We start from the raw sequence: 113,898 nt of genomic DNA, 5'->3' as shown, positions 1-113,898 counted from the left end.
ACCTGAACAGCTGATTCAAAAGTGACCCATGAGCCGGCCGGATTACATCCCGAGTCTCGATGGCCTGCGCGGTGTCGCTGCGCTTCTGGTCGTTGGAGCCCATATTGGCTTTATCTTTCCAATCACAGCTCCGCATCTCGTGTCGATGGGCGACGAAGCTGTCGGTTTGTTTTTTGCTCTTAGCGGCTTCCTGATGGCTCATCTCTACGGCTCACGGCCGGTCACGAGAGAAAACGTGTTGGATTTTCTTGTGAGCCGCTTTGCCCGCATTTACCCGGTCTATCTGGCGGCCGTCGTTCTGGTAGCGATGCTGTCGAGCGTGCAAAATCTGGATTTTGTTCAGCCGATCGCGGGCGGCGCGGATTTTGTGCGCCATGTCATTCTTCTCGGCTCCAGTGGTGTTTTCTGGTCGATACCACCTGAGATCCAATTCTATCTGCTCTTTCTCGTTCTGTGGCTTTGCTTGGCCCAGCCGCAACGCTATAGCGGCATGATTGTGGGGCTCACCGTGGTCGTCGTCGTGGACGGCCTGGTTGAATTGCCAGGCCCCGGAATAATGCTCGTCTCCAAGCTCCCTTATTTTCTTTTCGGCGCACTTGCCGGAATGATGCATTCCTACTGGGGCAGCTGGATTCCATCGACCCTCACAGGAATTTCAACGCTTTTCCTTCTGGCGGTGTTTTTCACTTACAGGCATATCTTCCCGGGCTTTTCCCCTGAATTCTGGAGCCTGCAAAGCGCGGTGGCCGCAGCCGTCATCGTCGGGCTCGTCGCTCGACAACCCCCGATCGCTGCAGATGTCCTGGCAGCTGCACCAGTACGGTTTCTCGGGAAGATCAGCTTTTCACTTTACCTTTTCCATGTCCCCATAATGTTCCTGGCGCGTCTGACTTTTGATGGCTTGATGCCCGAACCGGCGCTCATCGTGGCGACGCTTTTCGTAGCGGTAGCCGGGGCATGGTTCATCCACGAGACGATCGAGGCTCCCGGTCGTCGGCTGCTGGTCAGGCTATGGCAGAATAATCGCACGCGCATGGTTCCGCACGAAACTCCGGCTGATCAAATGGATCGCGCGATCGTCAACCTGCAAGAGATCGAAAAGCGCCTGCTGCACGGCGCTATGCCCGAAACCCAGGATGGGGCCGACGGCACGGTCATTCAGGATAGTCGCGACGAGAAGCTTCGCGCATAGTGCTCAGTTGAGCTCTTGGGCGAGTCCGATGAGAAGCCCTCCAAGCCCGCGGATGTAGCAGAGCCGATACGCGTCCTTGTACTGCACGACTTCGCCCACGAGTTGCGCGCCGCGCCTGCGGAGCCTTTCAAGCGTCTCGTCGATATCATCGACCGTGAACATGACGCGAAGGTAGCCCAGAGCGTTCACCGGGGCATTGCGGTGATCCGCGACAGTGGGTGGCGTGAGGAAGCGGGAGAGTTCGAGCCGGCTGTGACCGTCCGGCGTGCGCATCATGGCAATCTCGACGCGCTGATCGCCCAGTCCAGTGACACGTCCGGCCCATTCTCCTTCGATCGTGGTCCGCCCTTCGAGCTCGAGACCGAGCTCGCCAAAGAAATCAATCGCCTCTCCGAGGTGGTCGACGACGATTCCTACGTTGTCCATCCGTTTGAGCGCCATGCGTTCAATTTACAATGTGTCGTCTCGTCTAACAACGGACAAGTTGTGCAAACCTTCCCATTTGAAATGCTATAGTGACTGACAAGGCGGACCGCTTGGTTTGGCGCATAACCCCGAAAATCGGATTCGATTTTCGGAAAGGATTATGCGCAAACTCAAAGTGCTGGAGCGTCCCATTGGACGCGGGACGCTCTCGTGTGCACCGAATGTCGCACCGGCTCCATGCGATGTCGGTGTGCCGCGCGGATTTTAAACCGGCCCCGCTTATGCTTGCATCCTTGTATTCAGAAGGCGCACCCATGTTTCTCTCGGTATTCGATGTCTTCAAGATCGGTGTCGGGCCGTCGAGTTCGCACACGATGGGTCCGATGTCGGCGGCCAACCGGTTTCTCGACCTGATCCTGTCGAGTGAATGGCCGCGCCCGTCGTCGGGCGCACAGGTCGCAGCCATCAAGGTCAGCCTGCACGGCTCGCTCGCCCATACCGGTATCGGCCACGGCACGGGCAGGGCGGTCATTCTCGGGCTGATGGGCGAGGCGCCCGACAGCGTCGATCCTGACAAAATGGACGGCATCATCGATACTGTGGAGCGCACCGGCCGCATCACGCCGGCGGGCCATCCCGCCTATCAGTTCCAGCCGAAGACCGACCTGATCTTCGACAAGAAACAGCCGTTGCCCGGCCACGCCAACGGCATGATCTTCTCGGCCTATGACAGGGATAGCCGGCTGCTCCTCAAGCGCATCTATTATTCGGTCGGCGGCGGCTTCGTCGTCACCGACACCGAGCTCGAACAGATGCGGGCGAAGAAGAACGCGGCCGGCGGAACGCGCGTCCCCTATCCCTTCGCCACCGCCAAGCAGATGCTTGAGATGGCGGAGCGCTCCGGACTGTCGATCGCGCAGATGAAGCGGGCGAACGAAGAAAGCCAGCGTAGCCGCGAGGAGCTCGATCAGGGCCTCGACCGCATCTGGGAAGCGATGCGCTCCTGCATCGAGCGCGGCCTCAAGGTCGAGGGCATCATGCCCGGCGGCCTCAACGTCAAGCGTCGCGCCCGCCGGATTCACGACAAGCTCGAGGAGGAGTGGCGCAGCAACCGCGTCAACCCGCTGCTCGCTAACGACTGGCTCAGCGTCTATGCGATGGCCGTCAACGAGGAGAATGCAGCCGGCGGGCGCGTCGTCACGGCGCCGACCAACGGGGCGGCCGGTGTCATTCCGGCGACGATCCGCTATTACGAACATTTCCACGAGGACTGGGATCAGGACGGTATTCGCGACTACCTGCTGACGGCGGCTGCCATCGGCGGCATCATCAAGCACAATGCGTCGATTTCTGGCGCCGAGGTCGGCTGTCAGGGCGAGGTCGGGTCGGCGGCGGCGATGGCGGCCGCGGGCCTTGCCGCGGTCATGGGCGGTACGCCGGAGCAGATCGAGAATGCCGCCGAGATCGCGCTCGAACACCATCTCGGCATGACCTGCGATCCGATCGCGGGCCTGGTGCAGGTTCCCTGTATCGAGCGCAACGCGCTCGGCGCGGTCAAGGCGGTCACCGCGGCATCACTTGCCGTCAAGGGCGACGGCCAGCATTTCGTGCCGCTCGATGCCTGTATCGAGACGATGCGCCAGACCGGCCACGACATGAGCGAGAAATACAAGGAAACATCGACCGGGGGACTCGCCGTCAATGTCGTCGAATGCTGAGTTTGTGGACGCTGGAAGCTTGCTCTTGACGCTCGCTGCCAAAAGGATTTCAACGGCAGCATGGCATTGCATCTCATCAAACTCTGTGTCGGCGCCGACTCGATAGACGATCTGCGCGAATGGGTGGCGGAACGCGCGCTGCGCGCCATTGCCGCCGGCCTCGAGCCGCATTCGGTGCATACGACGCGCATGGTGCCGAAACGCATGGAGGAGCTGCTTGACGGCGGTTCGCTCTATTGGGTGATCAAGGGGCAGGTGCAGGCACGGCAGAAGCTGCTCGGCATCGAGACCTTCACGGACGGCGAGGGGATTTCGCGCTGCCGCCTGGTGCTCGGCCCGGAGGTCATCGAGACGGCGGTGCAGCCGAAGCGTCCCTTCCAGGGCTGGCGTTATTACACTGAGGACGACGTGCCGCGCGACCTGACAAGCCTTGGCGCCGGCATTGCCGAAATGCCCGCGGATCTTCGCCGCGAGCTTACGGAACTTGGCCTGCTGTAAGCCCGTAAATCAGAAACAATTTCCGAACGATTTATGCGTGTGGCAGCCGTCCGATCGGAGACGCTGCCGCTCTCCGCAGTTCAGCGCAGGCGCAACTGCACCGGCGCGCTGCCGTCCGGCGAGGTCACATGCAGGTGGATCCGGGCTTCGGGCTGGGAATAGCGCCAGGCGCGCGCGCCATGGCAAAGCAGCAGATTAATGAGATCCCGGGTCTTCGGAGATTTCGCCTTCGACCGCTGCAGGCCGATCTCGGCCAGGCGCAAAGCCGCCTCGTGCAGCGGATGCAGAGATGAGCGCCCTTTGGTCGCCGTGCGGCGGTCTGAAGGCACTCCCGGAAAATTCTCATTGATCGCCATTGTTTTCCCCGTACGCAATACTGATCGAGTTCAAGAATTGTGGCCGGAAACGCAAACACCGATTCCGGCCGTTACCGATGCCGCCGGCCATCTTGCAGGCAGCATCGAATAGCTCATTGGGCAGCCGCCCAGCACTTGATGCCGGCCTTCTTCAAGGCCTTGCAGGCGTTGACCGCATCGCGCTGGTCGTCGAAGCCACCAAAGCGGGCACGGTAAAGCTGGTCACCTCCAGCGGCGTAGGCGACTGCGAAAGGCTTTGCCGAGGCCAGTGCCTTGCCGCCCTTGCTCTTGGCGCTTTCCAGAAGGTCCATGGCCATCTGCCGGCTCGGCGAGACGCCGACCTGCACGACCCAGCCGGTCGGGCCGTTGCTGATTGAAGCAGCACGAGTCGGGGAGGGAGTGGTCGAAGCGGTCGTGACGTTATCGACAGCGGTATCGCCCTGTTCCGGCGCCATGGAGGCGGGCGCCGGCGTCGGTACCGTGACCGAGGCCTGCTGCTTGAAGGTCATGGTCTTGACCTTGGTCGGCGCCGGCATCGGCTGTGCTACCAGCGGATTGTCGGATTTCGACTGAGCGGTCTCGGCATAAGCGACTTCGGTCTCGGCGACCTGATAGCGGGCATCCGGCATCGGCCCCTTATGCGGCAGGCTGAGATCGGCAGCGGTGGCAGAGACCGGCGGCTGCGCTGCGGTGATCGTCTTTGCGACCTGCTGTTGGGCCATTTGCGGCTGAGCTTTCTGCTGGGCCTTCTGCGGCTGGACCGGAGCAGGTGTTTCGATCATCGCCGGGGCAGGGGCTGCCTGGGCGATCAGCGCCGACGATCCACCGCGGCTCGATGCCTTCGGCAGGTAGGTGGCGATCAGATTGCGCATCTGGGCATCGCGGGCAGGCGTCGAGGCGCCGCCGAGCACAACACCGACGATCGATTTGCCGTCGACCTGCACCGAGCTCACCAGGTTGAAGCCGGCAGCGCGGGTGTAACCGGTCTTGATGCCGTCGACACCGCGCACCGAACCGACGAGGCGGTTGTGGCTGCGAATCGTGCGGCTGCCGAACTTGAAGGCGCGGGTGGAGAAATAGCCGTAATATTGCGGGAAATGCTGACGAAGGGCGATGCCGAGGCGGGCCTGATCGCGGGCTGTCGTCATCTGCGCCGTATTCGGCAGGCCGTTGGCGTTGCGATAGGTGGTGCGGGTCATGCCGAGCGCATGTGCCTTGGCGGTCATCAGTTGGGCGAAGCGATCCTCACTGCCGCCGCCTAGCATTTCGCCGAGTGCGGTTGCTGCATCATTGGCCGACAGGGTGACGAGGCCGAGAATGCCCTGCTCGACGGTGATCGTGCCGCCGGCGCGCACGCCGAGCTTGGTCGGCGCCTGGGCTGCCGCATGGGCGGAGAAGGGAACCGGTGTATCGAGACGGATGCGACCCTGCTCCAGCGCCTCGAAGGTCATGTAGAGGGTCATCATCTTGGTCAGGGAGGCGGGGTATTGCAGCCGGTCGGCATTCTCGCTGTAGAGAACGTTGCCGGTCTTGGCGTCGACGACGATGCCCGCATATTTCGGGTTCGCCGCTTCCGCGTCGGCATTCACCGAATCGACCAGGACGATCGTGACAGCCACCGAAAGGATCGCCAGCAGCTTTGCGAAAAAGCTGCCGGATCGGGACGATGATACGGAGGAGACTGACCTTGACACTATTCCACTCTTCGCTTGCATTTTCAGATATTTGGCATTTCGGATATTGGGGCAGGAACCGCACACCTCCCGCCGCACAGCTCGTCTTTCAAAATTACCGGTTGGGCGTTACCAATCCGTTTATGATGAATCGTTTATTTCGCTGTCCGGGGGGCATTTTAGGGACCTGTCGCAGAACGGTTCACAAGACGCGCGTCCACAAAGGTGCGGATAGCGGCATCAATATGTTCCCACTCGTCGAGATGGCTGCTCGAGAAACGGTAGAGAACGCTGAGATCCCTGCCGACCTTGATATCGCGCTGACAATCTCCGCTCGCCGCCTTGTCCGGGGCTGAAGGTAAAATGCAGCGCACGACGTAGTCCGGCCTGCCCTTGAGGGGCGCCGTCAGCAACACTTCGTCACCGTAACCGGCATCGGCGCGAAGACGATGCAGCGTCAGTCCGTCGCGGAAAGGCTCGGCCGGTCCTTCGAGCAGATGCGAATAGATCGGCTCCAGCCGCCCCGACATGTCGCGCGACATGGTGCTCTGTGTGATCTGCAGGAAGATCAGGCCGGAGGATTGAGCGACATCGTCGAATCGAAGGTGATTTTCCTTGCCGTAACCCTGCATTTCGGGCCAGGCGAGGTAGAGATCGACGCGCTCGGCAGCGCCCTCATGCCTTTGACTGGGGAAGCGGATGGCATTTTCCGGGAATTTGACGGTGTCGCGGCCGATGGCCAGCATGATTTCAGCCGTGCTGTCGGTGTTGCCGGCGAGCGAGATATGCCTGCCGAACCAACGGCCGCCGATGCTGATGGCAATAGTCAGGGCCGCCAGAATGGCGATCACCGCCATCGTGCGGAAGAGAAACCCCATGGAAAGAAGCGGTTGCTCGTCGGTTGCGCTGTGCGCGGCATGGCTCATGGTGGTTCTTCGCGTTTCGGTCCGCCCCAGGAAGAACATGAGCCGCCGGTACCGATGATGAATCTCATCGGTATGATCGGATCGGTATGGTTAACAATTTGCTAAGGGGCTGAAGGCAAGCCTTAAAAAAGGGGCGAGCCGTTCCCGGGACAGCGGGAACGGCTCTTGGGCGCCGGTCGGGGACGGGATGCGGGGACTGACCGGGCCGCAGACTGCAGCCGACATGGCCGGCAGGCTTGTTCCTACTTGACGCTACCGACCGCGACAGCGCGGCCGTCCTGAAGCTTCGACCAGCGGGCCGGATCGTCGGCGGACTGGCGCTTCAGATAGGTGTATTCGGTATCCGACCACAGCAGCACCTTGTTGCGCATGTTGTCGAGGATGAAGTCGCCGTGATCGGTGCGGACCGTCAGCACGGCATGGCCTTCGCCATTCGGCTGGAGCACGACTGTTATCAGCGTATCGGACGGCGAGAAGCCGTCGTCGATCAGCATCTTGCGCTTCAGCAGCGCATAGTCCTCGCAGTCGCCGACGGTGGTTGGATAGGCCCAACGCTCTTCGACACCGTAGATCTGCTCATCCGTCATCGGCTGGATCGTCGAATTGACGGCGTAGTTGACCTTGAGAATTTCCTTCCAGCGATCCTCGGTGAGGATGGCCGGTCCGGCATCGCCGCCGACTTCGACACATTCCTTTGGATTCGCCTTGCAGAATTCATAGTGTCCGATCGGCGGGCTGGCATTGCCCGCCAGGGCCATGCTGGCGGGCATCGCCTGTCCCGAACCCGCCATTGCCATGGTGATGGCACCGGCCAGAAGGCCGCCTTTCAGGATATTTGCAGTTGTCATTGCCGTCTCCCCGTAAGTTAGGGTGACAATGGCACAGACGTTTTTACCTCTCGCAAAATTACGCAATAGAATTAAAGGCTTAGTTGATTCAAATGCCGATAAAACTTGGCTAAAAACAGATTCGAATGCGCATAAAATTCGAAGCGGATTTGTCGCGAAATCGATTAAAATTGTAATTCACGCAACAAGGCTTTCACCCGCCAAGAGGTTGCGTTGCCGTCCTCATGTTAAGGGTTTTCGTTGAGCCGGATAATTTTCGGTGGCCGGCTGGCGATCTCAGGCGGGGTGCGACCGGCCGGAAAGGTCGCCGGAATGGACCGATTCGGTCGGTTCAAAAGCGGAATATCGCTCAGACCCCTGATGCCGGCGGGAAAATTATTTTTGCTGGATATCGCGAAATCGATCGGTCGCTGCGACGATCGCCGCGCTCATGTCCGGATTTGCGATGGAATGGGCAGCACGCGGAAGGACGCTGAGCTCGCTTTGCGGCCAGGCGCGGGCGAGTTCCCAGGCAGTGACGAGCGGCGCCTCGATGTCGAACCTTCCCTGCAGCAGGATACCGGGAATGCCGGCAAGCCGCGTGGCGTTCTTCAGCAGTTCGCCATCCTCCAGCCATGCGCCATAGCTGAAGTAATGAGTGATGATGCGGGCGCGCGTCAGCAGATAGGCGGGATCAGCCCAGCGGCGCGGCAGGCCTTGGGGATCAGCAAGCAGGATCGAGGCCGCTTCCCAATCATGCCAGTCGCGCGCCGCCTTGAGGCGGGTCTCCGGGTCCGGATCGTTGAGGAGACGATGATAGGCGGCAACCATGTCTTCCTCTCGACCCGGCACCCCTGGGGGAATGGCCTGACGGAAACGGTGCCATTCTTCCGGAAAGAGCGGCGCCATGCCGCGAGAGAGCCAGTCGATTTCCGAACGGCGGGTGGTGGTCACGCCTGACAGGACGATCGTTGCGACCCGCTCCGGATGGGTTTCGGCATAGGCGAGCGCCAGCGTCGAACCCCAGGAATTGCCGAAAAGCAGCCAGGTGTCGATGCCGAGACAGGCGCGCAGCCGCTCGATGTCGGCCACGAGATGCCAGGTGGTGTTAAGGGAGAGATCGGTTTCGGGATCGGCAGCACTCGGCAGGCTGCGGCCGCAATTGCGCTGATCGAACAGAATGATTCGGTAGGCACCGGGATCGAAATAGCGCCGCGCCGTGGTCGAACAGCCGGAGCCCGGTCCGCCATGCAGCACCAGCGCCGGCTGGCCCGCCGGATTGCCGCAAGCCTCCCAGTAGATCAGATTGCCGTCACCCGTATCGAGCAGACCATGATCATAGGGTTCGATTTCCGAATAGAGAGCTGACATCGGTGCCCCTGCGGTCGAAGCCGACCTTATCCATCATATCGCTGACAAAGGGAAGATGGGCGAGGGCGGGGCATTGCCGGACGCAAATTACTGCACAATCCTGGGCGACCTCATCGGGCGCCGATCGGTGTCGCCGCTTGTTCCACTCATAATATTATCTACCGACTGGATGGAACGACTTGCGACAGGAATAGGCGCTTGCCTTCCAAAGCCGGATTTGTTGCCACTTGCAAAGCTCTTGCCATGAAGTGAAGGCTTTTCAACACGACCTGACCGGGTGCGCACCGGATCCGGCAATCGCGTTCGATGGAAGCCCGTCAAGAATTGCACCCGCCACAGAACCCTCGGCAGGGCAGCCTCATTTTCAGCCATTGTTACAGGAATTCGCGCAGCGTCTCGCGGGACTGGATCGACAGGAATTCGATCGCCACGCCTTCGACGAAATGACGCACAACGCGGCCACGCATGTTGCCGAGGCGCACCGCCGTCCCGATCGAGGGACGCATCTCGACGTCGACGGCAGCACCCGACAGCGAAAGGTCCATGATGCGGCAGGAATAACGCGTGCCGTCTTCGAGCGTCAGCTCGGTCTTCGTGTCGCGCGGCGTCAGGCGGTCGTGGCGGCGATCTTCCGGCAGGCCGAGTTCATGTTTGTTGGCGAGCCAGGTGAGCTGGGCCGCGAGCTTCTCGCGCTTCCGGTCGGTGGCGTTGATCGACATGGTGAAGCCGCGGCCATCGAGCGTCTGGACATAACCTTCGACGCGTCCGAGATGATCGATATACGCGACGACGCGTTCGTTGGCGCGCGGCCGCCCGGAGCAGGTGACATACATGTCGCCGGGCGACATGTCGATCACCATGCATTCGAACTCCTCGTAGTTCGCAAGCATCAGCCGACCCTGCATGTTGATGGGCACACGCTGAAAAACGCCCTGTTCAGGGCGCGGCGCAGGTCGTTGCGTCTGAGCTGGCTGGAACGAGTGCATCAAAGGGCTTCTTCATCAAATCTGAGAGTCCGATCATTACCCGCAATCCATTAACAGAAGGTTGTTCCGTCTCGTCCCGACATAGCCGAAAACGAGTATGCCCGATGTCCCGAAACGAAACCCTCAGCGCGCCTCCGCACTCATCAGCAGCTGCGACACCATGCGGCGCATGACCTGTCCGAAACGGGCGCTTCTGCCGGCGACAATCTCGTTGATGGGGCGCAGTTCGACGGGTGCTGCCTTGCCGAACTTTCCGGGCAGCAGACGGCTGCGGTCGAGCGCCAGGAATTCGAGCGGTACGATCTCCAGCCAGCTCGCAGCCGCAGTCGGGGCAATGGCGCCGAGCAACCGATCACAGGCGCCGTTCGGTGAGCGCAGCGGCATCATGATAATCTCGAAGGAGGCCTGATGGCCGACGGTGCTGTAGCCGGTGGCATTGAACAGGGCGGGCATGGCATGGTCCATGACGCCCATCGCCGTGCGTTCGATATCGGCGTGCTGGCCATGGGCCCAGAGCGATGAAAAACGTTCGCCGCGCAGATCATGGCCAAAGAGATCGCAGATGCGGGTGCCGGCGAGCCGGAAACCAATATCTCCGCCCTCGCGCGCCTCCAGGATGAAGAGACTTTGCAGCAGATGCGGGACGGCGGAGGGTTCGACCTCTGATTTCAGCGGCGCATCGGCAGTGCCGCGGATACGGTTCCAGTAGTCAAAAATTTCGATGGTCGTTTGCACACGCATTTCACACCAACCTGTCCCATTCCGGATCATTTTCGGGCACTCATTGCCCCTACAGGCTCTACCTTGCGGATTTCATGCCAAACCGCGGCGGTTAAGGTTAAGAAAGGGTTTCGGTTGAGGTGCTGCGCCAGTCGTGCCACTGTCCCGCATCGCTTCGACTTTCGAAGTTCAGCACAACCTGCCCGGGCCGAGGTCTTTTCCTCGAACTCCCGACACGCCGTCCGGCACTTCGGACGGCTTTTTTTTTGACAGTCGCTCCTGTATGGCTGTGGCCTCAACGAGGCGATACGCAGATGAATGAGCAGACGGCCGAGCCGAACGAGGCGCCCGAACCTTCCAAGGTCCAGCCGCCGGCACGGCCAGCGCGCGAACCGGTCTTCAACCTTCCGCCGGCACTGTTCTTCAGCCTTTGCCTGCTGGCCGCCATCTACGCGGTGCAGGAGCTCTTGCTCTCCGACGATGCGCTGAACTGGCTGTTCTTCACCTTCGGCTTCGTTCCCGCCCGCTATGTGATTCCGCTGTCGCAGCAGGGGCCGGAGCTGTTCTGGACGCCAGTCACCTATTCGCTGCTGCACGGCAGCGTTCAGCATATCGTCTTCAACGCGTTCTGGCTGATGGCCTTCGGCGCGCCGGTGGTGCGCCGTATCGGGACGCTGCGTTTCGTACTCTTCTGGCTCTTTTCCTCCGTCGCATCCGCTGCCCTGCACGCGGTCCTGAACTGGGGCGACGTGTCGCTTTTGATCGGCGCGTCAGGGGTAATCTCCGGGCTGATGGGCGCTGCCTGCCGATTCGCCTTTCCAGCCGAACGACGGCCGATGCTGCCGGCACATCTCAATGCCCGGCTTTCCATCTTCGAGGCGCTGAAGAGCCGCACCGTCATCATCTTCATGCTGCTCTGGCTTGTCGGCAACGCCCTGATCGCCGTCGGAATCCCGCTCGTCGGCGACAGCGATCAGGCGATTGCCTGGGACGCGCATATTGGCGGCTTCGTCTTCGGCTTCTTCCTGTTTTCGCTGTTCGACCGGGCGCCGCGCCCGCCTGTGATGGAACCTGCGGGCACCGAGAAGGATGTGTTGCAATCCTGAGCCGGGCAGTGCACGATTGCCTTATCCGCGCTGGGGGGAGAAACCGCCGCGGATGCCTGTGACAAGTGTTTCACGGACATAGGAGGTTCGAATGACCAGTTCAGTCAAAGCAATCCTCGACCTGAAGGGCAGGGACGTCGTCACTGCCGGGCCGAACACCACCGTCGCCGAGGCGGCGGCCATCCTCAGCAAGAAGAAGATCGGCGCGATCGTCGTCGTCGGCATGGAAAACCGGATTTCGGGCATGTTCACCGAGCGCGATCTCGTGCATGCGATCGCCAAGCACGGCAAGGAAGGCCTCGATCACTCGCTCGCCCAGGTCATGACCGCAAAGGTCTACCGCTGCCATGAAGAGACGACCGTCAACGAGCTGATGGAGCTGATGACCAGCCGCCGTTTCCGTCACGTGCCGGTGGAAAGCAGCGGCAAGCTTGCCGGCATCATCTCTATCGGCGACGTGGTGAAATCGCGCATCGCCGAAGTCGAGCGTGAGGCCGAGGAAATCAAGGCCTATATCGCCGGCTGAGGTTTTTGCCGGCCGTGCCTGATTGATGTCGCCGTTCCAAACGCCACACGCTTTCGGACGGCATGCATCAGGGCTGGCTAGCGTAGACTTCCTGCATGCGCTTGATCTCGGGGAGCCGGGCTCTGGCTTCCTCGTAGCCGCGTTCGATCGCCTCACCGGCCCGGTGGAATTCGGAAAGGCCGATATAGCTGAGGCGCGGCTGCAGCGAAATATCCGGCGGGTCGCCGGCGAGACGGGCGCGGGCGATCCTATCCTGGATGATGTTGAAGGCCTGCACCATGACGCCGGTCATGCCGAGGCGCGCATAGGGCGCCTCTTCCTGCTTCTGCACTTCCTGCGGCGAGAGGCTGGCATTGTGCCGGACGACGGCCGAGCGGCCGTACAGGTCGTAGTTGAGATTGACGGCGACGACGAGCGGCTGCTCGTAGGCACGGCAGACGGAGACGGGGACGGGATTGACCAGCGCCCCGTCGACCAGCGTGCGGTGATTGCTGCGCACCGGCTCGAAGATGCCGGGCAGGGCATAGGAGGCGCGCAGCGCTGTAATCAGCGACCCATTGGCAATCCAGACCTCATGGCCGGTATTGACCTCGGCCGCGACCGCGACGAAGGGCCGATCGAGATCCTCGACGTTCAGGCCTTCGAGATGTTCCTGCATGCGCTTGGTCAGCCGCATGCCGCCGAAAAGGCCGCTGCCGCCGATGGTGAGATCGAGGAGACTTGCAATCCGGCGCATGGTCAGCGAGCGCGCGAAACTTTCGAGTTCATCGAGTTTGCCGGCGAGATAGCAGCCGCCAACCAGCGCGCCGATCGAGGTGCCGGCAATCATACCGATTTCGACCTTTGCCTCGTCGAGCGCGCGCAGCACGCCGATATGGGCCCAGCCGCGGGCCGCGCCGCCGCCGAGCGCCAAGGCGATCTTGATTTTCTTGACAGGCGCGGGAGGCGGGATCGTCTCCAGCGTCGTGGACATTCCGGAACCAGGACCTTCGCCTTCAGAGCTTTGACGATGCAGACTCCAGCTCAGCATGGCGCTCTCCCCTCCCAGCAGAACACTTGGTTTCCGATAGTGTGCCCGATCAGTTTCCAAATGGTATATAGAAGCGGTTTCTGGCGCAATAAGGAGCAAATGCCGGAGAAATTCGGGCTATTTTCCGTAGACATCGTGTGGATCGAAATGAATCTCGTCGTCGACGATATCCAGCATCGGCTTTCCGTCTCGAAGCGTGATCGTGCGGTAGAAGCAGGAGCGGCGGCCGGTGTGACAGGTGGCGTCGTGGCCGGCGACCTCGACCTTCAGCCAGATGGCGTCCTGATCGCAATCGGTGCGTATTTCCTTCACCGTCTGCAGATTGCCCGAGGTCTCGCCCTTCTTCCAGATCTTGCCGCGCGAACGGCTGAAATAATGGGCCGTGCCGCTCTGGATGGTCAGAGCCAGCGCGTGGGCATTCATATGCGCCACCATCAGCAGTTCGCCGTCCCTGGCGTCGGTGACGATCGCGGTGATCAGGCCGCGGTCGTCGAAACGCGGCGTGAAATCGCCGGCGTCTTCCAACGCCGACTTGTCCCCGGATGGTTGATTGAAGATCAGTTGACTCATCGCGGCCCTCCTGAGGGAGCCGGTATCAGCGGCTCCGCACCATGGTCATGAAACGGGCCTGATCGGCCGGCTCGGTCTTGAACGTTCCCGTAAACGTGGTCGTCAACGTGGTCGAGCCCTGCTTCTGAACGCCGCGCATCGCCATGCACATATGTTCGGCCTCGATCATCACGGCAACACCGCGCGGATTCAGCGTATCGTCGATGGCCCTGGCGATCTGCGCGGTCATCGTTTCCTGCGTCTGCAGGCGGCGGCCATAGATTTCGACGACACGGGCAATCTTCGACAGACCGAGCACACGCCCGTCCGGCATATAGGCGACATGGGCCTTGCCAATGATCGGCACCATGTGGTGTTCGCAGTGCGAGAAGAAGGGAATGTCCTTGACGAGGACCATGTCATCGAAACCGGCGACCTCCTCGAAGGTACGGCCGAGCACGTCTTCCGCCGCCATGTCGTAACCGGAAAAAAGCTCGCGATACGACTTGACGACGCGGGCCGGCGTTTCGAGCAGGCCTTCGCGCGTCGGGTCGTCACCGGCCCAGCGCAGCAGAACGCGAACGGCTTCCTCGGCCTCCTGCTGGGAAGGGCGATCGGAGTCCCGGTTCGTCTGCGGAAAGTTCTTTACGATGGCGTCCATGAACAATGGTCTCCTGGCCCGCACCGCGGGCCCATCTGTCGGAATCGCCACTGGTCAATCCCATGCGGGAATTCATGCACCTTTGGCAGGCTCCGGGGCTTTCGGGGCAGATTCAACGCCCGTCCGGCACGGTTTCCCAATCAAACTTACAAGAGGCCATTGCATTTTCATGGCCTTCGAACGACATACATATAGGAAGACGGCCATTATATGTAAGTATCCTCGGACGACACGGTGTGTTTTTTGTTTCAATAACAATAACACCCGCAAAGAGGCCGATCCGCAGCGATTTTGGAGCGGAAATCCAGCATGGATGACATCTACAACAGCAAGATTCTCGAATTCGCAGGCAATATTCCGTTGACCGGCACGTTGGCGGATGCCGATGCGACCGCCCAGGCCCATTCCAAGCTCTGCGGCTCGAAGGTGCGGATCTGGCTGAAGATGGATGGCGATACCGTGAGCGGTTTTGCCCATGACGTAAAGGCCTGCGCACTCGGCCAGGCCTCGTCCTCGATCATGGCCCGCCACGTGGTCGGCGCGACATCGGGCGAACTGCGCCAGGCACGCCTGGACATGCTTGCCATGCTGAAGGCCGATGGAGCGGGGCCGCAGGGACGGTTCGAAGACATGCGTTATCTTCTGCCGGTGCGTGACTACAAGGCTCGCCATGCTTCGACGATGCTGACCTTCGATGCCGTTGTCGATGCGATCGGGCAGATCGAGGCGAAACGGGCGGAAGTTGTCGAGGCGTAGCTGACATGTGCGAGTTCTGCGTCCGGCAGGCTGATGATGAGGACGACGGCGGTGCCGCCGGATCAGGCAAGTCGCGTGAAAAGGCCGCAGGCTCCTCCCGCAACTATACCGGCCCGTTCCGCAAGACCCCCGACCGCTTGCTCGGCATGGGGCTTATCCGCCTCTATCAGCTGACGCTTTCCGGCTTTGTCGGCAATTCCTGTCGCCACATCCCGACCTGCTCCGAATATGGCTATGAGTCGATCGCCCGCCATGGCCTGTGGGCTGGCGGCTGGATGACGCTGTTTCGCGTCGGCCGCTGCGGCCCGGGCGGCACCAGCGGCCTAGACCAGGTGCCGGAGAGGCTCGGCGACCGCTTCCGCTGGTGGACCCCCTGGCGTTATCTCGCTCTCGGACGCAAGAGAGGGTGAGCGCCATGACGATGCCCGGTGAATACAGGCGTGCATCGGAGGATTTCGACAGCTATCTCGATGATGTGAGAGCCGATGCGCTGATCGACAGCCGCAATGTGGTCTACACGATGACCCAAGGGGTCTTTCAGACATTCCGCTGCCGCCTCGATGTCGCAGACGCACTGCGGTTCGCCGATGTGCTGCCGCCGGTGCTGCGCGCAATCTTCGTCTCCGACTGGAACCCGCATGACGCCAAACGGTCCTTTGATGATCGTGCCGCGATGACGCGCGAGGCGCAGTCACTGCGCGGTGACCATAATTTTGCCCCCGACACTGCCATCCGAGACGTGGCAATGGCTGTGCGAAAACATGTCGAAGTCGCCGCATTCGACAGAGTGCTGAAGACATTGCCCGACGGCGCAGAGGAGTTCTGGCGGCCATGAGCACCTTCATCGCCCTCCTGCACAGCATTGTCCTGACGCCAGATCGCCGCGTTATCATGCAGGATTTGCGCGCACTTGCCGAAGAGCTCGGCTATCGCGAGCCGCGCACGCTGGTTTCCACTGGCAATCTCGTCTTCGAGGCCGACGATATGCGGCCGCACGAACTTGAAGTCGCCCTCGAAGAGGGTTTTGAAGAAAAGTTCGGCAAGCATGTTGATATCATCGTGCGCAGCGACTGCACCTGGATGGCGCTTTGCAGCACCAATCCTTTCAAAGACGGTAATGGTGACCAGGTCATCGTTCGGGTAATGCGCCTGCCGGTCGACCCGAAGAAGGTGGAAGCGCTGAAACCGCTGCTGACCGAGGGACAACGCATCGCCGTCGTCGGCGGCGATCTCTGGATCGATTTCGCCGGCAAGCCGAGCCAATCCAAGCTGCTTTCGGCGCTGACGACCAAGCGGCTCGGCGTCGGTACGATGCGCAACTGGAACACGGTGTGCGGCCTGACTGAAATGATCATCTAGGCCGGCTTCTTCTTTACTCACGTAGGAAATCTGAGTATCAGGCGGCAGCGTATCCGAGGACGGAGGCGCTGCCGTTGCAACCACCCGCATTCGTTGGCGGGACTGGACAAGGAGAATTTCGATGTCCCAAGCTATTTCCCTGACATTTCCCGATGGTTCCGTGCGCAGCTTCGATGCTGGCGCAACCGGCCGGGATGTCGCTGAATCCATTTCCAAATCGCTCGCCAAGAAGGCGGTCGCCATCGCAATCGACGGTACCGTGCGCGACCTTTCCGATTCCGTCACGACGGGCAGGATCGAGATCATCACCCGCAACGACGACCGCGCGCTGGAGCTCATCCGCCACGACGCGGCGCACGTCATGGCCGAAGCGGTGCAGGAGCTCTGGCCCGGCACCCAGGTGACGATCGGCCCGGTCATCGAAAACGGCTTCTATTACGACTTCGCCAAGAACGAGCCCTTCACGCCCGACGATCTGCCGAAGATCGAAAAGAAGATGAAGGAGATCATCGCCCGCAACGCCGCCTTCACCAAGCAGGTCTGGTCGCGCGAGAAGGCCAAACAGGTCTTCGCCGACAAGGGCGAGCAGTACAAGGTCGAGCTCGTCGACGCGATTCCGGCAGGACAGGATCTCAAGATCTATTACCAGGGCGACTGGTTCGACCTCTGCCGTGGCCCGCATATGGCCTCGACCGGCCAGATTGGCAACGCCTTCAAGCTCTTGAAGGTGGCCGGCGCCTATTGGCGCGGCGACAGCAACAATCCGATGCTGAGCCGCATCTACGGCACGGCTTTCGCCGAGCAGTCGGAACTCGACAACTACCTGCATATGCTTGCCGAAGCCGAAAAGCGCGACCACCGCAAGCTCGGCCGGGAAATGGACCTGTTCCATTTCCAGGAGGAAGGCCCGGGTGTCGTATTCTGGCACGGCAAGGGCTGGCGCATTTTCCAGTCGCTGGTCTCCTATATGCGTCGCCGGCTTGCCGTCGATTATGAAGAAGTCAACGCACCACAGGTGCTCGACACAGCGCTCTGGGAAACCTCGGGGCACTGGGGCTGGTATCAGGAAAACATGTTCGCTGTGAAATCGGCGCATGCAATGACGCATCCCGAAGACAAGGAGGCGGATAACCGCGTCTTTGCGCTAAAGCCGATGAACTGCCCCGGCCATGTGCAGATCTTCAAGCATGGCTTGAAGTCCTATCGCGAATTGCCGATCCGTCTCGCCGAATTCGGCCTGGTGCACCGCTACGAGCCTTCGGGCGCGCTGCATGGGCTGATGCGCGTGCGTGGCTTTACGCAGGACGACGCGCACATCTTCTGCACCGACGAGCAGATGGCTGCCGAATGCCTTAAGATCAACGACCTGATCCTGTCGGTCTATGAAGACTTCGGTTTCAAGGAAATTGTCGTCAAGCTTTCTACCCGTCCGGAAAAGCGTGTCGGCTCCGACGCGCTCTGGGATCGTGCGGAAGCCGTCATGACCGATGTGCTGAAGACGATCGAGGCTCAGTCCGAAGGTCGCATCAAGACCGGCATCCTGCCGGGCGAGGGCGCTTTCTATGGGCCGAAGTTCGAATATACGCTGAAGGACGCGATTGGCCGTGAATGGCAGTGCGGCACGACACAGGTCGATTTCAACCTGCCGGAACGCTTCGGGGCCTTCTACATCGACAGCAATTCCGAAAAGACGCAGCCGGTGATGATCCATCGCGCCATCTGCGGCTCGATGGAACGCTTCCTCGGCATCCTGATCGAGAACTTCGCCGGCCATCTGCCGCTCTGGGTATCGCCGCTGCAGGTGGTGGTGGCAACGATCACTTCGGAAGCCGATGCCTATGGCCTCGAAGTGGCCGAGGCGTTGCGCGATGCCGGTCTCAACGTCGAGACCGATTTCCGCAACGAGAAGATCAATTACAAGATCCGCGAGCATTCGGTCACCAAGGTCCCTGTCATCATCGTCTGCGGCAGGAAGGAGGCCGAGGAGCGCACGGTCAACATCCGCCGCCTCGGCAGCCAGGATCAGGTTTCGATGGGGCTCGATGCCGCTGTCGAGAGCCTTACTCTTGAGGCAACGCCGCCCGACATTCGTCGCAAGGCCGAAGCACGGAAAGCCAAGGCGGCCTGAAAATAGCGAGTTACGACAGCGCCGGGCCCTGGCCCGGCGCTGTCGGAAATCTGATATAAAGCCGCACTCTGTCGATGACGCTGCCCGCCGAAGCGCGGCCTTGCCCAAAGGTCTCGGTTGGGCCAAGCCGATCGAGGTTAAATCAATCGAGGCTGGTGTCGTCGCCGCCTTGTGGCGCGAGTTGCTCGTAGGAGGGCAGCGGAGCGACCGGAGCCGGCTGGACGCCCGGCGGTGGCGGTGTGCCAACCGGCACCTGTTGCACTGTGCGAGCCGCGCTCGCCGGCGGCTGCGGCTGCTGGTCCTTCATCAGAACCTCGACATCGGTATTCCTGCCGGCGACGACGGTGAAATCGCGCTGGTAGATCTTGTCCTTGTTGCGGGCGACGGCGGAATAGCCACCTTCGGCGAGAACCATGGTCGGGAAGGCGCTGACGCTTTCGCCGACGCTGTCGCCGGCGGCCGTCAGGATCGACCAGGCCGTATCGGCGATTGCCTCACCGCCGGCATCGGAGACAAGCTTGAAGGTGACCTGCGCGGCGCGATGCTGGATCGTCGCCTCGGTCAGCTTGCCGGCCTCCACCTGGATGTCGGCGCGGATCACGGCGTTGACGTTGCCGTACTCGGAAACGATGTGATAAGTGCCGGCATTGAGGCGGACGATGGTATTCGGCGAGACATCGGCAACGACGAGGCCACGCTCGCCATCGTCGCGCACTTCCGAGGAATAGATCGAGAAGCTCAACTGGTCGGGGCGGATGCGGGCATCGGTGCCGGAGACGGCATTGAGCAGCAGGCCGCCGGCATCGAGCACCATCACCTGCTTGTCGACATCGCCTTCAGCCGGAACGGTCAGCTTCTTGGTGACGCCGGCGCGGCCAAAGGAAACGTTGACGAAATAATCGCCGGGGGCGAGCTGAAAGGCGGCGGGTCCGCCCTTGGCGCTGGCGATCAGCGGCAGTTTGCCGTCGGCTCCGGCGATCGGGCTGAAGACGTACCAGGAGAGGCCTTCCTCCACCGGCGTGCCGTCCGCCGTCAGCTTGGCCTCCATCGGGACGTCACGCAGTTTGACCCCTTCAGGCGCATTGCCAGGCGCGATGAAAGCATCGAGCTTCGGCATCTTCGGCGTCGATTCAAGCTGTTTGAATTCCTTGAAGGCATCCTGAGCGCCGGCGCCCAAGGGCGTCAGTATCATCAGGGCAATGGCAAGGCCGATGCGTGCAAAAGGCGAAATGCCAAACATCTGTTTCGTGAACCGATTGACTTCTGAAATCGCAAAGGCCACTTCAAGACCAACGCGATGGCAAATTCAAGACCCACCCTTCGCAGCAGCATTAAAATGAGAGTTTCTCCCGCATGAAATCCGATATCAAGCTGATTGATTACCTCGCCGTGCGCCGCTCCATCCCCGCTTTCCAGATGTGTGAACCAGGCCCTGAGAAGGCCGAAATCGAGGAGATCCTGCGGCTTGCCTCGCGGGTTCCCGATCATGGCAAGATCGCGCCCTGGCGCTTCATCGTCTATCTCGGAGAGCAGCGCGCCCGTCTCGGTGAGGAGCTTCTGACCTTGGCGCTCAAGGCAAAGCCCGACCTTTCCGAAGAGATGATCCAGGTCGAGCGCACCCGTTTCACCCGCGCGCCCGTGGTCGTCGCCGTCGTCAGCAAGGCGGGGCCGCATATCAAGATCCCGGAATGGGAGCAGTTGATGTCGGCCGGTGCGCTTTGCCTCAACGTCATCCTCGCCGCCAATGCCAGTGGTTATGTCGCCAATTGGCTGACGGAGTGGTTCGCCTATGACCAGCGCGCTTATCCGCTGCTCGGCGTCGGTCCGGATGAAAAGGTGGCGGGCTTCATCCATATCGGCTCGACCACATTTCCAGCCATCGAGCGGCCGCGGCCGGAGCTTGCCGATACCGTAACCTGGGTCGGTGGAGAAGACTGATGTTCTACGCCACCGACGGGAACCGGCACGGGCTCGCGCATGATCCGTTCAAGGCGATCGTGTCGCCGCGTCCGATCGGCTGGATCGGCAGCAAGGGCAGGGACGGTTCGATCAATCTCGCGCCCTATTCCTTCTTCAATGCCGTTGCCGACCGGCCGAAGCTGGTGATGTTTTCTTCCGCCGGGCGTAAACACAGCCAGCGCAATGCCGCCGAGACCGGCGTCTTCACCTGCAATTTCGTCAGCCGCGATCTTGCCGAGAAGATGAACCTCTCCTCGGCGGCACTGCCCTACGGCAACAGTGAATTCGACTTCGCCGGTCTGACGCCGAAGCAGGCCGAACTGATCGATGCGCCCTATGTCGGCGAGGCCTTCGCGGTGCTCGAATGCAGGGTTACCGAGATCATCGAGCCGAAGACGCTGTCGGGTGAACCGTCCGAAAACGTCCTCGTCTTCGGCGAAGTGGTCGGCATCCGCATCGACGAGGCGATCGTCAGGGACGGCCGCCTCGACATGTCGATCGCCCGCCCTGTCGCCCGCATGGGCTATATGGATTACAGCGAGGGCAGCGATGTTTTCGAGATGGTCCGGCCGCAATTGCCGCCGATTGGTGGCTAATCAAGGCATGTAAAGGCTTAAGAAACATGGTGAACCAATCTTAAACCTTTTGCCGCTACCGTCGCAGCATTGAATGGAGCGCGAAGGAATCGCGTTCAAGTGCTGGGGCGTCGCGTGATCGTAGAAGCTTTCCTTCGTTGGATCGAAACGGCCAAGACGGGTGACCGGGCCCGGGCCGCAAACGCGCTCGGGCGAGCCTATCTGCAGTCCGAGATGTCTGCGGATGAGCGGGCGGCGGCTGAGATGGCGATGACCTTTCTGCTCGACGATTCGTCGCCGCGCGTGCGGCTGGCGCTGGCCGAGGCGATCGCCTGGTCGCCCGATGCGCCGCGCAGCCTGATCCTTTCTCTTGCCGAGGACCAGCCCGAAGTCGCCTGCCACGCAGTGACCTGTTCGCCGCTTTTGAACGATGCCGATCTCGTCGATCTCGCCGCCCGCGGCAATGGCGCCACCCGCATGCTGATCGCCGCCAGAGCGCATGTGACGCGCCCGGTTTCCGCCGCGCTTGCCGAGGTTGGTGACGAGGAAGAACTGCTGTGCCTGCTCGAGAATGACGGCGCGGTGATCTCCAGCCTTTCGTTGAAACGCATCGCCGAACGGCTCGGCGACTGCTGCGATATCCGCAACCTGCTTCTCGACCGCAGCGATCTTCCGGCCGATGCCCGCCAACTGCTGACCCAACATGTCAGCAATGCGCTGGTCGGGCTACCGCTGGCGCAGGCGGCTATCGGCCTGCAGCGGCTCCAGCGCATCAGCCGCGAGGCGACCGAGGCTGCCATCGTTTCGATCGCCGGCGATATCGTGCCGCGCGAAATACCCGATCTCGTCCAGCATCTGCGACTCAACGGCCGGCTGACGCCATCCTTCCTGATGCATGCGCTCTGCGCCGGAAAGGTCGACTTCTTCGCCGGCGCGATCGTCGATCTCACAGGCTGCAGCGAGCGCCGGGTGCGCTCGATCCTGGCAACCGGGCGCATGCATGCGGTGCGCGCGCTCTACGAGTCCGCCGGCCTGCCGAGAGATATTAGTGTCATCTTCGTCGAGGCGACGATGCTGTGGCGCGACGCCGCCAGAAAAGCGCCGGGCAGCGTGCTCGGCAATGTCTGCGGCCGTCTTCTGGAAAAGTTCCGCCATCACGACGCGCATGGCGCGATCGGTGAGCTGCTGGACATGGTGGAAAAACTCCACGTCACCGAACAGCGACAATCCGCCCGTGTTTATGCGGCGCTCGCTGCGGCCTAAAGCGCGTCGCGATCTTCAAATTAGCTTGCCGGACTTCAGGTCTTTGTTTCCGCCCGTCTTTTGGCGCAAAACCGCTGCACAGTTTTGCGCGACATGCTCTAATCGGCGAGCCGTGTCACCACCCAGGAATAGCTGGTGGAGACAAAATGCACCGGCTTGGTGAGCGTGTCCTTGACGCTCTTGCCGGAAGGCAGATGGTCGCGCACCTGCTGGGCAATATTATCGGCAAAACCAAGCAGTCCCTGCGGACGCTGTTCTGTCGCTTCAACAACAGCCGGCGGAGCGGGCGCCGGTTTCGGCGGCTCGGCGGCGGCAACGGTCTTCGGGGCCTCGCACACCGCGATTACCGAGGGATAATTGACATTCACATAGGTCTTCAGCCGGCGCTCGGCTTCGGCATCGCAGGCGGCAACAGTTTCCCAGCGTTTATCGACCGTCGCGAGATAATTGCACTGGCTGATGGAATCATCGCAGCCGAGAATGGTCATCGCGATCAGCACCGCTTGCATATTCTGCTTCCTTGACTATTGAGCATGTCATCGTCTTAGACGGCGCAATTCCAACCGAATGAAGGCAGCGGGATTAACTCTTTGTCATGTCGGCAAAAATTGTGTCCCAGTGCCAGCAGGGAGTCAGCATGTCCGTCACCATCGCCCTGGAGCCGCCGCGTCAGGCAGGTGTCATCCGGCTTCTCGATCTTTCCGATGCCTATGCGCAATCGCTCTATCCCCCTGAGAGCAACCATCTGGTCGACCTCTCGTTGCTGGAGAAACCTTCGGTGAGCTTCCTCGTCGCACGCAGCGACGATGTGATCGTCGGCTGCTGCGCGCTGGTCGAGGCCGGCGACGGCACGGCTGAGATCAAGCGCATGTTCGTCGATCCAGAGGCGAGGGGGCTGAGGATCGCCAGCGGACTGATGAATGCGCTGGAAGCGATCGCCGGGGAAATGCAGCTGAAGGCGATCCGGCTCGAAACCGGCATCTACCAGCCCGAGGCGATCAGCCTCTACCGCAAATACGGATATCGGGAGATCGAGCATTTCGGCGCTTACCTGCCGGATCCGCTCAGCCTGTTCATGGAAAAGCGGCTGGGATGATCGCCCGCTAGGGCGGGTGACGATTTAACAGTCAGGGATTCCCAGGCTGGAGCAAATCAGATTCCACACCGACTTTTGCAGGTCGGTGATGGATTGCGACGCACTTCGAGATGATCGATGGGAGCGTATCAGCGGCTTTGTGCCGGGTCGAACCAAAGGCAAGCGCGGTTCCCGAACGGACAATCGAGCATTTTTGGAGGGGGTATGAGCGATGTGTGCGGGAGCAAATTCGCGGCCGAATCTGGTCGCTCACTTGCGCAATCGGTTTGGTCGAATCTGCCACTGCAGCCCCCATTTTCATCTCGATTAGTACCAATCTTTGGGGAAAAGCTGCCCAAAATAGCTAAATTCAGAAAAAAATTTCGATTCCGCCTTCGACGGCAGGAATCCAGTCACGCCCACTAGCTTTTTCTAATGTTTTCAATGGACGCATTTCGCTATAGTTGCAGAAAGAATAATTCGCGGTACGCGAGACATATATTTTGCCACATTTTGGGCGACTCGAAATTCACCAAATATTTCAAACCGTAACTTCGGATCGATTTAGATAATGTGGCAGCAATATGGCTATACTTCTCAAGCACTTACTGTCGCGTTGCTGTTGCGCCCTCCAAAACGTCGCCCTATAACCTCCCGCCGTAACGCCTGATTAACTAAAAATAGTAACCGGCAAAGACAACGCTAAGGTTGAGGAACAAGAACATGACGACATACTACGTAGCGACGACCGGCAGCGGCGGTAACGGCAGTGCCTCGTCTCCTTTTCGCACGATCAGCGAGGCAATGGCTGCAAACCTTAAACCCGGCGACGAGGTCGTGGTGAAGCCGGGGACCTACAACGAGAGCATCAACATCGACAAGGACGGCTCGGCGGCTGGCGACATCACGCTGCGCTCGGAAGTGCCTGGCGCAGCACTGATCCGTCCGCCCTCGGGCTCGTACACCGGGATCAGCGTCAACGCCAACTACGTGACAATCGACGGCTTCGACATCAAGGGCGGCAACGGCGACGGCATCGAAGCGAACAACGTCCATCACGTCTCAATTCTCAACAACAAGGTCCACGACAGCGGGGAGTCGGGCATTCAGTTCAACTATTCTGACTTCGTCAAGATCGTAGGGAACGAGACCTACAATAACGCGTCGTCGGGCTGGTACTCGGGCATCTCGATCTACGAGAACCGGAACATCACCGGCGATACCTCGACGACCGGCTACCGGAATATCGTGCAGAACAACATCTCGCACGACAACGTCACGAAGTCGGGTGCACACACCGATGGCAACGGCATCATCATCGACGATTTCCAGAGCACGCAGGCGAGCGGTCATCCGAACTACACGTTTAAGACCCTGGTCGACAACAACCTGGTCTACGAGAACGGCGGCAAAGGCATCCAGGTTGCCTGGAGCGACTCCGTCACGGTGCAAAACAACACCGCATACCACAACAATCAGGACCCGCTGAACGACGGCACCTGGCGCGGCGAACTCAGCAACGCGCAGTCGAGCAACAACACCTGGGTCAACAACATCGCCGTAGCGGACCCATCGGTGAACAAGAACAACACTGCGGTCGATAACACGTCGTACGGCGGCTACACCAACGCCAACACCGTCTGGGCCAACAACATCACCTACAATGGGACGGCCGGCCAGTCCTCGGTCAGGACTGACGGCGGCAACGCGATGCCGAGCACGGCGAACGGCAATAAGCTCGGCGTCGACCCGAAATTCCTGGGGGCAGCGAGCGGCGACTTCCACCTCGGCTCCGGCTCGTCGGCGATCGACGGCGGAACCAACAAGTACGGGGTCGGCTCGGTCGATCTGGACGGCCACGCTCGCGTCGTTGGAACTGTCGATATGGGTGCCTACGAATCGGGCTCCAGCGCGGCACCGGGAACGCCAACCACGCCGACGAATCCGACGACGCCAACTACACCGACGAACCCGACCACGCCAACCACGCCAACTACGCCGACGACAAAGGAATTCGTCGGCACCAACGGCAACGACATCCTGCCACACACCGGTCAGTCCAACGGCGGCAACGAAACCTTCAAGGGTCTCGGCGGTAGTGACGTGTTGAAGGGCGGCGCCGGCGCGGACGTGCTCGACGGTGGTAGTGGCACCGACACGGCCAGCTATGCAGGCTCCGGCGCGGTCAACGTCAACCTGGCGACTAAGGCCGCATCGGGCGGGCAAGCCACCGGTGACAAGATCGCCAGCATCGAAAACTTGACTGGCTCCAGCTACAACGACGTGCTGACTGGCGGCAATGGCGGCAGCAACATTCTCAATGGCGGGGCTGGCGCGGACAAGCTCAGCGGCGGCGCCGGCGGGGACGTCCTCAATGGTGGTGCCGACAACGACACGGCCGGCTATGCGGGTTCTGGCGGGGTCAACGTCAACTTGGCGACTGGGGCCGCATCGGGTGGGTATGCCACCGGTGACAAGTTCGTCAGCATCGAAAACTTGACTGGCTCCAGCTACAACGACGTGCTGACCGGCAATAGCGGCAGCAACGTTCTCGATGGCGGGGCCGGCGCGGACAAGCTCAGCGGCGGCGCCGGCACGGACGTCCTCATCGGGGGTGCCGGAAAGGACATCATGACCGGCGGTATCAGCTCGGATACGTTTGTCTTCAAAACAGCGGCGGAAGCCGGGTCCGGCTCGACCCGCGACGTCATCACCGACTTCCAGCACGGCGTCGATAAGATCGATCTCCTTGCGATCGATGCGAATGGCTCTGCACAGGGCAATGGAGCCTTCCATTTCCTGGCGCAGGAGGGTGCCTCATTCGACCACAAGGCCGGCGCGCTCACTTGGCACTATGAAGACAAAGCTGATGCTACCGTTGTCCAGGGCGACCTGAACGGCGACGGTGTTCAGGACTTCCAGGTTCAGCTGCATGGCCACGTCCAGCTGGGGGCAGGCGATTTTCTCCTGTAACGATATCCGTTGTGGCGGTCGTTCGATCGCCACAACAATCGCGCTAGCGATCTGAAAATATGTCGATGGCAGAGTAATAACCAGCCACGCGACGCGCAAAAGTCGGTTACTCGGCGCGCGGATGAGTCCACCGGGAGGGCGTAGCCCGAGCGGGGTTCCCATCCGCGCGCTGCGATTTTTCGACGGGTGTCAGCCGTCCTTTCGGGCGCGGCTTTGCGCGAGGCGATAGCTGTCGCCGTTCATCTCGCGGATGTTGACTTGGTGGGTGATGCGGTCCAGCAGAGCGTCGATCAGGCGCTCAGATCCCAAGGTCTCGGTCCATTCGTCGAACGGAAGGTTGCTGGTGATCAACGTGGCAGCCGTGCGCGGTGTTGCGAGATCAGTTCGAACATTAATTCCGCACCGGGCCATATTGCGATTGCGGCGAGCTTGACGAACCTCATGAAGTTGACGAGCAGCTTGTCGTATCGGGTTGCGACGCGTCGAAGTCGTATGGGATGGAATGCTTACGCGTCGGATTGCATGGGATGACAGCTTCGGCATCCAGATTGCTGATGACTTGGCGCAATGCATTAGAATCATAGGCTTTATCGGCGAGAACGCGGCCAGCTTGGAGTCCTTCGAGCAAGGCTGAGGCCTGGGTGACATCGGCGCGCTGGCCGGGAGTGAGGATGATCCTGAGGGGCAGCCCTCTGCCATCGGTGGCCATGTGGACTTGGTGGTCAGTCCTCCTCGGGAGCGTCCCAAAGCCTGGTCCCCTTTTTGGCTGCCATCCTTTCCGGTGGCGGCGCGCACCAGCGAAGAATCGAGGGCGACATAGTCGTTGTCGGGATCCTGGACGAGATGATCGAACGCCGTCTCCCAGACGCCCGCCTTGGCCCACCGGGTGAAGCGCTTGTGGACTGTCTTGTACTTGCCGTAGCGCTCAGGCAGGTCATGCCAATGGGCTCCAGACCGCAACACTCACAAAACCGCGCTCACAAACAAAAGGTTATCGGCCCGATTCGGCTAGGATCTCTGGGCTTGCCCGGCAAAAGATCGCAGATACGACGCCATTGAGATGCCGTCGCTTGGCCATCTGAAGTCTCCAAATCAGACCTATGCATCACACATGAAGCCTGACGTGAATCCTGAATGTCGATTGGACCTACGGCAGGTTCAGCCTTCGGCAACGCGCGGGATCGGTTTCGACGAGCCGGGGATTGCCGGCGGGGCCTGTTCGTCGATGAGGAGCTGCGGTCCCGTCTCGCTCTTGTCGGCATTGCGGGCCTCGTGGATCCATTCGCGCCAGATGGCGACGATCAGCGCCATCAGCACCGGGCCGATGAAGAGGCCGAGGAAACCCATTGTCTTGACGCCGCCGACGAGGCCGAAGAAGGTCGGCAGGAAGGGCAGCTTGATCGGACCGCCGACGAGCTTCGGCCGCAGCGTCTTGTCGACGATGAAAAGTTCGACCGTACCCCAGACGAAAAGACCGATGCCGGCGACATGCGAGCCGCTGGCCAGCAGATAGACGGAGACCAGCGTGAAGGAGAGCGGCGCGCCGCCCGGTATCAGCGCCATCACGCCCGTCAGCACGCCGAGGGTGACCGGCGACGGCACGCCGGCGATCCAATAGGCGAGCCCGAGCACGATGCCTTCGCCGATCGCGATCAGCGTCATGCCCATGACGGTGGAGCTGATCGTCGCCGGCACGACCCGAGAAATGCGTTCCCAGCGGTTCGGCAGGATGCGCTCGCCGAGCATGTCGATCTGCTTGGAAAAGGAGAAACCGTCGCGATAGACGAAGAACAGCGCGATTAGCATGAAGAGCAGCGTCAGCAGCAGATGGAAGGCGCCGCCGCCGGCCGCAAGCACGGCACGATAGATATTGCCGATATTGGCGCCGCTGACCGCCTGAATGACCTCACCCAGGGCGCCGGGACTGCCGATATATTTGGTCCAGGCTTCATCGAGATAGGCGCCGGCCAAAGGCAGCGCGACGATCCAGTCCGGTGTCGGGGCGCCGGCGCGGTTGGCGTGGATCGCCCAGGTGACCCAGGTGCGCACTTCGCCCGTTGTATAAGTGACCGCAAGCCCGATCGGGATGACCAGGAAGGTGATGATCATGATGATGGCGATGGTGGCGGCGATCGTCGTGTTGCCGCCGACGCGGGCAAGAAGCTTACGGTAGAGTGGCCAGCTGGCAAAGCCGATGACGAGGGCTGCGAGCACCGGCACGAGGAAGCCGTAGAAGAAATAAACGCCGGCGGCGACGATCAGAACCAGCAGCCAGCGCGCCGCCGAGATGGAGGGAATCAGCGGCGTGCGTGTTTGCGCCGACGATCCGAGCCATCGCGGTTCATGATTGTTTTTCTGACGGTCGAATACACCCACGCGCGCCTCTTCTTATTCTTGTACTCTGGTTATGGGCCATGATCCCGACGGTTTCAAGGTCCGCAACGTGAAAGCGTATACAAAGCGTCGCTATTCGACTCTCAGAATCGAACGTCTTACTACTGCGGACGGCGCAAGACCTTGAAGGCGTAGAATTGCGTCTTTTGGCTGGGCGAGAAATTATTGTCAGAGCCGAGAATGAGGACATCGGCGCCGTCCTTGGCCTTGCCCAGCGACATGGCCTCGATATTGTCGGGAACAAGGCCGATGGCCCTCAGATCAAGGACCTGGCTCTTGCGGGCAGGGACGACGCGCTGGTCGTTTTTGGCGAGTGACGGGATGGCTGATACGTCGGTGGCATCGGCCAGATCCATCATCATGATCTTGATGGTGTTGCCGAAGCCCTGGGCATAGCTGCGCTCGACGGCGAGCAGCCGATGATCGTCGAGGGCAAGCATCTCGGACATGCCGTTGTCATTGCCGCCTTCGGCCTTGGTGGCGGCCTGCGGGATCGGCGAGACGGGGTAGACGTACTGAGCCTTCGGCTCACCGGTGGCGCCGTCGTAACGGATGATGCGCGACAGGCTGCCCGACGTCAGTGAGGGGTTCGGGCCGTCCTGGTAGAGGGCAGCTTCGACGCCGACGAAAACATCGCCCGAGGGCGCGACTGCGAGATCCTCGAAGGCGAGGTTGTCGCGGATGCCGGTCGACTTGTCGGCGGTCGGCGCAAAGCCCTCCGGCAGCTTGAATTCGCGGACGAAGGAACCGTCCGGCGAAGCGACGCGGACGAAGGGTGCAAGCAACGTCTTGCCGTCGCCTTCGCTGCCCCAATAGATGCCGTCCTTGCCGAGGCGGATCGATTCCGGATCGACGGTCCTGGCAGCGAAGGGCTTGCCGTTCTTATCCTTCAAAGTGACTTGCTTGACCACCGAAACGTTCTTGAGACCCGATGCGTCCACATCGACGTCGAGTTCATAGAAGCGGGCAGGGCCTCTTTCCGAGCGGTCGTCGCTGATGGCGATGTAGTGGCCGGTGGCGGCATCGAAATCGAGACCTGATATGCCGCCGAATTCGACGCCGTTTTCCATATGGCCCGTGGGGATGACAAATTCGCCGAGATAGGAGAGCGATATGCCGGCGGCGCAATCGCCGAAGGGGCAGGCGGTCTCGACGGTGGCGCCGATCTCGGTGGCGCTGACGGTGCCGGTGCTGGACAGGAAAACGAAAGCGGCAGCCGCGAGAAAACGCTTGGTCATGACAAATATCCGGCAAGGGGTTTGAAAACGGTTCGAAACGGCGCCGCCGCTCCCTCAAGGGGAACGCGCGCCGACCGCTTCATGCGCCGGTTGTTTGAAGGAGTTGTTACGGTTCTTCGTCAGTTCCGTGAAATCGTCGATGCTAAAATGCGGTGCGCCGAACCGTTTTCACCCGTACCACAAGCGCATTCAGCGCTTTCGATCTAGAGTGCATTTTTATCACATTGTTTCTCCTAATGCGGGAAAAACAGAAATTACCTTGCAATTGCAAATTCAATTTGTAGTCTTCTTTTTGAGGTCATCGGCGCTGAATTACAACTTCGCAGATGGTATCTGTGATCAACGTGAGAGACCAGCGAGGCGGCAGATCAACGCTCGGGTCTCAGCAACTCTGACGTCCAAGCCGAGATTTCCGACGTAGATGGCAGAGGCTTGGCGAGGTCACGGCTGTACCCGGCATGCCGGTCGAAGCTTTCATACAGACCAAGGAGCGGACTGCTGGCCTATCTGACGAAGCCGTTCATGGATCAGGTCGCACGGGCGCTCAAGGAAGAATAAGAAAGATGCGGCGCTTTGATCAAAGACCAGGGGAAGACAGGCTCCTGACCACTGCCGACGCATTAGCCCGTTCCGTATTCCCTGCGGCTGCGCGTCCCGGTCCGAGCGATAGGCAGGATCTAGGTCACGGTGCAGGTCAAGCGAAAGACCGCTTTATCTTTCTGGATGAGCTTCGAGGACTGGCTGCGCTATCAGTGGTTCTCTTGCATGCCAGCCAGCTTTTCAGCTTTCGGCTCAACTCCCACCCCTCCTTGGCCGTGGATTTCTTCTTTTGCCTGAGTGGCTTCGTTCTCGCAAATGGATACGACCAAAAGCTAAAGGCGGGTGCTCTGGGGAGCAGGGCATTCTTGCTGAAGCGCGTGGTACGGCTTTATCCCATGATGGTGGTTGGCGTCGCCTTGGGCGTCCTCGCGTCGCAATTTGCTTTGACGCCCAATATTGCTCTCGCCGAGGTCTCGATTCTTGCTGTGGGCGCATTATTCCTATTGCCCCTGGGACTCTTGGTAGGGCAGGAGGCCTTCGCGATCAACAACCCACTCTGGTCCATCTGCTTTGATATGGTCGCTAGCGTGGTTTACGGCTCAGTCGCTCACCGTCGGATACATTTTTGGCATGAGATAGCGGTCTTCGCGTTGTTGGCCGCAGCGCTTTTCCAAGTTGTCATGTTCGAGGGTGCTATCGGGCCGGTTGGTTTTGCGAACTGGCGAGCATTCTTCGAAGGATTTGTCAGGGTCGGCTTTTCGTTTCTTGCCGGCGTCTTGATCTTCCGCTGGAATATCCATCGTCGCGTCGGGGCTGTTCCACCTCAGATCCCGCTTTTCGTCCTGATCGCCGTGCTATTTTTCCCCTTTGCCGTCCCGAGTGACGTCTACGATTTCACTTGCATCGCGGTCATAATTCCGATCGTGGTCGCGCTAGCTGCAGCAGTACCGCAGGGCGCGGAGCGGCCGTTCGCTGCCTATCTCGGGCAGTTGTCCTATCCCCTGTATGTCGTCCATCTGCCTGTTATTCAGTTCGGCGATCATTTCCAAAACCTCACCGATGGCTTCATTCCATTGCCGGTCACGGTGAGCGGGACGCTCCTGGTCGCTGTCGGTGTGGCACATTTTTTACACGGTTGCTTCGATGCGCCCCTTCGCGCGTACCTGGGCCGCAAGTTTCCCTTGAGCTAGTTTAATTGCTTTCAAGCCGGCCATTGCTTTTTGGACACGGTTCGGTCCGATGAGCGCGATTATTGAAGCAAACTAGCTGGCAGGTATCGCCCTGCTCTAGATATCGAGATTCTCCGCGAAGGCCGCGCGCTCCTGGATGAAGCGGAAGCGGGCTTCCGGTTTGGTGCCCATCAGATCGTCGACGGCGCTGCGGGTGCCCTCGAAATCCACCTCGTCGATCAGCACCTTGAGCAGGGTGCGCTTGGACGGGTCCATGGTGGTTTCCTTGAGCTGGGCGGGCATCATCTCGCCGAGACCTTTGAAGCGGCTGATCTCGACCTTGGCCTTGCCCTTGAATTCCGTCTGCATCAGCTCGGCACGATGGTTGTCGTCGCGGGCATAGGCGGATTTCGAACCTTGGGTGATCTTGTAAAGGGGCGGCACGGCGAGGAAGAGGTGGCCGCCGCGCACCAGTTCCGGCATCTCCTGATAGAAGAAGGTGATGAGCAGCGAGGCGATATGGGCGCCGTCGACGTCGGCATCGGTCATGACGATGATGCGCTCGTAGCGCAGGTCTTCGTCGCGGTATTTCGAGCGTGTGCCGCAGCCGAGCGCCTGGATGAGATCGGCGAGCTGCTGGTTGGCGCCGAGTTTTTCGCGGCCGGCGCTGGCCACGTTGAGGATCTTGCCGCGCAGCGGCAGAATGGCCTGGTTGGCGCGGTTGCGCGCCTGCTTGGCCGAACCGCCTGCCGAATCGCCCTCGACGATGAAGAGTTCGGCACCCTCGGCGGTGTTCTGCGAGCAGTCGGCGAGCTTGCCGGGCAGGCGCAATTTACGCACCGCCGTCTTGCGGTTGACTTCCTTTTCCTTGCGGCGGCGCAGACGCTCCTCGGCGCGCTCGATCACCCAGTCGAGCAGCTTGGCTGACTCGTTCGGATTGTCGGCAAGGTAATGGTCGAAGGGATCGCGCAGCGCATTCTCGACGATGCGCTGGGCCTCGACGGTGGCAAGCTTGTCCTTGGTCTGGCCGACGAATTCCGGCTCGCGGATGAACACCGACAGCATGCCGACGGCCGAGATCATGACGTCATCGGTGGTGATCTGGGCGGCGCGCTTGTTCTGCGTCAGCTCGGCATAGGCTTTCAGGCCCCTGGTCAGCGCGATGCGCAGGCCGGCCTCATGCGTGCCGCCTTCGGGGGTCGGGATGGTGTTGCAGTAGGAATGCACCTGCGGATCGCCGCCATACCAGGTGATCGCCCATTCCATCGAGCCGTGGCCGCTCACCTTCTCGGTCTTGCCGGCGAAGATCTCGCGGGTGACGGTGAACTCCTTGCCCATCGTCGCCTGCAGGTAATCCTTCAGGCCGCCGGGGAAGTGGAAGACCGCCTTGTCGGGCACCTCGGAGCCTTCGGGCAGCACGCCCGGCTCGCAGCTCCAGCGGATTTCGACGCCGCCGAACAGATAGGCCTTCGAGCGCGCCATGCGAAAGACGCGGGCGGCATCGAACTTCATGTGATCCCCAAAGATCTGGGGATCGGGATGGAAGCGCACGCGGGTGCCGCGGCGATTGTGGACGTCGCCCAGCTCTTCGAGCCCACCCTGCGGCAGGCCGCGGGAGAAACGCTGGCGGTAGAGCTTGCGGTTGCGCGCCACTTCGACCTCGAGGTCGTCGGAAAGCGCGTTGACGACGGAGACGCCGACGCCGTGCAGGCCGCCCGAGGTCTCGTAGGCCTTGCCGTCGAATTTGCCACCGGCATGCAGCTTGGTCATGATGACTTCGAGAGTCGACTTGCCCGGCACCTGCGGATGGTTCTCGACCGGGATGCCGCGGCCGTTGTCGGAGACGGTGAGATAACCCTCGAGATCAAGATAGACCTCGATGAAATTGGCGTGGCCGGCGACCGCCTCGTCCATCGCATTGTCGATGACTTCGGCAAACAGGTGGTGCAGCGCCTTTTCATCGGTGCCGCCGATATACATGCCCGGGCGCATGCGCACCGGCTCGAGGCCTTCGAGGACGCGGATCGACGAGGCACCGTATTCATCCGAGTTGGAGGCGGCGGGCGCCGGACGCGCTGACGCCCCGCCAGCAGAGGGCGCTGCAGCGACGGCGGGCGCAGCCGTTACCGACGGCCGCTCGGCCAGAGCGGCAGGCTTCTGCGCCTCCTCGCGTTTTTCAGAGAGGGGCATTCCGGAAAAAAGGTCGTTGCTATCGTCCATGGAGCCGTTCAGATCTTCATCCTGTCTTAGGTCTGGCATTCCCGTCGACCCAAAATCACCGCATTTCATGCCACGTTTGCGAATCAGGCAGATTTTGCCAGAAAGCACCTCTATACGCGACACCGCCTGACTTGGCGGGTTTTTCCCAAATGATTTGCGTTGCCGGGCGCGGAATGGCAAGCGGCGGCAGGCTTCAGGAACCATCCGAATGCGAATGTCCACAAGTCATTGCACCATCATCACCGCAATTGCGGCGTTTTTCTTGTCCGTAGCCGTCCTCTCCGCCGTCGGCGCGCAGGCAGCCGATGCGCTGCCGCCCTTCAAGGACGATCTGTTTTCGAAGCAGACCGTGCTGCAGACGGGTGATGACGGCGCCTTCGAGGTCCTCGACTATGACGAGATGCGCGATATCAACGGCCGCGACCAGATCCCGCAAAAGCGGGTGCAGCAGAAATATGTGGCGCTCGGCATCCGCAAGGCCCAAGCCGACGAGACGCTGTCTCTCGATGGCGTCATGCTCGATGTCACCAGGGTGGGACCGGCCGGGAATGCCGCCTTCACGGTGATCTTCATCCATGGCCGCGACGGCGACCGGCGGCTCGGGGCCAACGACTACAGCTTCGGCGGCAATTTCAATCGGCTGAAGAACCTGGTCGCCGGCAATGGCGGCGTTTATTATTCGCCGACGGTCAGGAGTTTCGACAGTAGCGGCGTTGCCGTAATTGCCAGCCTGATCCGCTATGCCGGCGCGCAATCGCCCGGCCGGCCGATCATCCTTTCCTGCGCCTCGATGGGCAGCCAGGTCTGCTGGGGCATTGCGCGCGACGCTGACAGCGTCAAGCGGCTGAAGGGCATGCTTGTTATGAGCGGGGTCACTGACCCTGATTTCACCAGGAGCGCCTTCTACAAGGCGAAGCTGCCGCTGTGGTTTGCCCATGGCAGCCGCGATCCGGTCTACGCCGCCGCCAACCAGCAGGCGCTGTTCGAAAACCTGCACAAGGCGAAATATCCGACGCGCTTCACGCTGTTTCAGACCGGCAATCACGGGACGCCGATCCGGATGATCGACTGGCGTAACGTGTTGAACTGGATTCTTGCCAGTTAGCGGCTGGTTTTCGGCAGAAATATACGCGGGACCGCTGAGATTCCCCTTACGTCAAGGGCATGATGCTTTTCTTTGCCGCGCGCTTTTGATATTGCCCAAGGCATAAGCAGATTTTGGAAGGCTGGCATGACACCTGACGTGCGCCCGCTTGTGGCGGGAAACTGGAAAATGAATGGCATGCGTGCCTCCCTGGATCAGATCAAGGCGATCGCCGAGGGCGTTCGTTCGCCGCTGGCTGACAAGGTCGAAGCGCTGATCTGCCCGCCGACGACGCTGCTCTATGTGGCGACGGCGCTCTGCACCGACAGTCCGCTGGCGATCGGCGCTCAGGACTGCCACCAGAAGCCATCCGGCGCCCATACCGGCGACATTTCGGCCGACATGATTGCCGATTGTTTCGGCACCTATGTCATCGTCGGCCATTCCGAGCGGCGTACCGACCATGCCGAGACGGATCATCTGGTCCGCGCCAAGGCGGAAGCCGCCTTCGCCGCGGAGCTGACGGCGATCATCTGCATCGGCGAGACGGCGGATGAACGCCGGACCGGCCAGGCGCTCGATGTCATCAAACGCCAGCTCTCCGGCTCGGTTCCGGACGCCGCCACCGCCGAGAACACCGTCATCGCCTACGAGCCGATCTGGGCGATCGGCACCGGCGTGACGCCGACATCAGGCGATGTCGAGAAGGCGCACGCCTTCATGCGGGCAGAGCTTGTGGCCCGCTTCGGCGATGAAGGCCGCAAGATGCGTCTGCTCTATGGCGGCTCGGTCAAGCCGGCCAATGCCGGGGAGCTGATGGGCATCGCCAATGTCGACGGCGCGCTGATCGGCGGGGCGAGCTTGAAAGCGGCAGACTTCCTCGCCATCTACCGGGCCTATGAGGCGCTGCTCGCCTGAGGCATTGTTTATTCCTGGGTTTATTCGTTTATTCCAGGGCGTATTCCGGGCCGAAGGGCTTGGAATAGATCAAAGCCTCATGTAAAGAGCCGCCAGAATTCTTAACTTTGTCCGTCTCCAGGCGGGCAGGACTGGACCCATGCAGACAGTATTGATTGTCATCCATCTCATGATCGTGCTCGCCCTCGTCGGCGTCGTGCTCATCCAGCGCTCGGAAGGCGGCGGCCTCGGCATCGGCGGCGGTTCGGGCTTCATGTCGGCCCGCGGCACGGCTAATGCGCTGACGCGCACGACCGCGATCCTTGCGACCCTGTTCTTCCTGACTTCGCTCGGCCTCGGCATTCTGACGCGTTACGAAGGCCGCCCGAGCGACATTCTCGACCGCATTCCGGCAACAAGCGGCCAGGGCAACGGTATTCTCGATTCGCTCGGTGGCGGCGCACAGGCTCCGGCAAGTCAGCCGGCCGGCAACGGCGTTCCGAGCAGCGGGGCTGCGACGCCCGCACCGCAGGCTCCCGCCGCTCAAGCTCCCGTAACTGGCGCTCCGGTGACTCAGGCCCCGGCAGCTACCGCACCTGCAACGACTACCCCGGCAGTTCCGGCCGCGCCGGCTCAGCCCTCCGGTGTCCCGACGGGACAATAAACCGGTCTTCGACATAAACCGCCGGCAGGCCCTCGGGTCTGCCGGTTTTCTTTTGTTCAGATTCCCGCGTCACGCTCCGAAAGTTCTGGAAAAGAATTTTTGGGCTGGTGGAATCGTTTTTGAAAAGGTATCCGGTGAATCCCATGGCGCGATACGTATTCATCACTGGCGGCGTGGTTTCCTCTCTCGGAAAAGGAATCGCGGCCGCGGCTCTCGGAGCGTTGCTGCAGGCCCGTGGATATCGGGTCAGGCTTCGCAAGCTCGATCCCTATCTGAACGTGGACCCGGGCACCATGAGCCCGACCCAGCACGGCGAGGTCTTCGTCACCGACGACGGCGCGGAAACCGATCTCGATCTCGGTCACTACGAACGCTTCACGGGGCGTTCGGCGACCAAGACCGACAACATCACCACCGGCCGCATCTACAAGAACATCATCGACAAGGAACGGCGCGGCGACTATCTCGGCGCGACGGTGCAGGTCATCCCGCACGTCACCAACGAGATCAAGGATTTCGTTGTCGAGGGCAATGACGACTACGACTTCGTCATCTGCGAGATCGGCGGTACGGTCGGCGACATCGAGGCGATGCCGTTCATGGAGGCGATCCGCCAGCTCGGCAATGACCTGCCGCGCGGCACCGCTGTCTATGTCCACCTGACGCTCATGCCCTATATTCCGGCGGCCGGCGAGCTCAAGACCAAGCCGACCCAGCATTCGGTGAAGGAACTGCAGGCGCTCGGCATTCATCCCGATATCCTGCTGGTGCGCGCCGACCGTGAAATTCCGGAGGCAGAGCGCCGCAAGCTGTCGCTGTTCTGCAACGTGCGTCCGTCCGCCGTCATCCAGGCGCTCGACGTCGCCAACATCTATGACGTGCCGATGGCCTACCACCGGGAAGGTCTCGACGACGAAGTGCTCGCCGCATTCGGCATCGAGCCGGCGCCGAAGCCGCGCCTCGACCAGTGGGAAGAGGTCTGCAATCGGATCCGCACGCCGGAAGGCGAGGTAACGATCGCGATCGTCGGCAAATACACCGGCCTCAAGGATGCCTATAAGTCGCTGATCGAGGCGCTGCATCACGGTGGCATCGCCAATCGCGTCAAGGTCAAGCTCGAATGGATCGAATCCGAGGTCTTCGAAAAGGAGGATCCGGCGCCTTATCTCGAAAAGGTGCACGGCATCCTCGTGCCGGGCGGCTTCGGTGAGCGCGGTTCGGAAGGCAAGATCCATGCGGCCCGCTTTGCCCGCGAGCGCAAGGTGCCGTATTTCGGCATCTGCTTCGGCATGCAGATGGCGGTGATCGAGGCGGCGCGCAATCTTGCCGATGTGCCGGCCGCATCCTCGACGGAATTCGGCCCGACGAAAGAGCCGGTGGTCGGCCTGATGACCGAATGGATCAAGGGCAACGAGCTGCAGAAGCGGACAGCGGCCGGCGATCTCGGCGGCACGATGCGCCTTGGCGCCTACAAGGCGGCGCTGAAGAAGGGCACGAAGATCTCGGAGATTTACGGCTCAACCGATATTTCCGAGCGTCATCGCCATCGCTATGAGGTCAATATCGACTACAAGGACCGGCTGGAGAACTGCGGCCTCGTCTTCTCCGGCATGTCGCCGGACGGCGTGCTGCCGGAGACGATCGAATATCCCGATCATCCCTGGTTCATCGGCGTGCAGTATCACCCGGAACTGAAGAGCCGGCCGCTCGACCCGCATCCGCTGTTTGCCAGCTTCATCGAAGCGGCGACGGAACAGAGCCGTCTCGTCTGATGAAAGTCGCACCAGATCGCGCGGTTAGGCGCGATCTGGATTAGGTCCGGATGCTCTGCCGGATCAACCTTCAAGCCGCGGCCGGCAACGGCCCGATATAGACAGAACGCGGGCGAATCAACCGGCCGTCGAGCGCCTGTTCGCGCGCATGCGCCAGCCAGCCGACGGTGCGGCCGATCGCAAAGACCCCGGTGAAGGCTTGACGCGGAAAGCCGAGGGCTTCGAGCAGCAGCGCGGTATAGAACTCGACATTAACGTCGAGCGGCCGGTTCGGCTTGCGCGCCTTGAGGATCGACAATGCAGCAGCCTCCACCGCTTCCGCCAGCGCGCTGCGAGCCCTGTTGACCTGTCCGGTTGATATCAGCGGCTTCAGTGCGCCCTTCAGCGCATCGGCACGCGGATCGCGGACACGATAGATACGGTGGCCGAAGCCCATCAGCCGTTCGCCGCGGTCGAGCGCTTCGCCGAGCCACGGGTAAGCGTTTTCCGCCGTTCCGATTGCATCCAGCATGTCGAGCACGGGACCGGGCGCGCCGCCATGCAGTGGTCCTTTCAGTGCGCTCAGTGCTGCGAGCACGGACGAGGTGAGGCCGGCCTGTGTCGAGGCGATGACGCGCGATGCGAAGGTCGAGGCGTTGAGGCCATGGTCTGATATCGTCACCAGATAGGCGTCGAGTGCCGCCGTCTGCTCTCTGCTCGGCAATTTTCCGGTCAGCATGCGCAGGATATCGGCCGCCTGCGGCAGCGAAGCGTCGGGCGCGATCGGTTTTTTGCCGCGCTGCATGCGCAGAACCGCCGGAAGGAAGACTGCGGGCGCCGCCAGAAGGCTGAGCGCGGTATCGAAATCCTCGCCGTCGGGCAGCCGGGCGATCAGCGCTCGCATCGCATCGACCGGAGGCAGGGCGAGCAGTGCGGCATCGGCAGCCTTGATATGGTCGAACACCCCGGTTCGCGCTTTGGCGAGCCAGCCGCGCAATTCGGCTTCATCGAAGCTTCGTTCCATCAGCCCGTCGAGCAACAGGACGGCGACGCCTTCATAGGTACCGTCTGCGACCAGATGATCCAGCGATACGCCACGGATGATCAGCCGTCCCGCTTCGCCATCGACATCCGAGAGCTGCGTTTCGGCGGCGATGACATCTTCCAAGCCATTCGTCATGTTGTTTTCTCCTTTACGCCACGGATGATCCGACCTAGTCTCATTGACGTCAATCTTGATGTAAATGATCAATATGAGGTTCCGATGTCGTGGCTGACCGCCGAGGAGGCGCTACAGGCGCTGAAGACCAAGCCGCAGACGCTCTACGCCAATGTCAGCCGCGGGCGCATCCACGCCAAGCCCGATCCCTCCGATCCGCGCCGCAGCCTTTACCAGGCCAGCGACGTGCAGAGGCTTGCCGAACGCCATGCCGGCCGCCGCAAGGCCGAAACGGTTGCGGCCGAGACGATAAGGTGGGGCGATCCGGTTCTCCCCTCGGCAATCTCGACCATCACAGGCGGACGGCTTTTCTATCGCGGCCGGGATGCGGCCGATTTCGCTGACGTCGCGACGCTGGAGCAGACGGCAGCACTGCTCTGGAACGGCGCGGAAGCCTTCCTCTCCGGGAGCAGAACCGGAAATACCTCTCCGTCGCTTCAGGCGGCCTTCCGGGCGTTGGCAGGACGGGTGACATCCGATCTGCCGTCGCTCGGCCGCTCACAGGCCGCACTTCGCCGTGAAGCAGGCGGGGTTCTCTGCACCCTCGCCGATGCGCTGGCCCCGGGGCCGCCGGAGCAGCCGTTGCATCTGCGGCTTGCTGCCAGCTGGCGGCGGCCGGATGCTGCCGATTGCCTGCGCCGCGCGCTGGTGCTGATGGCCGATCATGAACTCAACGCCTCCACCTTCGCGGCGCGGGTCACGGCATCGGCGGGTCCGGCCCTTTCCGCCGCCGTGCTTTCGGGACTGGCGACGCTGACAGGACCGCTGCATGGGGCCGCCTGGCAGGGCGTCGACGCCTTGATCGAGGCAGCAGCCGCCCTTGGGGCGGAGCAGGCGATCCGCCGCACGCTTGCCCAGGGCAATCGCCTGTCGGCCTTCGGCCATCCGCTCTATCCCGATGGCGACATCAGGGCTCTGGCGCTGCTGCCGCACTTTCCCCTGCCGCCGCAGTTTGCAGCGGTTCGGGAAACCGGCGAGGAGATGGTCGGCGAGAGGGTCAATGTCGATTTCGCGCTTGCTGCGATGGCAGCCGCTTTCGATCTCCCGAGGGAGGCGCCGATCATCATTTTCTCGCTTGCCCGTTCCGCCGGCTGGCTTGCGCATGCGATGGAGCAGATCGACAGCGGCGAATTGATCCGGCCGCGGGCGCGTTATGTCGGACCGGCACCTGAAACGGACCGCAGAACTTAAGAATTCCGCCACTTCGCTTTTTTGCCTAGGGAAATATCCGAATTCGGCTATCATGCCGCACATGGAAGAAGACGGTTGGCGGGGCGCTTTCGAAAAGCTGTCCCGCGCGGTCAAGGGGACTTTCCATGGATAGGACGCTTCGTAGCCTGCTTGCCGCCGCACTCGCTGTCGGCCTCATTCCGCATGGGGCGGCCGTTGCGCAGTCTGCCGGCTGCACGGTCTCGCGTGATGCCGGCGCCCGCCAGGTGCTCAGTTGTCCAGGTGGTGTCACGGTAACGGCGGAGGCCGGCGCGGTCTACAGCCTCGTCGACCGCAACCGGGACGGCAGCCCTGATTCGGCGGCGTTGCGCCGCAAGGCGATCCTCGTCGATGTCGACAGCACGCAGCATGCCGGCGGTTTCCAGGTCGTGACGCCGCAGGCGATCGCCGCCGTGCGCGGCACTCAATGGGCTGTCGATGTCGCGGGTGGCAAGACCTCGGTGCTGGTCGTCAGAGGCAGCGTCGCGGTCCGCCGGCCGGCCGGCGAGCCGGTGGTGCTGTCGCCGGGTGAGGGCGTCGATGTCAGCGGCGGAACCGAACCCCTCGTCGTGCGTCGCTGGCCGGCGCTGCGCGCCGCCGCCCTTCTTGCCCGCCTCGGCCAATAAATCCTATGAACCATCGCCTGCAGACTGTGATCGCGATGCTGCTCGCCGGTCTTTGGGCGGCAGCACTCGGCTATACCAATCTTAATGCCGGAAGCGGCATTCTCGACCGGATGGAGGCCTCGCTTGCCGATATCCGCAGCGTCATCGTCGGGGCGAAGACACCGCCTCCTGTTGTCTCGATCGTTGCGATCGACAACCGCACCGCCGGGGCGCATGGTTATCCCCTAAATCGGGCGACGCTTGCGCGCCTCATCGAGGCGATCACCGCGCTGAAGCCGAAAGCCGTGGCCATCGATATTCTGCTGGTCGATCCGGGGCCGGAGGAGGGCGACGCGGCACTGACCTCAGCCCTTCGCCGGGGACCGAGCGTGATTGCGGCTGCGGCCACCTTTGCACAGAGTCGGCAGCGCGTGAGCGATACCGCCGACGATCCGCTTGCCGCCATCCCTGAGGCAAACCAGCTTCTCCTGCCGCTTCCCCGTTTCGCCGAGGCAGCCGCGGTCGGCATCGTCAATGTCGCAACCGACCAGACCGGCACGCCGCGCTTCATTCCGCTGATCTCGCGTACCGCAGAGCGGCTGGATCCGGCTTTTCCGCTGCGTGTCGCTTCAGTGGCGCTCGGAGTCAATCCCACCATCGAACCCGACGCCATCATGCTCGGAAAGCTGCGCATTCCCACAGATATCGGCCAGCGGCTGCCGGTGACCTTCTACGGCGGCCACGGCAGAATCGCCACCTTCAGCGCCGCCGATGCATTGGATGGCAAGCTTTCGGCGGATGCGATCGCCGGCCGCATCGTCGTCATCGGTTCGACGGTCACCGGTGGCGGCGACGTCTTTCCGACGCCGTTCGATCCCGTCATGCCAGGTGTCGAGGTAATGTCGACGGCGATTACCCATCTCGTCACCGGCGACGGCATGGTGCGCGACCACAGGATAAGGCTGATCGATGCCGCCACCGCCATCGGTCTGACGGTCGTGCTCGTTTCGCTGGTCGCCTGGCGCCGCAGTGCGGCAGGCTATGTCATCATCGTGCTGACGCTCATCGTCTGGGCGATGCTCAATCTGTCGGCCTATGCGCATGGCTACTGGCTGAGTGCGGCGCTGCCGATCGCCGCAGCGCTGCCGCCGGCGCTGATCTTCGGCGCGGCCGAACTCTGGCGCGACCGTGGCCGCGCCCGCCATTATGCCGAACAGAGCGCGCTCCTGCAGCGCATCGAGGCGCCCGGCCTCGGCGAGTGGCTGGCGCGCGATCCGAATTTCCTCGCCACGCCGGTGCGCCAGAACGCCGCCGTCATCTTCATCGATCTCTCGGGCTTTACCGGCCTCAGCGAAACCGTCGGACCGGTGGCGGTGAGCAAGGTGCTGAGCGGCTTCTTCGAACTGATCGATGAGGAGGCGCGCGCCCATGGCGGCGCCATCACCAGCTTCATGGGCGACGGGGCGATGATCCTGTTCGGCCTGCCGGAACCCTCCGATGACGATGCCGCCCGGGCTGCTGCCTGCGCAGTGAGCCTGTGTGAGCGCACGCGGGCCTGGCTTCAAGCGCATGCGGGCTTCGCCCAAAAGAAGATCGGCTTCAAGGTCGGCGCCCATTGCGGGCCGATCGTCGCCTCGCGTCTCGGTACCGGCGACCGGCAGCAGATCACCGCGGCAGGCGACACCATCAATGTCGGCAGCCGCCTGATGGAAGTGGCCGCCCGCCATGGCGTCGAGCTGGCGTTGAGCGCCGAAATCGTCCGCGCGGCAGGCCCCGACAGCATGCTTGCGCAGTCCGGCCGGATGGAGGGACCGTTGGAAACGACGCTGCGCGGCCGGGCGAGCCACATCGACGCGTGGCTGTGGCGTAGCCGCACGCTTTGACAATCGCCGCGGGAGCGGTTAGGAACGGCGCAAATACCCCGCCGGCTGGCTCCGGCCATGGCGCAGTCACGCGCCTGACAGCTCCGAAAGATCGAACCCATGACAGAATTCAACGGCGTCGTCCCGGCGATCGCCAAGGCGTTGCAGAAGCGCGGTTACGCCGAACTCACCCCGGTGCAAAAGGCGATGCTCGATCCGGCGCTCGCCGCTTCCGATGCGCTGGTCTCGGCCCAGACCGGTTCCGGCAAGACTGTCGCCTTCGGCCTGGCGCTGGCGCCGACGCTGCTCGAAGGCCGAGAGCGCTTCGGCAATGCCGGCGCGCCGCTCGCCCTCGTCATCGCCCCGACGCGCGAGCTTGCCCTGCAGGTGAAGCGTGAGCTCGAATGGCTCTACGAAATGACCGGCGCGGTGATATCAAGCTGCGTCGGCGGCATGGACATCCGCAGCGAGCGTCGCTCGCTCGAGCGCGGCGCCCATATCGTCGTCGGCACGCCCGGCCGGCTCTGCGACCATATCCGCCGCAGGGCGCTCGATATGTCTGAGCTGAAGGCTGCCGTGCTCGACGAGGCCGACGAGATGCTCGATCTCGGCTTCCGCGAGGACCTGGAATTCATTCTCGATTCGGCGCCGGACGAACGCCGCACTTTGATGTTTTCGGCAACGGTGCCGGCGGCGATCGCCAAGCTTGCCAAGAGCTACCAGCGCGATGCCGTGCGCATCAGCACCGCGGCCGAGGAAAAGCAGCATGTCGATATCGAATATCGCGCGCTCATGGTGGCGCCCAGCGACCGCGAGAACGCGATCATCAACGTGCTGCGCTATTATGAGGCGACCAACGCCATCGTCTTCTGCTCGACGCGCGCTGCCGTCAACCATCTGACTGCGCGGTTCAACAACCGCAATTTCGCCGTGGTGGCGCTTTCCGGTGAGCTGACGCAGAACGAGCGCAGCCATGCGCTGCAGGCGATGCGCGACGGACGTGCCCGCGTCTGCATCGCGACCGACGTCGCCGCCCGCGGCATCGACCTTCCGGGTCTCGATCTCGTCATCCATGCCGACCTGCCGACCAATCCGGAAACGCTGCTGCACCGCAGTGGCCGCACCGGCCGGGCCGGGCGTAAAGGCATCAGCGCCATGATCGTGCCGCTGAACGCACGTCGCAAGGCCGAGCGCCTGCTCGAAAATGCCGGAATTTCGGCTGCCTGGGCGCGGCCGCCTTCGGCCGAGGAGGTGAGCGAGCGCGACGACGAACGTCTGCTTGCCGACCCGATCTTCAACGAAACACCGCAGGAAGAAGAACAGGGGCTGGTGCAGCAGCTTCTCGCCAGCCACGGCGCCGAAAAGCTTGCCGCCGCCTTTCTGCGTCTATACCGCACCAATCATTCGGCGCCGGAGGATCTCATTGAGGTTACCGTGCAGGACGAGCGCAACCGCAAGCGCCGCGACAATGCCGAGCCGTACGAGCCTGCGCAGAAGGGACCGCGTGAGGATTTCGGCGCCAGCGTCTGGTTCTCTATCTCGGTCGGGCGCAAGCAGAATGCCGAGCCGCGCTGGCTGATCCCGATGCTCTGCCGCAACGGCAATGTGACGAAGCGCGAGATCGGCGCGATCAAGATGCAGCCCGAGGAAACTTTCGTGGAGATCGCCGCGGCGAGCGCCGAAAGCTTCCAGGCGGCGATCGGACCGAACAAGGCACTCGAACGCGGCATCCGCGTGACCCGGCTTTCGGGCACACCGGATTTCAGCCGGGCGCCGTCGCCGAAACCCTATGCCGGCAAGCCATCCCGTGACGAGCGCCCGGACGACTCGTTCCGCAGCGAGCGCCCGAAGAACAAGTTCGGCAAGGGTCCGGGCGGCGGATATGCTGCGGCTGACAATGCCGGCGGGGAAACACGGGACAGCAAGCCCTGGAGCAAAAAGCCGGGCAAGCCTGCTTTCGATGGACCCAAATCCGACAAGCCGAAATTCGACAAACCGAAATTCGAAGGCGCCAGATCTGAGGCCCCCAGATATGAGGGCAAGGGCGGCGGACCGAAGGCCAAATTTTCAAAAAAGAAGCCCGGCTGATCTTGCTGCTACAGCGCTGGATGCTGCAGCAGTTTGAATCGCGGGACCCCTTCGCCAGTTCGGGCGAAGGGCCTTGGGTCGTATTCCTCGGGGAGCTCCTGTGATGGTGGAAACAACGATCCTCAGCGTTCCGGTTTTCAGTATGCTCTGCAATGAGGCCTTCCGGCTGCGGCGTGCCGTTTTCGTGCATGAGCAGAAGGTTCCCGAAGCCGAAGAATTCGATGCCGACGATCTCAGCGCCCACCATCTCGTCGCCCTCACGGCGGGCGAAGTCTCCGGCACGCTGCGGGTCATTTACGCCGAGGAACATGTGAAGATCGGCCGTGTCGCGGTTGCCCACCCATGGCGCGGGCGCGGCATCGCGGCTGATATGATCGGGCGGGCGATGGACCTGCATCGCAGCGCGCGCGACAACCGCTTCTATCTCACAGCGCAGGCCGGCAAGCTACCGCTCTATGAACGTTTCGGTTTCGTCGCCTATGGCACGGAATTTCTCGATGGTGGCATGCCGCATCTCGCCATGAAGAACTACTGAACCATCGGGCTCAGCCAGGCAGGAGAGACAATGAAACGCCCGGTCATCTCGCAACCCGATCCAGTCGCCTTCATCAAGGCCAATCTGCCGATATCAGCCGTTCCCTGCATTCCCGAGATCCGGCTGCATACCGCAGGCCCCGCGAGCGGGCTCTGGCGGCTTGCAGGCCCCGGAGAAGCCGATCCGGCGCCTTATTGGGCCTATCCCTGGGCCGGCGGCGCTGTGCTTGCCCGCCATCTGCTCGACCAGCCGGAGACGGTCGGGGGCCGCCGTGTCCTCGATCTCGGCGCCGGCTCCGGGCTCGTCGCCATCGCGGCGGCCAAAGCCGGCGCAGTGGCGGTGACGGCGGTCGATATCGATGCCAATGCCATTGCCGCAACCGGCCTCAACGCGGCGATCAATGATGTGAACATCGTGGCCGTCGCCGCCGATATCATCGATGAACCGCCGCCGGAGACAGACCTTCTCGTGGTTGGCGACCTGTTCTACGAACCCGCCCTTGCCTTGCGGGTGATGGCGTTCCTGTCGCGCTGTCAGGCAAGCGGCATCGAGGTGCTGATCGGCGATCCCGAGAGGGCCTATCTGCCTCAGGGAGAATTGAGTCGAATCGCGACCCATGCCGTTGCCGATTTCGGCGCCGGCACGGGCGGCGGGGCGGTGCCGGCAGGGGTCTTCACGCTCCGGCACCAGTTGAAGGCGGGGATTATGCCAGGAGGTCAGGCCGCAACAGCATGACCGGGCAGGGTGCGCCGGCCGGCAATTCACCCGCATGCGGCGGGCGGATGACGAGGCAGTCGGCCGCAGCGAAGACCTTCATCATCGAGGAATCCTGCTTGCCGAATGGTTCGGCGATCCAGCCGCCCGTGGCCGATTTCGCCAGTCTGGCGCGGAGATAATCCTGGCGATGATCGTTGGCTCGCAGCGATATGGCTGTCTCGGCTGTCGCCTCGCGCCGCACCGGCGGCAGCGATGCGAGCCGGCGGATCAGCGGCTCCAGGAACAGCAGGCTGCAGACCAGGCTGGAGACCGGATTTCCGGGCAGGCCGAGCACGTGGATCGGCCCGAGACTGCCGACCATCAGAGGCTTGCCCGGCCGCATGGCGATCTGCCAGAAATCGAGTTCCATGCCGGCAGCCGTCAGCGTCGCCCGCACTAGATCGTGGTCACCGACGGAGGCGCCGCCGATCGTCACGATCACATCGGCGCCGGCCGCCTCAGCCTTGCCGATCGCGGCGGTGATGGCTGCCTGGTCGTCAGGCGCAATGCCAAGATCGAGCACCTCGGCGCCGGCCTTGCGGGCGAGGGCGGCAATGCCGAAACCGTTCGAGGCGATGATCTGCGCCGGGCCGGGTTGGCTGCCTGGCGGCAACAGCTCGTCGCCGGTCGCAAGGATGGCGACCAGCGGCTTGCGTCGTACCTCCACCGTTGCATTGTTCATGCCGGCGGCAACCGTCAGCCGGGTGAAATCGAGTATCGTGCCTGCCGGCAGCACGGCTTCGCCCTCGACGAAATCCTGTCCGCGCGGGCGCACATGCTGGTTCTGACGCACGGGGAATGTCGTGCGGATGGTGCCGTCGTCCAGCCGTTCGGCATCCTCCTGCAACAGCACGCTATCGGCGCCCGAGGGAACCGGGGCGCCGGTGAAGATGCGAACAGTCTCGCCCTTGCCGACCTCGCCTTCGAAGGCACGGCCGGCAGCCGAGGTGCCGATCAACCTCAGCACGGCGCCGGGCTCCGGTGCATCGTCGCGGCGCAGGGCATAACCATCCATAGCGGAGGAATCGAACGGCGGCTGCGTCAGCTTTGACGTGAGATCGCGGGCTAGCACACGGCCCTCGGCCTCGGCAAGGTCGAGCGTCTCGGAGGTTTCGACAGGTTTGGCGCGCGACAGCAAGCGGTTCTGCGCCTCGGCGACGGGCAGCAGGCTCATCGACCGGCCTCCGGATGACGGAAATCGCCTGACTTGCCGCCGGATTTTTCCAGCAGCCGGATGCCACCGATTTCCATCGTCCGGTCGGCAGCCTTGGCCATGTCGTAAATGGTGAGACAAGCGACTGATACGGCCGTCAGCGCTTCCATCTCGACACCGGTCCTGCCGGTCAGCTTGGCCATGGCCGTAACGCGCAGGCCGGGAAGAGCGGCGTCCTCTGATATATCGACCGTCACCTTGGTTAGCATCAGCGGATGGCAGAGCGGGATCAGATTGGCGGTCTGCTTGGCGGCCATGATGCCGGCAAGGCGGGCGGTGGCGATGACGTCGCCCTTCTTGGCGTTGCCGTCACGGATCAGCTTCAGGGTTTGCTCGGCCATGCGCACGTGGCCCTCGGCGGTGGCGATGCGGACCGTTTCCGCCTTGTCGCCGACATCGACCATATGGGCTTCGCCGGCAGCGCCGATATGGGTCAGACGGGGCTTCTCGCTGCCCATCTCACTCGGCCGCCAGCACGGCTTCGCCAAAGAGCAGTGCGCGGGTGGCGGCCGCCACGTCGTCCTTGCGCATCAGGCTTTCGCCGACCAGGAAGGTGTTGATGCCGCTGGCGGCCAGCCTTTTGCAATCGGCATGGGTGAAGACACCGCTTTCGCCGACCAGCAGCCGGTCGTCCGGCACCATTGATGCAAGCGCCTCGCTGACGGTGAGGCTGACCTCGAAGGTGCGGAGATTGCGATTGTTGATGCCGACGAGCGGCGAAGAGAGCTTCAGCGCCCGCTCCATCTCCTCGGCGTCGTGGACCTCGACCAGAACGTCCATGCCGAGGTCGAAGGCTTCGTCCTGCAGGCGCTCGGCTTCATCATCCGACAGCGAAGCCATGATCAGCAAGATGCAGTCGGCGCCCCAGGCGCGGGCCTCGTGCACCTGATAGGTCTCGAACATGAAATCCTTGCGCAGTGCCGGCAGCGCGCAGGCCGCGCGGGCGGCCGTTAGAAATTCCGGCGCGCCCTGGAAGCTCGGCCTGTCGGTCAGGACGGACAGGCAGGCGGCACCGCCGGCCTCATAGGCGCTCGCCAGCGACGGCGGATCGAAATCCGGACGGATGAGACCCTTCGAGGGGCTCGCCTTCTTGATCTCGGCGATGAGGCCGAAATTGCCGGCATCACGCTTGGCCACGAGCGCCTTGTGAAAACCGCGCGGGGCGGATTGACCGGCCTGCATCGCCTTCAAGTCGGCGAGCGACACCGTCGCCTTTGCGGCGACAATCTCTTCACGCTTGTAGAGTTCGATCTTCTTCAGGATATCGGTCATCGGGCAATCCTAGTCGATATCGTTGGAAACGGCGATGAGTTTGTCGAGGGCGAGCGCGGTGGCGCCGCTATCCAGCGACTGCGCGGCAAGCGTCATGCCGTCGCGGATCGTCCCGGCCTTGCCCGCGATGACCAGTGAGGCGGCGGCATTGGCGAGCGAGACATCGCGATAGGCATTCTTGGCGCCGCCGAGCACCTCGCGAAGCGCTGCGGCGTTGGCAACACCGTCACCGCCCTTGATGTCGGCGAGCACGCAAGGGCTGACGCCGAAATCGGCGGGCGACAGCTCGAAGGTGCGGATCTTGCCGTCCTCGAGCGCCGCGACTTGTGTGACGCCGGTGGTGGTGATCTCGTCGAGGCCGTCGCCATGGACCACCCAGACGCATTCGGAGCCGAGATCGCGCATGACTTCGGCGAGCGGCACCAGCCATTGCGGCGAGAAGACGCCGAGCAGCTGGCGTCGGACGCCGGCCGGATTGGAGAGCGGGCCGAGCAGGTTGAAGATCGTGCGCGTGCCGAGTTCGACCCGGGAGGGGCCGACATGGCGCATGGCGGAATGATGCATCTGCGCGAACATGAAGCCGACGCCGGCCTCCGCGATGCAGCGGGAGATGATCTCGGGGCTGACATCGAGCTTGACGCCGAGTGCGGCCAAATTGTCGGCCGCGCCCGATTTCGAACTCAGCGCCCGGTTGCCGTGCTTGGCGACGGGGACACCGGCGCCGGCGACGATCAGCGCCGCCAGCGTCGAGATATTGTAGGTGCCGCTGGCATCGCCGCCGGTGCCGACGATGTCGATCGCATCGGCCGGCGCCTCGACGGCCAGCATTTTCGCGCGCATCGCGGTGACGGCGCCGACGATCTCATCGACGGTTTCGCCGCGCACGCGCAACGCCATCAGGAAGCCACCGATCTGCGAGGGCGTCGCCTGGCCCGACATCAGGATGTCGAAGGCGGCGCGAGCCTGGTCACGCGTCAGCGGCTCGCGGCTTGCGGCCTTGGCCAGGAACGGCTTCAGATCGGTCATAAGGCCTCCTAGCGGACTGTCGCCTGTTCGGCGAGCTTCTGGTTGATCTGCGCGCCGTATTGCGTCTGCAGCAGGTTGACCATCTGATCGAGGATGTCGTCGCCGGCGGCATTGGCCATGGCGGTGATCTGGGCATCGCGGTTGTTCAGGACGTCGCCGGTCGGCTCACTGTTGACCTCGGTGACCTTCATCAGGATCTGCGTCGAGGGATCGGCGCCCACGGCGCTCGCGACCGTATCGACCGGGCCGGAGAAGGCGGCGGTGACGCCGGCGCGGCCGAGCACCGGATCGTCGGTGGAGCGGGTGACACCGCTCTTGCTTTCGACGGCGATGCCGAGCGGCGTTGCGATATCGGCAAGTGCCGTGCCCTTCGCCGCCTCGGCCTTCAATGCGTCGGCCTTCTTGGCGAGCTCGGCCTTCTGCTGTTCGGCGGTCCAGTCCTCGACGGCCTTTTCGCGCACCTCGGCGATCGGGCGATCGCGGTCCGGCGTGATTTCAAGGACGTTGAACCAGACATAGCCGTCATTGCCGATCGGCAGCGGCGGCGCATCGACGCCGACCTCGGTCTTGAAGGCTTCGCCGAGCAGCTGCTGCTTGGCCGGGAGATCCTTGACCTCTTTGCCTTCCTTGTCGGCGCCGGTCATGTCGACGGCATCGACGGTGACGGCCTGAAGCTTCAGCTGACCGGCGATATCCTCGAGCGTGGAACCTCCGGCGCGCAGGTCTTCGATGCGGTCATGAACGTTGATCACCTCCTGAGAGGCGTTGGAAAGCGCCAGCTGCTTGCGGATATCCTCCTTCACCTCGTCGAAATTCTTCACCGTTTCCGGCTTGATGTTGGTGATGCGCAGGATGACGGCCCCGAAGGAGCCGTCGACCACAGGCGTCGTGCCGCCATCGCGCGAAACCGCGAAGGCTGCATTGGCAACGGCCTGGTCGGGAACCTTGTCCTTGGTGAATTCGCCGAGCAGCACGTCGCTTGCCGTCTTGCCCTGGTCGGAGACCAACTGATCGAAGCTGGTGCCGCTCTTCAGCGCCGTTTCGGCGGCGGCGGCAAGATCCTTGCTGGCGAAGGTCAACTGTTCGATGGTGCGGCTTTCCGGTGTGCGGTAGATATCCTTGCTCTTGTCGAACGTTTCGTGGATCTGATCGTCGGTGACGGTTGCAGCGTCGGCAATATCGGCGGGCTGCAGCTTGAGATAAATGAGCTTGCGGTATTCTGGCGCCCGATAACGCTGCTTGACACCTTCGAACCACGTCGCCAGCACGTCGTCGGCGGGCGCCTTGATCGGCTCGATATTGGCGTTGGTGAGCAGCAGGTAATCGACACTGCGGCTTTCATTGCCATAAAGCTTCAAGGCGTCGACCAGCGTCTTCGGCGCGGTGAATCCGTTCGAGATGGCATCGACGACCTGGCTGCGGACGGCGACCTTGCTGCGCTCCTTGATGTAGTCGTCCTGGCGGATGTTGGCATTGCGCAGGCGCGAGACAAAGAGCTCACGGTCGAACTGGCCGTTGACGGCCTTGAAAGCCGGATCGTCGGCGATCAGCTGGGCGAGGCGATCCTCCGACAGGCCGAGGTTCATGTCTTCGGCTAGCTGATCGAGCGAGGCGCCGGCCACGAGCTGGGCAAGCACTTGCTGCTCGATGCCGAAGGCGCGGGCCTGCTCGGGGGTGAGGCGCATGCCGAACTGCTGGCTGAGGCTTGCCACCTGGCGCTGATAGGCGAGGTGGAATTCGTTGACGTCCACATGCTGATCGCCGACGGTCACGACCGTGGTGCTGTTGCCGCCCGTTAACAGCTCATGCGACACGCCCCAGACACCGAAGGAGACGACGAGCAAAAGCAGCAGGAGCTTGGCAACCCAGGTCTGAGCAGCTCTTCTCAGGATATGGAACATGGAAACGCAAACCTCGCAGTATCATTGAGCCGCGCGCCGGCGGACATTCGACGTTCCTTAAAACAAACCCGACAGGAAATGAAGGGTTTGTCGCGCGAAAAGCTGCACAAGGCGGCTGCCCGGCCGCGGCGGCTTTGCGGCGAACAAAAGATCGGTTGCGGCGGAACTTTTCGGGCCGCCATTTCGTTGAAGCGGCATCCCATGAAACAGGAGCAGACCATGGCAGAATTGAAAACCGCTTCCGCCGAATCCACCGCCGCGCGTGTCAAGGCTGATATCGCAGCAGACGATCTGTCGGCGCAGGTCGCAGCCCTTCGCAACGATCTCTCCCGGCTGACGGAAAGCGTTGTCGCGCTGGGGCAGGGCGCAAAATCGGCGGTGACGGACGAGGCTTCGGTAATGACCGAACGGCTGCGCGACAAGGTGCGCGAAGAACCGCTCATGGCACTCGCGGTGACGGCAGGCATTGCCTATGTGTTCGGCCTGCTCAGCCGCCGCTGAACGGGAATTCAGAGCTCAAGAAAAAGCCGGACGTCATCAACGCCCGGCTTTCGATATGTCTAACGCGCAGATTGAGGCCAGCGGCCGGGGTCAGCGGCGGATGAGACGGCCGATGAAAATCAGGATGCAGGCACCGATAAAACCGGTGATCAGATAGCCCAGCCAACCGGCAAGCGGCTGGATGTGTAACAGACCCAGGATCCAGTTGGCGACAATGGCGCCGACGATGCCGAGCAATATGTTCATGAGCAAGCCCATGTTGCTGCTCATGACCTTTTCCGCCAGCCATCCGGCGATACCGCCGATGATGATGGCTGCAATCCAACCCACGCCTGCGTTTTCCATGGTTATCTCCCTCCTGGCAAAACGAGTCACAGAATGCACGAAACGAGAGGAAGTTCCACTCCCAGTTACCGAGATTGCTTGCGGGTTCAGCAACTTATGTGACTCAGGGCTGCAGCACGGTGACCGGGGAGTTCAGCACGTAGGCGGCTATCTGAAACAGCAGGCCTGATATGGCGAGAATTGCGAATCCCAAAGGCATGATCAGACTTTTCGTAAACATCTTTCCTCTCCCCTATGCTTAAAGCATAAGCTGAAGCGGACGACGCGCAAGATTATTACTAATAAATAGTTAAGCGCTGCATTTGAGTAAAACTTAAGATATCAAAATGACACAACCTGTTCTTTTGCGACACGGATTAATAAATACTCGAATAGCTGGCGACGAGTCGTGCGATAGATGACTAGTGAATGTTTTTCTTGCTTTGAAAAGACTGCGGTCAAACTCGCGATGACAAACAATGCCTCCGGGGGAGTACACTTCAATATTTTACGGCGTTTTGGGATTAACCCAACCCATCGGCCGTTCGCTCCGTTGGAAATACGCAGGATTAATTCCGTGGCGGGGCGAAATTTGTTTCCAGGCGCAAATGAAGCAATTCCGGTGATGGACGGAGTTCAGAATAACTTCGCCGTCATGCCAGCCCCGACGGATTGATTTTGCCACGAAGCGCATCATTTTATCCAGAAGCCATTCGATCCGGGGGAAACACTCGATGTCAAAAGCTGCAATCGCCATCGCCTGCATCTGCCTGCTCACCCTTTCCGGCTGCGGCAATACCGCATACGGGCTGAAGAAGGATGGACAGGAAGCGAGCCACGCAATGGACAACGCGACCCATCGGGTGCTTTCGGCCGGCGCCAAGAAGTGATGCGTATTAATCGCTAAAAAAGCCCGCCAGGGGTGAGGCGGGCTTCAAATAACAGGGAGAATGGACGGATGGAAGCCGTCTCGTCTAATAAAGCATTTCCTTAAGCGTATGGCTTTACGTCATTCGACGTAGCCGCGACCGGCAACGATCCGATGCGACCATGACTCGGAATCGAATCAGAAGTTGCCCCAGTTCTGGGCGCGGGCACGGGCGCGAATAATCCGGTATTCGCGACCGCCATAGAGCGAGCCGATTGTCAGCAGAAGTGTCAGAACGTCCCAGATGATATGCATGTTATCCTCTTAGGTTGGACGGCTCTGCCGTCGATCGGTGAAGCTACAATAGCAATCTTTCGAATGTGCTTATATGACAAGAAATCGGGATAAGCGGAAAAGCGGGCAGGGCGCTCCCGCAGAGGAGAGGCGGCGTCACCGCCTTGGAGCAGCAAGGTGAACAGATTACCGGACGGCGGCCGATGACGATTTTTTCCGTCCGCCACATAACGTCCTATCGTTACGTCAGGGCGGTCGATTTCGGCGAGCATCGCCTGATGTTCCGGCCGCGCGACAGTTTCGACCAGCGGCTGATCGAAGCGTCGTTGACGACCTATCCCGAGGAAAGTCATGTCCGCTGGATCCACGATGTTTTCGGCAATTGCGTGGCGCTCATCGATATTTCGAGGCCGGCGTCCGAGCTTCGCTTCGAAACCTGGATCACCCTCGATCATACGCCCCAGGTCGCCCTGGATCTCAAGGTCGACGAGGCGGCCCTGATTTATCCATTCTCCTACGACAAGGAGGAGATTGCCGATCTGACGCCGGCAATGCAGCGCCATTATCCCGATCCGAACGACGAGGTCGGACGCTGGGCACGGCAGTTCGTGCGCCAGGGGCGTCCGACGGAAACCGGGCATCTGCTGATGACGCTCTGTTACGCCATTCGGGAAAGCTTCGTCTATCAGCGCCGGATGGAACACGGAACACAGACCCCGGTGCAGACCTTGCAGCTTCGCTCCGGCACCTGCCGGGATTTCGCGCTTTTGATGATGGAGGCCGCCCGCGTCCTTGGGCTCGCGGCGCGCTTCGTCACGGGCTATGTCTATGTTCCCGACCGGGACGGCTCCACGGTGCTCGGCGGCGGTTCCACCCATGCATGGTGCCAGATCTATCTCCCCGGCGCCGGCTGGGCGGAGTTCGATCCGACCAACGGGATCGTCGGCAACCGCGATCTCATTCGTGTCGCGGTTGCCCGCGATCCGCGCCAGGCAGTCCCGTTGAGCGGCAGCTATGATGGCGACGGGGCGGATTTCGACAGCATGACGGTGCAGGTCAACGTCACCACGAGATAATCTCGATTCTCTCCGAGGTAATCCGGATTACCTCCGAGATAATCTTCCGGGGCAATCTCGGATCACCACCAAGTCTCTGTATGGTGACAGTTGTCCCTTGCGGGAACCGGGTAGCGCGATCAACGTTCCATACTCACCTCCGCACATGCGGAGCCGCGATAGGGAAGCCACAATGAAGATACGCGCCGGGTTTCATCTGGGCTACGAATGCACGCAACCAACGCCGATGCTGCTCGTCCTCAACATCCATCCCTCTCGGCGCGCCGATCTGCTGAGTGAGCAGGTCCTGACATTCGACCGGCCGATCGAGGCCTGGGAATATACCGACGGGTTCGGCAATGCCTGCAGCCGGATCGTCGCCCCGCCGGGACTGACGACCATTTCCACGGAATTCGAGATCTACGACAGCGGGCAACCCGATATTGTTCCCGATGATGCGGTCCAGCACGCGATCAATGACCTGCCGGACGATGTGCTGGTTTTCCTGCTCGGCAGCCGCTATTGCGACACCGACAGGCTGGCAGATTTTGCCTGGGCAACCTTCTCGTCGACGTCGCTCGGCTGGACGCGCGTCCAGGCAATCTGCGATTTCGTCCACGACCATATCACCTTCGATTACCAGAAGGCCGACCTCCTGCGCACCGCCCATGGCGGCTTCACCGATAAGGCGGGCGTCTGCCGTGACTTTGCCCATCTCGCCATCGCGCTGTGCCGGTGCATGAATATCCCGGCCCGATATTGCACCGGCTATCTCGGCGATATCGGCGTACCGATCGATCCCAATCCGATGGATTTCAGCGCCTGGTTCGAAGTCTTTCTCGGCGGCCACTGGCATACGGTCGACGCCCGCCACAATACGCCGCGCATCGGCAGAATATTGATGGGAACCGGCCGCGACGCCACGGATGTCGCGATGTCGACGGCCTTCGGGCCGGCAACGCTTTCCCGTTTCGAGGTGATCACCGAGGAAGTGCCGCAGGAGGCACCCAGGAACGATTGATGGTGGGCGACGGAGCTCCTATGCCTTCTTCAAAAACTCGGTTTTCAATACGAGACCTTTGACCTGCTTGGTGCTGCATTCGATCTCACCGGGATTGTCGGTGAGGCGAATGCCCTTGACCAGCGTTCCACGCTTGAGCGTCTCTGAAGTTCCTTTGACCTTGAGGTCCTTGATCAGCGTTACGGAATCGCCGTCGTGAAGCTGGCTTCCGTTGCTGTCTTTTACGATAATGTCGTCAGCCATGATGTCCTCGCTTGTTGATGCGAGACGGGAAATCACGGCGACATGGCATAGTCAACCTCAGGCGGCCTTCAATCACGTAGCCGCGCAGACATCCCGGACACACTCGCGCAGCCAGCGATGGGCGGGATCGGCATCCATCCTGGGGTGCCAAAGCAAGGAAATCGTGATCTCACACGTCGGAACGGGCAGGGGAAAACTATGCATCCCCGCGCGCAGCGATTCCGTGTGACGCTCGGGCACGCTGGCGATCAGATCGGAGGTTCGGGCGAGCGCCAGCGCCGTCGAAAAGCCGCCGACGATCGTGGCGACCTGCCTGTCCAACCCCAGCGCATTCAGGGCTTCATCGATCGGCCCCTTGTCGAGCCCGCGCCTGGAGACAATGATGTGCCGGCCGGCCGCGTAACGGGCAGGCGTGATCTCGCCTTCGCTGAGCGGATGGCCCCTGCGCGCCACGCCGATGAAACGGTCCCGGAACAAGGCCTGCGCCCGCACCTCCGGACTGGTCGTATCGCCGACGACGCCGGTTTCGAGATCGACGGTACCGTCGCGTAGCGGGGTGCTGTCCTTATCCGGCTTCTGCATGAAGCGCAGCCGGACGCCTGGCGCTTCCCGGCTGAGGCGGGCGATGAGATCGGGACCGAAATTCTCGGCGAAGCCTTCGCTGCTGCGCAGTGTAAACGTCCGGACCAAGCTTTGGAGGTCGAGCGCCTCCAAGGGCCGCAGCACCGCCTGCGCCTCCTCGACGACCCGACCGACCCGCTCGCGCAGTTCCAGCGCCCGTGGCGTGGGAACGAGGCCGCGGCCGGCGCGCACCAGCAGCGGATCGCCGGTCGTCTCGCGCAATCGGGCCAGCGCCCGGCTCATCGCCGACGGGCTCAGCCGCAGCCTTCGGGCGGCGCGCGCAACGCTGCCTTCTGCAAGCAGGACGTCCAGGGTGACGAGCAGGTTGAGATCGGGTGTCGACATGCATCCCATATAACATGGTTTCATCATGATGTGGCGTTAGACGCATGAATGAAATGCAAATCGTGCGCCTTCCGCCACGCCACGCAGCGGACTAGCTTTTCATCGGCTCCATTCGGGCCCACGGAAAAGGAGGCCATTGTGAAACCAGTCATTGCAGAGCGAGGCGAGGCCGTCGCCGAACGCATACCCTCCGTCCGCTGGGCGCTTGCCAGTCTTTCCCTATCCATGCTGCTGCCATCGCTCGGCACCAGCATCGCCAATGTCGGTCTGCCGACTTTGGCGCAGGCATTCGACGCCACCTTCCAGGATGTCCAGTGGATCGTGCTCGCTTATCTGCTCGCCATCACCACCCTGGTCGTCAGCGTCGGACGGCTCGGCGACATCACCGGCCGCCGCCGGCTGCTGCTCATCGGCATACTGCTCTTCACGCTGGCCTCAATCCTCTGCGGCCTGGCGCCGACACTCTGGCTGATGATTGCCGCGCGTGCGGTGCAGGGCCTGGGCGCCGCCATCATGATGGCGCTGACCATCGCCTTCGTCAGCGAAACGGTGCCGAAGGCGAAGACCGGGAGCGCCATGGGGTTGCTCGGAACCATGTCGGCGATCGGCACCGCTCTTGGGCCTTCGCTTGGCGGGTTCCTGATCGCCGGGCTCGGCTGGCCGGCAATCTTCCTCGTCAACGTGCCGCTCGGCGTGCTGAGCTTCGTTCTCGTCCATCGCTATCTGCCCGCCGATCTCAGCAAGGGGAAGGCGAATCGGACCAGCTTCGATACGATGGGCACGCTGGTGCTTGCCCTGACGCTGTCAGCCTATGCGTTAGCGATGACGATCGGGCGCGGCAGTTTTGGTCCGCTGAACATTGCCCTGCTGCTCACGGCCGTCTTCGGCGCCGGTCTGTTCGTGTTCACCGAGGCGAGAACGGCATCGCCGCTGGTCCGCTTGGCGGTGTTCCGCAACCCGGTGTTCAGCGCCAGCTTGGCGATGAACCTGCTCGTTGCAACGGTGATGATGGCGACGCTGGTGGTCGCGCCGTTCTACCTCTCCCACGCGCTCGGGCTCGATCAAACTCTCGTTGGGCTCGTCATGTCGATAGGCCCTGTCATCTCCATCTTGAGCGGAATCCCGGCCGGCCGCCTGGTCGATCGTCTGGACGCATCATTCGTGGTTATCGCCGGGCTCGTCGCCATGGCGGCGGGCTCCGTCGCCGTGGCCGTGCTTCCCGGCATTACAGGCTATATCGCTGCCATCGCCATGCTGACGCCAGGCTATCAACTGTTCCAGGCGGCCAACAACACCACCGTCATGGCCGACATCAGCCCCGACCAGCGCGGCGTCATCTCCGGCGTGCTCAATCTGTCGCGCAATCTCGGACTGATCACCGGCGCTTCCGTCATGGGCGCCGTCTTCACTTTCTCTTCGGGAGCGCACGATATTGCGGCGGCGCATCCCGACGCGGTTCACTCAGGCATGCGGATCACCTTCGCCGTCGCGGCAGCGCTGATTGTCGTTGCGCTCGCCATTGCGACCGGGACTTGCCGGAGCCGCCGAGCGCTCGGGGAGAGTTAGCCCGACCCTCATCGGCCGCCGAGCGAAACTCAGACCAAGGTCCGATCTGTCCCGGACTTCATGCCGATACCAAAGCTTCGGTCGCTGCAATAGGTTTTGCGGACTTTGGTGGAGTTTGCGGAGCTATTGCTGTGACCAAGATCATTGTTGCGGGGATGATACTTATGCCAGTAATCTTCTGGGGTTCTGTTGGCGTCCTGATATACTCGCACCTCTCGTGAGGGCACTCACCAGAGCAATTCCAGGATCTGTGGCTCCTCGTAGAGGATCGGGCTGCTCGGACGCCGAGGGGCCTGATCGTGAAGGAATGTCTGATGAAAATTTTGGCGGAGAATGCCGCTCAGCTGGAAGGTTGAACCAAGCCAAACTCGCTTCAAGGCTGCAGCGAGAACGTCTTTGCGACGCCGGCTCAGAGGACGGCCACGTGATCTCGTGGCAGCGACGTGACGTCAATCTGCCGCCCGACCCCATTCTTAAGTTAATGGCAGTCGCGTCCTGCTGCAGCCTGTATATCATCTCATCGTCAACGCAAAGGATCAGTGCGACCACGGCAACGCGCAGCTGCCCGCCTAACGTATGGCGAAGTAAAGCTGCGCTTCATATTGTTCATCCGGCGTCGGCATACGGGTTTCAACCAATGGAAATTTCGCGCCGCGCCGTCGCATGACTATGCCGCCAAGGTTTCCTTTTTCTTCGGAAGGGAAAGGCGCCCATTCAGTCGAGCAACTCATCCAGGAAAGCCATGCAAAAAGCTTCAAGCGAATTATCTCCAAATGACTTTGGGCAGTTTCGCTGACTTGTTCGCAAGTGAATATCCCAGCAACGTCGAGATGATTGAAATCGCGCCAAAAGACAATCGTGATTTTTTGGGAGATTGCCCGCGAGCGTCAGGGCGAGCAGAATCATTGGGGCAACAGCAAAACGGAAGCCTGCGATACCGCGCCGATGCTACTGAGACGGCATCCTACCGTTAAGGTAAGGGCGCAATTCCCGAGCGGAAATCGGAAATTATATAACAAAATCAATATGAAATGGCGGAAGAGGTGGGATTCGAACCCACGGTACGGTTTCCCGCACGCCGGTTTTCAAGACCGGTTCCTTAAACCACTCGGACACTCTTCCATCTGATTGAAAAGGTTAAGAAATCGACATTTTGTTGATTCCAGCAACCGGTCATTGCTGCCGATTTGCGACCCAATCATTCGATGGCTGGCTTTTTAGCAGCTTTGATCGCAGCGTCAACGTGCTCTGCAGCATTTGCCGGCATCTCCGCTATGATGGGCAAATAGCTCTGGAGAGAACCGACCTTCAACCGTTCTTCAGCCTGCGCGAGCCTGTGCCAGTTCCGGCGCAAGGAAGCTGCTGGTCAACCCGGCACTGCTAAACAATTCAACCCTGTTACGGCCGTTGTTTTTGGCAATGTAGAGCGCCTGATCTGCACGTTTCTGGACGTCTTGGTCGGTCAGACCCGCTTCCCAAAGTGCCACGCCTGCGCTGACGGAAGGGGTGACCTGATTTCCTTCGAAGACAAGGCTGACGGCGCTTACCGCCTCGCGTATCCGCTCAGCGAGCGCAAAAGCGGAAGATTGCGTTTGGCCGCGCAGAAAGAGGCTGAACTCCTCGCCGCCCAGCCGGCCGAACACGCAGGAAGGGGGGACATTCTGTGCAATTGTCCGAGCAACATTTATGAGAACGACATCGCCTTTGTCGTGCCCGTACATATCGTTCACACGCTTGAAAAAGTCGATATCGATGAGGACGAAGGCGTCTCCGGGGCCGAGGCTTTTCGGAAGCGAATTGAAGAAATGCTGCCGATTGGGAATGCCGGTCAGCATATCGGTATTTGCAAGTCTGGTAAGCTTCTCTTCGGCTCTCTCCTGCACGAGCACGAGCACAAACAGCGCCACCGCGAAATGACAGATGATCAGCAAAAAGAATGCGTAGCGCGGAGGAAGGGGCGCATCGTTCGGAAAGACGAAGCCGACGACCACCAAAACGGAGAGAGACGTCGCCACCCATATGGATGCGGAAAGACCGAGCCGCGCGGTAAGGCGCTCGTGGAAGAAGTCGCGGGCGATCACGAAACCTGACAAGGCAAGCAGGACGGCGGCGCTGCCGTTGAACACCGATGCTCTCAATCCGTTGTTCAAATACCATGGCGTTTTCACCGCACTCAGCGTCAGGACGACGGGCAGGAGTAACGGCCACCAGTCTCGTAAAGAGTTTTGACGCCGGCTGAGGCCGAAAAGCCCAACCGCCATGAGCCCATAACCATTGGCGCCGAGTGAAAAACTCCAGAACGTCCTGGCATCGCCGGACATATGAAGGCTCTCATCCAAACCAGCGAGCGTTGAGGCGATCGCAAGCAAAGAGAAACTGCCGGCAAGTACGCCAAGCCCTGGCGTCGCTCCGGAGCGCCATCTCACGTAAAAGAAGCAGATTGCTCCGACGATGAAGGAAGACTTGTGTAGAAGAAGGACAGTCGCAAGATCCATTGCCGGAACCCGATATGAGATGAGAAGCGGGCTCCGAATAACGGCTAAAATCTACTTTTCAATGAACGCGGAGTGACCTTTAGACGTCAGTATTCGCGGTGCTTCCGGAGACTGGCGATAGGAAGCGTTGAGCGGCCTGTTCCTCCCGCTGGAAATGACTCGCCTTCGCCCCGGCTTGAGCGTTTACTGTGCTATTCTGGCGGAGGACACACACCATGGCCATGTATCTCACGCGCTTCAGCTACACGCCCGAGACATGGGCGCGCATGATCGAAAACCCCGAGGATCGCCGGGAGGCGGCACGCAGCTATATTGAATCCGTAGGCGGAAAGCTCCACGGGTTCTGGTACGCCTTCGGCGAGCATGATGGTTGGAATCTTTGGGAGGCGCCTGACAACGTCTCGATGGCGGCGGTCGCACTGGCTATCGGCGCAGGAGGCGCGCTCAGCGCGATGGAAACCACTGTCCTCCTCAGCGTCGAGGATACGATCGAAGCGTTGGAAAAGGCGAAGTCGGTTCGATATCGTCCACCGGCAGCGTAATAAGCAGGGGCCGAATGCCAGCGAGCCCTCCGCGGCTCTCCGCGTAAAGTCTGAGCCGGGCCGCCGATTGTTCGGTGGCCCGGCCGTTAAGCGTTACTTCGACTTGATGTTTTCCCAGCGCTTCAAGAGGTCGGCATGGGTGTCGGTCCAGCCCTTAACCGCCTCGTCCATTGTCTTGCCGTCGGCGACCGCGCCGGCGATCGCGGTGATATCTGCGAGCGGGAGATATACGCTGGCGATGACTTCGCGCGCATGCGGGTTCTCGGTGGAGAAGCCGCTCTTGGCTATCCAGTTGTAGGTCTGCGCCAGCGGGAATATCGCCTTCGGATCCTTCAGAAACTTGACCGGGTACTTCTGTATCATCCACGACGGCTCCCAGAGCGTCACAGCAATCCATTCCTTTCGGTCGATGGCCGACTTCAATTCAGCCGTCATCGCAGCCGTGCTGCCTTCGACAAGCTGTAGCTTGAGGTCGTAGGCTTTGACCGAGTTGGCGGCATCGCGCATCAGGCCTGAACCCGGTTCGATACCGACGATCTTGCCGCTGAACTTGTCGGCGTTACCGTTCAACTGCTCCATGGAGTCGATCGGCACATAATTCGGAACCGCAATAGCCTGGTACAGGCCAAACGAAACCGGCGATATCTTCTCCAGCTTCTTCTTGTTCTTGTCCCAATAATCCTGTGCGACGTAGTCGGTCAGCGAGGCGAGAATCTGGATATCGCCCTTGCTGAGAGCGGCATAGGCGATGCCCCATTCGGAGAACGACACGACCTTGACGGTGTAGCCGGAATCTTCCAGCGCCTTCTTGGTGACACCGCTGATCGCTCCCAGATCTTCCCACTGCATCGTGCCAATGGTGATGGTCTTTTCTTCCGCGTGCGCGGGCAGCATGGTCATTCCGAACATGGCCGCGGCACAAAGCATTTTCCACAACTTCATCATTTTTTGCTCCTAGTTTTCGTTCCCCTTTTCATGAAACACCAGCGGTCGGCCTGGCCTTCATGATTGCGCGGCGAGGGGTCATCCCTGCGCGCAATTCCTGCAATCAGATCACCGAGTCCCGCTCGTAGCCATCATGGCCACGACCTTGTAGACGGCGAGGCCCACATCTTTCGGGACTTCAGGCATGCCTTGACTTGCGTATGCCTTTAAGATCGATCCCTGGAGGACTGGCCGAAATCGAACTGATTGGCGGGCATTCAACCCTACGGCCTTGATCAAACCGCGGCCATGAATCGATGCGCGTCGTATATGGCCGCGTGGATGTTCCTGCTTGCGACCGCATCGCCAATCCGAAACAGCTGAAACTTGCCACCGGGATTATTGGCAACAACTTGCGGCTTGCCCGCTATGAACGCCCGGTAATCGATTTCACCTTGGTTCCGGGAGAGCGGCTTGAGCGAGAAATAGAGTTCGTCCATCGGCTTCGTCCCGCTTTCGACGACAACCTGGTCCACCTCTTTTTCGACGCAGACCTTGGAATACTCGTCGAAAAGTATGACTGCGATCCTGTTGCCGCGACGTTCGAGGCGCTCAATGTGCAGGTTCAGGGTGATCTTTGCGCCGGCTTTGTTGAGGGCACGGAAATAGGCGGGGTAGCTCGTTGCCCCGATGTCCGGCGCAAGGGTTCGTGCAGGCGTGACAACTTCAAGATTCGAGCCCGCGTCGGCCAGAAACTCAGCGATCGTCATGGCGGGGTGCGAACCGTTGTCGTCGTAGACCAGCACATTTTTCGCGGGCTGAACGCTTCCGCCGAGGATGTCCCAACTGGTCGTCGCAAGCTCCTGTCCTTCCTCAAGACAGTCAACATTAGGCAGTCCGCCCGTAGCAACGACGACGACGTCGGGTTCTTCCGCCACAACGTCACTCTCATCGACGAAGCGATTGTAGTGGAATTCGACGCCGAGGCGCTCGCATTCAGACAAGCGCCAGTCCACGATCCCAAGGATTTCGCGACGGCGTTTCAGTGCCGCGGTTATTAGAATTTGTCCGCCTGCTTTGGATCCAGCCTCAAAAACCGTGACCTTGTGGCCCCGCTCGGCCGCGACCCGTGCAGCCTCAAGACCGCCCGGTCCCGCTCCGACGACCACAATCTTATGCATTGGCCCGTTGGTCTTCCTGATCACATGCGCGAGGCTGCCCTCCCGACCAGTCGCCGCATTGTGCACGCAGGTGGCGTTGCCAGCGGGGTAAATGGAATCGATGCAGAACCCCATGCCGACACAGGGGCGAATTTGATCCTCCTTCCCTTCGATCACCTTGCGGATGATGTGAGGATCGGCAAGGTGCGCGCGTGTCATGGCGACCATATCAAGCTTGCCGCTCGCAATCGCGTGTCGCGCGGTAGCCACATCCTGAATTCTTGCCGCATGAAAGGTCGGTATCTTCACATTCTGACGAACCTCTCCGGCGAAATCGAGATGGGGAGCAGATGCGGTTCCCATGTTCGGAATCACATGACTCAAGGCCTCGTCTTCTGAGACGTGGCCGCGAATGACGTTGACGAAATCGATCAAACCGCCGGCCTTCAATCGACGGGCAATCTCCACCCCTTCGTCTCGCGAGAGCCCTTTATCCCAAACCTCATCGCAGACCATGCGGACGCCGACAATGAATTCGTGACCGATGCGCTTACGGATGGCGGTGAGAATATCGTTCACCAGGCGCATCCGGTTCTCGAGCGAGCCGCCGTATTCATCCTCCCGCTTATTTGTTGCCGGAGACCAAAAATGCGCGATGAGATGCGAGGCGCATTCGAGCTCGATCCCGTCAAGCCCTGCCGCTTTGACCCGCTCCGCACTGTCGGCATAGGCTGTGATCACGCGCTCGAAGTCCCAATCCTCCATCGCCTTGGGATAGGCGCGATGCGCGGGCTCCTGGATGTGGGACGCATCGATTATCGGGAGCCAATCGCCTTTGTTCCAGTTGGTTCGGCTTCCCAGGTGAGTGATTTGAATCATCACGGCAGCGCCGTGGTCGTGAACGTCGTCGGCAAGCTCTCGAAGCCACTTCACGGACTCGTCTTTGTGGAGCTGGATATTGCCGAACGCCTGGGGACTGTCGATGTCGACGACGGACGAACCGCCGATCATCGTCATTGCTATCCCGCCTTTGGCTTTTTCCGAATGGTAGAGACGATAGCGCTCCTTCGGGAGTCCGTCCTCAGTATATCCCGGCTCGTGCGCCGTCGACATCATCCTGTTTCGGAGTGTCAAATGCTTGAGTTGGAAAGGCTGGAGCAATGGATCGTTTGACATCTCAATTGTTCCCGTGACGGCCTATTGTCGTAGTCGCCTGTTCTCCCGACGTCGGGTTCTGGCGGGTGAACGACAATGTCCGGCGAGGGCGTGAGGCCGTAAAGGGCAAATAAATTCATGGAAGTATGAGGCAGGATGGATAAAGACCGGATCGGCCGGCAGGTGAGTGGGTGATCGTCCTCCAGGCTTGTTGACCACGCGAACGATAAGGTGTTTCGCTTCTTGCCGGTGCGCAGTCTTGCACCGTGTGACGGAGATTCCGTGCGCTGCAATTTTCGAACGGCGAAGAACTCGAAACCATGAGTCATGACAGTCAGTCGTTACGACGGACAATTCCCTCCCTCCACAGCCTGATCCTGTTCGAGGCTGCGGCGAGATATCTGAATTTTTCGAAAGCCGCCGCGGAATTGTCCATCACTCAGCCTGCGGTCAGCCACGGGATCCGACAACTCGAGTCGTCTCTCGGCCACGCGCTTTTCGTCCGGGAAAGGCGGGCGCTAAGCCTGACAACGCAAGGCCAACGCCTCTATTCGGCGGTATCGGGGGGATTTGCGTCGATCGCCGAAACGCTTGACGATATCGCCGGCATGCCTCGCCGAGACACCCTCGTCATCAGCGCCTCGACGGTCATGGCGACAGAGTGGCTGATGCCGCTGTTGCCGGAATTTCGCCAAGTCCATCCTGATTTGATGATTGACCTGCGATGCTTGGACCGCGATCCAGCGATGACGACGAGCAACATCGATGTTCACATTCGGCTCGGCGATGGAAACTGGCCGGATTGTGATGCCATTCCGCTGTGGGACGAGGAAATATTGCCTGTTTGCAGCCCAGCTTATCAGGCGAAGAGCAAGCCTCTGTCACTCACCAGTGATATATTGCGCCATCGGCTTATACACTACGTTGACCCGTATCGCTTCAGGATCGGTTGGGCCGAGTGGTTGCGGGCCACAGGTGTCGGCGCTCCACCGACTTTGCCGACATCGCTGCAGGTCAACGATTCCCTTGTCGCGATGAAAGCTGCGGAAAATGGCGAAGGCATCGCGCTCGGTTGGCGACCTCTCATCGATCGGCCCCTTCGAGAAAATCGCCTCGTCATTGCTATTGACCGCACCCTGAAGACAGGGAGGCGTTTCTACGTGGTAACGCCAAGTGCCCCAAATCGCAGAAAGGTCGCCCTGATTTTCAGGGACTGGCTGGCGAGCCGTTTTGAAGGTCTTTGAGGCGCGCGTGTCGTTCCCGCCTTTGGCGTGATTTTGGAGGGGATGCTGCGCATAAACGCAATTCCAACGGCTTTGGGAGGTCGCAGCTAGCTCCCATCGGATCCAAGGCCCTTCGGACCGTTGAGCTGGTTCATATCCTCGCAAAGAGAACGAACCGCCTCCATCGTCACGGCGAGTGCCGACATCAGGATCGAGATGTCGTTGTCTTTATCTGGCTGGGAAAGCGCGCGAGATCGAGCGTGCAACTGTTGGCTGACCGTGTCGAGCTGCAGAATGGTTTCATTATTCATCGTGATCCTCCAAAGGTCTAAACCTTCAAAGTTCCCGGCGGGCATTTCGTTCCATACAGCCCGAAGCGTCAAATACGCAATCCGCCATATGGCAATTGGTGACGTGACTAGCCGTTCGGTTTGCGCAAGGGCGGAAGCCGCATGTAGTAGGAGTTCAGGGGGGCGTAGGATCCCTTCGGTTCACCCTTGCCGGGCTTGACCAGATTGGGCGCCAGTTTTCCCTCCGGCCCGAAAATATAGTCGATGCCGGCGCAGAGATGGGCGAGGGAGCGGTAGTTGAAGTGTTTGAACCAGTCGTTCGCGAGGAAGGCGGCTTCGTCCCAGGCCTTTCCGCGGAGGCGATCGTATCCGGCCTGCTGCAGAAAGGCCTCGCCTGTCCTCGTATTGATGCTGGCGCCGAGACATAAGTTGCCGGCGATCAGCGACAGCCTGAGCACTCTGATGGTTTCGGCATCCTTGTTCGATAAGGGTTTCAGGGTCTGAGCCAGATAGAAATTCGTCGATGGATCATTGGTCATCGTCTTGCGCCAATAGGCGGGGAGATCCTCCGCGCCGGCGCCGACGGCCGGTGAGACGGTCATTATGACCAGCAAAATCAAGCTTTTGACAATTCCGCCCATGGCAATCCCCCAACCCTGCGCATAGAATGCATAGCGTTATTTCGCCTGATGAGGCAAGGTGACGCCGCGCCGCGCGGGAAGCACGCGCCGCCTGTGCCAATTTGGGCTATTCGGGCATTCGGAAGCGAGTTCAGATTTACCATATGCGCCGCATCGGCATGAGGATTTCGGGCCTTATTGCGGCGGCGGAAGGGCAGGGCGGAGAGGTTCGCGTTAGTGATTTATAAACCATAATCATTAGAATTGTCGCTATCGCTGCGAAATCGTTCGTAAATTTGCCACGAACTTCGCATGATTAAAGTCTCGTTAGGCGGGTGGGGATAAGGCGTATTGGCCCGGATTGGGGCAAGGTTCCTTAACCATAACGATCTTTGAGCGGCGTGGGACATATGAAACTGGAATACGGGGCGGCGTCTTTCGCAACGACAGCACGGTGGCTGGCGATCTCGGCGATGTGTGCGACGGTTGCGGCGTGCGGCACGACACAGGCGGTGCCGAAGAAGAAATCCCACGGCAAAGAATATTTCTCCGAATCCGAATATGGCGTGAAGGCAAGCCCGCGCGTCGCTACCGGCAACAACATCCCCAAGGGCGGCGGCCGCTACATCGTCGGCAATCCTTACGAGGTGAAGGGCAGGTGGTATTATCCGAAGGAAGACTTCTCCTATAACAAAGTCGGCGTCGCCTCCTGGTATGGCTCGGCCTTTCATGGGCGGCTGACGGCGAACGGCGAAGTCTACGACCAGATGCATCTTTCCGCCGCGCATCCGACCTTCCCGCTGCCGAGCTATGCGCGCGTCACCAATCTCGAAAGCGGTTCCTCCGTCATCGTGCGCGTCAACGATCGCGGCCCCTATCACGAAGGGCGCATCATCGACCTTTCCAACAAGACGGCCGATATGCTGGATCTGCAGCACAGCGGCACCGGCAAGGTGCGGGTGCAATATGTCGGCCGCGCCCGCATGGACGGCCACGACATGCCCTATCTGATGGCGTCCTACGTGCCGAAGGGCAGCCGCATTCCCGGCGTCAATCCGGAAGGCCAGATCGCAACCGGCGTGATGGTCGCCTCCAACAGCCGCAAGATCACCCGCGATCAGCTGCAGAGTTCGGAAGATTATGAGACGCCGGCCAACGTGCCGGTGCCGATGTCGGCCACTTCCTATGCCGGGTCGACGCCGAGCGCACGCTACAATGCGGCCCCCGTCGCAGCACCCGCTTTGGCAGCGCCCGCCCATGTTCTGGTAGCGCCATCAGCACCATCCGCCACCAATGCCGCTCCGTCCTTCGACCAGATGGTCGTGTTGCCGGAGATCGGCCCCATGCCCTACGAACGGCCGCTGGGGTCTCTCGCGCTCGGCTACCAGAACGAGGATGTGAAGACCGTGACGGTCGATCTCGCCTTCGACGCTGTGATGGTGCGCAATGACGGGCTGACGCAGGAGTCGATCCTTGCTGCGACGAAGCGTCATCAGGCAAAATCCGCCGCGCGCTGAGCGCGGCAATTGCATCGAATTTCCTCTCGCTCTAACCTCCTGAAATACGCCCCCTGATCGATGGGAATTCTTGATGCTGAAGCCTTTGCTTCGTCTGCTTGTATGCATCATGCCGCTCTCCACCGGCGCATTTGCAGCCGATAGCGGTACCGCCGGTTTCGCCACCAAGGCGGCGCAGGCCTATATGATCGAGGCCGCCACCGGCACGGTGCTTCTCGCCAAGAACGAGGACCAGGGCTTTTCGCCGGCTTCGCTCGCCAAGCTGATGACGATGGATCTCGCCTTCGAGGCGGTGACGAAGGGGCAGATCACGCTCGATACCGAATATCCCGTTTCCGAATATGCCTGGCGAACCGGCGGCGCGCCATCGAGGACGGCAACGATGTTTGCCAGCCTGAAATCGCGCGTGCGCGTCGAGGACCTGATCAAGGGCGTCGCCATCCAGGGCGCCAACGACAGCTGCATCATCCTGGCCGAAGGCATGGCCGGCAGCGAGCAGCAATTTGCCGTGTCGATGACACGCCGCGCCCGTGAACTCGGCATGGAGAAGGCTGAGTTCGGCAATTCCACCGGGCTCCCCGACGGGAAGAGCAAGGTGACGGCGCGCGAGATGGTGACGCTTGCGGCCGCCCTGCAGCAGTCTTATCCCAATCTCTATCCCTATTTCGCCCAGCCGGATTTCGAGTGGAACAAGATTTTCCAGCGCAACCGCAATCCGCTGCTCGGGCTCGATCTCGGCGCCGACGGGCTTGCCACCGGCTTTACCGAGGGCGAGGGTTATTCGATCGTCGCCTCAGTCCAGCGCGATGGCAGGCGGCTGTTTCTGGCGCTTGCCGGCATCGCTTCCGACAAGGAGCGGACGGAGGAGGCCAAGCGAGTGCTCGAATGGGGACTGACGGCCTTTGAGGACCGGCAGATCTTCGGTGAGAAGGAAGTGATCGGCGCCGCCAGCGTCTATGGCGGTACGGCGCGTACCGTCGATCTCGTCGCCAAGGCGCCGGTCAGCGTCTATATTCCGATCAGCAATCCCGATCGGCTGTCGGCGCGCATCATCTATCACTGGCCGCTGACGGCGCCGGTCGAGCCGGATACCCAGGCAGGGGTGCTGAGGATTTTCGCAGGCAGCCGGCTGCTCCGAGAAGTGCCGCTTTATACGGTGCAGGCGGTCGGCGAGGGCTCGCTCAGCAGCCGGGCGGTCGACGCCATGCTGGAACTCGGCGAATCGCTGTTCTTCTCCTGGCTCTGGGACAAGTCGGCACCCGGCTGAGCGGCCACTTACTGGTGCAATTTGCCGGGAAAGGTGAATATGTCGCCGCGACGAAAGGTTTTCCTCCCTGACATCTTCGGATAGATAGATGGAGCACGGCGCGTGCGGCGCCTGGAATGCGGGAAGTTGTCATTGTCATCCGGTACGGGATTGTTCGTTACGTTTGAAGGCGGGGAAGGCGCGGGGAAATCCACGCAGATCCGCCGCCTCGCCGAAGCGTTGAAGGGCGAAGGTCACGACGTGCTGATGACGCGCGAACCAGGCGGATCGCCGGGCGCGGAGGCCGTGCGCCACGTGCTTTTGTCAGGGGCTGCCGAAGCCTTCGGCACGCGGATGGAGGCGATCCTCTTTGCCGCGGCGCGCAACGACCATGTCGAAGAGGTGATCCGGCCGGCGCTGGCCGCCGGCAAGATCGTGCTCTGCGACCGTTTCATGGATTCATCCCGCGTCTATCAGGGCATAACCGGCAATCTCGAGCCGGATTTCATCGAGACGCTGCAGCGCATCGCCATCAACGGCGTCATGCCGGATTGCACCGTGATCCTCGACATCCCCGCCAAGATCGGGCTGGAGCGGGCGCAGAAGCGCGCTCCAGCCGACGGTCCCGACCGCTTCGAGAAGGAGCGGCTCGAAACGCATGAGAAACGGCGCGAGGCCTTTCTCGACATCGCCGCCCGCGAGCCGGAGCGCTGCCACGTGGTCAACGCCATGCAGAGCGAAGAGGCGATCGCTGCCGAGATCCTGGCGATCGTCCAACAACTCAAGTCGCCCGCCGACCGTTTGCGAATGCCGGAAGCCGCCCATCATGAGTGAAGCCCATCATGAGTGAGGAAAGGCCCGGACTGCTCGACGGCGCCATCTGGCCGGGAGAAAATACCAGGCTGTTCGGCCATGAGGAGGCGGAAGCCTTCCTTGCGCAATCTTACCGCTCCGGCAAGGGCCACCACGCCATCCTGATCGAGGGCCCGGAGGGCATCGGCAAGGCGACGCTCGCTTTCCGCTTTGCCAATCACGTGCTATCGCATCCCGATCCCGAGCGAGCGCCGGAAATGATCGGCGATCCGGACCCTGCCTCTCCCGTCAGCCGGCAGATCGCCTCCGGCGCCTCGCACAATCTGCTGCATCTTGCCCGGCCGGTGGACGAAAAGACCGGCAAGGTGAAATCGGCGATCACCGTCGACGAGGTGCGCCGCGCCGGCAAGTTCTTCTCGCAGACCTCGGGCACCGGCAACTGGCGGATCGTCATCATCGATCCGGCCGACGACATGAACCGCAATGCCGCCAACGCCATCCTGAAGATCCTGGAAGAGCCGCCGAAGCGGGCGCTGTTCCTGGTGCTTTCGCATGCGCCGGGACGGCTGCTGCCGACGATCCGCTCTCGTTGCCTGCCGCTGAAACTGGCGCCGCTTGCCGACGCCGCGCTGGTCGCGGCCCTTGACCATCTCGGCATATCAGGCGAGGGCGGGGCGGTACTTTCGGCCGCCAAGGGCAGCGTCGGCGAGGCGTTGAAACTCCTGAACTACGGTGGCGGCGAGATCATTGCCGCCTATGATGAGATGCTTTCCGCCCAAGGACCGACGGCGCGCAAGGCGATGCATCGGCTGGCCGACGCGCTTTCGGGCAGGGAAAGCGACACGATCTTCGATTTCTTCGTCAGCCATGTCGGCGACGATATCATGAACCGCGCGCGGGCGGCAGCAAGCGAGGGGCAGATCACAGCTGCGGAGCGGCTGGCTCGGCTCTATTCGGACATTACCGAGCGGCTGACCATTTCCGACGCCTATAATCTCGACCGCAAGCAGACGATCATCAGCATTCTCGCCGATATCAAACAGCCGGGCCTCTAGAGCGGTTCAGCGTTTAACGGAAGCGCAGAACCGCTCTATCCTTTTGTTTTGACGCAATTCCCGGCAAAACCGCTTCGCGCTTTGCCTGGGAAAACCGCTTCGCACTTTTCCTGGAATTGCTCTAGGTCAGCAGCTTGCCTGCGACCACTGCTAGCGTGGCGGCGAGCACGATGCGGATGGTGCGCTCGTGCAGCTTCGGCGCCAGAAGGCTGCCGATAATGATGCCGGGGATAGAGCCGATGAGCAGGGCAGACAGCATTGGCCAGTCGATCTCGCCGATCAGCCAATAGCCGGTGCCGCCGATCAAGGTCAGCGGCACCGCATGGACGATATCGGAACCGACGATCTCGCGCACATCGAGCCTGGGATAGAGGATCAGCAGGATCGTCACCCCCAGCGCACCGGCGCCGACCGAGGTCAGGGTGACGAGGACGCCGAGCAAGAATCCGAGAATGACGGTAAGGGCGAGGATGGTTGCCGGCCGCGGCGGCGTGCGGTCGCCGATGGCGCGGCGCGCAAGCTGGAGTATCGGACCTCGGAAGACCAGCATGATGGCGGTCATGACGAGAAGCCAGCCCAGCGCGGTGGTGATCGTATTGGTGACGCCGATGCTTTTGCGGTCGACGCCCGCCAACAGCCAGAGCATCAGCAGGGCGGCCGGCACGCTGCCGACGGCCAGACTGCCGACGATCTTCCAGTTGACCCGCCCATGCATGCCGTGAACGGCAGTCCCCGCCGTCTTGGTGATCGCCGCATAGAGAAGATCTGTGCCGACCGCGGTGGCCGGATGGACGCCGAAGAGCAACACCAGCAGCGGCGTCATCAGCGAACCGCCGCCAACGCCGGTGATGCCGACGAGGGCGCCCACACACAGGCCGGAAAGCGAATAGAGCGGCTCGAATGTCAAACAGGCGCCCCTGTCAGCGCGCAGCCACGACAATTCCGATAGATGAAAACTGCCACTTCGTTTTGTCCCGCCCTCTTTTCCATGACGGGTAGATGGCGGCAGAAGCGGAGTCAAGTTCACCACGCCAGCGTCCGGGAAATCATCGACAGCTGGAAAGTTGAGGTTTCGCTCGACGGTGACATGCGCTAAGAGCGGCTGACCATTTTTATAGAGTTAGCCGGACATTGGCCTCCATGACAGACAAGACACCCTTCTACATCACCACCGCGATTTCCTATCCCAACGGCAAGCCGCATATCGGCCATGCCTATGAGCTGATCGCGACGGATGCGATGGCGCGCTACCAGCGTCTAGACGGCAAGGATGTGTTCTTCCTGACCGGCACCGACGAACATGGCCAGAAGATGCAGCAGACGGCGCGCGGCGAGGGGATTACCGCGCAGGCGCTTGCCGACCGCAACTCCGGCGAATTCCAGGCGATGGCAACGCTGCTCAACGCCTCGAACGATGATTTCATCCGCACTACGCAGGAGCGTCATCACGAGACGTCGCGCAACATCTGGAACCTGATGGCCGACAATGGCGACATCTACAAGGACAGCTATGCCGGCTGGTATTCGGTGCGCGACGAGGCCTATTACCAGGAAAACGAGACGGAGCTGCGCGCCGACGGTGTGCGCTACGGGCCGCAGGGCACGCCCGTCGAATGGGTGGAAGAGGCAAGCTATTTCTTCAAGCTCTCCGAATACCAGGAGAAGCTGCTTGCCCATTACGAGGCGAATCCCGACTTCATCGGTCCGGCCGAACGCCGCAACGAGGTGATCTCGTTCGTCAAATCGGGGCTCAAGGACCTCTCGGTCTCGCGCACGACCTTCGACTGGGGCATCAAGGTGCCGAACGATCCTGCCCACGTCATGTATGTCTGGGTCGACGCGCTGACCAACTACATTACAGCGACCGGCTATATAGAAGACAGGAACGGCCCGCGGGCGAAATACTGGCCGGCCGACGTGCACATCATCGGCAAGGACATTATCCGCTTCCACGCCGTCTACTGGCCGGCCTTCCTGATGTCGGCGAAGCTGCCGCTGCCGAAGCGCGTCTTCGCCCACGGCTTCTTGCTCAACAAGGGCGAGAAGATGTCGAAGTCGCTCGGCAACGTCGTCGATCCCGTCAATCTGGTGAACCATTTCGGCCTCGACCAGGTGCGTTACTTCTTCCTGCGTGAAGTCTCCTTCGGCCAAGACGGCAGCTACAGCGAAGAGGCGATCGGCACGCGCATCAACTCCGACCTCGCCAACGGCATCGGTAATCTCGCCAGCCGCTCGCTGTCGATGATCGTCAAGAACTGCGACGGCAAGATCCCGGAATGCGGGACGCTCAGCGACGAGGACAAGGCGATGCTGGCCCAAGTGGACGCGCTGCATGCATCGACGCGCGAGGACATGGGCAAGCAGCAGATACACCGGGCGCTCGCCTCGATCATAGCAGTCGTCTCCGAGACCGACCGTTATTTCGCCGGCCAGGCGCCCTGGGCGCTGAAGAAGACCGATCCGGAGCGTATGGGCACGGTGCTCTATGTGACGGCCGAAGTCGTTCGCCAGATCGCCATCCTGCTGCAGCCCTTCATGCCGGAATCATCGGGCAAGCTGCTCGACCTGGTTGCCGCACCCGCTGACAAGCGCGACTTCGCCGCCCTCGGCGAGGCAGGCCGTCTCGTTGCCGGAACGGCTCTCGAAGCGCCGACCCCGGTCTTCCCGCGCTACGTGGCTCCGGAGGCTTGAAGCCGTGCTGATCGACACGCATTGCCATCTTGATTTCGCCGACTTCGAGGCGGAGCGGGACGAGATCGTCGCGCGCGCCCATTCGGCCGGTGTTTCGCAGATGGTGACGATCTCGACACGGGTGCGCAAACTCGGCGCGCTGCTTGCCATCACGGAGAAGTATCCCTCGGTGTTCTGCTCGGTCGGCACCCATCCGAACAATGCCGACGAAGAGCTTGATATCCAGACGGAAGAGCTGGTGCGTCTCGCCAATGCCCATGAGAAGGTGGTGGCGATCGGCGAAGCCGGTCTCGACTATTTCTACGACACGCAGAAGCCGGAGGACCAGCAGACCGGTTTTCGCCGCCATATCGCGGCGGCGCGCGAGACCCGGCTGCCGCTCGTCATCCACAGCCGCAGCGCCGACGAGGACATGGCGGCGATCCTGACCGAGGAAACCGGGAAGGGGGCCTTCCCCTTCATCCTCCACTGCTTCTCCGCAGGCCCGGAGCTTGCCACGACCGGCGTCGCGCTCGGCGGCTATATCTCCTTCTCGGGCATCCTGACCTTTCCGAAGTCGGAGGAGCTGCGCGAGATCGCTAAGACGATCCCGCATGACAGACTGCTTGTTGAAACGGACGCGCCGTATCTGGCGCCGAAGCGCTGGCGCGGCAAGCGCAACGAGCCGTCCTATGTCGTCAACACGGCCGAGGTGCTCGCCGATACGATCGGCCTTTCCTACGAAGAGGTGGCGCGGATCACGACCGAGAACGCTTTCCGTCTGTTCTCGAAGATGCCGAGGGTCTAGCGGCGTGCTCTACCGGCGGCGTTTCACCATTCTCGGCTGTTCGTCGTCACCGGGCGTGCCGCGCATTACCGGCGATTGGGGCGCCTGCAATCCCGACAATCCGAAAAACCGGCGCACGCGCGCCGCCTTCATGGTGCAGCAATTCGCGCCGGATGGCGGTGTCACCACGGTCGTTATCGACACCGGGCCGGATTTTCGCGAGCAAATGATCAGGGCAGGGGCCGACCATGTCGATGCCGTGTTCTACAGCCATCCGCACGCAGATCATATTCATGGCATCGACGATCTGCGCGGCTATTTTCACAATACCCGCCGACGGGTGCCGATTTTTGCCGACCAATTCACGATGGACAGGCTGCGGGAAGCCTTCGGCTATTGTCTGGAAACGCCGCCGGGCAGCAATTATCCACCGATCGTACTGCCCGTTGTGATCGAAAACCTGGATGAACCCGTCGAAATTCGCGGCCCGGGCGGCGCGATCGCCTTCCATCCGCATCTCCAGCAGCACGGGGATATCCACTCGCTCGGCTTCCGGATCGGCGATGTAGCTTATTGCAGCGATATCAGCGATTTCCCGCCGCAGACCGTCGAAAAGCTTCAGAACCTCGACGTGCTGATCATCGACGCGCTACAATATACCTATCACCCGAGCCATCTGTCGCTGGAACAGTCGCTTGACTGGATCGGCCGGTTGAAGCCGAAACAGGCGATCCTCACGCATATGCACACGCCGCTTGATTACGACGCTGTCATGGCAGAGACGCCGGACCATGTGGCGCCGGCGTATGACCAGATGAGCTTCGAGACCGAGGTCAGGATTTAGTCTAAAGCTTGAGCCCGCTCGCCTGCACGTAGGGCCACACTTCGACGCCGCCGCGATGGATCATGTCGAGCGAGACGTAGAGAATGATCAGCAGACCGACATAGGCGATCCAGCGATGGTTGTTGAGCAACCGGGCGATCAGGTTAGCGGCGATGCCCATCAGCGCAATCGACAGGGCAAGACCGATCACCAACACGCTCGGATGTTCGCGCGCCGCACCGGCAACAGCGAGCACGTTGTCGAGCGACATCGAGACGTCGGCGATGACGATCTGGGTCGCCGCCTGGAAGAAGGTCTTCTTCGGCGCGCGTTCGGCGCCCGTAGCTTCGTGGTTCTCGCCATGGCCGGCGCGAAGCTCGCGCCACATCTTCCAGCAGACCCACAGGAGCAGCAGGCCGCCGGCCAGTAGCAAGCCGACGATCGCCAACAGATAGACCGCGACGCTGGCAAAGAGAATACGCAGAACAGTTGCGGCGACGATGCCGACGATGATCGCCTTACGGCGTTGCGTCGCCTCGAGGCCGGCAGCAGCAAGACCGATAACTACGGCGTTGTCGCCGGCGAGAACGAGGTCGATAGCAATGACCTGCAGCAAAGCCGTCAGACCGGCTGCCGTAAAGATGTCCATATGAATTATCCCCAATGCGTCAAAACCGTGCTAGCGTCTCGAAGGTTTAACGTCAACCGCTGACGGATTTCGCAGGCGGCACAATTCGCGACTCTGTGCATCAGACATGCAAGGCGGAAACACGGCGGGGCATCGCTATTCCCATCGCCATTGCCTTGGAACATTCACGTCAGCCACCGGTTCTTCAAGTCAGGAAAGCTGCCATCGATCGATGGCAGGATCGAGACATCGAGAGGAGAACCCCGTGAGCAGCATTTACAACGATACCAACCCGGCTTTCTCAGGCCCGACAGGCGGCAGCAGCCTTGCCGCATTTTTCGACAGCCGGTCAGAAGCCGAATCCGCCGTCTCCCGTCTTGAGGACGCAGGCGTGCCGGTTTCAAGAATAAGGTTGATGCCCGGATATGAGGCGGATGGAAAAAATCCCGGGGCCATGAGCGACGACCGCAGCGGCTTCTTCGACGCGCTGGCGGACTTCTTCTTCCCTGACGAAGATCGGGCGGTCTACGCAGAAGGGTTGCGGCGAGGCGGCTTCCTCGTCCAGGTCAATGATATCGATGACGCGCTCTACGAGACCGTCCACGATATTCTGGACGACGAGGGCAGCATCGACATGGATGAACGGGCGGACCTCTGGTCGTTGGAGGACAGGCAACAAGGCGCATCAAATACCGGCTTTGCCGGCCAATCCTCTGGCGGCAAGGCGTCGGAAGACCTCGCCGTGTCCGAAAGCGCATTCGACGATGCGCGCCCGCTGGCAATGCGGGACACCACGCATGGAAGCGCCAAAGTGCGCGCCTATACCTTGCCCGGCAGCAGTTCCGAACCATCGGACGATGCCGATGGGAAATCCCAAGGCCACTCTCAGACCCAGTCGCAATCCCAGGGCGGATCTCACCAGAGCCAGGGCTTCCGACGCGATCACTGATAGCGCCTGACGTGGATCAAGGCCCGGCGGCGATGCCGGGCCTTGATCTCATCCCGCTTGTTTATTCGAGGATATGTCCATGCAATCATCCATCAATCGCGACGGCCGCCTTCCAGACCCCGACGAACTGATCGCAGAAGGTGAGCCGCCTTTTGCCGATGCCGCAGTGGAGACTGCGCGTGAAAAAGCCGACCAGGATCTCAACGCCCTGCAGCAGGAGCTAAGGCTGCTGAAGGCCCATATCGGCGCGCTGCGCGAGGACGCCGAGGCGGCGCTGAAAGCCAAGGCCACATCGGTCGATGCAAGCGCCCATGTCCAGCTCGGCGACTATCCCTGGCTGAAGCTCGCCGCGGCTATCTGCGCAACCTTCATTGCAGCCAGACTGGTTCGGCGCCTTCCACTCGGGGTCATGCTTGCCGGATTTGCCGGTCATCTCACGGACGCGAGAACACCTGGCATCCGAAGCCGCATGAGCGCGCTACGATCGGTCTAGAGCGGTTCAGCTTTTCACGGAAGCGCAGCACCGCACGCAATCCCGGACGGAAAACCGTTTCACACACTTTTCCTGGAATTGCTCTGGCCGCTGCGCACCGAATGTTCCGCTTCCGTCTGCGATGCCGATGCCAGTTCCATGGCGATGTCGACAAAGCGCTGACCGAGCGAATTGAGTTGCCGGCCTGCAATTTTCTGCAGGGCGAACTGGCGTGAGGCGATGTGTTCCTGCAGCGGAATCGCTGTCAGCACGCCCCGGCGGATCTCCTCGCGCAGGAACTCATCGGACAATATGCTAACGCCATCCGAGCGTTCCACGATTGCCTTCAGCACGCTGAAGGGAGCTGCCTCGACAAGGTGTACCGGGAAGGGGACGCCATTTGTCGTGAACAGGGCTTCAATCTGTTTGCGGAAAGCGCCGCCGCGCGGGGGCATCACCCATGTCGAGCAGGCGAGTTCCGCGAGAGAGACGTCTTGCCGCCCCTCCAATGGATGCCCCGCCCGAACCACGATCACCGATCGGGCCGTGAAGAGCGGAATGACTTCCACTCTCTCCGGTGCCGGTCTCTGTCCGACATTGGAAATGACGAGATCGAGCTTGTGGGTCAGGAGCCGCTCCATCAACTGCTCGTCCGTGCCCTCAACTACCTCGATGGCAGCATTGCCATTTTCCTCGAGAATGCGGCCGACGACCAGCGGCACGAAACTGCCGGTCGCGAGCGGCGTTCCGCCGATGTGGAGCGGGCCTTCAACACCGCGGCCACGCGCTTCCAATTCCCGTCCGGCTATCTCCAGAATGGCTTCAATGCTTTCGGCATGGCGCACCAGTATCTTGCCAGCCTCCGTCATGATCGCACCATGTCGACCGCGGTCGACAAGCTGCATCTGCGTTACGTCCTCCAGACGCGCGACGCTGACAGAAAGTGCCGGCTGGGAAATATGAAGCGCTTCCGCCGCCTTGAGGAAGGAGCCGGCGCGGTCGATGGCGAGAAGGTAGCGAAGCAGTCGGGGATCCAAGTCCATTTGTCACCAGACCTTCGGCGTGGGTGTGTTCAGAATTCCGTCGAATAGCACGTCCGCAATGGATGCCCTACAGCGCCGCCCAACGCCACGCATTTCCATCGGCAACTTTTCATGAGGCTGCCGTCTTCATGTCTTCATGTCTTCATGTGCTTTCTTAAAACGTTGATGAATGCTGCGACCTTGGGTTTGCGGAAGGCCGATGGCAACTGGACTGTCTGGATCGCGATCATTCTCGATGGAAAACCGGCCAGCAGCTGAACGAGCCGGCCTTGGGCAAGGTCGTCAGCCAGAAAAACGTCGGGGCAGATGAAGATACCTTTTCCCGCGCGCGCAGGTATCAGGCAGGCGGGAGGGCTATTGGAGAGGAAGGGGCCGGTGACCGACACTTGGATCTGCTTCCCTTCAATCAGGAAGGGCCAACGGTTCGGGTCAGGATTGTTGGCGTCGCGAATGCAAATGTGGCTGGACAATTCGTCCGGATGGGCCGGTGCGCCATGGCGTTCGATGTAGGATGGGGCGGCGACGACCAGAAGCCTTGCCTCTCCGAGCTTTCGTGCCACGAGGCTCGAGTCCTTCAAAGTGCCGATGCGCACGGCCAGATCGAAACCGTCTTCAGCGAGATCGACGTATTCATCGGACAATTCCAGCTCAACCGTAACCTCCGGATGGAGATCCATGAACTCGAGAATTGCGGTTGCGACGACCGTTTCGCCAAAGGTCAGAGGTGCTGCCACACGCAGCGTGCCTTTCAAGCCACTTGATGCCTCGAGGGACATGTCCAGCAGATCGAGTTCGTTCAGAACACGTCGGCATCCCTCGAGATAGATCCGACCGTCATGCGTCAACGACATGGATCGGGTGGTGCGATGAAGCAGATTCATTCTCAAGTCAGCTTCAAGCGTCGCGATGTATTTGCTGACGAGCTTACCGGAAATGCCCAGCCGCTCGCTTGCGGCGGCAAACGATCCCGCCTCGACCGCGGCGACAAAAGTTCGCATGCCGTCAATCTTATCCATACCGATTGTCTCCATTTTGGCGAAACTGAGACGCTATAATCGCCATTTTGGCGATTAATTGCCAGTGCTAAATCGGAACCCGGCAGATCCAGGAAACATAGATGGTTGCTTCCGAACTGCCGCTCTCGATCGCACGCGGCGTTCCGGCGGTGAGCAATCGGCGTGCCGTATCGCGTTCGACGAAGATACCGTCAACCCGGTCCCGCCCGGTCGTCGGGCGCGAAATTCACAAGTTCTGCAGCGCAGTTCCGCGCTGCCTCATGCAAACCAGGTAAAAGGGATTTTAAAAATGAGCCCAAAGGAAATCGTGCTGAGCGCTGTCGTCGCGCTGTTCACCAATTTTGATCCGGAAGCGGCAAGCCAGCTCCTGAAGGAAAACTACATTCAGCACAATCCCGCCGTACCCACGGGCGCCGCTCCTATCCTCGGCTTTCTGCCTGCGCTCAAGCAAAGCGGCCTGACGGCGACAACTCATCGCGTCCTGGCAGAGGGGGATCTGGTGGTCCTGCATTCGACCTATGAAAATGCCCAGGCCTTTGGCGGCCAGACGATGGTCGCATTCGACGTGTTCCGTGTCGAAGACGGCAAGGTTGCCGAACATTGGGACAATCTACAGGCTGCCGTCCCCGCGTCGAAAACAGCCAGTGGCAATTCGATGACGGACGGCGCGACCGAAATCAAGGATCTCGCCAAAACCGCCGAAAACCGTACGCTGGTCGAGAACTTCGTGCATGACGTATTGCTCGGCACGGCACCGCAGAAGATCACCGACTATATTTCGACGGAAACCTATATCCAGCACAACCCGATGGTGGGCAACGGATTGGACGGCCTGGGCGCCGCGCTGAAGGCGATGGCCGAAGCCGGCCAGCCGATGGCCTACACCAAGACACATTTGATCGTTGCCGAGGGCAACTTCGTCTTCACGGCCTCGGAAGGGAAGCTCGGCGAAACACCAACTGCCTTCTTCGACCTCTTCCGCGTGGAGAGCGGCAAGATTGTCGAGCATTGGGATACGATTTCCACCATCCCGGCTCAAATGGCCCACGACAACGGAAAGTTCTGAGGAAGGCGCGAAATGAAATTCGTCCTGTCAGTCATTCTGGCGTTTCTCGTTTCCATGTCCGGTACAGCGATGGGCCAAGAGAAGCATGTCGTCGAAATCGTGACGATGAACTTGAAGGATGGCGTATCAGCCGAAGCCTTCGCAAAGGTCGACAAGGCCCTCGAAGATCAGCACGTCAGCAAGCAGCCCGGTTTCGTTTCGCGTGAGACTGCCATAAACGGCCGCCAATGGCTTGTTATCGTGCATTGGAAATCGGCTGCCGCCGCGCAGGCTTCGATGGACAGTTTTGCCGATGCACCGGCAGCATCAGAGTTCATGAGCATGATCGACGCCTCAACGATGACGATGACGCGTTACGACCTCGTTATCCGCTGAGCGGCTGCACCCGTGTGGGCTCACGCTGTTGGGTGAGCCCACACATCGATATTGCCGGCGGATGGATGTTTTGGTCGCCGACGCGGGTCGTATCGTTGGGCCATCGTATGCGCTATCTCGCGTGTACATCACGCTGATGGGGGCTGAATGAAGGGCGCCGCTCGGATTAAGACGTTCCGTTTCTCGAAATGTGGGGCTGAAATTGAACCGCCGGCATGCAACGATCCCAATCCGTCAATTGTCGCTCAAAGGCTCTAACATTGATGAGCTTGCGGCCGCTCTTTCCAGCCTCTGCCTGCGAACCGAAGCCGTTCTGGAGAGCAGAGAAGCCGTCTCTTACAATATCCATTCCATCACGGCCGGACCAATCTCTCTCATCGCCGGCGTTTATGAAGGTGATCTGACGGTCCGGCATCGGAGTCCGACGGAGACCGATGTGATTATCCTTCCTCTCTCCGGACGCTCCGTCGTTACCATGAACGGTCAAGAGATGTTATCGGAGGGAACTCGTGGCGTCTTCGTGAACAGTTTGGCCGCAAGCGCAACGCGTTTCATCGGATCAAGAAAACACCTCGGCCTCAGGATCCCTCGCGACGAACTGATACGGCGCCTGGCGCTGCGCCTCAACATGTCAATACGCGGCCATCTCGATTTCGCGCCGGACATCGACTTGTCGACGGCCTCAGGATCCCTGTTGATGCGGCTGTCGGCCCTTATGTACACCGGTTTGGCAGATGGAAGCCTGGTTCAATCGCCGATAGCGCTGAGCAACCTCACCGAGACAACGATCGAACTCTTGATGGAAGCCGCTCGGCATCGCTATTCGAGCGACCTGCTCTACCGCACTGGCGAGCCGCCCCTGCCGAGGAGCGTCAAGCGGGCGATCGACTATATGCGCGCGCATATCTCGGAGCCGATAACCGTGAACGACATCGCAGCCGCAAGCGGCGTCAGCCCGCGGACGTTGCAGCAGGGATTTCGCGACTTTCGTGATACGACTCCCTTTGCCTTTCTCCAGCGCCTGCGGCTGGAGGCGGCTCATCGCGAATTGATGACAGGTGGATCGGACCTGTCGGTCAAGCAAGTCGCGCTCAAGTGGGGTTTCGTCCACCGCGGTCGATTTTCCGCCGACTACAGAAAGCGCTACGGCGTGCTTCCGTCAGAAACATTGCGGAGCTCGGGGTCGAGTTCGGCCGACTGAATAGCCGCGTCCCTCGCCAGCGCCGGGGGTATCGAGGATGCCGGCGTGAGCCACATATCGCGGGAAAGGTCCGATATCCGAGACGGAATCGTACGGCCTCTCGCGGTTTAAGTTTCTGGTAAGCGCGCGCCATTCACTTATCGCTCGGAAGTGCATGCTTTGCCGATATCCGCAGACCAATTTCGCCGCGGTGAAATCCATCTTGTGTCGGCAAGCAGCGTATTTGAGCTGATGAGGTTGGAATGTCGAGATTGCCGCTAACGTTGCTACTTATGTTATTGACTATATTTCCACTGCTGGCCTTCGCGCTTATGGGTGCGTCGACCGCATTGGAATACTACCATGGGTATTCTTCTTTCGAGCAGGCGGACGTCACGCAACGCCTTGGAAGGGCTGGCGGCGTTCTGGCACAGGTCATCCCGGCAGAAGCGTTTTCTTCTGCTGACGACCGTCAGGCGCGCCGGGCCGCATCGGATGCTGCTCTTGCGGAAGTTCAGTCTGCCTACGACGCCTGGAAAGCGTCCGGTCTTGCCGATCCCGCGATCGAGCATGCCGTACAGATCATTGGCGAGAAGCGCGACAATCTTGCGAATTTCCGCAGCCGTGTCGATGCCGGAACCGCCGGCGAGACTGAAGGAGGTGTTGCCCTGCGTCCCGCTGCGGCCGCCGGTCTGGATCTGATCCGCCGCACCGGCGCGACGATCGACGATCTCGAACTGGCGCGTTTCATCAACGGCTTCCACGCCCTAATGCAATTCAGGGAGGCGGGGTTCATGGAAATCAGGCCGGGCAGGGCTTATATCAAGAATTCGACAATGGCGGTCGATCTCTTTTCGTCGCTTCTGTATTCCAAGAGCCTGCGACAGCTTTATTTCGCGCCGATGCATGAGTTTCTGCCAGCGGACCTGGTAAAACCCTACGACGATTTCGAGGCTGGCGCCGAGGGCAGGTTCATAGCGAGCGTGCGCGATCAGGTTTACGCGAACCTGCCAAACGTCTCCTTTCCCGTCGATACAGCTGATCGCTGGAATGCCGCAACTGGGCGGAGAGCCGAACTGCTGGGCCAGCTTGTCACACGCGCCAGCGCACGGCTCGACCAGACGGCCGCCAAACGCTACTCCGAACTTCGGAAATCCTTCCTGGGCTATTCCGGCTTGACACTCGCGATCATGACGATTGTCCTTTTGCTCTGCGTAACGGTCATTCGCAGGATTTCCCGCTACATTCGGTCGCTGACCGGACGCATGACGGGACTGGCGGAGGGCGATACCGCAACGGAAGTGCCGTTGACGAGCCGACGCGATGAAATCGGTGAGATGGCGCGAAGCCTGGAATTCTTCCGTGAGGCAGCGATTCAGAAGAAGAACCTCGAAGCGTCGGCAGAATCCGAGCGGGATCGCTCGGAAAAAGAAAAACTCGACATCCAGGAAAGCGCCGAGCGCGAGGCGGAAGACCGGCTTACGCGGGCGACCACGGCGCTCGCGACAGGTTTGAAGCGATTGGCGCATGGCGACCTGGTCTGTGAGCTAGAGGAGCCGTTCGCTCCGCAATTCGAAAGCCTGCGCGAGGATTTCAACGCCTCTATACGGCAACTGCGGGACGCGCTCCAGACGGTCGGGCGCTCTGTTGAAAGCGTGACCAGCGGCAGCGCCGACGTGTCCGCCGCCTCCGAAGATCTCTCGAAACGCACGGAGCAGCAGGCCGCCTCGCTTGAAGAGACTGCGGCAGCGTTGGAGGAAATCACCGCCAATGTGATGTCCACCACCAAAAGGACTTCGGAAGCCCGCGGCGCCGTTCAACGCATGCGAGATCATGCCGAGATATCCGGTCGTGTGGTGCGTGACGCGATCGGCGCCATGAACCGTATCCAGGGCTCTTCCCAACAGATCAGCCAGATCATCGGGGTCATCGACGAGATTGCCTTCCAAACCAACCTCTTGGCGCTCAATGCAGGTGTCGAGGCGGCGCGAGCGGGCGAAGCCGGGAAGGGTTTTGCGGTCGTCGCCCAGGAAGTCCGTGAACTCGCTCAACGCTCTGCCAACGCGGCGAAGGAAATCAAGAAGCTCATCGACACTTCGGCTTCGGCTGTCGGGGAGGGGGTAAAACTCGTCAGTGAAACCGGTTCGGGGCTGAGGACGATCGAGGAGCTCGTGCTTGATGTCAACGTTCACATGGACGCGATAGCGATAGCGTCCCAAGAACAGTCCTCCGGACTTCACGAGATCAATACAGCCGTCAATCACATGGATCAGACAACGCAGCAAAATGCCAGCATGGTCGCGGAGATGAGTGCAGCCGGTGCGAGTCTTGCACAGGAGAGCCGGAGTTTGGCGACGCTGTTGAAGCATTTCCGCTTCGAGACCGGGCGGAAGGACATTCGCATACAAAGAGCTGCCACAGAACTCAGAAGCGTTCGACGCCCCTTGCCTCAAACGAGCCGTGGCAATCTAGCACTCGCATCCTCAAATGAAGATTGGCAAGAGTTCTGACTCCGGCAAACTGCCATCGAATATATCAACCATGAAGACAACGGCAGGGTCGTTCCCGGCCGTTTCCTCGACGCTGTTTCACCGCGCGGAACTGCTTGGGTTCAGGATTTGTCTGATCCATCCTCACGCGCCTTGCTTGCCAAGATAACGTGCCTGCCACTTGCCCGTCCTGACGTTTTCCTCGGTTGATTTGTGCAGCATTTCAGTGAAGCGTATCGCTGCAAGCGTGCGCTCCGTATTTTGAAGCGAGGCGATCAGCCAAGTGACGTTGAGGTTGTCGATCGGCGACCAGGCGAACTGGGTCAGCGGTGAGTTGACCATCCCGCAATAGGGCATGATGGCAAAGCCGACCTTGCGCCGAATGAGGTCGTCCATAGGCGCATATTCGGTTTCTACGGCAACTTTTGCCCGGCGGCCGATACGGGCGAATTCTGCTTCGACCAGTGTTCTCAGGCCGTCGGGACGCGGCGTCAGGATCAGCGGTCGGTCCGCCACCGCATCGAGGCTGACCGGCCGATCGGGCGACAGACCGCTGTCGACAGGCCCGACCAGGTAAAGCTGCTCCTGAAGCAATGGCACGGTGTGCAGATCGGGCTCCGTCAACGGTGCAGCCAGAATGCCGATGTCGATGTCCCGGAAAAAGATCGCCTCGCGAAGCTGGACCGAATGTGCACCGCGGACGCGAAGGCGCACATGCGGGTAGGTCTCCACGAAGCTTGCCACAAGTTCGCCGGTCAATACGCGTCCCATGAAGGGCGGCGCGCCGAAGGCAAGCCGGCCTGATGGCGTGTTGGCGGCGTGCATGACTTCCTCCGGAATCCTGGCGATCTCTTCCAGAACCGCTTCCGCGCGCGTCCGGAACACTTCGCCGGCCGGCGTCAGTGTCAAGCCTCGACCCGTGCGATGAAACAGTGGCGCGCCGATCTCCTGTTCCAAGGCTGTGATCTGCCGGCTGAGCGCCGGCTGCGAGATGTCGAGCTTTTCGGCCACGCGCGACAGATTGCCGAACTCGGCGGCCTTCAGAAAATATTCCCATTTTCGAAGGTTCACAGCCTCGCCTCCGTTCGTGCCGCGATATGCATTTAAGGTTATAGCTGAACTGCCGTTCTGTCTATTGATGAAAGGCGCCGCGCTTGGAATAGTCGCAATGGGTTGAGGAGCCCGTGTTCGAGGAGATCTTTATGTTCAAGCGCGCAATTCTGACCGCAACTGTCGTCATCGCCGGCGGGACCCAGTCCTGGGCCGAAACCCGGATCGCCATCGGCACGCCTCCCATTGCCGAAGTGGAAGCCGCCTTCGTGGCCAAGGATGAGGGCCTGTTTGAAAAGAATGGCCTCAACGTCGAGTTCCTGCCGACCGGCTCCAACCAGACGCTGGTGGCATCGCTGGTCGCCGGCTCGCACCAGATCGTCGCCGTTTCGCCCACCGTGCTGTTGCAGGCGGTCGACAGCGGGATCGACCTCGTGGTCGTTGCCAATTGCGGCGTGACCGCAGCGCGCACGGCCAGGAATGTCGGTCTTGCGGTACGCGAGGGTGTCGAGATCGCCAAGCCGGAGGACCTGGTGGGCAAGAAGATCGGTACGCCAAGCATCGGCGGCACCCTGGATATCCTGTTCCGCCAATGGCTCAAGCAGAAGAACGTGTCGGAGAAGAACATCACCTTCATCGAGGTGCCGATCCCGAACACCGCTGACGTCCTCAAGGGCGGCACCATCGATGCAATCATCGCCGGACAGCCTTCACTCGGTCGCGCCGTCAGCCAGTCGAATGGCAAGGTGGCGTTCAATTTCATGGCGGACCTTCCCGAAAGCCTGCCTTATACGACCTTCGTGGCGACCCGCGATTGGGCCAAGGACAATGCCGAGACCATCAAGTCGTTCCGCGCCGCCTTCGCTCAGGCGACAGACCTGGTGGCCGCCAATCAGACCAGAACCCGCGAGATCGTCTCGAAATACACCAAGCTGCCCATTGAGGTTCTGAACAAGATCGAACTGCCGGAATGCAAGACCGTGCCGACCACGGCCGCGCTCGACTATTTCGACAAGGCGATGCGGGAAGGCGGCATGCTGACCGGCGAGATCGATACCGCTGGCCTGATCGCTCCCTGAGCCCCCTTCGTCAATATCCACAGGTGACATCATGGCCCAGATGACCGGCGCGGAAGCGCTAACCCTTTTGCTTGTTCGGGAAGCGGTTCCCTTTGTCTTCGGCGTCGCCGGCGGCAAGCTGAACCCGCTGTTGCATGCAATTTCGCGCGAACCGTCGATCCGTTATCTCGGTGTGCGCCATGAGGCATCTGGCCCCCTGATGGGGGCGGCGATTGCCGCAGCGAGCGGACGGATCTGCGTGGCGCTCGGTGAAATGGGACCGGGCTCGTCCAATCTGGTCGGCGGCCTCGGCACCGCCTTCAACAACAACTTGCCACTCGTGCTCGTCACCTCAAACAATCACCATGCGTGCGCCTATCCCCACCGCGGCATGTTCATGGATCTCGACACGCATGCGCTCCTGAAGCCGCTGACCAAATGGAGCGCGGTTGTGCATGACGGGCGACGGCTGCCCGATCTCGTCCGCGACGCCTTCCGCCAAGCGCTGACCGGGCGGCGCGGCCCGGTTCATCTCGATGTGCCGCAGGACGTATTTACGACCAAGTTCGATTTCGACGACGCGGCGCTTTCGCTGCCGCCATCGGCCTATCGCACCGTCGAAGGCCCGAGAGCCTCCGCTGCCCAGATCGCCCGCGCCGCCGACATGCTGGCGCAGGCGGAGCGCCCGGTGCTGGTTGCCGGCGGCGGCGTCGTGTCCGCGGAAGGGGGCGCGCTGTTCCGCAATCTTCTGGAGGTTCTGAAGGCCCCGGCGCTCGCCACGCAGATGGGCATCGGCACGGTTCCTTCGGATTCGCCGTTCTTCATCGGCCATGGCGGCATCATTGGCGGCGACGCGGTTTCTTCGGCCCTTGCCGGAGCTGATGTCATACTAGCTGTCGGATGCCGGTTTTCCTCCTGGCTCTGGAACGAAACCGGTGCCCTTGCAGGCGGCGGTGCCGACCTCATCAACATCAACATCGATCCGATGAGCCTTGGCGCGAATGCCCGCCATGCCCTCGGCATATGGGCGGATGCCGCCAGCGCGCTTGCCGATCTGCTTGATGCCCTGAGGAGCCGGCAGATACCGGATCGGTCGCGGTGGCTGGCGCGCATGCGCGATATCTACGCCAGCTATCGCGGCAAGCTCGAACGCATGAACGAGGACAATGGCCCGGTCATGCATCCCGCCCGTCTCGGCACCGCGCTCGGCAAGCTTCTGCCCGCCGATGCGCTGATCGCCTACGACGGTGGCCACACCTCCTTCTGGAGCAATGATCTCACCCCGGCAACCATCGAACGCACCCGTTTCCACGAGCCCGGCATGTGCCAGCTCGGCTTCGGCACGCCCTATGCGGTGGCGCTCAAGCTACTTCATCCAGACAGGCCGGTCTTCAACATCTGCGGCGACGGCGCCTTCGGCTTCACGCTTTCCGAGCTCGACACCGCCCGGCGCTACGGTCTGCCGATCATCAACATCATCCACAACAATGCCTCCTGGGGCGTCATCAAGATGGGCCAGAGAAAGACCTACGACTTCTCGTTCGGTACGGATCTTGACGGTGTGGACTATGCCGACGTCGCACGCGGTTTCGGTTGCCATGGAGAGCGGGTGACAACGGTGGAAGAGATCGGGCCGGCTCTCGAGCGGGCTATCGCCTCCGGCCTCCCGGCGGTGATAGATTGCCACGTCCGTTTCGAGGCGCATCCCAGCATGCCTTACTTCGCGAAGATGAATGCCTATGGATTCCCGCAGGGGGCAGGCGGCCCGCATGCCGCTCTTGTGAAGGGAGTTTGATGTGGTTGTGACGCAATTTTCCACCCGCCGACCCTATGGTGAAAGCAATGCGCCGGCCTCCGGCGAGACGCGGATTCGCATCCGCGACGTGACGCTCTCCTATGGCCCGCTCCAGATCATCGGCGGCATCAGCCTCGATGTCGCGGCCGGTGAGACCGTCTGCGTCATCGGCCCATCCGGCTGCGGCAAGACCACGCTGCTGCGCATGCTGGCCGGTCTGGCAAAACCGACCTCCGGCAGCGTCGAACTCGATGGCGCGGGGCTTGGCGGACCGAACCGCTCCGTGGCGATCGTCTTTCAGGACTACGGAAAGGCTCTGCTGCCCTGGCGGACGGCAGCAGGCAACGTATCGCTGGCGCTGGAAGCACGCGGCTGCCGCCCCGCCGACCGGCCTGGGATCATCCGAGATCTCCTCGAGAAGATCGGCCTTGGCGCTCACGCCGACAAATATCCGGGTGAAATGTCCGGGGGCATGCAGCAGCGCCTGCAGATCGCCCGCTGTCTGGCGCAGGAGCCGAAGGTGCTCCTGATGGACGAGCCCTTCGGCGCCCTTGATGCCATGACGCGGCAGGCGCTTCAGGACGAGGTTCTCGGACTGGTTGCCGCAACCGGGGCCACCATGGTTTTCGTCACGCATGATCTCGAGGAAGCGATCTATCTTGGCGACCGGATCGTCTGCCTGCAGCCGAATCCCGGCCGCGTCGGGCGGATCGTCGACGTGTCGCTGTCGCGGCCACGCGACCAGCTTCTGACCCGTGAGGATCCGGAATTTCTGCGTCTGCGCCGTGAACTCTACGATCTCATCAAGGATGATCACCAATGACCGCGCAGCGCCTGCTGAGCACTGGCTGGCGCGCGGCTCTGCTGCCGGTCGCCCTCATCGGCCTGGCGCAGCTTGCCGCGACCGCGACTGCGCTGGAAAGCGACAGCCTGGCGAGCCCGTTCGATATTGCCAAGGCCTTCTTCTCCGTCGTCGCAGACGGTTCGCTGCTGCGGGCGACGGCGGATACGCTGAAAGCGGCTGCCGCCGGGTGCCTTCTCGGTGTCGGGGCAGGATCGCTTCTCGGCATCGTGCTCGGCCTTTCCCGCATTGCAGACGATGCACTCGATCTGACGATCGAGCTGCTGCGGCCGATCCCCGTGGTGGCGCTTATCCCGGTCGTGATGATGTTGCTCGGCTTCGGGGCGGAAATGGAGATCGTCATCATCGCGCTCGGCATGCTGTGGCCCTCGGTCGTGCTGGCACGCGCCGCCGTCAAGGAGGTGGAGCCGCGCCTGATAGAGGTATCCAGCGTACTTCAACTCGGCTTTGCCGCCCGTCTCGGCAAGATCGTTCTGCCGGCCATCCTGCCACAGCTCTTCATGTCGCTGAAACTTGCCGCCGGCTATGCGCTTGTGGTCGCAGTGACGGTGGAGATCACGGCCAATCCGCTCGGCCTCGGCTATGGTATCATGATGGCGCAGCAGGCCCTGAGGCCGGCTGAAATGTTTGCCTATCTGATCTGGATCGGCGCGATCGGCTGGCTCATCAGCCTGCTTCTCAACGCGGCGCAACGGGCCTTCTTTCCGGCCTTCGTCAAGGGAGAGGGGCGATGAGGCATTTTTCCCTGCGACGGCTTTTGCTCGGCACTGGGGCGCTGGTACTCTTCGTTCTTGCGTGGAAGCTGGTGACCGATGCCAAAATTGTCTCGCCGATCTTCTTCCCCGGCCCGGAGCGAACCTATGCCGCGCTGGTGAAGGGGCTCTTCGGCGGCGCCCTTCTCACGCAGACGCTGGAGACGATCCAGCGCATGCTGCTCGGCTGGCTGCTTGCTTCGTTCGTCGGCGTCTTTCTCGGCGCGCTTATCGGCGTGTCGAAACAGGCTCGCGCATTCATCGCTCCGACGCTCGAACTGCTTCGGCCGCTTCCCGCTTCGGCCATGATTCCGATCGCAATCGCCTTTCTCGGTTTCTCCGATCACATGGTCCTCGTCGTCATCGCCTTCGGTGCTCTCTGGCCGATGCTGCTCGCCACGATGCACGGCTTCGCCGCCATGGAGCCGCGGCTCTATGAGGTCAGTCAGGTGCTTGGCCTCAGTCGTTCAGAGGTGATCTGGAAGTTGGCACTGCCGAGCGCCATGCCGATGATCCTCGCCAGCCTGCGGCTCGGCCTGACCATCTCACTCATTCTGGCCGTCGTCGGCGAAATGCTTGCAAGCCGCGAAGGGCTCGGCCAGAGCATTCTGGCGGCCAGCCGAAGTTTCCGTTCCCCCGATCTTTTCGCCGGCATCGTCATTCTGGGGGCAATTGGCCTCGCCGGAAGCCGGTTGCTATCGGTTGCGGAAAAACGCCTCCTGCGCTGGCAGGCCGCCAGCCGCTGATTTTTGTCTTTTGAATAGATGGATCTTGTCATGTTCAAACTTTCCGATGCCTCAACCATCATCGACACCGCCCTTGCGGAAGGACGGACCCGTGGTCTCGCGCCTCTGGCTGTCGCCGTCCTCGACGCCGGTGGCCATCTGGTCGCGTATAAACGCGAGGACGGGGCCGGCATCGTTCGTTTCGACATCGCCTTCGGAAAAGCCTGGGGCTCGCTCGGCATGGGATTCGGGTCGCGCGAATTGACGGAACGCGCCGGCAAGAACCCAACATTCGTCACGGTTCTATCGGCCGTCAGTGGTGGGCGCATGGTGCCTTCTCCGGGCGGTGTCTTGATCGCCAATGGACAAGGGCACATCATCGGCGCGGTCGGAATTTCCGGCGATCTCGGAGACAATGACGAGCTTTGCGCCATTGCCGGCATCGAGAAGGCCGGGTTCCGGCCTATCGCAAAACTTGCAGATTGATTTCTGGAAGAATTCGCCTGTTCATTTAAAGGGAAGCCTCCTGCAGACCGCAAGCTGCATCGACGGGGCTTTGTCCTGCGAACGGAATTTCACCGATTAGAGCCTTCACCAGCGCCTGCTGCACCGGCGGCACGGCGGCATAGCCGTTCACGAAGGTTCTGCATTCCGGCATGTGATACAGCAGGAACGGCGTGCCGAGCGAGATGTAGACTGTGGGAAGATAGTCCCACAGTCTTTGCATCGAAAGCGGGAACAAGCCGTGCAGGTCCTCCCAGCGCGGCCCCAGGTTTTCCTTGGCGGACACACCTTCCTCGGCCATCAGATACATGCCGATATCGTGGGCGGCCGGATCGATAGCATCGCCCCGGCGATAGAGCGTGACGTCAAAACCCCGTTCGCGCAGCATATCGGCCACGCGCAGTTGCGGCAGTGGGCCGGAAGGGCTCATCCGGCTTTCCAGTTGCGCCAGCAGGATACGTTTGTGCCGGCTCGGATCAAGCGGCAGCAGAGCCTGCTGGTCCTTGACCAGCGTGATCCCGGCCTCCGCGGCCGATTTCGACCATGCGGCATGCTCGGCGCCGCCGAGCAGCCGCGGGCGATCTTCCGCCTCCGGGGGATGGCCGCCGGTCTCGTGGAGCTTCATCGATGCTTTGAGCGCAAGCACACGCAAGACCGCTTCATCGACACGCTCCTGCTTGAGAAGACCGTTCTGAAGGCCTTCCCTGATATAGCCGAGATCCTTGTCGAGATCAGCCGGGAACAGCAGGATATCGCAGCCCGAGGCGATGCAGAGCGGCACGAGTTCCCGCCGCGCGCCGCGCGCATTGAAGCCGACCATGCCGGAGGCATCGGAAACGACCAGGCCATTGAAACCCAGCTCTTCTCTGAGAAGGGTGGTGGTGAGGTCGAAGTTGAGCGACGCAGGCATATGGGCGGGGCTCAGGGCCGACGATCCCAGCTCGGCCGTGTAGGCGGGAAGGGTGATGTGGCCTGCCATGACGACCTGCACCCCCTTCGCAAAGGCGTCGGCATAGATTTTGCCAAACGTCCGGCGCCACTCTTCCATCGGCATCGTATTGTGGGTGGTGGCGAAATGCTGGTCCCTGTCGTCGATGCCGTCACCCGGCCAATGCTTGATCGAGCTTGCGAAACCCGCCGAGCGGGCGCCTTGCTGATAGGCCGTCGTCATTGCCATGACTGTCGAGACATCCGCGCCGAATGACCGGGTGTTGACCACGTTCGAACGGAAATTGACCGCAAGATCGGCAACCGGCGTCCAGGAGATATTGAAGCCGAGAAAACCGCCCTCGCGCGCCGCAACGACACCCATGCGCCGCGCATGCTCGGCGTCTCCCGTCGCAGCGATGGCCATCTGGTTGAGGTAGGGCGTTCCGGCCGCAACGCTGCTCTTCTCCGAGAACTCGATGTCGCAGCTCATCAGGAGCGGTATCGCCGTCTGCGACTGAAGGAATTGCGCGCTGTCGCGCAATTCCTGCTCGGAACGGGAGGGCATGCGATGAATGCCGCCGACATGGCGCTGCAGCGGGGCCGAGAGATTTTCCGGCGAGAGGTCGCGGCAAAGAGGCAGCATGATCTGCCCGAGCTTTTGGTCCAGCGACAGGCTGTCGAAAGTGGATCTCACCCACGCAAGAGCCGTGTCATCGAGATGGAAGGGATGTCCTGCAAGCTTTTCAAGGATGGTCTCGGTCATCAAACCCGCTTTCCGCTGTCTGCGTCAAATATGTGAAGGCGATCCTCGGACAGGCCGAGCCACGCCTTGTCGCCGGGTTTTATGCTGACGGAGGCTGATGTCTTGGCGCAGATGCCAATGCTGCCGCGTTTGCACCAGACGAGCTTTTCGGCTCCCATCGGCTCGACGACGTCGACCTCGACCGCCACGCCCGATGCGGCCTCTTCTGCATGGAGCACGACGTCTTCGGGGCGGATGCCGACGATCACCTTTCGGCCGTTGGCCAGCGGCGCTTGCAGCGCGGACGTGATGCGCACCGCCTTGCCGTCGATGATCACATCGCCGCCTTCAACGGCGGCGTCGAGGAAATTCATGGCGGGCGAGCCGACGAAACGGGCGACGAAGGTGTTCGCCGGCTTGTTGTAGATCTCGTCTGGCGTGCCCTGCTGCTGGATGATCCGGTCCTTCATGACGACGATGCGGTCGGCAAGCGTCATCGCCTCGATCTGGTCGTGGGTCACATAGATCATCGTCGACTTGAGCCGCTGATGAAGACGCTTGATCTCGACGCGTAGGTCTGAGCGCAATTGGGCGTCGAGGTTGGAGAGCGGTTCGTCGAAGAGAAACACGCCCGCGTCGCGCACGACGGCGCGGCCGATCGCCACGCGCTGCCGCTGGCCGCCGGAAAGTTCCGACGGTTTGCGGTCCAGCAAGGGTTCGATCTGCAGCATCCTTGCCGCATTGGCGACGCGCTTTTCGATTTCCGGCTTGGCGGTCCCGGCGACTTTCAGGCCGAAACTCAGATTTCCCCGCACGCTCATCCGAGGATAGAGCGCGTAAGACTGGAAAACCATCGCGATCCCGCGGTTCTTCGGCTCGACATTGGTCATGTCGTGACTGCCGATCAGGATCTGCCCTTCGGCAACGTCCTGGAGCCCGGCGATCGCATTCAGAAGCGTGGACTTGCCGCAGCCGGAAGGCCCGAGCAGGACGATGAATTCCGACGGCGGAATGTCGAGATCTATGCCTTTGAGGACCTCGACCTGCCCGTAGCGGATGCCGAGATTTCGCAGTTGAACGCCTGTCATGATTAGCCTTTCACGGCACCGGAGGCCACGCCGCGGACAAACCAACGGCCCGAGGTGAAGTAAACGAGAAGCGGGATGATCGAGGTGAGCAGCGTTGCCGCCATCTCCACATTGTATTCCCGCTCGCCATAGGTGGAGTGCACGATATTGTTGAGCTGGACGGTCATCGGCGCATAGTTGATGCCGCCGAAGACGAGGCCGACGATGTAGTCGTTCCAGATGAAGGTGACCTGCAGGATGCCGGCGACGGCGATCATCGGAACCGACATCGGCAACAGGATGGAGAAGAAGAAGCGCCAGTAGCCGGCACCGTCGACACGAGCGGCCTTAAAGAGATCGATCGGGATCGTTGCGAAATAATTGCGGAACAGCAGCGTCACGACGGGCAGAGCGAATACGACATGCACCGCGATCACGCCGGCCAGTGAATTGAACAGGCCGATGGTGGAAGTGATGTGCACGAGCGGATAGATCAGCACCTGATAGGGAAAGAAGCCGCCGATCAGCAGCACGGTGAAAAGCACGTTGGCAAAGCGCACCCGCCAGAAGCTCAGCGCATAACCGGTGACCGCGCCGGCTGCGATGGCAAGGGCGACGCTCGGAATGGTGATCAGCACGGAATTCACGAAGCCGACTTTGAGACCCTCGCAACGCAGTCCCGTACAGGCAGAATTCCAGGCCTTGGACCAATATTCGAAGGTCAGCGCATGGGGCAGGGACAGCAGCGTGCCCGTCCGGATCTCCTCCATCGACTTGAAGGCCGTCACGATCATCACGTAGAGCGGGATCAGCACCACGATCGCGATTGCGATCAGCAAAACGTAGGTCAATGCGCGCGACAGCGGGGCGGCATAGGCATTGCGGTGTACGGGAGCGCGGCCGTTTTCAGTGGTCATTCGACAGCTCCCTTGCGACGGTTCTTGAGATAGAGAAGCGGCACGGAGACCAGCAGGACGAGAAGCAGCAGCGTGGTGGCCGCGGCGGATGCAAGGCCCACCTGCTGGCGTTCGAACATGTGATCGATGATGAACTTGGCCGGCACATCGGTTGCAATGCCCGGTCCGCCGCCGGTCATGGCAACCACGACGTCGAAGAGGCGCACGACCGTCAGACACATCAGGACCAGCGCAGTCGTGATGCTCGCGCCGATACTCGGGACGATGATATAGAGATGCGCCTTCCAGGCGGGGATGCCCTCGATGCGGATCGCCTTCCACAGATCGTCGTCGACGCCGCGTAGCCCGGCGAGGAGAACGACCATGACCAGGCCGGACGAGTGCCAGACGGCTGCGAAGATGATCGTAAAGATCGCCGTATCCGCATTGACGATCCAGTCGAAGGAGGCATTCTCGAAGCCGAGCTTGCGAGCAACGTCGGCAATGCCGTAATTCGGATCGAATAGCCAGCGCCATACCAAGCCGGTGACGATGAAGGACATGGCGAAGGGATAGAGGTAGATCGTCCGCAGCGCGTTCTCACCGCGGACGCCGCGGTTGATCATGGCGGCGAGCGAATAGCCGATGAACAGCGTGACCGGGATGAAAATCACAGCGAACAGGGCCATATTGGTAAGCGAGACATGCCACCGGGCGTTGGAGAACAGGTTTATGTACTGGGTGAAACCGGCAAACCTGTAATTGGGCAGCATGGAGGACCGGGTGAAGGATATGCCCGCCGCCCATAGAACGCCTCCGACATAGACCGACAAAACGACGAATGCGACGGGAACAAGTGTCAGGGTCGCTTGAAGGCGACTGTTTGAAGGCGACGTTGCGAACACGGCTGGGGACTCCGAATATCTCAGTCGTTCGGGGGAGGCGACGGAATACGCTCCCCCCGAAGCGGTTGCGTCAGCTCGCGGAGAGCCCGTTCGCATAGGCCTCGATGAACTGGTCGGCAGTCAGGCCGCCCTTGCTCCAGAAGCGGGTGATCGCATCCTCAACGGCACCGACAACGGCCGGCGGGAACATCATCTGGTCGCCCGCCGTTGCGAGCTTGGCGTCGCTGAAATAATGCGACGCTTGCGCAATACAGCTGTTGAGCTTGGACGTATCGGCGCCCTTCAGGATAGGGATCGTACCGTTGGCAACCGCAAAGGCGGTCTGTGTCGGAATATCCGTGAAGGTCTTGAGGAGCAGATCCTGCGCCTTGGCCATCGCATCATCCGCGGGTTCGGGGAACAGGAACACGTCACCCGAGATGATCATGCCCTGATCGGCGCCGATGATTGCACATTCATAGTCGCTGCCGGCCGATTTCCCGGCAGCAGCAAAGGCTCCGTTCAACCATGTGCCGCCCTGGGTCATAAGCGCCTTGCCTGAGATGACGAGGTTGGTCGAATCCGGCCAGGAGCGCCCCGGCGAGCCGGCATCGGCATAGTCCTTGAGCTTTTCGAACACTTTGACGGCGGCCTTGAACTTGTCGCCCCGCACCGCTGCCGCATCCCTCTTGTAGATAACCGCATCATAGGTTTCGCGCCCTGCAACGCCGAGCACGACGGCATTGAACATCAGCCGCTCCCAGCGCGGCTCCCCGGAGGGCGCGAAAGGAATGAGGCCAGCCGCCTTGGCCTTGTCGAGCGCAGCAAATACCTCGTCCCAGGTCTTGGGCGTCGACACGCCTATTTTGTCGAGGATCGGCTTGTTGAACCAGAACCAGTTGGCGCCGTTGCCGGAGATCGGAAGCGCCCAGATCTTGCCGTCGACCGTGCCCGAATTCAGCAGGGCTTGCGGCATTTTTTCCTGCCAGTTGTCGGCCGTGGCGGTCTCCGTCAGATCACGAAGCAGTTCGTTTTCCTGGAGTTCGATAAACTGGGCACCGGTATTGAACAGCATGGCGGCGGGTGGGTTGCCGCCGACCACCCGGTTGACGGCCGTCGCGCGGGCGTTCGGTCCGCCTGATATGGCATTGTCGACCCAGCTTCCCCCAAGCTCGGTGAACTTCTGGGCCAGAACCTTGACGCCGGCCGACTCGGCGGCGGAGGTCCACTGATGAATTACCTCAGCCTTGATCTCATCTGCATTCGCAGAGGCTGCGAAGCAAAGCGCGACTGCAGTGGTCGCAGTAAAAAGCAATTTGAAAATCACTGTCTTCTCCTCCTGAATTCCGCGGCGGATTATTCAGGAGCGCATTATCATTCGTCCAATAATGGATTTAGCAAATACCATAATCAGAAATTATAGATCTTTTCGACACTCAGACAGCGTTCATAGTTTCTCAAGCTCAACCGTCAGGTGGGCGACGCAGCGTCCGGGGGGTCGCTTTCGAGGTCGGCCCTGATGAAATCGGCGGTCTGTTCGTAGTGCTGCTGCAGCAAGCGTACAGCCTCGTCGCTATTGCGATCGAGCACGGCTTTCAGAATATCCGCATGCTCCTGCGCTACGTTGCGCACGCGAAACGCCTTGCGGCTGGACAGTGAGCGATAGCGATGAAGCCGGTCGGCGAGCTGTTCGCAGAAGCCGATCAACGGTCGCGAGCCGCAGCCGCCGATGAGCTGCGCGTGGAAGGCGCGATGCAGCCGCTCCCATTCCGGATTGCTCTCGAACCGCTCCGGGTTCAATGAGCGAGGTGCGCGCTCCAGCCTGTGGTGCGCAACGAGAAGGGCTTCCTCCCATGCCGGTGTGCTGTTTGCGAGCGACTCCCGCAAAGCCAGACCTTCCACCCAGCAGCGGGTTTTGGTCAGCTCCCCCAATTCCCCCAAGCTGATCGGTTTCACGAAGAAGCCACGCTGCTCCTTGCCGATGACCAGATCCTCGGTGGTTAGGCGGTTCAACGCCTCCCGCAAGGGCGTTTGCCCCGCTTCGTATTGCTCCATCAGGAAGCGCAGTTGCAGCTTGCGTCCGGGTTCCAAGCGCGCGGACAGGATGTCGGCCTTCAGCCGTTCGTAAATGCTGGTTGCCAGTGTTGCGGGGCTCTCCGGCCCCCTGTTCAGCGCATCTGCGTCCATATCGAGTCCATTGTTCAAATCTGTTTTCATATACACGACCACATGCAATTCGTAAAATTTATAAATTTTTACTTTACACGAGCGTTTATGGATATTATTCGAAAGCAGCACAGGAGGACAGCGTGAGCGTAGGCAAGCAAAGCGCAGGGCGGTTCGACAGCGGTTGCGGCTGCTGTGGCATCGACATTCACTGCCATGTCGTGCCGGCACGTTTTCCGCTGCCGGCTAGTGGCGCGCCGGTGCGCGGCTTTCCCTCTATGGTCGCCTCGGGCGATTGCCATGCCACCGTCGTCATCGACGAGAAGCCCTATCGCACGGTCAGCGACGCCTGCTGGGTCGCCGAACGGCGGCTCGAAGACATGGACCGTAGCGGCATAAGGCTTCAGGCACTTTCACCCATGCCGGAACTTTTCGGCTACTGGATGGAAACCAACGCGGCCAACGACCTCCTCCGTCACGTCAACGACGCGATTGCAGCACTCGTTGCGGAAGGAGAGGGGCGTTTCGTCGGGCTGGCCGGCGTCCCCCTGCAGGATATCGACCTTGCTATCGCCGAGCTGCACCGCACGGTCAGTACCCCAGGCTTTCGCGGCGTCGAGATCGGCAGCAATATAAATGGCGTTCCGGTCGGCGATCCCAGGTTCCATCCGTTCTTTGCGGAAGCAGAGAAGCTTGGAGCGGCCGTCTTCGTCCATGCGGTGCGACCGGCCGGCATGGACCGGCTCGTCGGGCCGGCGCCGCTTCAGCAGGTGCTCGGCTATCCCACCGATGTGGGGCTGGCCGCGGCCTCGGTGATCACCGGTGGGCTGCTGTTGAAATTCCCCCAACTACGGATCGCCTTCAGCCATGGCGGCGGCACGCTCGCCTCGCTTCTGCCGAGGCTGGAGCAGGGCTATGCGGCTTTCCCGGCTCTGAAGGAAACGATGGCTGAACCGCCCTCGGCACAGGCCCGCCGGCTCTACGTCGACTCTCTCGTCTTCGATACGGACACGCTGCGCCGCCTGGTTTCAGTTTTCGGAGAGGAACGCGTGTTGCTCGGCACGGACTACCCCTTCAATTTTCGCGACCAGCAGCCCGTTGCGCGCATCGAGGCCGCTTTCGCCGACACAGGACTGCGCGAACGGCTGTCCTTCAGGAACGCGCAGGCCTTCCTTGCCCTGGATGAGGTTTGATCAGATGTCCGACTTTCCCGTCACCGCCCTGCGCAGCGTCGAACTCGGCACGCCCGACCTGGCTGCATCCGTCGATTTTTATAGCCGGGTCTGGGGACTGGACGTGGTCGCCGAAGCCGGCGGCAAGGTTTTCCTCGCCGCGACCGGCGACGATTTCCATGTGCTGGAACTGAAGCCGAGCGACCGCTCGGAACTGCGCAAGATCACGTTCCGCGTCCATTCCGCCGAAGATCTGAAGTCGCTTTTTGCAAAGGCCGTTGCGGCGGGATGCGTCACGATGCGTGAGCCGGGACCTGCCGACGCACCGTCCGGCGGGGAGCGCTTCGTCGTTCGGGAGCCGCAGGGTTCGGTGCTGGAATTCGTCTATGGCGACGACAGGAAGGCGGGCACAGTCGTCGCCAACCGGCCGGAACGCCTCGCGCACGTCAATATCAACAGCGCTGACATCGAGGCCCTTTCGGATTTCTACCGCGATGTCCTGGGCTTCCGCCTGACCGACCGGTCGAAGCTGATGGCCTTCCTGCGCTGCAATGACGATCACCACGCCGTCGTGCTGGCGGAAGCGCCGGTGAACGGTTTGAACCATATCGCCTTCCTCATGCCCGATCTCGAATCGGTCATGCGCGGCTCCGGCCGGGTGGTCGATCACGGTTACCCGATCGGCTGGGGCGTCGGCCGCCACGGGCCGGGCGACAATGTCTTTGCTTACTTCGTCGATCCGCAGGGCGTCGTGGTCGAATACACCGCTGAGGTTCTGGAGGTGGACGATGATTATCGCGTGCGGGGTCCGGACGAATGGGTCTGGCCGCCGGGCCGCACCGATCATTGGGGCATCGCCGCCCCCAAGAGCGACGCCTGCAAGAAGGCACAGATTTCCATCGGATTTTCCGGCGCCTGACGCGGCCATCATCATAGCAGAGGCATTCCGTTGAATAGCGAGAACAACATTTCCCATCGTTATGACGTGCTGGTGGTCGGCTTCGGCCCGGCCGGCGCCGTGGCTGCCGGCATGCTGGGCGCGCGCGGTCATTCCACTCTTATCGTCGACCGGCTGACTGACATCTATGACAAGCCCCGCGCCATTGCCATCGACCACGAGATCCTGCGCCATTTCGACAATATGGGCATCGCCGACGACGTACTGCCCCATATCGCGCCCTTCACCGCTTCCCAGCACTTCGGCGCACAGGGGCAACTCATTCGCCGCATCGACATGGTGCCCGCGCCCTATCCGCTCGGCTACACGCCAAGCATGGTGTTCACCCAGCCTCCGGTCGAGGCCGTGCTCAGGCGGCATGCCGAAAGCTTCGATTGCGTCACGGTCGAACTCGGAACCGAGATGACCGATCTCGATCCGCAGGCCGATCAGGTCGTTGCAACGCTGAGGGACGCCTCCGGCAAGTCCCGGACGGTCGCGGCAAAATACCTGGTCGGTTGCGACGGCGCTTCGAGCCGGGTTCGCGAACTGTCCGGCATGACGCTCGAGGATCTTACCTTCGACGAGCCCTGGCTGGTGGTGGACGTGCAAGTGCATGATGCCGCACTCACCAAGCTGCCGCAGACCTCGGCGCAATTCTGCGATCCCTCGCGGCCGACCAGCTATATCATGGGGCCGAAGAACCATCGCCGTTGGGAAATCATGCTGCTGCCCGGCGAAAATCCGCGCGAAATGGAAAGATCCGAAAACGTCTGGCGGTTGCTGTCGCCCTGGCTCACGTCAGAAGAGGGCGAACTCTGGCGCGCCGCTGCCTATCGCTTCCATGCGCTGGTGGCCGATGAATGGCGCCGCGGCAGGGTGTTGATCGCCGGCGATGCCGCTCACCAGCAGCCGCCCTTTATCGGGCAGGGCATGTGCCAGGGCTTGCGCGACGTTTCCAATCTCGTCTGGCGGCTGGACCGCGTGCTGACGGGACAATCCTCGGAAGCGCTGCTCGATACCTATACGGTCGAGCGCAAGCGCCACGTGCAGACCCTGACCGGCAAGATCAAGGCGATCGGCCAGATGATCTGCGAACGCGATCCGGCGGCAGCGGCCGCGCGCGATGCTCGCATTCTCGCCGAGGGCGGCGGCAAGCCGCCGACCATTACCCGCCAGGAAATCGTTCCGCCGATCGAAGAAGGTCTGCTTGCCGCGGCGGGAACGTCGGCGCGGGGGCTGCTCTTTCCGCAGCCCGCCATCGTCGAAGGCGCTTCCACGCGCCTGCTGGATCATTTCACCGGCCCGAATTGGCGGCTCATCCTCGACGGCCGCCGGATCGGGGCCGGGGAGGGAGAAGCATTTGCCGGGGAGATCGATGGGATCGTGATCAAGACCGTCGTCCCTGAAGGTGCGGAGACAGTCGATCCCTCGGCCCTTCGCGAGAAGGATGGCGTGCTTTCCGCTTGGTTCGACCGGCATGGCGCAATCGCCGCACTGGTGCGTCCTGACCACTATGTTTTCGGCGCTGCCCAGAACGTTCAGGCGCTTCGCCAGCAGATCGCGGATCTGCTGGCTCGCCTCGCCTGAAGAGCAGGGCCTGTCACACATTGAAGTTCAATCGGTTTCTGGGAGGAAGATATGACCGAACCAACCACTGTTACCTCAGGCAAATGGCGCCCCTTTGCCGTTCTTGCCCTTCTCTTTCTGTTCCAGACGCTGAACTTTTTCGACAAGCTCGTCTTCGGGCTGTCGGCGGTGCCGATGATGAAGGAGCTTGGGATTTCGCCACAGCAGTTCGGGCTGATCGGCAGCAGCTTCTTTTTGCTGTTTTCGATCTCCGGCGTCCTTGTCGGCCTTTTCGTGATCGGCCGCATGCCGGTCAAGTGGATCCTCGTCATTCTGGCGGCGATCTGGTCGATCGCCCAGATCCCGATCTATTTCACCAGTTCGGTGACGGTCCTGATCGCCTGCCGCATCCTGCTCGGCCTTGGCGAGGGACCCGGCCTGCCGACGGCATTGCATGCCTGCCATAACTGGTTCAGCCCGGAAAAGCGCAGTGTGCCGAGCGCCGTCGTGCTGCAGGGCATCAGCGTCGGCCTGCTCGCCGGCGGTCCGATCCTCACTTATATCATCGTCAGCCACGGCTGGCGTTCGGGCTTCCTGTTCTGCGGCCTCATCGGCATTGTCTGGATCGCGGCCTGGCTGCTCATCGGCGGCGAAGGGCCGCATGCGGGCACGGAGAATGAAAAAGTTCGCGCCACTGTCGGAGATTCGCCGGTTCCGGCCCGCAAGCTCTGGCTCGATCCGACCGTGATCGGCGTCATCATCATGTCCACCATGTCCTACTGGATCGTCGGCATGTCGGCCACCTGGCTGCCACCCTTCCTGCAGCAAGGCCTCGGCTATTCGCAGACTGAGACCGGTTCAGTCATCTCGGCCGTCTACATCTTCCAGTCTCCGTTGCTGCTCGTCGGTTCATGGATTGCGCAGCGGATGCTGCAGAGTGGCGTCAGCAAGCGCACGACGCTCGGCAGCACCTCTGGTTACGCACTGCTTGTCAGCGGCGTGGCGCTCATCGCCTCCGTTCATGTGAGCGGCCCGCTGCAACTGGTACTGATCGCGATCGCCTTTGCCGCGCCGAGCCTGACGACGATCTACGGCCCGATCACGCTCGGCAGCGTGGCGCCCGCCGCCCAACGCGGCCGGCTGATCGTCGTGATCTATTCGGCGAACGCCATCTCCGCACTCGCGTCAAACGCCGTCACCGGCATGATCGTGCAGGCCGCAGGACCCGACCATGTGGCTGCCGGTTATGCGAACGCCATGCTGTTCACCGCCGGCATCCTCATCATTGGTGCAATTTCCGCCTTCGCGCTGATCTTCCCGGACCGCACCATCGAGCGCTTCGGCAGGATGACGCGCTTCACCGAACAAATGCAGCGGGTCTGAACGGCGCGCAGGAAATTCTGATCACAGACAGGAGAAGAAGTCATGAGATTGTCCACCGTCAAGATCGCCGGCCGAACGACCTGGGGCGTCGTGGAAGGCGAACGCTTCCTCGATGTCGGCGCCGCGCTCTCGGCCCGCTATGCCGACCTCAAATCGGCTGTCGCTGCTGGCTTTGACGGCGTTGCCGAGGCCGCTGCTGCCGCGGCCGCCACGCCTGTCGACGCGGTCGAATGGTTGCCGGTCATTCCCAATCCCGACAAAATCCTCTGCGTCGGCCTGAACTACGAAATGCATCGCAAGGAAACCGGCCGTTCGGAGGTGGAGAACCCCACCATCTTCGCCCGCTATGCCAATAGCCAGACAGGACACCTCGCTCCGATCATACGCCCGAAGGTCTCGACCGAACTCGATTTTGAAGGCGAACTGGCCGTCATCATCGGCAAACCCGGCCGCTACATTCCGTACGCCGAAGCCATGAACCATGTCGCCGGTTATGCATGCTACAATGACGGCAGCATCCGCGACTTCCAGCGACATACGCACCAGTTCACCCCGGGCAAGAACTTTCCAGATACCGGCGCCTTCGGTCCATGGATGATGACGCCGGGCGAACTCGGCCCGCTTGGCGAGCTGCGGCTGCAGACGCGCTTGAACGGCGAGGTGGTGCAGGACGCGACCTTCAGCCAGATGATCTTCGATATTGCGCGCCAGATCGAATATTGCTCCGCCTTCACCCGGCTCGAAGCCGGCGACGTCATCGTCAGCGGTACGCCGGGTGGGGTCGGCGCCAAGCGCAATCCGCCGCTTTGGATGAAGCCGGGAGACGTGGTCGAAGTCGAGGTCGATCGGCTTGGCAGCCTGCGCAATCCAATCGTCGACGAGACGTGCTGACGAAAGTCGGCGTGCCGCGATACCTCGGCAGTGAGGAACATCTGACTCGTCCGTCGGCGTCCCGTTGGCTGCGTTACAGCCAACGGACAATTGCTGCGGCCGCATCGATGCTGTCGCCGTCGTCTGGGACGGAGGAGCCACTGCCGCAAGGGCATTGACAGGCGCCAGATTGCTTCTGGAACAGGCCTCGCGCGTTGTCCTGATTTCCGTCACCGACGACAAGCAGATTGACGAGCGCAGTCGAGACCACCTTGCGTCGGCATTCGGCAAAGCTGGTTTTGCCGTCGACGTCGTGGCCATGCAAGCGAAGGGAGACTCGCCAGCCAGCGTCATTCAATCGATGGCCCCAGAACGCAAGGCCGATTTACTCGTCGCGGGCGCATTCGGTCATTCGAGACTGCGCGAATTCGTCTCGGAGGGGTCACACGGTCGCTGTTGAGCCGCCTCGAAATGCCCGCCCTTCTTTGCCACTGATTACAATGCGCGCAAGGCATTGCCGATGACTGCAACATCGATCACTCCTGGAGAAGAGCGCCTTGCACGGGAGGTAAGCAAGGCTCGCACAAACCATAGCGATCACCGAGAGTCGGATGCGACAACGAACGCTTGGGAGGATTCAATGAATCTGCGCGAAGTCCGAAGGCATCGGCTTGGCAAGCTCTTTGAGAATTGCTTCAAGCGCATTGGCCGTCGCCTGCAGGCCGGATGACTGCGCAATTTTCAGCGCCTCACGGCAGTGAACAGACAATTGGTCCTTCTGGTGGTCTTGGTGGATGTGGTCGTTCGTCGGGAATACGATGCCCGCATATTGCGACGGGTTTCCGGCTTCATCCCTGAAGCACCGGCCGAAGGCGGCCACGGTGACCATTTGCCCGCTTCGGTCAAACACCCGGTAGTCATGGCGGTACGGATTTCCTGTGATCACCGATTCTGAAATCGCCTTGGCCACGGATGGCTTGTCGTCCGGGTGAATCCGGTCGAGATATCGCATGACCGGCAGCCCCGCGATGGTCTCTTCCGGATCAAGGCCAAAGAGATTTGCCAGCGCCGTATCCGCATAAACCGTGTCGGTCGCCAACACCCAGGTGAAGATGCCAGCCTCTTCAGAGAGAGGAAATTCGGAGGTTCCAAAAGCTCCGTCGACAAGGTTCATTCGCCATCCCCAGTCTGCTCGCCAATGCTGCCAAATAACCCGTCACCCGGCTCTTGAAAAAATACGACACGCTCGATCAAAGCGGTCGACCATTTCACCCTCGATCCTAGATCTTAGATCTTAGATCTTAGATCTTAGCCGCGTTTCCATCGGACGCAACAGCAGGGAGGTTCCAAGCGCCGACTAGCGTTTCCTTGCTTGGCAGCGATCCATGTTTGATGGGGTCAATCTGTGGCGGATGAATGGCAGGCTTGAACGCACATCGCCCGCAGCCCACGTCCGGCGGGCAGCGGAACCGGCGGAAAGAACCCCGGGGAGCGGCGATACGTGCTTGGAGCTGCCGCTGCCGCGAAGTAGTGTTTCAGAAAATCCACGTAAAGTTCGGGGGCACCATGGATTTTCTGAACGTCGCGGCGATTGTTTTCTTTCTTCTTGTCTGGGTGGCGGTCGAGCCTTTGATGGCCGTGGGGTGGCCGAGGAAGAATGATAGTCTTTCCGTCGATATGGTGCGCATTCGCGCGGCCTGGATGCGGGAGGTGCTGACGCGAGACAACAACTTTATCGGCGACGCCGCGATCCTCGGGCACACGATCAATTCGGCATCCTTCTTCGGCTCGGCCAATCTCATCGTCATCGTTGGGCTGAGCGGCGCGCTTTTCATGGAACCGAACTATGGATCGGGTGGCCTGATTGCGATGTTTGCGGCTCAGGACCCCGCCTGGTTTTTCCAGTGCAAGGTCCTCCTGATCATGGCGACGCTGCTGCGGGGCCTATCCGATTTCATATGGGCGGTCCGGCAGATCAACTACTGCCTGGCGGCGATCGGGGCGAGCCCCTCTCGCGATGAAGACAGGGACATTGTCGGCTGGACGAATGCTCTGACTTTGGTGTTGAACCCTGCGCTTCGATCGTTCAGCGTCGGCGTCCGATCCTACTACTTCACCGTCGCAGCCGCGTTCTGGTTCATCGGGCCAATACCGTTCATTGTCGCCACCATCCTCAGTGTCGGCGTGTTGATCTGGCGTCAGTCCTGGTCGGATGCGGCAAAGGGGATCATGGCCATACGCAAGCTGCTCGACTAGGCCTGCGGCTCGGCGCAAGGTGGTAATCTGGCGGGCGTGCGGTTGAGGACGTTGCGAACGTCCGACACTCGTACGACAATAAACAGAAGCGGTATCTCATGGGCGGCGGCTGATGGATCGTCTTGAAGCAATGCGCATATTGCTGGCGGTCGTCGACGCCGGGAGCATCTCAGCCGGCAGCAGGAAGCTGAACGCGCCACTGCCGAGCGTCAGCCGCAAGGTGGCCGAGCTCGAACGACATCTTGGGGCGAACCTCATCGTCCGCACCAGCCGCAATCTTCAGCTCACGGACGCCGGACGCGACTATGTCGATGCGGCTCGAAAGATCATGGCGGATCTGGAGGAGGCCGAGCGAAGGGCGTCCGGGGAATACCAGACGCCCCGAGGCGTGCTGACGATCACGACGCCGGTCGAATACGGTAGCCGATACGTCCTGCCGGTCGCGCTGAGCTTCATGGAGAAGTACCCGGAGGTGTCACTGAACCTTCTGTCGCTCGACCGCACAGTGGATCTCGTCTCCGAGCAGGTGGATATCGCGATCCGTCTCGGCGACCTCGCCGACAGCTCCCTCCATGCCGCCAAGGTCGGGGAGTTCCGGCTGCTGACCTGCGCGAGCCCCACTTATATCAAGCGGCATGGCATGCCTGAGCGTCCCGGCGATCTCATCCATCGCGACGGGATCATCTTCAACAAGCGGACATTCTTCTGGACATTCGACGTCGACGGCACGCCGATGGAGGCCGTGCCCCGCAACCGGCTGGAAGTGAATACCGCGGCGAATTGTGTTGCGGCGGCTGTCGGCGGGGCAGGGATCGCGCGGCTGTTCGACTATCAGGTTTCGGACGAACTGGCGTCCGGCGCGCTCATTCCCATCTTGCGCGACTTTGACGGCGCACCGCAGCCCATCCATATCGTCTACGCGCGCCAGGGGCTTCTCGCCTTGAAGGTACGGGCTTTCGTCGACTGGGCGCTGCCGCGGTTGCGGGTGCAGACAAACCATAAAGATAATCAAATATTATCTGAATGATGCGTGGATTTCCTCAACCGTTTGTTTCGGATTCTGAAGGTGCGGGAAATGACCGATGCCCGGCAGGGTATCGACTTTTGCACCGATCTTGGCGGCGAACTCGATGCCCATTTCGCTTCTGATGTAGATGTCCTTCTCGCCCCAGATCACCCTCACGGGCGTCTTCAGCCGGTCGAGGTTGGCCTCGAGAAAGTTCTGGTCACGTGTGAAATTCGCGTAGTAGTGGGCGAAGGCATCTGCCGCCGTCGCGCCGTCGAGGCTCCAGGAGCGAGCCATGTCTTGCTGGACGTCGACAGGTAGATCGAATTGCTCAGCGGGGGAGAGGCCGCGCCTGTGCACGTTCTGAAGGATCTCGTCGCTCGTCTTGTTCATGTAGGCGCGCGTCGGCGAGGCGGTCGGCTCGGCTTTGAGGTTCTGCAGGTTCTCCCACATGTATTGCGGCCGGTCGAACGGCGCGAAGTCTCCGACGATGATCCGCCTGGCGATCGTCGGCTCATCGAGAGCGAGCAACAGAACGGGGAGGGCGGCGATGTCAGTCGCATAGATCACGAGGTTCGACCGGTCGATGCCTGCCCGCTCGAGATAGGCTTTCAACACCTGGGCATACGCCTTCGGCGCGTAGGAAAAGAATTCAGGAACCGGGCGCGACGACTGCCCGTAGCCCGGCCAATCGAAGGCATGGACGTCGTAGTCGCGAGCAAGCATCGTCGCGATGTCCTTCCAGACCGTCAGCGTTTCCGGAAACCCATGCAGGAAAAGCACGGTGCCTTTCGGCGCCGGGGCTCGGACAATCATCCTTCTCAGCGTCAGGATCTCATCGATCTCGATGAAGTCGACGGCGTCGTGCGCGGCCTCTCGGGAAGCGATGGTTTCAGACGTGCGGGAAGTCGGAGTTGTTGCGACCGATGCAGCCGTATTTGCGGGTTTGTCCCTAGACATAGGAGGTCCTTTCCTGAACGGCGGTCAGCCAAAGCCCAGAGCCGGCTGTCTCCTGACACAATTGAGCACGGCGTCAGCGCGCGGTAGCCGGAGAAAGTGAGAGGCACCCTCTCGATGGCGGCGGCGCTGCAACGCGGCTGCCCAAGGCGGATATTCCAACGAGAGGGTGCCTCTCACTTTTCCGGGGTGCCGCCGGCAGCCGACCGCGACAATATAAGGAAGAACTGATACTCCTCGAATACGAGCACGAGGAGCGCGAACCGATTAGGTTCAACGCCCGTCAGCAAGAAGTATCGACGAGGGCAGGGCGTCCGAGGTGGCGACCTATGTGGTCATCTGGGGCTTGCCCTTGTCGAATATCTCTCCGTTGGCTCTCGATGTCATGAAAGGACACGTGTCATGGCACTGACCTCTTTGAAGCATAGCCACGCCCTGAAACATGGACATATGTCACGACGCTCACTGCTGTTAGCGGTTGCCGCGGCCGGCATGTCTGCCGCTCTCCTTCCACCCACATCGGATGCTGCCGATGTCGTCGCCGCCACACCCGGGGAGATCCAACCGTTCAAGGCCGAAGTCGCCGAGGCGGCGCTCGCAGACCTCAGGCGGCGTCTTGCCGCGACGCGCTGGCCCGACGGCGAAACCGTCATGGATCGTTCGCAGGGCGTCCAACCCGACAGGATGAAGGAACTGGTGCGTTACTGGCAGTCGTCCTACGACTGGCGGAAGGCGGAGAGCAGGCTGAACAGTTTCCCGCAGTTTCTCACCAATATCGACGGACTGGACATCCACTTCATCCATGTCCGTTCCCGTCACGAAAACGCGCTGCCACTGATCATGACCCACGGCTGGCCGGGGTCGGTCTTCGAACTGCTTGACGTTATCGGGCCGCTCACGGATCCGACGGCGCATGGAGGCGCGGCGGAAGATGCCTTTCACCTGGTGATCCCGTCGATCCCGGGATTCGGCTTCTCCGGAAAGCCTGCTGCAACCGGTTGGAACCCTCAGCGGATCGCTGCTGCCTGGGACGTGCTGATGAAGCGACTGAACTATGACCGCTATGTCTCGCAGGGCGGCGACTGGGGGGCAATCATCAGCGACGCCTTGGGTCGCCTGGCACCCGATGGGCTGCTGGCGATCCACGTCAACAGGGTCGAACGTGCCACGACCCTCCCATCAGACGCGGCCCAGGCGCTTAAAAATGGAGGGCCGGCGCCCGATAGCCTGTCTGCGGATGAGAAAGTCGTCTTCGACGAGGCTCGAGATTTCCTCAACAACGGTTTTGGCTACGCAGCGATCATGAGTACACGGCCGGAGACGATCGGTTACGGCATTGCGGATTCTCCGGTCGGCCTTGCCGCCTGGCTTTACGACAAGATCGCCGACTGGGTGTTTACCGCCGGCGACCCCGAACAGGCGCTTGGCAAGGATGCCATTCTCGACAACATAACCCTGTACTGGCTGACGAACACCGGCCCCTCCAGCGGCCGCATCTATTGGGAAAACGCCATGTCGGGCGCGAAGCTCACGCCCGTCAAAGTGCCGGTGGCGGTCACGGTGTTTCCCGGAGAGGTTTACAAGCCGCCAAGGCAGTGGCTGTCCAAGGCCTATCCGACGCTCATCTACTACAACCGCGCCTCCAAGGGCGGTCACTTCGCCGCCTGGGAGGAGCCGGAACTCTTCAGCCAGGAGACCAGGGCAGGGTTCAGAAGCTTGCGATCTTAGAGCAATTCCAGCAAAAGTGCGTAGCGGCTTTGCCTCCGGAATTGCGTGAAAACAAAGAGATAGAGCATTTCCGTGATTGGGAGAAAAACGTAAATGCTCTAGCGCCTTCTGGCCGTTGGTTCGCAGTCTGCGCCCCGAGACCGGTTCGTCGATTGACGTTGGTCGTGCAACGCTTCACAAAGTCCGAAGTTTCGACCAACCCAGCAAAAGTGACGACAACGTCGCAGGGACCACGGCCACATGCGCATCAACGACGACCGTCATCCCCGCCACAGAATGTGCGCATTCCTGACGCTGGTATTTTCAACGCTTCTGCTCGCGAGCGCAAACCTCGCATCGGCGGCTGAGCCGACCAATTCCTCGGCCCCGATCCGGGTTATTATCGAATTGCCGAATGATGATTCCGGACGAGCGCTGGTCAATCGGATCGTTCCGGGCAATCAGGAAGCGGCGCAGCCGGTAGCAGTCTCGCAAGAGGCGGCACCGACGTCGATTGCGACGTCACTACAGGATTTGCGCCAGAGGTTGCTCACACTCGTCGATGCCGTTCCAACTCTTCCCGGGCAGATCCAGTCGGCGATCCGGGTCTTCCAAACGGATGATCGTATCGAACCTGTCGGCCTGATCTTGGCGGTCATACTCTTCGTCGCCGGCGGGTTCGTTGCGCAGCGCCTGGCCTGGTGGTCAGGGCGAGGGCTGCTCCATTTTGTGCTGAACGCGCCCGCCGGCACCGTCCGGCAACGGATCAAGCTCCACGCAGCCCGGCTTTCAATGGGTCTTCTCGCGTTGGCCGGTTACCTGATCGGAAGCCTCGGCGCGTTTATCCTCTTTCCATGGCCCGCCGTGTTTCGCGATATTGCGCTCATCCTGCTATCGGCCGCGCTCATGGTGCGCCTTGGCGTGCTCGTGGGCCGTATTGTCATCGCGCCAGGCGCCCGCCTGCCGCATATGCGGCTTCTGACGCTTGTCACCTCACTTGCCTGGTTCTGGTACTACTGGCTCCTCGCAATCGTCGCAGTGCTGGCGGCTGGCTGGGCCACCATTGAAGTGATCGGGACGATCCGAGCTTCACCCATCTTGGTCGACCTCTTTACCGCAGCATGGCTTGGTGTCGTTTCAATCGCTTTGATCGTTATGATCTGGCTGCGGCACTATCGTTCTGACGGGCCACCCGTGAGCCGGCTGGTCTGTGTTGGCTTCAGCGCGAGCATCCTGCTCTCGTGGCTGTTATGGGTTTCCGGTCTCCGCGGTGCATTCTGGACAGTGGTCGTCATCGCGCTTCTGCCGCTGACCGTTTCGGTGGCTCATGATATCATTCGTCGCATTATTCAATCTGGGGAGGGGCAGGCGGTCGAGGATCCGGCCATCGTCGGATGGTCCGTCGTTATCATGCAAACGCTGCGGAACGCTCTCATCGTGGTCGCTGCGCTGCTCATTGCCCGCGCATGGAATGTCAATCTCAGTGACCTTGCCGCTGCCGAAACGGTGACCACGCGTTTGATCCGCGCCGGAATTCGCATCGTTATCGTGCTGCTAGTGACCGACGTTATCTGGAAGCTCGCTAGCACGTTGATCGACAGTCAGATGGCGATGGCGTCGCGAAGCGTGCAGGCGGGACATCAGGAGGGACCCGACGCGCGCCGGCGTCAGCGGTTGAATACCCTCCTTCCCATTCTTCGCAATGTACTCTTCCTGGCGATCGGCGCTGTCGGCTTCCTGATGATCCTGGATGCCGTAGGCATTCAGATCGGACCGCTGCTGGCGGGCGCCGGTGTCGTCGGCATAGCCGTCGGCTTCGGTGCCCAAACACTCGTCAAGGACATCATCTCCGGCGTCTTCTATCTGTTCGACGATGCCTTTCGCATCGGCGAATATATCCAGGCGGCGAAATATAAAGGGACTGTCGAAGGTTTCTCGTTGCGATCGATCCGCTTGCGACACCATCGCGGTCCGGTCACCATCGTTCCCTTCGGGGAACTCGGCGCGGTGCAAAACCTAAGCCGCGACTGGGTCATCGATATCATTACGCTCACCCTGAACTATGACAGCGACCTTGAGGAGGTCCGCAAGACCATCAAGCGCATCGGCGTTGAGCTTCTCGAAGATGCCGAACTCGGGCCCAACATCATCGAACCCCTAAAAATGCAGGGGATTGAGCAGATGGCGGATTACGGTGTGCAGATTCGGCTGAAGTTCATGACGAAGCCCGGCGAACAGTTCGGCGTTCGCCGAAAGGCGCTCGCCATGCTCAAGAAAACATTCGCGGAAAAGGGCATTCAATTTGCAACGCCGACCGTTCATGTTTCCGGCGGCCCCGCCGATGCAGCAGCAACCGCTGCCGCCTCGGAGCTGCAAAGACCATCGAAAGTCATCTCGACACTTGAGGAATAGCAACGGCGAGCGGATCAGGTGAGCTTCCGCCGAATCCCGTCGAGCAACACTCTGACCCGCACGTTGCCGCCAAGTGCGCGTCCGTCCGAGACATGGGTTTCAAAAGAGTCTATTGGCTGGGATCAGCTGTTCTATGAGTCACGTTCGCGGTGAACTCGTCGATGCGCTGGATCGTCAAGACGCAAATTCGAGCAGGCCGATTTTAAAAGAGTGGGCCTATGAGATGGATGAAGAAGGTATGCCTTTGTAATCAAACGGCATCCTTATGTTCCATAATCTATCTTATGCGATTGATTGTTGTAGCGGCTATTTAGTAATGCGACAGTTGGGCCAGTTAGAGATGCGACAGTCTCGCCTCTCGACGTGCTGGTCAATGCCAACGTTGGGAGCAAGGATGACGACCTCCAGCCTGGTCGAGACCATGAGCGGTTGGAGTCGTCATGTCCTTTATGATCACCATGTCGCAGAAAGAATTGCATCGCCTCGAAGTTATTCAGAAGATCCGTGATCAGCGCCTGAGCATTAT

105 protein-coding genes, 1 tRNA gene and 3 pseudogenes are annotated in these 113,898 nt (G+C 61.2%); 62 read left to right on the top strand and 47 right to left on the bottom strand.

Annotated features, from left to right (window positions below; translation table 11 throughout):
• Window positions 1–28: 28 nt before the first annotated feature.
• Window positions 29–1,192, top strand: coding sequence for an acyltransferase family protein (locus FHT75_RS31680; RefSeq protein WP_183845437.1), 1,164 nt, complete (start codon window positions 29–31; stop codon window positions 1,190–1,192).
• A 3-nt stretch (window positions 1,193–1,195) separates the two neighbouring features.
• On the opposite strand, the gene FHT75_RS31675 is transcribed toward FHT75_RS31680, so the two are convergent.
• Window positions 1,196–1,633: a VOC family protein gene (locus tag FHT75_RS31675; protein ID WP_183845438.1), complete on the bottom strand. Its 438-nt coding sequence runs from the start codon at window positions 1,631–1,633 to the stop codon at window positions 1,196–1,198.
• Between the two features lie 299 nt (window positions 1,634–1,932).
• Between FHT75_RS31675 and FHT75_RS31670 the strand changes: the two genes are divergently transcribed.
• Both FHT75_RS31670 and FHT75_RS31665 read left to right on the top strand, forming a co-directional pair.
• The gene (locus tag FHT75_RS31670; RefSeq protein ID WP_097623412.1) at window positions 1,933–3,336 is read left to right on the top strand and encodes an L-serine ammonia-lyase; all 1,404 of its coding nucleotides are present in this window, start codon (window positions 1,933–1,935) and stop codon (window positions 3,334–3,336) included.
• A gap of 60 nt (window positions 3,337–3,396) precedes the next feature.
• Window positions 3,397–3,834 carry a DUF1489 family protein gene (locus FHT75_RS31665; protein WP_047615304.1) on the top strand — a complete coding sequence of 146 codons (438 nt, stop codon included), beginning with the start codon at window positions 3,397–3,399 and terminating at the stop codon, window positions 3,832–3,834.
• An 80-nt stretch (window positions 3,835–3,914) separates the two neighbouring features.
• Here FHT75_RS31665 and FHT75_RS31660 read toward each other — a convergent pair whose 3' ends face one another.
• The 7 genes from FHT75_RS31660 to FHT75_RS31630 form a co-directional block, all read right to left on the bottom strand.
• Window positions 3,915–4,190 carry a hypothetical protein gene (locus FHT75_RS31660; protein WP_183845439.1) on the bottom strand — a complete coding sequence of 92 codons (276 nt, stop codon included), beginning with the start codon at window positions 4,188–4,190 and terminating at the stop codon, window positions 3,915–3,917.
• A 113-nt stretch (window positions 4,191–4,303) separates the two neighbouring features.
• A complete protein-coding gene (locus FHT75_RS31655; protein WP_097623413.1) occupies window positions 4,304–5,905 on the bottom strand; it encodes a D-alanyl-D-alanine carboxypeptidase in 1,602 nt (533 codons plus the stop codon).
• Window positions 5,906–6,042: 137 nt separating this feature from the next.
• The gene (locus FHT75_RS31650; RefSeq protein ID WP_097623414.1) at window positions 6,043–6,828 is read right to left on the bottom strand and encodes a hypothetical protein; all 786 of its coding nucleotides are present in this window, start codon (window positions 6,826–6,828) and stop codon (window positions 6,043–6,045) included.
• Window positions 6,829–7,031: 203 nt separating this feature from the next.
• Window positions 7,032–7,637, bottom strand: coding sequence for a transglutaminase-like cysteine peptidase (locus tag FHT75_RS31645; protein ID WP_047615296.1), 606 nt, complete (start codon window positions 7,635–7,637; stop codon window positions 7,032–7,034).
• A 375-nt stretch (window positions 7,638–8,012) separates the two neighbouring features.
• A complete protein-coding gene (gene pip, locus FHT75_RS31640; RefSeq protein WP_097623415.1) occupies window positions 8,013–8,987 on the bottom strand; it encodes a prolyl aminopeptidase in 975 nt (324 codons plus the stop codon).
• 374 nt (window positions 8,988–9,361) lie between these two features.
• Entirely contained in the window at window positions 9,362–9,973 is a 612-nt protein-coding gene (locus FHT75_RS31635) for a PilZ domain-containing protein (protein ID WP_047615292.1), read from the bottom strand.
• Between the two features lie 123 nt (window positions 9,974–10,096).
• Complete coding sequence (locus FHT75_RS31630; protein WP_176707337.1) at window positions 10,097–10,744, bottom strand: PAS domain-containing protein; 648 nt, start codon at window positions 10,742–10,744, stop codon at window positions 10,097–10,099.
• Window positions 10,745–11,007: 263 nt separating this feature from the next.
• Here FHT75_RS31630 and FHT75_RS31625 point away from each other — a divergent pair, with 263 nt between their 5' ends.
• Both FHT75_RS31625 and FHT75_RS31620 read left to right on the top strand, forming a co-directional pair.
• Window positions 11,008–11,799, top strand: coding sequence for a rhomboid family intramembrane serine protease (locus FHT75_RS31625; RefSeq protein ID WP_097623416.1), 792 nt, complete (start codon window positions 11,008–11,010; stop codon window positions 11,797–11,799).
• A 91-nt stretch (window positions 11,800–11,890) separates the two neighbouring features.
• On the top strand, window positions 11,891–12,325 hold the full coding sequence (locus FHT75_RS31620; protein ID WP_183845440.1) for a CBS domain-containing protein: 435 nt from the start codon (window positions 11,891–11,893) through the stop codon (window positions 12,323–12,325).
• Between the two features lie 67 nt (window positions 12,326–12,392).
• Here FHT75_RS31620 and FHT75_RS31615 read toward each other — a convergent pair whose 3' ends face one another.
• The 3 genes from FHT75_RS31615 to folE form a co-directional block, all read right to left on the bottom strand.
• Window positions 12,393–13,355 carry a patatin-like phospholipase family protein gene (locus FHT75_RS31615; RefSeq protein ID WP_047615287.1) on the bottom strand — a complete coding sequence of 321 codons (963 nt, stop codon included), beginning with the start codon at window positions 13,353–13,355 and terminating at the stop codon, window positions 12,393–12,395.
• Between the two features lie 117 nt (window positions 13,356–13,472).
• Window positions 13,473–13,925 (bottom strand): phosphoribosyl-AMP cyclohydrolase, encoded by a 453-nt coding sequence (gene hisI / locus FHT75_RS31610; RefSeq protein ID WP_097544332.1) that lies wholly within the window; start codon window positions 13,923–13,925, stop codon window positions 13,473–13,475.
• A 25-nt stretch (window positions 13,926–13,950) separates the two neighbouring features.
• Window positions 13,951–14,565 (bottom strand): GTP cyclohydrolase I FolE, encoded by a 615-nt coding sequence (gene folE, locus FHT75_RS31605; protein ID WP_183845441.1) that lies wholly within the window; start codon window positions 14,563–14,565, stop codon window positions 13,951–13,953.
• 309 nt (window positions 14,566–14,874) lie between these two features.
• On the opposite strand from folE, the gene FHT75_RS31600 reads away from it, so the two are divergent.
• From FHT75_RS31600 to thrS, 5 genes are all read left to right on the top strand, one after another.
• Window positions 14,875–15,321: an iron-sulfur cluster assembly scaffold protein gene (locus FHT75_RS31600; protein ID WP_097631241.1), complete on the top strand. Its 447-nt coding sequence runs from the start codon at window positions 14,875–14,877 to the stop codon at window positions 15,319–15,321.
• Window positions 15,322–15,326: 5 nt separating this feature from the next.
• A complete protein-coding gene (gene yidD / locus FHT75_RS31595) occupies window positions 15,327–15,731 on the top strand; it encodes a membrane protein insertion efficiency factor YidD (RefSeq protein ID WP_097631240.1) in 405 nt (134 codons plus the stop codon).
• 5 nt (window positions 15,732–15,736) lie between these two features.
• The gene (locus FHT75_RS31590; RefSeq protein ID WP_097631249.1) at window positions 15,737–16,156 is read left to right on the top strand and encodes a DUF2267 domain-containing protein; all 420 of its coding nucleotides are present in this window, start codon (window positions 15,737–15,739) and stop codon (window positions 16,154–16,156) included.
• Complete coding sequence (locus FHT75_RS31585; protein WP_047615277.1) at window positions 16,153–16,680, top strand: DUF1697 domain-containing protein; 528 nt, start codon at window positions 16,153–16,155, stop codon at window positions 16,678–16,680. Before FHT75_RS31590 ends, FHT75_RS31585 begins: the two co-directional genes overlap by 4 nt.
• 121 nt (window positions 16,681–16,801) lie before the next feature.
• The gene (gene thrS / locus FHT75_RS31580; protein ID WP_183845442.1) at window positions 16,802–18,808 is read left to right on the top strand and encodes a threonine--tRNA ligase; all 2,007 of its coding nucleotides are present in this window, start codon (window positions 16,802–16,804) and stop codon (window positions 18,806–18,808) included.
• A gap of 142 nt (window positions 18,809–18,950) precedes the next feature.
• Here the strand turns inward: thrS and FHT75_RS31575 are convergent, their stop codons facing one another.
• Window positions 18,951–20,048 carry a hypothetical protein gene (locus FHT75_RS31575; RefSeq protein WP_063473940.1) on the bottom strand — a complete coding sequence of 366 codons (1,098 nt, stop codon included), beginning with the start codon at window positions 20,046–20,048 and terminating at the stop codon, window positions 18,951–18,953.
• Between the two features lie 113 nt (window positions 20,049–20,161).
• Here FHT75_RS31575 and FHT75_RS31570 point away from each other — a divergent pair, with 113 nt between their 5' ends.
• The 3 genes from FHT75_RS31570 to FHT75_RS31560 all read left to right on the top strand — a co-directional run bounded on the left by FHT75_RS31570 (window position 20,162) and on the right by FHT75_RS31560 (window position 22,605).
• Window positions 20,162–20,746 carry a nitroreductase gene (locus tag FHT75_RS31570; RefSeq protein WP_183845443.1) on the top strand — a complete coding sequence of 195 codons (585 nt, stop codon included), beginning with the start codon at window positions 20,162–20,164 and terminating at the stop codon, window positions 20,744–20,746.
• Window positions 20,746–21,363, top strand: a complete 618-nt coding sequence (locus FHT75_RS31565; RefSeq protein ID WP_063473942.1) for a flavin reductase family protein — start codon at window positions 20,746–20,748, stop codon at window positions 21,361–21,363. Before FHT75_RS31570 ends, FHT75_RS31565 begins: the two co-directional genes overlap by 1 nt.
• Before the next feature lie 99 nt (window positions 21,364–21,462).
• A complete protein-coding gene (locus tag FHT75_RS31560; protein WP_183845444.1) occupies window positions 21,463–22,605 on the top strand; it encodes a DUF2336 domain-containing protein in 1,143 nt (380 codons plus the stop codon).
• A 98-nt stretch (window positions 22,606–22,703) separates the two neighbouring features.
• Here the strand turns inward: FHT75_RS31560 and FHT75_RS31555 are convergent, their stop codons facing one another.
• Entirely contained in the window at window positions 22,704–23,114 is a 411-nt protein-coding gene (locus tag FHT75_RS31555; RefSeq protein ID WP_047615269.1) for a hypothetical protein, read from the bottom strand.
• Window positions 23,115–23,242: 128 nt separating this feature from the next.
• Between FHT75_RS31555 and FHT75_RS31550 the strand changes: the two genes are divergently transcribed.
• Both FHT75_RS31550 and FHT75_RS31540 read left to right on the top strand, forming a co-directional pair.
• The gene (locus tag FHT75_RS31550; RefSeq protein ID WP_183845445.1) at window positions 23,243–23,701 is read left to right on the top strand and encodes a GNAT family N-acetyltransferase; all 459 of its coding nucleotides are present in this window, start codon (window positions 23,243–23,245) and stop codon (window positions 23,699–23,701) included.
• 702 nt (window positions 23,702–24,403) lie between these two features.
• Window positions 24,404–26,653, top strand: coding sequence for a M10 family metallopeptidase C-terminal domain-containing protein (locus tag FHT75_RS31540; RefSeq protein WP_097623420.1), 2,250 nt, complete (start codon window positions 24,404–24,406; stop codon window positions 26,651–26,653).
• 189 nt (window positions 26,654–26,842) lie between these two features.
• Here FHT75_RS31540 and FHT75_RS31535 read toward each other — a convergent pair.
• From FHT75_RS31535 to FHT75_RS31520, 4 genes and pseudogenes are all read right to left on the bottom strand, one after another.
• Window positions 26,843–27,060, bottom strand: a pseudogene (locus tag FHT75_RS31535) (ATP-binding protein); the annotation flags it as partial.
• A pseudogene (locus FHT75_RS31530) lies at window positions 27,061–27,759 on the bottom strand (IS5 family transposase); the annotation flags it as partial.
• A gap of 52 nt (window positions 27,760–27,811) precedes the next feature.
• Window positions 27,812–29,029 carry an AI-2E family transporter gene (locus FHT75_RS31525; RefSeq protein WP_047615262.1) on the bottom strand — a complete coding sequence of 406 codons (1,218 nt, stop codon included), beginning with the start codon at window positions 29,027–29,029 and terminating at the stop codon, window positions 27,812–27,814.
• Between the two features lie 119 nt (window positions 29,030–29,148).
• Entirely contained in the window at window positions 29,149–30,285 is a 1,137-nt protein-coding gene (locus FHT75_RS31520; protein WP_183845447.1) for an esterase-like activity of phytase family protein, read from the bottom strand.
• Window positions 30,286–30,848: 563 nt separating this feature from the next.
• Here FHT75_RS31520 and FHT75_RS31510 point away from each other — a divergent pair.
• Window positions 30,849–32,015: an acyltransferase family protein gene (locus FHT75_RS31510; protein WP_183845448.1), complete on the top strand. Its 1,167-nt coding sequence runs from the start codon at window positions 30,849–30,851 to the stop codon at window positions 32,013–32,015.
• A gap of 96 nt (window positions 32,016–32,111) precedes the next feature.
• Here the strand turns inward: FHT75_RS31510 and parE are convergent, their stop codons facing one another.
• A complete protein-coding gene (parE, locus tag FHT75_RS31505) occupies window positions 32,112–34,214 on the bottom strand; it encodes a DNA topoisomerase IV subunit B (RefSeq protein ID WP_063473948.1) in 2,103 nt (700 codons plus the stop codon).
• A 208-nt stretch (window positions 34,215–34,422) separates the two neighbouring features.
• Here parE and FHT75_RS31500 point away from each other — a divergent pair, with 208 nt between their 5' ends.
• From FHT75_RS31500 to FHT75_RS31485, 4 genes are all read left to right on the top strand, one after another.
• Entirely contained in the window at window positions 34,423–35,319 is an 897-nt protein-coding gene (locus tag FHT75_RS31500) for a phospholipase (RefSeq protein ID WP_047615259.1), read from the top strand.
• 126 nt (window positions 35,320–35,445) lie between these two features.
• Complete coding sequence (gene tpiA / locus FHT75_RS31495; RefSeq protein ID WP_063473949.1) at window positions 35,446–36,216, top strand: triose-phosphate isomerase; 771 nt, start codon at window positions 35,446–35,448, stop codon at window positions 36,214–36,216.
• A gap of 139 nt (window positions 36,217–36,355) precedes the next feature.
• Window positions 36,356–36,859 carry a preprotein translocase subunit SecG gene (secG, locus tag FHT75_RS31490; RefSeq protein ID WP_047615256.1) on the top strand — a complete coding sequence of 168 codons (504 nt, stop codon included), beginning with the start codon at window positions 36,356–36,358 and terminating at the stop codon, window positions 36,857–36,859.
• Window positions 36,860–37,002: 143 nt separating this feature from the next.
• Window positions 37,003–38,631 (top strand): CTP synthase, encoded by a 1,629-nt coding sequence (locus FHT75_RS31485; protein ID WP_047615254.1) that lies wholly within the window; start codon window positions 37,003–37,005, stop codon window positions 38,629–38,631.
• A 70-nt stretch (window positions 38,632–38,701) separates the two neighbouring features.
• Here the strand turns inward: FHT75_RS31485 and FHT75_RS31480 are convergent, their stop codons facing one another.
• On the bottom strand, window positions 38,702–39,790 hold the full coding sequence (locus tag FHT75_RS31480; protein ID WP_063473950.1) for a citrate synthase/methylcitrate synthase: 1,089 nt from the start codon (window positions 39,788–39,790) through the stop codon (window positions 38,702–38,704).
• An 84-nt stretch (window positions 39,791–39,874) separates the two neighbouring features.
• Between FHT75_RS31480 and FHT75_RS31475 the strand changes: the two genes are divergently transcribed.
• From FHT75_RS31475 to FHT75_RS31450, 6 genes are all read left to right on the top strand, one after another.
• Window positions 39,875–41,020, top strand: a complete 1,146-nt coding sequence (locus FHT75_RS31475; RefSeq protein WP_063473951.1) for a citrate synthase — start codon at window positions 39,875–39,877, stop codon at window positions 41,018–41,020.
• 125 nt (window positions 41,021–41,145) lie between these two features.
• Window positions 41,146–41,664: a FecR domain-containing protein gene (locus FHT75_RS31470; RefSeq protein ID WP_183845449.1), complete on the top strand. Its 519-nt coding sequence runs from the start codon at window positions 41,146–41,148 to the stop codon at window positions 41,662–41,664.
• Window positions 41,665–41,669: 5 nt separating this feature from the next.
• Window positions 41,670–43,526: a CHASE2 domain-containing protein gene (locus tag FHT75_RS31465; RefSeq protein WP_183845450.1), complete on the top strand. Its 1,857-nt coding sequence runs from the start codon at window positions 41,670–41,672 to the stop codon at window positions 43,524–43,526.
• Between the two features lie 99 nt (window positions 43,527–43,625).
• Window positions 43,626–45,593, top strand: a complete 1,968-nt coding sequence (locus FHT75_RS31460) for a DEAD/DEAH box helicase (RefSeq protein WP_063473954.1) — start codon at window positions 43,626–43,628, stop codon at window positions 45,591–45,593.
• 100 nt (window positions 45,594–45,693) lie between these two features.
• Window positions 45,694–46,128: a GNAT family N-acetyltransferase gene (locus FHT75_RS31455; RefSeq protein ID WP_082849670.1), complete on the top strand. Its 435-nt coding sequence runs from the start codon at window positions 45,694–45,696 to the stop codon at window positions 46,126–46,128.
• Between the two features lie 30 nt (window positions 46,129–46,158).
• Window positions 46,159–46,863 carry a class I SAM-dependent methyltransferase gene (locus tag FHT75_RS31450; protein WP_063473956.1) on the top strand — a complete coding sequence of 235 codons (705 nt, stop codon included), beginning with the start codon at window positions 46,159–46,161 and terminating at the stop codon, window positions 46,861–46,863.
• Here the strand turns inward: FHT75_RS31450 and glp are convergent.
• Genes glp through FHT75_RS31425 form a run of 5 tightly spaced genes read right to left on the bottom strand, consistent with a single transcriptional unit; the run spans window position 46,832 to window position 52,296 of the window.
• Window positions 46,832–48,058 (bottom strand): gephyrin-like molybdotransferase Glp, encoded by a 1,227-nt coding sequence (glp, locus tag FHT75_RS31445; protein WP_063473957.1) that lies wholly within the window; start codon window positions 48,056–48,058, stop codon window positions 46,832–46,834. The genes FHT75_RS31450 and glp overlap by 32 nt on opposite strands.
• Window positions 48,055–48,555, bottom strand: coding sequence for a cyclic pyranopterin monophosphate synthase MoaC (gene moaC / locus FHT75_RS31440; RefSeq protein ID WP_047615240.1), 501 nt, complete (start codon window positions 48,553–48,555; stop codon window positions 48,055–48,057). Before moaC ends, glp begins: the two co-directional genes overlap by 4 nt.
• A gap of 1 nt (window position 48,556) precedes the next feature.
• Window positions 48,557–49,369, bottom strand: a complete 813-nt coding sequence (gene trpC, locus FHT75_RS31435) for an indole-3-glycerol phosphate synthase TrpC (protein WP_063473958.1) — start codon at window positions 49,367–49,369, stop codon at window positions 48,557–48,559.
• Window positions 49,370–49,378: 9 nt separating this feature from the next.
• Window positions 49,379–50,395, bottom strand: a complete 1,017-nt coding sequence (trpD, locus tag FHT75_RS31430; protein ID WP_063473959.1) for an anthranilate phosphoribosyltransferase — start codon at window positions 50,393–50,395, stop codon at window positions 49,379–49,381.
• Window positions 50,396–50,403: 8 nt separating this feature from the next.
• The gene (locus FHT75_RS31425) at window positions 50,404–52,296 is read right to left on the bottom strand and encodes a peptidylprolyl isomerase (protein WP_063473960.1); all 1,893 of its coding nucleotides are present in this window, start codon (window positions 52,294–52,296) and stop codon (window positions 50,404–50,406) included.
• 219 nt (window positions 52,297–52,515) lie between these two features.
• On the opposite strand from FHT75_RS31425, the gene FHT75_RS31420 reads away from it, so the two are divergent.
• Complete coding sequence (locus FHT75_RS31420) at window positions 52,516–52,797, top strand: hypothetical protein (RefSeq protein WP_047615451.1); 282 nt, start codon at window positions 52,516–52,518, stop codon at window positions 52,795–52,797.
• A gap of 90 nt (window positions 52,798–52,887) precedes the next feature.
• On the opposite strand, the gene FHT75_RS31415 is transcribed toward FHT75_RS31420, so the two are convergent.
• On the bottom strand, window positions 52,888–53,142 hold the full coding sequence (locus FHT75_RS31415) for a GlsB/YeaQ/YmgE family stress response membrane protein (protein WP_047615234.1): 255 nt from the start codon (window positions 53,140–53,142) through the stop codon (window positions 52,888–52,890).
• Window positions 53,143–53,855: 713 nt separating this feature from the next.
• On the opposite strand from FHT75_RS31415, the gene FHT75_RS31410 reads away from it, so the two are divergent.
• From FHT75_RS31410 to FHT75_RS31400, 3 genes are all read left to right on the top strand, one after another.
• The gene (locus tag FHT75_RS31410) at window positions 53,856–54,011 is read left to right on the top strand and encodes a hypothetical protein (RefSeq protein ID WP_018495827.1); all 156 of its coding nucleotides are present in this window, start codon (window positions 53,856–53,858) and stop codon (window positions 54,009–54,011) included.
• 475 nt (window positions 54,012–54,486) lie between these two features.
• The gene (locus FHT75_RS31405) at window positions 54,487–55,359 is read left to right on the top strand and encodes a transglutaminase N-terminal domain-containing protein (protein ID WP_028759137.1); all 873 of its coding nucleotides are present in this window, start codon (window positions 54,487–54,489) and stop codon (window positions 55,357–55,359) included.
• A gap of 172 nt (window positions 55,360–55,531) precedes the next feature.
• Window positions 55,532–56,359 carry a transglutaminase-like domain-containing protein gene (locus FHT75_RS31400; RefSeq protein WP_028759138.1) on the top strand — a complete coding sequence of 276 codons (828 nt, stop codon included), beginning with the start codon at window positions 55,532–55,534 and terminating at the stop codon, window positions 56,357–56,359.
• 18 nt (window positions 56,360–56,377) lie between these two features.
• Here the strand turns inward: FHT75_RS31400 and FHT75_RS31395 are convergent, their stop codons facing one another.
• Window positions 56,378–56,602: an alkylphosphonate utilization protein gene (locus FHT75_RS31395; RefSeq protein ID WP_003559525.1), complete on the bottom strand. Its 225-nt coding sequence runs from the start codon at window positions 56,600–56,602 to the stop codon at window positions 56,378–56,380.
• A 72-nt stretch (window positions 56,603–56,674) separates the two neighbouring features.
• Window positions 56,675–57,568 carry a LysR family transcriptional regulator gene (locus tag FHT75_RS31390; protein WP_047615449.1) on the bottom strand — a complete coding sequence of 298 codons (894 nt, stop codon included), beginning with the start codon at window positions 57,566–57,568 and terminating at the stop codon, window positions 56,675–56,677.
• Between the two features lie 138 nt (window positions 57,569–57,706).
• Between FHT75_RS31390 and FHT75_RS31385 the strand changes: the two genes are divergently transcribed.
• The gene (locus tag FHT75_RS31385) at window positions 57,707–59,134 is read left to right on the top strand and encodes an MFS transporter (protein WP_097623424.1); all 1,428 of its coding nucleotides are present in this window, start codon (window positions 57,707–57,709) and stop codon (window positions 59,132–59,134) included.
• Between the two features lie 569 nt (window positions 59,135–59,703).
• Here FHT75_RS31385 and FHT75_RS31380 read toward each other — a convergent pair.
• The 3 genes from FHT75_RS31380 to FHT75_RS31370 form a co-directional block, all read right to left on the bottom strand.
• Entirely contained in the window at window positions 59,704–59,892 is a 189-nt protein-coding gene (locus FHT75_RS31380; RefSeq protein ID WP_028758518.1) for a hypothetical protein, read from the bottom strand.
• 274 nt (window positions 59,893–60,166) lie between these two features.
• Window positions 60,167–60,256, bottom strand: a tRNA-Ser gene (locus FHT75_RS31375).
• Window positions 60,257–60,453: 197 nt separating this feature from the next.
• Complete coding sequence (locus FHT75_RS31370; protein ID WP_025554796.1) at window positions 60,454–61,629, bottom strand: GGDEF domain-containing protein; 1,176 nt, start codon at window positions 61,627–61,629, stop codon at window positions 60,454–60,456.
• Window positions 61,630–61,844: 215 nt separating this feature from the next.
• Between FHT75_RS31370 and FHT75_RS31365 the strand changes: the two genes are divergently transcribed.
• Window positions 61,845–62,171, top strand: a complete 327-nt coding sequence (locus FHT75_RS31365) for a GYD domain-containing protein (RefSeq protein WP_025554797.1) — start codon at window positions 61,845–61,847, stop codon at window positions 62,169–62,171.
• Window positions 62,172–62,264: 93 nt separating this feature from the next.
• Here the strand turns inward: FHT75_RS31365 and FHT75_RS31360 are convergent, their stop codons facing one another.
• Window positions 62,265–63,116 carry a glycine betaine ABC transporter substrate-binding protein gene (locus FHT75_RS31360; RefSeq protein WP_025554799.1) on the bottom strand — a complete coding sequence of 284 codons (852 nt, stop codon included), beginning with the start codon at window positions 63,114–63,116 and terminating at the stop codon, window positions 62,265–62,267.
• Window positions 63,117–63,391: 275 nt separating this feature from the next.
• Window positions 63,392–65,431, bottom strand: coding sequence for an NADH:flavin oxidoreductase (locus FHT75_RS31355; RefSeq protein ID WP_097623425.1), 2,040 nt, complete (start codon window positions 65,429–65,431; stop codon window positions 63,392–63,394).
• A gap of 299 nt (window positions 65,432–65,730) precedes the next feature.
• Here FHT75_RS31355 and FHT75_RS31350 point away from each other — a divergent pair, with 299 nt between their 5' ends.
• Window positions 65,731–66,654: a LysR substrate-binding domain-containing protein gene (locus FHT75_RS31350; protein ID WP_052213380.1), complete on the top strand. Its 924-nt coding sequence runs from the start codon at window positions 65,731–65,733 to the stop codon at window positions 66,652–66,654.
• An 86-nt stretch (window positions 66,655–66,740) separates the two neighbouring features.
• Here FHT75_RS31350 and FHT75_RS31345 read toward each other — a convergent pair whose 3' ends face one another.
• Complete coding sequence (locus FHT75_RS31345) at window positions 66,741–66,944, bottom strand: hypothetical protein (protein WP_063475678.1); 204 nt, start codon at window positions 66,942–66,944, stop codon at window positions 66,741–66,743.
• A gap of 107 nt (window positions 66,945–67,051) precedes the next feature.
• Window positions 67,052–67,564, bottom strand: coding sequence for a hypothetical protein (locus FHT75_RS31340; RefSeq protein WP_097631235.1), 513 nt, complete (start codon window positions 67,562–67,564; stop codon window positions 67,052–67,054).
• 389 nt (window positions 67,565–67,953) lie between these two features.
• Between FHT75_RS31340 and FHT75_RS31335 the strand changes: the two genes are divergently transcribed.
• The 4 genes from FHT75_RS31335 to FHT75_RS31320 all read left to right on the top strand — a co-directional run bounded on the left by FHT75_RS31335 (window position 67,954) and on the right by FHT75_RS31320 (window position 72,174).
• Entirely contained in the window at window positions 67,954–69,060 is a 1,107-nt protein-coding gene (locus FHT75_RS31335; protein WP_028757348.1) for a septal ring lytic transglycosylase RlpA family protein, read from the top strand.
• 73 nt (window positions 69,061–69,133) lie between these two features.
• Complete coding sequence (locus FHT75_RS31330) at window positions 69,134–70,327, top strand: D-alanyl-D-alanine carboxypeptidase family protein (RefSeq protein WP_028758510.1); 1,194 nt, start codon at window positions 69,134–69,136, stop codon at window positions 70,325–70,327.
• A 132-nt stretch (window positions 70,328–70,459) separates the two neighbouring features.
• Entirely contained in the window at window positions 70,460–71,140 is a 681-nt protein-coding gene (tmk, locus tag FHT75_RS31325) for a dTMP kinase (protein WP_028757350.1), read from the top strand.
• 8 nt (window positions 71,141–71,148) lie between these two features.
• Window positions 71,149–72,174, top strand: coding sequence for a DNA polymerase III subunit delta' (locus FHT75_RS31320; protein ID WP_028757351.1), 1,026 nt, complete (start codon window positions 71,149–71,151; stop codon window positions 72,172–72,174).
• 121 nt (window positions 72,175–72,295) lie between these two features.
• Here the strand turns inward: FHT75_RS31320 and FHT75_RS31315 are convergent, their stop codons facing one another.
• Entirely contained in the window at window positions 72,296–73,081 is a 786-nt protein-coding gene (locus FHT75_RS31315) for a sulfite exporter TauE/SafE family protein (protein ID WP_028758508.1), read from the bottom strand.
• A 233-nt stretch (window positions 73,082–73,314) separates the two neighbouring features.
• Here FHT75_RS31315 and metG point away from each other — a divergent pair, with 233 nt between their 5' ends.
• From metG to FHT75_RS31300, 3 genes are read left to right on the top strand one after another with little or no spacing between them, the layout of a single operon-like run.
• A complete protein-coding gene (gene metG, locus FHT75_RS31310) occupies window positions 73,315–74,865 on the top strand; it encodes a methionine--tRNA ligase (RefSeq protein WP_028757353.1) in 1,551 nt (516 codons plus the stop codon).
• 4 nt (window positions 74,866–74,869) lie between these two features.
• A complete protein-coding gene (locus tag FHT75_RS31305) occupies window positions 74,870–75,652 on the top strand; it encodes a TatD family hydrolase (RefSeq protein WP_097544300.1) in 783 nt (260 codons plus the stop codon).
• 4 nt (window positions 75,653–75,656) lie between these two features.
• Complete coding sequence (locus tag FHT75_RS31300; RefSeq protein ID WP_183845451.1) at window positions 75,657–76,475, top strand: MBL fold metallo-hydrolase; 819 nt, start codon at window positions 75,657–75,659, stop codon at window positions 76,473–76,475.
• A gap of 1 nt (window position 76,476) precedes the next feature.
• On the opposite strand, the gene FHT75_RS31295 is transcribed toward FHT75_RS31300, so the two are convergent.
• Complete coding sequence (locus FHT75_RS31295; protein WP_028758505.1) at window positions 76,477–77,103, bottom strand: TerC family protein; 627 nt, start codon at window positions 77,101–77,103, stop codon at window positions 76,477–76,479.
• A gap of 244 nt (window positions 77,104–77,347) precedes the next feature.
• On the opposite strand from FHT75_RS31295, the gene FHT75_RS31290 reads away from it, so the two are divergent.
• Window positions 77,348–78,031 (top strand): hypothetical protein, encoded by a 684-nt coding sequence (locus FHT75_RS31290; protein ID WP_047615222.1) that lies wholly within the window; start codon window positions 77,348–77,350, stop codon window positions 78,029–78,031.
• Between the two features lie 79 nt (window positions 78,032–78,110).
• Complete coding sequence (locus FHT75_RS31285; RefSeq protein ID WP_052213385.1) at window positions 78,111–78,524, top strand: hypothetical protein; 414 nt, start codon at window positions 78,111–78,113, stop codon at window positions 78,522–78,524.
• A gap of 59 nt (window positions 78,525–78,583) precedes the next feature.
• On the opposite strand, the gene FHT75_RS31280 is transcribed toward FHT75_RS31285, so the two are convergent.
• Together FHT75_RS31280 and FHT75_RS31275 are read right to left on the bottom strand one after the other, a co-directional pair.
• Window positions 78,584–79,546 (bottom strand): LysR family transcriptional regulator, encoded by a 963-nt coding sequence (locus tag FHT75_RS31280; protein WP_025554536.1) that lies wholly within the window; start codon window positions 79,544–79,546, stop codon window positions 78,584–78,586.
• 134 nt (window positions 79,547–79,680) lie between these two features.
• Window positions 79,681–80,562 carry a LysR family transcriptional regulator gene (locus FHT75_RS31275; RefSeq protein ID WP_025554537.1) on the bottom strand — a complete coding sequence of 294 codons (882 nt, stop codon included), beginning with the start codon at window positions 80,560–80,562 and terminating at the stop codon, window positions 79,681–79,683.
• Between the two features lie 64 nt (window positions 80,563–80,626).
• Here FHT75_RS31275 and FHT75_RS31270 point away from each other — a divergent pair, with 64 nt between their 5' ends.
• From FHT75_RS31270 to FHT75_RS31255, 4 genes are all read left to right on the top strand, one after another.
• Window positions 80,627–81,628: a nuclear transport factor 2 family protein gene (locus tag FHT75_RS31270; protein ID WP_245445219.1), complete on the top strand. Its 1,002-nt coding sequence runs from the start codon at window positions 80,627–80,629 to the stop codon at window positions 81,626–81,628.
• A 12-nt stretch (window positions 81,629–81,640) separates the two neighbouring features.
• Complete coding sequence (locus FHT75_RS31265) at window positions 81,641–82,003, top strand: antibiotic biosynthesis monooxygenase family protein (RefSeq protein WP_025554542.1); 363 nt, start codon at window positions 81,641–81,643, stop codon at window positions 82,001–82,003.
• Between the two features lie 202 nt (window positions 82,004–82,205).
• On the top strand, window positions 82,206–83,204 hold the full coding sequence (locus FHT75_RS31260) for an AraC family transcriptional regulator (protein ID WP_246712998.1): 999 nt from the start codon (window positions 82,206–82,208) through the stop codon (window positions 83,202–83,204).
• A gap of 242 nt (window positions 83,205–83,446) precedes the next feature.
• Entirely contained in the window at window positions 83,447–85,693 is a 2,247-nt protein-coding gene (locus tag FHT75_RS31255; RefSeq protein WP_025554546.1) for a methyl-accepting chemotaxis protein, read from the top strand.
• Between the two features lie 123 nt (window positions 85,694–85,816).
• On the opposite strand, the gene FHT75_RS31250 is transcribed toward FHT75_RS31255, so the two are convergent.
• Window positions 85,817–86,743, bottom strand: a complete 927-nt coding sequence (locus FHT75_RS31250; RefSeq protein WP_063475623.1) for a LysR family transcriptional regulator — start codon at window positions 86,741–86,743, stop codon at window positions 85,817–85,819.
• A 131-nt stretch (window positions 86,744–86,874) separates the two neighbouring features.
• Between FHT75_RS31250 and FHT75_RS31245 the strand changes: the two genes are divergently transcribed.
• The 6 genes from FHT75_RS31245 to FHT75_RS31220 are packed head-to-tail and all read left to right on the top strand — an operon-like array spanning window position 86,875 to window position 92,400.
• Window positions 86,875–87,801 carry an ABC transporter substrate-binding protein gene (locus tag FHT75_RS31245; RefSeq protein ID WP_143541067.1) on the top strand — a complete coding sequence of 309 codons (927 nt, stop codon included), beginning with the start codon at window positions 86,875–86,877 and terminating at the stop codon, window positions 87,799–87,801.
• Between the two features lie 31 nt (window positions 87,802–87,832).
• On the top strand, window positions 87,833–89,575 hold the full coding sequence (locus FHT75_RS31240) for a thiamine pyrophosphate-binding protein (protein WP_063475621.1): 1,743 nt from the start codon (window positions 87,833–87,835) through the stop codon (window positions 89,573–89,575).
• A 1-nt stretch (window position 89,576) separates the two neighbouring features.
• Window positions 89,577–90,398, top strand: a complete 822-nt coding sequence (locus tag FHT75_RS31235) for an ABC transporter ATP-binding protein (protein ID WP_028756750.1) — start codon at window positions 89,577–89,579, stop codon at window positions 90,396–90,398.
• Entirely contained in the window at window positions 90,395–91,171 is a 777-nt protein-coding gene (locus FHT75_RS31230) for an ABC transporter permease (protein WP_028756751.1), read from the top strand. Before FHT75_RS31235 ends, FHT75_RS31230 begins: the two co-directional genes overlap by 4 nt.
• Complete coding sequence (locus FHT75_RS31225) at window positions 91,168–91,935, top strand: ABC transporter permease (protein ID WP_049813421.1); 768 nt, start codon at window positions 91,168–91,170, stop codon at window positions 91,933–91,935. The genes FHT75_RS31230 and FHT75_RS31225 overlap by 4 nt, the downstream gene beginning before the upstream one ends.
• A gap of 30 nt (window positions 91,936–91,965) precedes the next feature.
• The gene (locus tag FHT75_RS31220; RefSeq protein WP_049813423.1) at window positions 91,966–92,400 is read left to right on the top strand and encodes a GlcG/HbpS family heme-binding protein; all 435 of its coding nucleotides are present in this window, start codon (window positions 91,966–91,968) and stop codon (window positions 92,398–92,400) included.
• 25 nt (window positions 92,401–92,425) lie between these two features.
• On the opposite strand, the gene FHT75_RS31215 is transcribed toward FHT75_RS31220, so the two are convergent.
• The 6 genes from FHT75_RS31215 to FHT75_RS31190 all read right to left on the bottom strand — a co-directional run bounded on the left by FHT75_RS31215 (window position 92,426) and on the right by FHT75_RS31190 (window position 99,124).
• On the bottom strand, window positions 92,426–94,111 hold the full coding sequence (locus FHT75_RS31215) for a glycoside hydrolase family 3 protein (protein WP_097623429.1): 1,686 nt from the start codon (window positions 94,109–94,111) through the stop codon (window positions 92,426–92,428).
• Entirely contained in the window at window positions 94,111–95,178 is a 1,068-nt protein-coding gene (locus tag FHT75_RS31210; protein WP_063475619.1) for an ABC transporter ATP-binding protein, read from the bottom strand. Before FHT75_RS31210 ends, FHT75_RS31215 begins: the two co-directional genes overlap by 1 nt.
• Window positions 95,179–95,180: 2 nt before the next feature.
• On the bottom strand, window positions 95,181–96,074 hold the full coding sequence (locus FHT75_RS31205; RefSeq protein WP_063475618.1) for a carbohydrate ABC transporter permease: 894 nt from the start codon (window positions 96,072–96,074) through the stop codon (window positions 95,181–95,183).
• A complete protein-coding gene (locus tag FHT75_RS31200; protein ID WP_063475617.1) occupies window positions 96,071–96,958 on the bottom strand; it encodes a carbohydrate ABC transporter permease in 888 nt (295 codons plus the stop codon). Before FHT75_RS31200 ends, FHT75_RS31205 begins: the two co-directional genes overlap by 4 nt.
• A 70-nt stretch (window positions 96,959–97,028) precedes the next feature.
• A complete protein-coding gene (locus FHT75_RS31195) occupies window positions 97,029–98,264 on the bottom strand; it encodes an ABC transporter substrate-binding protein (protein WP_097623430.1) in 1,236 nt (411 codons plus the stop codon).
• A gap of 143 nt (window positions 98,265–98,407) precedes the next feature.
• Window positions 98,408–99,124, bottom strand: a complete 717-nt coding sequence (locus tag FHT75_RS31190) for a GntR family transcriptional regulator (protein ID WP_097623439.1) — start codon at window positions 99,122–99,124, stop codon at window positions 98,408–98,410.
• 122 nt (window positions 99,125–99,246) lie between these two features.
• Here FHT75_RS31190 and FHT75_RS31185 point away from each other — a divergent pair, with 122 nt between their 5' ends.
• The 6 genes and pseudogenes from FHT75_RS31185 to FHT75_RS31160 form a co-directional block, all read left to right on the top strand.
• Window positions 99,247–100,296, top strand: a complete 1,050-nt coding sequence (locus tag FHT75_RS31185; protein WP_097623431.1) for an amidohydrolase family protein — start codon at window positions 99,247–99,249, stop codon at window positions 100,294–100,296.
• A 4-nt stretch (window positions 100,297–100,300) separates the two neighbouring features.
• Window positions 100,301–101,194 (top strand): VOC family protein, encoded by an 894-nt coding sequence (locus FHT75_RS31180; RefSeq protein ID WP_097623432.1) that lies wholly within the window; start codon window positions 100,301–100,303, stop codon window positions 101,192–101,194.
• A gap of 30 nt (window positions 101,195–101,224) precedes the next feature.
• On the top strand, window positions 101,225–102,802 hold the full coding sequence (locus FHT75_RS31175; protein ID WP_183845452.1) for a bifunctional 3-(3-hydroxy-phenyl)propionate/3-hydroxycinnamic acid hydroxylase: 1,578 nt from the start codon (window positions 101,225–101,227) through the stop codon (window positions 102,800–102,802).
• A gap of 51 nt (window positions 102,803–102,853) precedes the next feature.
• Window positions 102,854–104,164 (top strand): MFS transporter, encoded by a 1,311-nt coding sequence (locus FHT75_RS31170; protein WP_097544287.1) that lies wholly within the window; start codon window positions 102,854–102,856, stop codon window positions 104,162–104,164.
• Between the two features lie 42 nt (window positions 104,165–104,206).
• On the top strand, window positions 104,207–105,055 hold the full coding sequence (locus FHT75_RS31165; protein WP_063475611.1) for a fumarylacetoacetate hydrolase family protein: 849 nt from the start codon (window positions 104,207–104,209) through the stop codon (window positions 105,053–105,055).
• 55 nt (window positions 105,056–105,110) lie between these two features.
• A pseudogene (locus tag FHT75_RS31160) lies at window positions 105,111–105,529 on the top strand (universal stress protein); the annotation flags it as partial.
• Between the two features lie 142 nt (window positions 105,530–105,671).
• Here FHT75_RS31160 and FHT75_RS31155 read toward each other — a convergent pair.
• Window positions 105,672–106,208 (bottom strand): PAS domain-containing protein, encoded by a 537-nt coding sequence (locus tag FHT75_RS31155; RefSeq protein WP_063475610.1) that lies wholly within the window; start codon window positions 106,206–106,208, stop codon window positions 105,672–105,674.
• Window positions 106,209–106,600: 392 nt separating this feature from the next.
• Here FHT75_RS31155 and FHT75_RS31150 point away from each other — a divergent pair, with 392 nt between their 5' ends.
• Together FHT75_RS31150 and FHT75_RS31145 are read left to right on the top strand one after the other, a co-directional pair.
• Window positions 106,601–107,290 (top strand): DUF599 domain-containing protein, encoded by a 690-nt coding sequence (locus tag FHT75_RS31150; RefSeq protein WP_063475609.1) that lies wholly within the window; start codon window positions 106,601–106,603, stop codon window positions 107,288–107,290.
• Window positions 107,291–107,402: 112 nt separating this feature from the next.
• A complete protein-coding gene (locus tag FHT75_RS31145; protein ID WP_063475608.1) occupies window positions 107,403–108,317 on the top strand; it encodes a LysR family transcriptional regulator in 915 nt (304 codons plus the stop codon).
• Here the strand turns inward: FHT75_RS31145 and FHT75_RS31140 are convergent.
• Entirely contained in the window at window positions 108,306–109,256 is a 951-nt protein-coding gene (locus FHT75_RS31140) for an alpha/beta fold hydrolase (protein ID WP_097623434.1), read from the bottom strand. The genes FHT75_RS31145 and FHT75_RS31140 overlap by 12 nt on opposite strands.
• 399 nt (window positions 109,257–109,655) lie before the next feature.
• Here FHT75_RS31140 and FHT75_RS31135 point away from each other — a divergent pair, with 399 nt between their 5' ends.
• Window positions 109,656–110,981, top strand: a complete 1,326-nt coding sequence (locus tag FHT75_RS31135; protein ID WP_097623435.1) for an epoxide hydrolase family protein — start codon at window positions 109,656–109,658, stop codon at window positions 110,979–110,981.
• Between the two features lie 240 nt (window positions 110,982–111,221).
• Window positions 111,222–113,372 carry a mechanosensitive ion channel family protein gene (locus FHT75_RS31130; protein WP_097623436.1) on the top strand — a complete coding sequence of 717 codons (2,151 nt, stop codon included), beginning with the start codon at window positions 111,222–111,224 and terminating at the stop codon, window positions 113,370–113,372.
• Window positions 113,373–113,898 lie beyond the last annotated feature (526 nt).

The sequence above is a fragment of the Rhizobium sp. BK112 genome (genome assembly GCF_014193215.1).
Taxonomy (GTDB): domain Bacteria; phylum Pseudomonadota; class Alphaproteobacteria; order Rhizobiales; family Rhizobiaceae; genus Rhizobium; species Rhizobium anhuiense.
Note: the sequence above shows the minus strand (reverse complement) of the source record. Positions and strands in the feature narration are given on the sequence as shown.

Excerpts from the sequence above, each read along its gene's own strand:
- FHT75_RS31650 (WP_097623414.1), bottom strand. The coding sequence starts at position 6,828 with ATGTTCTTCCTGGGGCGGACCGAAACGCGAAGAACCACCATGAGCCAT.
- FHT75_RS31675 (WP_183845438.1), bottom strand. The coding sequence starts at position 1,633 with ATGGCGCTCAAACGGATGGACAACGTAGGAATCGTCGTCGACCACCTC.
- FHT75_RS31145 (WP_063475608.1), top strand. The coding sequence starts at position 107,403 with ATGGATCGTCTTGAAGCAATGCGCATATTGCTGGCGGTCGTCGACGCC.
- FHT75_RS31470 (WP_183845449.1), top strand. The coding sequence starts at position 41,146 with ATGGATAGGACGCTTCGTAGCCTGCTTGCCGCCGCACTCGCTGTCGGC.
- parE (WP_063473948.1), bottom strand. The coding sequence starts at position 34,214 with ATGGACGATAGCAACGACCTTTTTTCCGGAATGCCCCTCTCTGAAAAA.
- FHT75_RS31575 (WP_063473940.1), bottom strand. The coding sequence starts at position 20,048 with ATGTTTGGCATTTCGCCTTTTGCACGCATCGGCCTTGCCATTGCCCTG.
- FHT75_RS31230 (WP_028756751.1), top strand. The coding sequence starts at position 90,395 with ATGACCGCGCAGCGCCTGCTGAGCACTGGCTGGCGCGCGGCTCTGCTG.
- yidD (WP_097631240.1), top strand. The coding sequence starts at position 15,327 with ATGTGCGAGTTCTGCGTCCGGCAGGCTGATGATGAGGACGACGGCGGT.
- FHT75_RS31615 (WP_047615287.1), bottom strand. The coding sequence starts at position 13,355 with ATGCTGAGCTGGAGTCTGCATCGTCAAAGCTCTGAAGGCGAAGGTCCT.
- thrS (WP_183845442.1), top strand. The coding sequence starts at position 16,802 with ATGTCCCAAGCTATTTCCCTGACATTTCCCGATGGTTCCGTGCGCAGC.
- FHT75_RS31550 (WP_183845445.1), top strand. The coding sequence starts at position 23,243 with ATGTCCGTCACCATCGCCCTGGAGCCGCCGCGTCAGGCAGGTGTCATC.
- FHT75_RS31450 (WP_063473956.1), top strand. The coding sequence starts at position 46,159 with ATGAAACGCCCGGTCATCTCGCAACCCGATCCAGTCGCCTTCATCAAG.
- FHT75_RS31390 (WP_047615449.1), bottom strand. The coding sequence starts at position 57,568 with ATGTCGACACCCGATCTCAACCTGCTCGTCACCCTGGACGTCCTGCTT.
- FHT75_RS31680 (WP_183845437.1), top strand. The coding sequence starts at position 29 with ATGAGCCGGCCGGATTACATCCCGAGTCTCGATGGCCTGCGCGGTGTC.
- FHT75_RS31415 (WP_047615234.1), bottom strand. The coding sequence starts at position 53,142 with ATGGAAAACGCAGGCGTGGGTTGGATTGCAGCCATCATCATCGGCGGT.
- FHT75_RS31280 (WP_025554536.1), bottom strand. The coding sequence starts at position 79,546 with ATGGACTTGGATCCCCGACTGCTTCGCTACCTTCTCGCCATCGACCGC.
- pip (WP_097623415.1), bottom strand. The coding sequence starts at position 8,987 with ATGTCAGCTCTCTATTCGGAAATCGAACCCTATGATCATGGTCTGCTC.
- FHT75_RS31170 (WP_097544287.1), top strand. The coding sequence starts at position 102,854 with ATGACCGAACCAACCACTGTTACCTCAGGCAAATGGCGCCCCTTTGCC.
- FHT75_RS31140 (WP_097623434.1), bottom strand. The coding sequence starts at position 109,256 with ATGTCTAGGGACAAACCCGCAAATACGGCTGCATCGGTCGCAACAACT.
- FHT75_RS31500 (WP_047615259.1), top strand. The coding sequence starts at position 34,423 with ATGCGAATGTCCACAAGTCATTGCACCATCATCACCGCAATTGCGGCG.
- FHT75_RS31210 (WP_063475619.1), bottom strand. The coding sequence starts at position 95,178 with ATGACAGGCGTTCAACTGCGAAATCTCGGCATCCGCTACGGGCAGGTC.
- FHT75_RS31555 (WP_047615269.1), bottom strand. The coding sequence starts at position 23,114 with ATGCAAGCGGTGCTGATCGCGATGACCATTCTCGGCTGCGATGATTCC.
- FHT75_RS31400 (WP_028759138.1), top strand. The coding sequence starts at position 55,532 with ATGAAGATACGCGCCGGGTTTCATCTGGGCTACGAATGCACGCAACCA.
- FHT75_RS31240 (WP_063475621.1), top strand. The coding sequence starts at position 87,833 with ATGGCCCAGATGACCGGCGCGGAAGCGCTAACCCTTTTGCTTGTTCGG.
- FHT75_RS31420 (WP_047615451.1), top strand. The coding sequence starts at position 52,516 with ATGGCAGAATTGAAAACCGCTTCCGCCGAATCCACCGCCGCGCGTGTC.
- FHT75_RS31285 (WP_052213385.1), top strand. The coding sequence starts at position 78,111 with ATGCAATCATCCATCAATCGCGACGGCCGCCTTCCAGACCCCGACGAA.
- FHT75_RS31520 (WP_183845447.1), bottom strand. The coding sequence starts at position 30,285 with ATGACCAAGCGTTTTCTCGCGGCTGCCGCTTTCGTTTTCCTGTCCAGC.
- FHT75_RS31150 (WP_063475609.1), top strand. The coding sequence starts at position 106,601 with ATGGATTTTCTGAACGTCGCGGCGATTGTTTTCTTTCTTCTTGTCTGG.
- trpC (WP_063473958.1), bottom strand. The coding sequence starts at position 49,369 with ATGACCGATATCCTGAAGAAGATCGAACTCTACAAGCGTGAAGAGATT.
- FHT75_RS31635 (WP_047615292.1), bottom strand. The coding sequence starts at position 9,973 with ATGCACTCGTTCCAGCCAGCTCAGACGCAACGACCTGCGCCGCGCCCT.
- FHT75_RS31395 (WP_003559525.1), bottom strand. The coding sequence starts at position 56,602 with ATGGCTGACGACATTATCGTAAAAGACAGCAACGGAAGCCAGCTTCAC.
- FHT75_RS31655 (WP_097623413.1), bottom strand. The coding sequence starts at position 5,905 with ATGCAAGCGAAGAGTGGAATAGTGTCAAGGTCAGTCTCCTCCGTATCA.
- FHT75_RS31475 (WP_063473951.1), top strand. The coding sequence starts at position 39,875 with ATGTCGTGGCTGACCGCCGAGGAGGCGCTACAGGCGCTGAAGACCAAG.
- FHT75_RS31370 (WP_025554796.1), bottom strand. The coding sequence starts at position 61,629 with ATGGATCTTGCGACTGTCCTTCTTCTACACAAGTCTTCCTTCATCGTC.
- FHT75_RS31485 (WP_047615254.1), top strand. The coding sequence starts at position 37,003 with ATGGCGCGATACGTATTCATCACTGGCGGCGTGGTTTCCTCTCTCGGA.
- FHT75_RS31600 (WP_097631241.1), top strand. The coding sequence starts at position 14,875 with ATGGATGACATCTACAACAGCAAGATTCTCGAATTCGCAGGCAATATT.
- FHT75_RS31215 (WP_097623429.1), bottom strand. The coding sequence starts at position 94,111 with ATGACCGAGACCATCCTTGAAAAGCTTGCAGGACATCCCTTCCATCTC.
- FHT75_RS31265 (WP_025554542.1), top strand. The coding sequence starts at position 81,641 with ATGAAATTCGTCCTGTCAGTCATTCTGGCGTTTCTCGTTTCCATGTCC.
- FHT75_RS31205 (WP_063475618.1), bottom strand. The coding sequence starts at position 96,074 with ATGACCACTGAAAACGGCCGCGCTCCCGTACACCGCAATGCCTATGCC.
- FHT75_RS31350 (WP_052213380.1), top strand. The coding sequence starts at position 65,731 with ATGAGTCATGACAGTCAGTCGTTACGACGGACAATTCCCTCCCTCCAC.
- FHT75_RS31645 (WP_047615296.1), bottom strand. The coding sequence starts at position 7,637 with ATGACAACTGCAAATATCCTGAAAGGCGGCCTTCTGGCCGGTGCCATC.
- FHT75_RS31660 (WP_183845439.1), bottom strand. The coding sequence starts at position 4,190 with ATGGCGATCAATGAGAATTTTCCGGGAGTGCCTTCAGACCGCCGCACG.
- moaC (WP_047615240.1), bottom strand. The coding sequence starts at position 48,555 with ATGGGCAGCGAGAAGCCCCGTCTGACCCATATCGGCGCTGCCGGCGAA.
- FHT75_RS31180 (WP_097623432.1), top strand. The coding sequence starts at position 100,301 with ATGTCCGACTTTCCCGTCACCGCCCTGCGCAGCGTCGAACTCGGCACG.
- FHT75_RS31570 (WP_183845443.1), top strand. The coding sequence starts at position 20,162 with ATGAAATCCGATATCAAGCTGATTGATTACCTCGCCGTGCGCCGCTCC.
- FHT75_RS31625 (WP_097623416.1), top strand. The coding sequence starts at position 11,008 with ATGAATGAGCAGACGGCCGAGCCGAACGAGGCGCCCGAACCTTCCAAG.
- FHT75_RS31220 (WP_049813423.1), top strand. The coding sequence starts at position 91,966 with ATGTTCAAACTTTCCGATGCCTCAACCATCATCGACACCGCCCTTGCG.
- FHT75_RS31480 (WP_063473950.1), bottom strand. The coding sequence starts at position 39,790 with ATGACGAATGGCTTGGAAGATGTCATCGCCGCCGAAACGCAGCTCTCG.
- FHT75_RS31320 (WP_028757351.1), top strand. The coding sequence starts at position 71,149 with ATGAGTGAGGAAAGGCCCGGACTGCTCGACGGCGCCATCTGGCCGGGA.
- trpD (WP_063473959.1), bottom strand. The coding sequence starts at position 50,395 with ATGACCGATCTGAAGCCGTTCCTGGCCAAGGCCGCAAGCCGCGAGCCG.
- metG (WP_028757353.1), top strand. The coding sequence starts at position 73,315 with ATGACAGACAAGACACCCTTCTACATCACCACCGCGATTTCCTATCCC.
- FHT75_RS31335 (WP_028757348.1), top strand. The coding sequence starts at position 67,954 with ATGAAACTGGAATACGGGGCGGCGTCTTTCGCAACGACAGCACGGTGG.
- FHT75_RS31565 (WP_063473942.1), top strand. The coding sequence starts at position 20,746 with ATGTTCTACGCCACCGACGGGAACCGGCACGGGCTCGCGCATGATCCG.
- FHT75_RS31585 (WP_047615277.1), top strand. The coding sequence starts at position 16,153 with ATGAGCACCTTCATCGCCCTCCTGCACAGCATTGTCCTGACGCCAGAT.
- FHT75_RS31345 (WP_063475678.1), bottom strand. The coding sequence starts at position 66,944 with ATGAATAATGAAACCATTCTGCAGCTCGACACGGTCAGCCAACAGTTG.
- FHT75_RS31460 (WP_063473954.1), top strand. The coding sequence starts at position 43,626 with ATGACAGAATTCAACGGCGTCGTCCCGGCGATCGCCAAGGCGTTGCAG.
- FHT75_RS31410 (WP_018495827.1), top strand. The coding sequence starts at position 53,856 with ATGTCAAAAGCTGCAATCGCCATCGCCTGCATCTGCCTGCTCACCCTT.
- glp (WP_063473957.1), bottom strand. The coding sequence starts at position 48,058 with ATGAGCCTGCTGCCCGTCGCCGAGGCGCAGAACCGCTTGCTGTCGCGC.
- FHT75_RS31670 (WP_097623412.1), top strand. The coding sequence starts at position 1,933 with ATGTTTCTCTCGGTATTCGATGTCTTCAAGATCGGTGTCGGGCCGTCG.
- FHT75_RS31590 (WP_097631249.1), top strand. The coding sequence starts at position 15,737 with ATGACGATGCCCGGTGAATACAGGCGTGCATCGGAGGATTTCGACAGC.
- tpiA (WP_063473949.1), top strand. The coding sequence starts at position 35,446 with ATGACACCTGACGTGCGCCCGCTTGTGGCGGGAAACTGGAAAATGAAT.
- secG (WP_047615256.1), top strand. The coding sequence starts at position 36,356 with ATGCAGACAGTATTGATTGTCATCCATCTCATGATCGTGCTCGCCCTC.
- FHT75_RS31620 (WP_183845440.1), top strand. The coding sequence starts at position 11,891 with ATGACCAGTTCAGTCAAAGCAATCCTCGACCTGAAGGGCAGGGACGTC.
- FHT75_RS31295 (WP_028758505.1), bottom strand. The coding sequence starts at position 77,103 with ATGGACATCTTTACGGCAGCCGGTCTGACGGCTTTGCTGCAGGTCATT.
- FHT75_RS31355 (WP_097623425.1), bottom strand. The coding sequence starts at position 65,431 with ATGTCAAACGATCCATTGCTCCAGCCTTTCCAACTCAAGCATTTGACA.
- FHT75_RS31365 (WP_025554797.1), top strand. The coding sequence starts at position 61,845 with ATGGCCATGTATCTCACGCGCTTCAGCTACACGCCCGAGACATGGGCG.
- FHT75_RS31630 (WP_176707337.1), bottom strand. The coding sequence starts at position 10,744 with ATGATCCGGAATGGGACAGGTTGGTGTGAAATGCGTGTGCAAACGACC.
- FHT75_RS31275 (WP_025554537.1), bottom strand. The coding sequence starts at position 80,562 with ATGGATAAGATTGACGGCATGCGAACTTTTGTCGCCGCGGTCGAGGCG.
- FHT75_RS31255 (WP_025554546.1), top strand. The coding sequence starts at position 83,447 with ATGTCGAGATTGCCGCTAACGTTGCTACTTATGTTATTGACTATATTT.
- FHT75_RS31330 (WP_028758510.1), top strand. The coding sequence starts at position 69,134 with ATGCTGAAGCCTTTGCTTCGTCTGCTTGTATGCATCATGCCGCTCTCC.
- FHT75_RS31155 (WP_063475610.1), bottom strand. The coding sequence starts at position 106,208 with ATGAACCTTGTCGACGGAGCTTTTGGAACCTCCGAATTTCCTCTCTCT.
- FHT75_RS31465 (WP_183845450.1), top strand. The coding sequence starts at position 41,670 with ATGAACCATCGCCTGCAGACTGTGATCGCGATGCTGCTCGCCGGTCTT.
- FHT75_RS31665 (WP_047615304.1), top strand. The coding sequence starts at position 3,397 with ATGGCATTGCATCTCATCAAACTCTGTGTCGGCGCCGACTCGATAGAC.
- FHT75_RS31340 (WP_097631235.1), bottom strand. The coding sequence starts at position 67,564 with ATGGGCGGAATTGTCAAAAGCTTGATTTTGCTGGTCATAATGACCGTC.
- FHT75_RS31510 (WP_183845448.1), top strand. The coding sequence starts at position 30,849 with ATGCGGCGCTTTGATCAAAGACCAGGGGAAGACAGGCTCCTGACCACT.
- folE (WP_183845441.1), bottom strand. The coding sequence starts at position 14,565 with ATGGACGCCATCGTAAAGAACTTTCCGCAGACGAACCGGGACTCCGAT.
- FHT75_RS31540 (WP_097623420.1), top strand. The coding sequence starts at position 24,404 with ATGACGACATACTACGTAGCGACGACCGGCAGCGGCGGTAACGGCAGT.
- FHT75_RS31405 (WP_028759137.1), top strand. The coding sequence starts at position 54,487 with ATGACGATTTTTTCCGTCCGCCACATAACGTCCTATCGTTACGTCAGG.
- FHT75_RS31360 (WP_025554799.1), bottom strand. The coding sequence starts at position 63,116 with ATGATGAAGTTGTGGAAAATGCTTTGTGCCGCGGCCATGTTCGGAATG.
- FHT75_RS31425 (WP_063473960.1), bottom strand. The coding sequence starts at position 52,296 with ATGTTCCATATCCTGAGAAGAGCTGCTCAGACCTGGGTTGCCAAGCTC.
- hisI (WP_097544332.1), bottom strand. The coding sequence starts at position 13,925 with ATGAGTCAACTGATCTTCAATCAACCATCCGGGGACAAGTCGGCGTTG.
- FHT75_RS31245 (WP_143541067.1), top strand. The coding sequence starts at position 86,875 with ATGTTCAAGCGCGCAATTCTGACCGCAACTGTCGTCATCGCCGGCGGG.
- FHT75_RS31130 (WP_097623436.1), top strand. The coding sequence starts at position 111,222 with ATGCGCATCAACGACGACCGTCATCCCCGCCACAGAATGTGCGCATTC.
- FHT75_RS31135 (WP_097623435.1), top strand. The coding sequence starts at position 109,656 with ATGGCACTGACCTCTTTGAAGCATAGCCACGCCCTGAAACATGGACAT.
- FHT75_RS31225 (WP_049813421.1), top strand. The coding sequence starts at position 91,168 with ATGAGGCATTTTTCCCTGCGACGGCTTTTGCTCGGCACTGGGGCGCTG.
- FHT75_RS31165 (WP_063475611.1), top strand. The coding sequence starts at position 104,207 with ATGAGATTGTCCACCGTCAAGATCGCCGGCCGAACGACCTGGGGCGTC.
- FHT75_RS31190 (WP_097623439.1), bottom strand. The coding sequence starts at position 99,124 with ATGGACGCAGATGCGCTGAACAGGGGGCCGGAGAGCCCCGCAACACTG.